General features: G+C 69.8%; 117 protein-coding genes, 1 tRNA gene and 1 riboswitch (2 of these 119 cut by a window edge). Of the genes, 42 read left to right on the top strand and 76 right to left on the bottom strand.

Annotation, left to right across the window (positions count from 1 at the left end; all coding sequences use genetic code 11):
• A protein-coding gene (locus ASG74_RS13115; protein ID WP_056144278.1) for a nitroreductase family deazaflavin-dependent oxidoreductase crosses the window boundary here: on the bottom strand, positions 1-530 show its 5' portion. 22 nt of this gene lie to the left of the window's left edge; 530 of the gene's 552 nt are visible here — the first part of the coding sequence; its start codon is at positions 528-530; its stop codon lies off the left edge, out of view.
• A 217-nt stretch (positions 531-747) separates the two neighbouring features.
• Here ASG74_RS13115 and ASG74_RS17740 point away from each other — a divergent pair, with 217 nt between their 5' ends.
• The 4 genes from ASG74_RS17740 to ASG74_RS13095 are packed head-to-tail and all read left to right on the top strand — an operon-like array spanning position 748 to position 2,670.
• Positions 748-936: a hypothetical protein gene (locus tag ASG74_RS17740; RefSeq protein ID WP_235498959.1), complete on the top strand. Its 189-nt coding sequence runs from the start codon at positions 748-750 to the stop codon at positions 934-936.
• The gene (locus tag ASG74_RS13105) at positions 933-1,259 is read left to right on the top strand and encodes a hypothetical protein (protein ID WP_082569734.1); all 327 of its coding nucleotides are present in this window, start codon (positions 933-935) and stop codon (positions 1,257-1,259) included. The genes ASG74_RS17740 and ASG74_RS13105 overlap by 4 nt, the downstream gene beginning before the upstream one ends.
• A complete protein-coding gene (locus ASG74_RS13100) occupies positions 1,256-2,080 on the top strand; it encodes a class I SAM-dependent methyltransferase (RefSeq protein WP_327035157.1) in 825 nt (274 codons plus the stop codon). The genes ASG74_RS13105 and ASG74_RS13100 overlap by 4 nt, the downstream gene beginning before the upstream one ends.
• Entirely contained in the window at positions 2,077-2,670 is a 594-nt protein-coding gene (locus ASG74_RS13095) for a GNAT family N-acetyltransferase (protein WP_056144267.1), read from the top strand. The genes ASG74_RS13100 and ASG74_RS13095 overlap by 4 nt, the downstream gene beginning before the upstream one ends.
• 174 nt (positions 2,671-2,844) lie before the next feature.
• Here the strand turns inward: ASG74_RS13095 and ASG74_RS13090 are convergent, their stop codons facing one another.
• From ASG74_RS13090 to ASG74_RS13080, 3 genes are read right to left on the bottom strand one after another with little or no spacing between them, the layout of a single operon-like run.
• Positions 2,845-3,357 carry a putative immunity protein gene (locus ASG74_RS13090; protein ID WP_056144264.1) on the bottom strand — a complete coding sequence of 171 codons (513 nt, stop codon included), beginning with the start codon at positions 3,355-3,357 and terminating at the stop codon, positions 2,845-2,847.
• Positions 3,358-3,376: 19 nt separating this feature from the next.
• Complete coding sequence (locus ASG74_RS13085; protein ID WP_056144261.1) at positions 3,377-3,787, bottom strand: VOC family protein; 411 nt, start codon at positions 3,785-3,787, stop codon at positions 3,377-3,379.
• A gap of 10 nt (positions 3,788-3,797) precedes the next feature.
• Complete coding sequence (locus tag ASG74_RS13080; protein ID WP_056144258.1) at positions 3,798-4,241, bottom strand: helix-turn-helix transcriptional regulator; 444 nt, start codon at positions 4,239-4,241, stop codon at positions 3,798-3,800.
• A gap of 97 nt (positions 4,242-4,338) precedes the next feature.
• A riboswitch (guanidine-III (ykkC-III) riboswitch) is annotated at positions 4,339-4,404 on the top strand.
• A 12-nt stretch (positions 4,405-4,416) separates the two neighbouring features.
• On the opposite strand from ASG74_RS13080, the gene ASG74_RS13075 reads away from it, so the two are divergent.
• Complete coding sequence (locus ASG74_RS13075) at positions 4,417-4,731, top strand: DMT family transporter (RefSeq protein WP_056144255.1); 315 nt, start codon at positions 4,417-4,419, stop codon at positions 4,729-4,731.
• Here the strand turns inward: ASG74_RS13075 and ASG74_RS13070 are convergent.
• Entirely contained in the window at positions 4,715-5,068 is a 354-nt protein-coding gene (locus tag ASG74_RS13070; RefSeq protein ID WP_056144252.1) for a single-stranded DNA-binding protein, read from the bottom strand. The two genes, ASG74_RS13075 and ASG74_RS13070, sit on opposite strands and share 17 nt — an antisense overlap.
• A 204-nt stretch (positions 5,069-5,272) precedes the next feature.
• On the opposite strand from ASG74_RS13070, the gene ASG74_RS13065 reads away from it, so the two are divergent.
• From ASG74_RS13065 to ASG74_RS13050, 4 genes are all read left to right on the top strand, one after another.
• Positions 5,273-6,022 carry an SGNH/GDSL hydrolase family protein gene (locus ASG74_RS13065; RefSeq protein ID WP_056144249.1) on the top strand — a complete coding sequence of 250 codons (750 nt, stop codon included), beginning with the start codon at positions 5,273-5,275 and terminating at the stop codon, positions 6,020-6,022.
• Between the two features lie 151 nt (positions 6,023-6,173).
• On the top strand, positions 6,174-7,634 hold the full coding sequence (locus tag ASG74_RS13060; protein ID WP_056144245.1) for a M15 family metallopeptidase: 1,461 nt from the start codon (positions 6,174-6,176) through the stop codon (positions 7,632-7,634).
• A gap of 49 nt (positions 7,635-7,683) precedes the next feature.
• The gene (locus tag ASG74_RS13055) at positions 7,684-9,069 is read left to right on the top strand and encodes an MFS transporter (protein ID WP_056144242.1); all 1,386 of its coding nucleotides are present in this window, start codon (positions 7,684-7,686) and stop codon (positions 9,067-9,069) included.
• 187 nt (positions 9,070-9,256) lie between these two features.
• Positions 9,257-9,619, top strand: coding sequence for an RNA polymerase-binding protein RbpA (locus ASG74_RS13050; protein WP_056144237.1), 363 nt, complete (start codon positions 9,257-9,259; stop codon positions 9,617-9,619).
• Positions 9,620-9,740: 121 nt separating this feature from the next.
• Here the strand turns inward: ASG74_RS13050 and ASG74_RS13045 are convergent, their stop codons facing one another.
• The 10 genes from ASG74_RS13045 to ASG74_RS13000 form a co-directional block, all read right to left on the bottom strand.
• On the bottom strand, positions 9,741-10,238 hold the full coding sequence (locus ASG74_RS13045; protein ID WP_235498955.1) for an FxsA family protein: 498 nt from the start codon (positions 10,236-10,238) through the stop codon (positions 9,741-9,743).
• Positions 10,235-11,011: a polyprenol monophosphomannose synthase gene (locus ASG74_RS13040; protein ID WP_056144235.1), complete on the bottom strand. Its 777-nt coding sequence runs from the start codon at positions 11,009-11,011 to the stop codon at positions 10,235-10,237. The genes ASG74_RS13045 and ASG74_RS13040 overlap by 4 nt, the downstream gene beginning before the upstream one ends.
• Positions 11,001-12,596 (bottom strand): apolipoprotein N-acyltransferase, encoded by a 1,596-nt coding sequence (lnt, locus tag ASG74_RS13035; RefSeq protein WP_235498953.1) that lies wholly within the window; start codon positions 12,594-12,596, stop codon positions 11,001-11,003. The genes ASG74_RS13040 and lnt overlap by 11 nt, the downstream gene beginning before the upstream one ends.
• 23 nt (positions 12,597-12,619) lie before the next feature.
• Entirely contained in the window at positions 12,620-13,015 is a 396-nt protein-coding gene (locus ASG74_RS13030; RefSeq protein WP_082569732.1) for a hotdog domain-containing protein, read from the bottom strand.
• The gene (locus tag ASG74_RS13025; RefSeq protein WP_056144228.1) at positions 13,012-13,812 is read right to left on the bottom strand and encodes an OAM dimerization domain-containing protein; all 801 of its coding nucleotides are present in this window, start codon (positions 13,810-13,812) and stop codon (positions 13,012-13,014) included. Before ASG74_RS13025 ends, ASG74_RS13030 begins: the two co-directional genes overlap by 4 nt.
• Positions 13,809-15,398: a lysine 5,6-aminomutase subunit alpha gene (locus ASG74_RS13020; RefSeq protein ID WP_082569731.1), complete on the bottom strand. Its 1,590-nt coding sequence runs from the start codon at positions 15,396-15,398 to the stop codon at positions 13,809-13,811. The genes ASG74_RS13025 and ASG74_RS13020 overlap by 4 nt, the downstream gene beginning before the upstream one ends.
• 155 nt (positions 15,399-15,553) lie before the next feature.
• The gene (locus tag ASG74_RS13015) at positions 15,554-16,759 is read right to left on the bottom strand and encodes an acetate/propionate family kinase (protein WP_056144226.1); all 1,206 of its coding nucleotides are present in this window, start codon (positions 16,757-16,759) and stop codon (positions 15,554-15,556) included.
• Positions 16,759-18,822: a phosphate acetyltransferase gene (pta, locus tag ASG74_RS13010; RefSeq protein WP_056144223.1), complete on the bottom strand. Its 2,064-nt coding sequence runs from the start codon at positions 18,820-18,822 to the stop codon at positions 16,759-16,761. The genes ASG74_RS13015 and pta overlap by 1 nt, the downstream gene beginning before the upstream one ends.
• A gap of 9 nt (positions 18,823-18,831) precedes the next feature.
• The gene (locus tag ASG74_RS13005; protein WP_056144219.1) at positions 18,832-21,261 is read right to left on the bottom strand and encodes a phosphoketolase family protein; all 2,430 of its coding nucleotides are present in this window, start codon (positions 21,259-21,261) and stop codon (positions 18,832-18,834) included.
• A gap of 77 nt (positions 21,262-21,338) precedes the next feature.
• On the bottom strand, positions 21,339-22,385 hold the full coding sequence (locus ASG74_RS13000; protein ID WP_235498951.1) for an L-erythro-3,5-diaminohexanoate dehydrogenase: 1,047 nt from the start codon (positions 22,383-22,385) through the stop codon (positions 21,339-21,341).
• Positions 22,386-22,531: 146 nt separating this feature from the next.
• Here ASG74_RS13000 and ASG74_RS12995 point away from each other — a divergent pair, with 146 nt between their 5' ends.
• Positions 22,532-23,986 carry a KamA family radical SAM protein gene (locus tag ASG74_RS12995; RefSeq protein WP_056144216.1) on the top strand — a complete coding sequence of 485 codons (1,455 nt, stop codon included), beginning with the start codon at positions 22,532-22,534 and terminating at the stop codon, positions 23,984-23,986.
• 35 nt (positions 23,987-24,021) lie between these two features.
• The gene (gene ybaK / locus ASG74_RS12990) at positions 24,022-24,516 is read left to right on the top strand and encodes a Cys-tRNA(Pro) deacylase (protein WP_056144215.1); all 495 of its coding nucleotides are present in this window, start codon (positions 24,022-24,024) and stop codon (positions 24,514-24,516) included.
• Here ybaK and ASG74_RS12985 read toward each other — a convergent pair.
• Both ASG74_RS12985 and ASG74_RS12980 read right to left on the bottom strand, forming a co-directional pair.
• Positions 24,513-24,932, bottom strand: coding sequence for a hypothetical protein (locus ASG74_RS12985; RefSeq protein ID WP_056144212.1), 420 nt, complete (start codon positions 24,930-24,932; stop codon positions 24,513-24,515). The two genes, ybaK and ASG74_RS12985, sit on opposite strands and share 4 nt — an antisense overlap.
• 60 nt (positions 24,933-24,992) lie before the next feature.
• Positions 24,993-25,415: an Lrp/AsnC family transcriptional regulator gene (locus ASG74_RS12980; RefSeq protein ID WP_056144774.1), complete on the bottom strand. Its 423-nt coding sequence runs from the start codon at positions 25,413-25,415 to the stop codon at positions 24,993-24,995.
• Positions 25,416-25,477: 62 nt separating this feature from the next.
• Here ASG74_RS12980 and ASG74_RS12975 point away from each other — a divergent pair, with 62 nt between their 5' ends.
• Positions 25,478-26,470 carry a 5'-3' exonuclease gene (locus ASG74_RS12975; RefSeq protein ID WP_056144211.1) on the top strand — a complete coding sequence of 331 codons (993 nt, stop codon included), beginning with the start codon at positions 25,478-25,480 and terminating at the stop codon, positions 26,468-26,470.
• Between the two features lie 101 nt (positions 26,471-26,571).
• Here ASG74_RS12975 and ASG74_RS12970 read toward each other — a convergent pair whose 3' ends face one another.
• The 6 genes from ASG74_RS12970 to ASG74_RS12945 are packed head-to-tail and all read right to left on the bottom strand — an operon-like array spanning position 26,572 to position 33,424.
• Entirely contained in the window at positions 26,572-29,373 is a 2,802-nt protein-coding gene (locus tag ASG74_RS12970; protein WP_056144209.1) for a DEAD/DEAH box helicase, read from the bottom strand.
• Between the two features lie 10 nt (positions 29,374-29,383).
• Positions 29,384-30,277 carry a diacylglycerol/lipid kinase family protein gene (locus ASG74_RS12965; protein WP_442910089.1) on the bottom strand — a complete coding sequence of 298 codons (894 nt, stop codon included), beginning with the start codon at positions 30,275-30,277 and terminating at the stop codon, positions 29,384-29,386.
• A 5-nt stretch (positions 30,278-30,282) separates the two neighbouring features.
• Positions 30,283-31,122 carry a twin-arginine translocase subunit TatC gene (tatC, locus tag ASG74_RS12960; RefSeq protein ID WP_235498949.1) on the bottom strand — a complete coding sequence of 280 codons (840 nt, stop codon included), beginning with the start codon at positions 31,120-31,122 and terminating at the stop codon, positions 30,283-30,285.
• Positions 31,123-31,135: 13 nt separating this feature from the next.
• Positions 31,136-31,429 carry a Sec-independent protein translocase subunit TatA gene (gene tatA, locus ASG74_RS12955; RefSeq protein WP_056144200.1) on the bottom strand — a complete coding sequence of 98 codons (294 nt, stop codon included), beginning with the start codon at positions 31,427-31,429 and terminating at the stop codon, positions 31,136-31,138.
• A gap of 34 nt (positions 31,430-31,463) precedes the next feature.
• Positions 31,464-32,435 (bottom strand): helix-turn-helix transcriptional regulator, encoded by a 972-nt coding sequence (locus ASG74_RS12950; RefSeq protein WP_056144198.1) that lies wholly within the window; start codon positions 32,433-32,435, stop codon positions 31,464-31,466.
• Positions 32,435-33,424, bottom strand: coding sequence for a helix-turn-helix transcriptional regulator (locus ASG74_RS12945; protein ID WP_056144194.1), 990 nt, complete (start codon positions 33,422-33,424; stop codon positions 32,435-32,437). Before ASG74_RS12945 ends, ASG74_RS12950 begins: the two co-directional genes overlap by 1 nt.
• Positions 33,425-33,455: 31 nt before the next feature.
• Here ASG74_RS12945 and ASG74_RS12940 point away from each other — a divergent pair, with 31 nt between their 5' ends.
• Entirely contained in the window at positions 33,456-34,559 is a 1,104-nt protein-coding gene (locus ASG74_RS12940) for a DUF3866 family protein (protein ID WP_442910087.1), read from the top strand.
• Here the strand turns inward: ASG74_RS12940 and ASG74_RS12935 are convergent.
• The 3 genes from ASG74_RS12935 to pafA form a co-directional block, all read right to left on the bottom strand.
• Entirely contained in the window at positions 34,546-34,932 is a 387-nt protein-coding gene (locus tag ASG74_RS12935; protein WP_056144191.1) for an FKBP-type peptidyl-prolyl cis-trans isomerase, read from the bottom strand. The genes ASG74_RS12940 and ASG74_RS12935 overlap by 14 nt on opposite strands.
• 28 nt (positions 34,933-34,960) lie before the next feature.
• Positions 34,961-35,908 carry an FKBP-type peptidyl-prolyl cis-trans isomerase gene (locus tag ASG74_RS12930; RefSeq protein WP_056144188.1) on the bottom strand — a complete coding sequence of 316 codons (948 nt, stop codon included), beginning with the start codon at positions 35,906-35,908 and terminating at the stop codon, positions 34,961-34,963.
• 73 nt (positions 35,909-35,981) lie between these two features.
• Positions 35,982-37,343, bottom strand: coding sequence for a Pup--protein ligase (gene pafA / locus ASG74_RS12925; protein WP_056144186.1), 1,362 nt, complete (start codon positions 37,341-37,343; stop codon positions 35,982-35,984).
• 144 nt (positions 37,344-37,487) lie between these two features.
• On the opposite strand from pafA, the gene ASG74_RS12920 reads away from it, so the two are divergent.
• Together ASG74_RS12920 and ASG74_RS12915 are read left to right on the top strand one after the other, a co-directional pair.
• Positions 37,488-38,123, top strand: a complete 636-nt coding sequence (locus ASG74_RS12920; protein WP_056144183.1) for a peroxiredoxin — start codon at positions 37,488-37,490, stop codon at positions 38,121-38,123.
• Between the two features lie 64 nt (positions 38,124-38,187).
• Positions 38,188-38,877: a dienelactone hydrolase family protein gene (locus tag ASG74_RS12915; RefSeq protein ID WP_056144181.1), complete on the top strand. Its 690-nt coding sequence runs from the start codon at positions 38,188-38,190 to the stop codon at positions 38,875-38,877.
• A gap of 179 nt (positions 38,878-39,056) precedes the next feature.
• Here the strand turns inward: ASG74_RS12915 and prcA are convergent, their stop codons facing one another.
• Genes prcA through dop form a run of 4 tightly spaced genes read right to left on the bottom strand, consistent with a single transcriptional unit; the run spans position 39,057 to position 42,456 of the window.
• On the bottom strand, positions 39,057-39,866 hold the full coding sequence (prcA, locus tag ASG74_RS12910; protein ID WP_056144179.1) for a proteasome subunit alpha: 810 nt from the start codon (positions 39,864-39,866) through the stop codon (positions 39,057-39,059).
• Entirely contained in the window at positions 39,863-40,705 is an 843-nt protein-coding gene (prcB, locus tag ASG74_RS12905; protein WP_056144176.1) for a proteasome subunit beta, read from the bottom strand. The genes prcA and prcB overlap by 4 nt, the downstream gene beginning before the upstream one ends.
• Positions 40,702-40,896, bottom strand: coding sequence for a ubiquitin-like protein Pup (locus tag ASG74_RS12900; protein ID WP_056144173.1), 195 nt, complete (start codon positions 40,894-40,896; stop codon positions 40,702-40,704). The genes prcB and ASG74_RS12900 overlap by 4 nt, the downstream gene beginning before the upstream one ends.
• Positions 40,897-40,947: 51 nt before the next feature.
• Positions 40,948-42,456 carry a depupylase/deamidase Dop gene (gene dop, locus ASG74_RS12895; RefSeq protein ID WP_200942618.1) on the bottom strand — a complete coding sequence of 503 codons (1,509 nt, stop codon included), beginning with the start codon at positions 42,454-42,456 and terminating at the stop codon, positions 40,948-40,950.
• Positions 42,457-42,541: 85 nt separating this feature from the next.
• Here dop and ASG74_RS12890 point away from each other — a divergent pair, with 85 nt between their 5' ends.
• The 4 genes from ASG74_RS12890 (at position 42,542) to ASG74_RS12875 (ending at position 46,186) form a co-directional block, all read left to right on the top strand.
• A complete protein-coding gene (locus tag ASG74_RS12890) occupies positions 42,542-43,522 on the top strand; it encodes an alpha/beta hydrolase (protein ID WP_056144169.1) in 981 nt (326 codons plus the stop codon).
• 9 nt (positions 43,523-43,531) lie between these two features.
• Positions 43,532-44,521 carry a ribose-phosphate diphosphokinase gene (locus tag ASG74_RS12885; RefSeq protein WP_056144158.1) on the top strand — a complete coding sequence of 330 codons (990 nt, stop codon included), beginning with the start codon at positions 43,532-43,534 and terminating at the stop codon, positions 44,519-44,521.
• Positions 44,522-44,527: 6 nt separating this feature from the next.
• Positions 44,528-44,878, top strand: a complete 351-nt coding sequence (locus ASG74_RS12880) for a DUF3054 domain-containing protein (protein ID WP_056144154.1) — start codon at positions 44,528-44,530, stop codon at positions 44,876-44,878.
• 795 nt (positions 44,879-45,673) lie between these two features.
• On the top strand, positions 45,674-46,186 hold the full coding sequence (locus ASG74_RS12875; RefSeq protein WP_056144151.1) for a hypothetical protein: 513 nt from the start codon (positions 45,674-45,676) through the stop codon (positions 46,184-46,186).
• Positions 46,187-46,494: 308 nt separating this feature from the next.
• Here the strand turns inward: ASG74_RS12875 and arc are convergent, their stop codons facing one another.
• The 3 genes from arc to ASG74_RS12860 are packed head-to-tail and all read right to left on the bottom strand — an operon-like array spanning position 46,495 to position 50,309.
• On the bottom strand, positions 46,495-48,156 hold the full coding sequence (gene arc / locus ASG74_RS12870) for a proteasome ATPase (RefSeq protein WP_056144149.1): 1,662 nt from the start codon (positions 48,154-48,156) through the stop codon (positions 46,495-46,497).
• 33 nt (positions 48,157-48,189) lie between these two features.
• Positions 48,190-49,191 carry a tRNA (adenine-N1)-methyltransferase gene (locus ASG74_RS12865; protein WP_056144146.1) on the bottom strand — a complete coding sequence of 334 codons (1,002 nt, stop codon included), beginning with the start codon at positions 49,189-49,191 and terminating at the stop codon, positions 48,190-48,192.
• Between the two features lie 11 nt (positions 49,192-49,202).
• Complete coding sequence (locus ASG74_RS12860; RefSeq protein WP_056144144.1) at positions 49,203-50,309, bottom strand: site-2 protease family protein; 1,107 nt, start codon at positions 50,307-50,309, stop codon at positions 49,203-49,205.
• Positions 50,310-50,347: 38 nt separating this feature from the next.
• Here ASG74_RS12860 and metH point away from each other — a divergent pair, with 38 nt between their 5' ends.
• Entirely contained in the window at positions 50,348-54,184 is a 3,837-nt protein-coding gene (gene metH, locus ASG74_RS12855) for a methionine synthase (RefSeq protein WP_056144141.1), read from the top strand.
• A gap of 20 nt (positions 54,185-54,204) precedes the next feature.
• Here metH and ASG74_RS12850 read toward each other — a convergent pair whose 3' ends face one another.
• Entirely contained in the window at positions 54,205-54,669 is a 465-nt protein-coding gene (locus ASG74_RS12850) for a MarR family winged helix-turn-helix transcriptional regulator (RefSeq protein WP_156465408.1), read from the bottom strand.
• Positions 54,670-54,859: 190 nt separating this feature from the next.
• On the opposite strand from ASG74_RS12850, the gene ASG74_RS12845 reads away from it, so the two are divergent.
• Positions 54,860-56,137: an MFS transporter gene (locus ASG74_RS12845; RefSeq protein ID WP_056144135.1), complete on the top strand. Its 1,278-nt coding sequence runs from the start codon at positions 54,860-54,862 to the stop codon at positions 56,135-56,137.
• A 40-nt stretch (positions 56,138-56,177) separates the two neighbouring features.
• A complete protein-coding gene (locus tag ASG74_RS12840; RefSeq protein ID WP_056144132.1) occupies positions 56,178-57,023 on the top strand; it encodes a RecB family exonuclease in 846 nt (281 codons plus the stop codon).
• Here the strand turns inward: ASG74_RS12840 and ASG74_RS12835 are convergent.
• Entirely contained in the window at positions 56,952-57,659 is a 708-nt protein-coding gene (locus ASG74_RS12835; protein ID WP_056144130.1) for an HAD family hydrolase, read from the bottom strand. The genes ASG74_RS12840 and ASG74_RS12835 overlap by 72 nt on opposite strands.
• A gap of 48 nt (positions 57,660-57,707) precedes the next feature.
• Between ASG74_RS12835 and ASG74_RS12830 the strand changes: the two genes are divergently transcribed.
• The gene (locus ASG74_RS12830; RefSeq protein ID WP_056144127.1) at positions 57,708-58,553 is read left to right on the top strand and encodes a PAC2 family protein; all 846 of its coding nucleotides are present in this window, start codon (positions 57,708-57,710) and stop codon (positions 58,551-58,553) included.
• 27 nt (positions 58,554-58,580) lie between these two features.
• Here the strand turns inward: ASG74_RS12830 and mshC are convergent, their stop codons facing one another.
• Genes mshC through ASG74_RS12790 form a run of 8 tightly spaced genes read right to left on the bottom strand, consistent with a single transcriptional unit; the run spans position 58,581 to position 64,423 of the window.
• Entirely contained in the window at positions 58,581-59,825 is a 1,245-nt protein-coding gene (mshC, locus tag ASG74_RS12825; protein ID WP_082569730.1) for a cysteine--1-D-myo-inosityl 2-amino-2-deoxy-alpha-D-glucopyranoside ligase, read from the bottom strand.
• A gap of 23 nt (positions 59,826-59,848) precedes the next feature.
• Positions 59,849-60,637: an SCO1664 family protein gene (locus ASG74_RS12820; protein WP_056144122.1), complete on the bottom strand. Its 789-nt coding sequence runs from the start codon at positions 60,635-60,637 to the stop codon at positions 59,849-59,851.
• 6 nt (positions 60,638-60,643) lie between these two features.
• Entirely contained in the window at positions 60,644-61,153 is a 510-nt protein-coding gene (locus ASG74_RS12815; protein ID WP_056144120.1) for a DUF3090 domain-containing protein, read from the bottom strand.
• 9 nt (positions 61,154-61,162) lie between these two features.
• On the bottom strand, positions 61,163-61,894 hold the full coding sequence (locus tag ASG74_RS12810; RefSeq protein ID WP_056144117.1) for an energy-coupling factor ABC transporter ATP-binding protein: 732 nt from the start codon (positions 61,892-61,894) through the stop codon (positions 61,163-61,165).
• Complete coding sequence (gene cbiQ, locus ASG74_RS12805; RefSeq protein WP_235498947.1) at positions 61,891-62,604, bottom strand: cobalt ECF transporter T component CbiQ; 714 nt, start codon at positions 62,602-62,604, stop codon at positions 61,891-61,893. The genes ASG74_RS12810 and cbiQ overlap by 4 nt, the downstream gene beginning before the upstream one ends.
• Before the next feature lie 49 nt (positions 62,605-62,653).
• Positions 62,654-62,983 (bottom strand): PDGLE domain-containing protein, encoded by a 330-nt coding sequence (locus ASG74_RS12800; protein WP_056144104.1) that lies wholly within the window; start codon positions 62,981-62,983, stop codon positions 62,654-62,656.
• Positions 62,980-63,672, bottom strand: coding sequence for an energy-coupling factor ABC transporter permease (locus ASG74_RS12795; RefSeq protein ID WP_056144102.1), 693 nt, complete (start codon positions 63,670-63,672; stop codon positions 62,980-62,982). Before ASG74_RS12795 ends, ASG74_RS12800 begins: the two co-directional genes overlap by 4 nt.
• Positions 63,673-63,724: 52 nt before the next feature.
• On the bottom strand, positions 63,725-64,423 hold the full coding sequence (locus tag ASG74_RS12790) for an MSMEG_4193 family putative phosphomutase (RefSeq protein WP_235498945.1): 699 nt from the start codon (positions 64,421-64,423) through the stop codon (positions 63,725-63,727).
• A 28-nt stretch (positions 64,424-64,451) separates the two neighbouring features.
• On the opposite strand from ASG74_RS12790, the gene ASG74_RS12785 reads away from it, so the two are divergent.
• Complete coding sequence (locus ASG74_RS12785; protein WP_056144095.1) at positions 64,452-65,435, top strand: magnesium and cobalt transport protein CorA; 984 nt, start codon at positions 64,452-64,454, stop codon at positions 65,433-65,435.
• Between the two features lie 18 nt (positions 65,436-65,453).
• Here the strand turns inward: ASG74_RS12785 and ASG74_RS12780 are convergent, their stop codons facing one another.
• From ASG74_RS12780 to ASG74_RS12770, 3 genes are read right to left on the bottom strand one after another with little or no spacing between them, the layout of a single operon-like run.
• On the bottom strand, positions 65,454-66,335 hold the full coding sequence (locus ASG74_RS12780; RefSeq protein ID WP_056144092.1) for an undecaprenyl-diphosphate phosphatase: 882 nt from the start codon (positions 66,333-66,335) through the stop codon (positions 65,454-65,456).
• Positions 66,332-67,405: an LLM class F420-dependent oxidoreductase gene (locus ASG74_RS12775; RefSeq protein ID WP_056144089.1), complete on the bottom strand. Its 1,074-nt coding sequence runs from the start codon at positions 67,403-67,405 to the stop codon at positions 66,332-66,334. The genes ASG74_RS12780 and ASG74_RS12775 overlap by 4 nt, the downstream gene beginning before the upstream one ends.
• A 48-nt stretch (positions 67,406-67,453) precedes the next feature.
• A complete protein-coding gene (locus ASG74_RS12770; RefSeq protein ID WP_056144087.1) occupies positions 67,454-67,846 on the bottom strand; it encodes a hypothetical protein in 393 nt (130 codons plus the stop codon).
• Positions 67,847-67,885: 39 nt separating this feature from the next.
• On the opposite strand from ASG74_RS12770, the gene ASG74_RS12765 reads away from it, so the two are divergent.
• Positions 67,886-68,071 carry a DUF5703 family protein gene (locus ASG74_RS12765; RefSeq protein ID WP_056144765.1) on the top strand — a complete coding sequence of 62 codons (186 nt, stop codon included), beginning with the start codon at positions 67,886-67,888 and terminating at the stop codon, positions 68,069-68,071.
• A gap of 4 nt (positions 68,072-68,075) precedes the next feature.
• Here ASG74_RS12765 and ASG74_RS12760 read toward each other — a convergent pair whose 3' ends face one another.
• Together ASG74_RS12760 and ASG74_RS12755 are read right to left on the bottom strand one after the other, a co-directional pair.
• Complete coding sequence (locus ASG74_RS12760; RefSeq protein WP_056144084.1) at positions 68,076-69,404, bottom strand: M20/M25/M40 family metallo-hydrolase; 1,329 nt, start codon at positions 69,402-69,404, stop codon at positions 68,076-68,078.
• Positions 69,405-69,414: 10 nt separating this feature from the next.
• The gene (locus ASG74_RS12755; RefSeq protein WP_056144081.1) at positions 69,415-70,086 is read right to left on the bottom strand and encodes a TetR/AcrR family transcriptional regulator; all 672 of its coding nucleotides are present in this window, start codon (positions 70,084-70,086) and stop codon (positions 69,415-69,417) included.
• A gap of 44 nt (positions 70,087-70,130) precedes the next feature.
• On the opposite strand from ASG74_RS12755, the gene ASG74_RS12750 reads away from it, so the two are divergent.
• The 4 genes from ASG74_RS12750 to ASG74_RS12735 all read left to right on the top strand — a co-directional run bounded on the left by ASG74_RS12750 (position 70,131) and on the right by ASG74_RS12735 (position 72,222).
• Positions 70,131-70,544: a nuclear transport factor 2 family protein gene (locus ASG74_RS12750; RefSeq protein WP_235498944.1), complete on the top strand. Its 414-nt coding sequence runs from the start codon at positions 70,131-70,133 to the stop codon at positions 70,542-70,544.
• Positions 70,541-71,011, top strand: coding sequence for a hypothetical protein (locus ASG74_RS12745; protein ID WP_056144076.1), 471 nt, complete (start codon positions 70,541-70,543; stop codon positions 71,009-71,011). Before ASG74_RS12750 ends, ASG74_RS12745 begins: the two co-directional genes overlap by 4 nt.
• An 89-nt stretch (positions 71,012-71,100) precedes the next feature.
• Positions 71,101-71,185 (top strand) — tRNA-Leu (locus ASG74_RS12740).
• 323 nt (positions 71,186-71,508) lie between these two features.
• On the top strand, positions 71,509-72,222 hold the full coding sequence (locus ASG74_RS12735) for a sulfite exporter TauE/SafE family protein (protein ID WP_056144763.1): 714 nt from the start codon (positions 71,509-71,511) through the stop codon (positions 72,220-72,222).
• 80 nt (positions 72,223-72,302) lie between these two features.
• On the opposite strand, the gene ASG74_RS12730 is transcribed toward ASG74_RS12735, so the two are convergent.
• Positions 72,303-73,823, bottom strand: coding sequence for a serine/threonine-protein kinase (locus ASG74_RS12730; RefSeq protein WP_056144073.1), 1,521 nt, complete (start codon positions 73,821-73,823; stop codon positions 72,303-72,305).
• Positions 73,824-73,879: 56 nt separating this feature from the next.
• On the opposite strand from ASG74_RS12730, the gene ASG74_RS12725 reads away from it, so the two are divergent.
• Both ASG74_RS12725 and ASG74_RS12720 read left to right on the top strand, forming a co-directional pair.
• Positions 73,880-74,644 (top strand): HipA family kinase, encoded by a 765-nt coding sequence (locus tag ASG74_RS12725; protein WP_056144760.1) that lies wholly within the window; start codon positions 73,880-73,882, stop codon positions 74,642-74,644.
• Entirely contained in the window at positions 74,641-75,018 is a 378-nt protein-coding gene (locus ASG74_RS12720; protein ID WP_056144070.1) for a DUF3037 domain-containing protein, read from the top strand. The genes ASG74_RS12725 and ASG74_RS12720 overlap by 4 nt, the downstream gene beginning before the upstream one ends.
• Before the next feature lie 127 nt (positions 75,019-75,145).
• Here ASG74_RS12720 and ASG74_RS12715 read toward each other — a convergent pair whose 3' ends face one another.
• From ASG74_RS12715 to ASG74_RS12695, 5 genes are all read right to left on the bottom strand, one after another.
• On the bottom strand, positions 75,146-75,955 hold the full coding sequence (locus ASG74_RS12715) for a TrmH family RNA methyltransferase (protein WP_056144067.1): 810 nt from the start codon (positions 75,953-75,955) through the stop codon (positions 75,146-75,148).
• Positions 75,956-75,975: 20 nt separating this feature from the next.
• A complete protein-coding gene (locus tag ASG74_RS12710; protein WP_056144064.1) occupies positions 75,976-76,764 on the bottom strand; it encodes a sulfite exporter TauE/SafE family protein in 789 nt (262 codons plus the stop codon).
• A 1-nt stretch (position 76,765) separates the two neighbouring features.
• Complete coding sequence (locus tag ASG74_RS12705) at positions 76,766-77,860, bottom strand: SPFH domain-containing protein (RefSeq protein WP_056144061.1); 1,095 nt, start codon at positions 77,858-77,860, stop codon at positions 76,766-76,768.
• Between the two features lie 51 nt (positions 77,861-77,911).
• On the bottom strand, positions 77,912-78,364 hold the full coding sequence (locus tag ASG74_RS12700) for an NfeD family protein (RefSeq protein WP_056144058.1): 453 nt from the start codon (positions 78,362-78,364) through the stop codon (positions 77,912-77,914).
• 85 nt (positions 78,365-78,449) lie between these two features.
• A complete protein-coding gene (locus ASG74_RS12695; protein WP_056144054.1) occupies positions 78,450-79,232 on the bottom strand; it encodes an ABC transporter ATP-binding protein in 783 nt (260 codons plus the stop codon).
• A 42-nt stretch (positions 79,233-79,274) separates the two neighbouring features.
• Here ASG74_RS12695 and ASG74_RS12690 point away from each other — a divergent pair, with 42 nt between their 5' ends.
• Positions 79,275-80,039 (top strand): hypothetical protein, encoded by a 765-nt coding sequence (locus ASG74_RS12690; protein ID WP_056144050.1) that lies wholly within the window; start codon positions 79,275-79,277, stop codon positions 80,037-80,039.
• On the opposite strand, the gene glgA is transcribed toward ASG74_RS12690, so the two are convergent.
• The gene (gene glgA / locus ASG74_RS12685; protein ID WP_056144047.1) at positions 80,018-81,208 is read right to left on the bottom strand and encodes a glycogen synthase; all 1,191 of its coding nucleotides are present in this window, start codon (positions 81,206-81,208) and stop codon (positions 80,018-80,020) included. The genes ASG74_RS12690 and glgA overlap by 22 nt on opposite strands.
• A gap of 76 nt (positions 81,209-81,284) precedes the next feature.
• Between glgA and glgC the strand changes: the two genes are divergently transcribed.
• The 5 genes from glgC (at position 81,285) to cphA (ending at position 88,436) form a co-directional block, all read left to right on the top strand.
• Positions 81,285-82,538 carry a glucose-1-phosphate adenylyltransferase gene (gene glgC, locus ASG74_RS12680; protein WP_056144044.1) on the top strand — a complete coding sequence of 418 codons (1,254 nt, stop codon included), beginning with the start codon at positions 81,285-81,287 and terminating at the stop codon, positions 82,536-82,538.
• Positions 82,535-83,350: an LLM class F420-dependent oxidoreductase gene (locus ASG74_RS12675; RefSeq protein WP_056144042.1), complete on the top strand. Its 816-nt coding sequence runs from the start codon at positions 82,535-82,537 to the stop codon at positions 83,348-83,350. Before glgC ends, ASG74_RS12675 begins: the two co-directional genes overlap by 4 nt.
• A 15-nt stretch (positions 83,351-83,365) precedes the next feature.
• Positions 83,366-84,619, top strand: coding sequence for a phosphoserine phosphatase SerB (serB, locus tag ASG74_RS12670; RefSeq protein ID WP_056144757.1), 1,254 nt, complete (start codon positions 83,366-83,368; stop codon positions 84,617-84,619).
• A gap of 9 nt (positions 84,620-84,628) precedes the next feature.
• Positions 84,629-85,486 carry a cyanophycinase gene (locus tag ASG74_RS12665; RefSeq protein WP_056144038.1) on the top strand — a complete coding sequence of 286 codons (858 nt, stop codon included), beginning with the start codon at positions 84,629-84,631 and terminating at the stop codon, positions 85,484-85,486.
• 61 nt (positions 85,487-85,547) lie between these two features.
• Positions 85,548-88,436 carry a cyanophycin synthetase gene (gene cphA / locus ASG74_RS12660; protein ID WP_056144035.1) on the top strand — a complete coding sequence of 963 codons (2,889 nt, stop codon included), beginning with the start codon at positions 85,548-85,550 and terminating at the stop codon, positions 88,434-88,436.
• Positions 88,437-88,439: 3 nt separating this feature from the next.
• On the opposite strand, the gene ASG74_RS12655 is transcribed toward cphA, so the two are convergent.
• From ASG74_RS12655 to fabG, 3 genes are read right to left on the bottom strand one after another with little or no spacing between them, the layout of a single operon-like run.
• Positions 88,440-90,659, bottom strand: coding sequence for a tetratricopeptide repeat protein (locus tag ASG74_RS12655; protein WP_056144032.1), 2,220 nt, complete (start codon positions 90,657-90,659; stop codon positions 88,440-88,442).
• A 27-nt stretch (positions 90,660-90,686) separates the two neighbouring features.
• Complete coding sequence (fabI, locus tag ASG74_RS12650; protein ID WP_056144030.1) at positions 90,687-91,445, bottom strand: enoyl-ACP reductase FabI; 759 nt, start codon at positions 91,443-91,445, stop codon at positions 90,687-90,689.
• Positions 91,446-91,492: 47 nt separating this feature from the next.
• On the bottom strand, positions 91,493-92,206 hold the full coding sequence (gene fabG / locus ASG74_RS12645; protein ID WP_056144026.1) for a 3-oxoacyl-ACP reductase FabG: 714 nt from the start codon (positions 92,204-92,206) through the stop codon (positions 91,493-91,495).
• An 87-nt stretch (positions 92,207-92,293) separates the two neighbouring features.
• Here fabG and ASG74_RS12640 point away from each other — a divergent pair, with 87 nt between their 5' ends.
• Together ASG74_RS12640 and ASG74_RS12635 are read left to right on the top strand one after the other, a co-directional pair.
• Complete coding sequence (locus tag ASG74_RS12640) at positions 92,294-92,611, top strand: DUF3099 domain-containing protein (RefSeq protein ID WP_235498942.1); 318 nt, start codon at positions 92,294-92,296, stop codon at positions 92,609-92,611.
• 5 nt (positions 92,612-92,616) lie between these two features.
• Positions 92,617-92,817 (top strand): hypothetical protein, encoded by a 201-nt coding sequence (locus tag ASG74_RS12635; RefSeq protein ID WP_056144753.1) that lies wholly within the window; start codon positions 92,617-92,619, stop codon positions 92,815-92,817.
• A 5-nt stretch (positions 92,818-92,822) separates the two neighbouring features.
• On the opposite strand, the gene moaA is transcribed toward ASG74_RS12635, so the two are convergent.
• Complete coding sequence (moaA, locus tag ASG74_RS12630) at positions 92,823-93,833, bottom strand: GTP 3',8-cyclase MoaA (RefSeq protein WP_056144020.1); 1,011 nt, start codon at positions 93,831-93,833, stop codon at positions 92,823-92,825.
• A gap of 32 nt (positions 93,834-93,865) precedes the next feature.
• Between moaA and ASG74_RS12625 the strand changes: the two genes are divergently transcribed.
• Positions 93,866-94,651 (top strand): SURF1 family cytochrome oxidase biogenesis protein, encoded by a 786-nt coding sequence (locus ASG74_RS12625; RefSeq protein ID WP_235498941.1) that lies wholly within the window; start codon positions 93,866-93,868, stop codon positions 94,649-94,651.
• Between the two features lie 26 nt (positions 94,652-94,677).
• Here ASG74_RS12625 and ASG74_RS12620 read toward each other — a convergent pair whose 3' ends face one another.
• The 6 genes from ASG74_RS12620 to ASG74_RS12595 all read right to left on the bottom strand — a co-directional run bounded on the left by ASG74_RS12620 (position 94,678) and on the right by ASG74_RS12595 (position 101,544).
• Positions 94,678-95,403 (bottom strand): class F sortase, encoded by a 726-nt coding sequence (locus ASG74_RS12620; protein ID WP_056144014.1) that lies wholly within the window; start codon positions 95,401-95,403, stop codon positions 94,678-94,680.
• Positions 95,403-96,137 carry a hypothetical protein gene (locus tag ASG74_RS12615; RefSeq protein ID WP_056144012.1) on the bottom strand — a complete coding sequence of 245 codons (735 nt, stop codon included), beginning with the start codon at positions 96,135-96,137 and terminating at the stop codon, positions 95,403-95,405. The genes ASG74_RS12620 and ASG74_RS12615 overlap by 1 nt, the downstream gene beginning before the upstream one ends.
• A gap of 222 nt (positions 96,138-96,359) precedes the next feature.
• Entirely contained in the window at positions 96,360-96,782 is a 423-nt protein-coding gene (locus ASG74_RS17335; RefSeq protein WP_056144010.1) for a class F sortase, read from the bottom strand.
• Positions 96,783-97,150: 368 nt separating this feature from the next.
• Positions 97,151-97,735 (bottom strand): hypothetical protein, encoded by a 585-nt coding sequence (locus ASG74_RS12605; protein WP_056144007.1) that lies wholly within the window; start codon positions 97,733-97,735, stop codon positions 97,151-97,153.
• A gap of 162 nt (positions 97,736-97,897) precedes the next feature.
• A complete protein-coding gene (locus ASG74_RS12600; protein ID WP_056144004.1) occupies positions 97,898-99,781 on the bottom strand; it encodes an ABC transporter ATP-binding protein in 1,884 nt (627 codons plus the stop codon).
• 164 nt (positions 99,782-99,945) lie between these two features.
• Positions 99,946-101,544, bottom strand: coding sequence for an ABC-F family ATP-binding cassette domain-containing protein (locus tag ASG74_RS12595; RefSeq protein WP_056144002.1), 1,599 nt, complete (start codon positions 101,542-101,544; stop codon positions 99,946-99,948).
• A gap of 131 nt (positions 101,545-101,675) precedes the next feature.
• On the opposite strand from ASG74_RS12595, the gene ypfJ reads away from it, so the two are divergent.
• Both ypfJ and ASG74_RS12585 read left to right on the top strand, forming a co-directional pair.
• Positions 101,676-102,596, top strand: coding sequence for a KPN_02809 family neutral zinc metallopeptidase (gene ypfJ / locus ASG74_RS12590; RefSeq protein ID WP_056143999.1), 921 nt, complete (start codon positions 101,676-101,678; stop codon positions 102,594-102,596).
• Positions 102,597-102,600: 4 nt separating this feature from the next.
• Positions 102,601-103,023: a cupin domain-containing protein gene (locus tag ASG74_RS12585; RefSeq protein ID WP_056143998.1), complete on the top strand. Its 423-nt coding sequence runs from the start codon at positions 102,601-102,603 to the stop codon at positions 103,021-103,023.
• Positions 103,024-103,027: 4 nt separating this feature from the next.
• On the opposite strand, the gene ASG74_RS12580 is transcribed toward ASG74_RS12585, so the two are convergent.
• The 11 genes in view from ASG74_RS12580 to pssA are tightly spaced (at most 47 nt apart) and all read right to left on the bottom strand, a layout consistent with a single transcriptional unit that may run on beyond the window.
• Entirely contained in the window at positions 103,028-103,387 is a 360-nt protein-coding gene (locus ASG74_RS12580) for a hypothetical protein (protein WP_056143995.1), read from the bottom strand.
• A gap of 7 nt (positions 103,388-103,394) precedes the next feature.
• The gene (locus ASG74_RS12575) at positions 103,395-103,925 is read right to left on the bottom strand and encodes an acVLRF1 family peptidyl-tRNA hydrolase (RefSeq protein ID WP_056143992.1); all 531 of its coding nucleotides are present in this window, start codon (positions 103,923-103,925) and stop codon (positions 103,395-103,397) included.
• A complete protein-coding gene (locus ASG74_RS12570) occupies positions 103,925-104,254 on the bottom strand; it encodes a metal-sulfur cluster assembly factor (protein WP_009774977.1) in 330 nt (109 codons plus the stop codon). The genes ASG74_RS12575 and ASG74_RS12570 overlap by 1 nt, the downstream gene beginning before the upstream one ends.
• Positions 104,251-104,730 carry a Fe-S cluster assembly sulfur transfer protein SufU gene (gene sufU, locus ASG74_RS12565; RefSeq protein ID WP_056143989.1) on the bottom strand — a complete coding sequence of 160 codons (480 nt, stop codon included), beginning with the start codon at positions 104,728-104,730 and terminating at the stop codon, positions 104,251-104,253. Before sufU ends, ASG74_RS12570 begins: the two co-directional genes overlap by 4 nt.
• A complete protein-coding gene (locus tag ASG74_RS12560; RefSeq protein ID WP_056143986.1) occupies positions 104,730-106,025 on the bottom strand; it encodes a cysteine desulfurase in 1,296 nt (431 codons plus the stop codon). The genes sufU and ASG74_RS12560 overlap by 1 nt, the downstream gene beginning before the upstream one ends.
• Positions 106,026-106,037: 12 nt before the next feature.
• Positions 106,038-106,826, bottom strand: a complete 789-nt coding sequence (sufC, locus tag ASG74_RS12555; protein ID WP_056143983.1) for a Fe-S cluster assembly ATPase SufC — start codon at positions 106,824-106,826, stop codon at positions 106,038-106,040.
• Positions 106,823-107,185, bottom strand: coding sequence for a non-heme iron oxygenase ferredoxin subunit (locus ASG74_RS12550; RefSeq protein WP_056143980.1), 363 nt, complete (start codon positions 107,183-107,185; stop codon positions 106,823-106,825). The genes sufC and ASG74_RS12550 overlap by 4 nt, the downstream gene beginning before the upstream one ends.
• Positions 107,182-108,366 carry a Fe-S cluster assembly protein SufD gene (gene sufD / locus ASG74_RS12545; protein ID WP_056143977.1) on the bottom strand — a complete coding sequence of 395 codons (1,185 nt, stop codon included), beginning with the start codon at positions 108,364-108,366 and terminating at the stop codon, positions 107,182-107,184. Before sufD ends, ASG74_RS12550 begins: the two co-directional genes overlap by 4 nt.
• Positions 108,367-109,785, bottom strand: coding sequence for a Fe-S cluster assembly protein SufB (gene sufB, locus ASG74_RS12540; RefSeq protein WP_056143974.1), 1,419 nt, complete (start codon positions 109,783-109,785; stop codon positions 108,367-108,369). It abuts the gene before it with no gap.
• On the bottom strand, positions 109,782-110,510 hold the full coding sequence (locus ASG74_RS12535) for a helix-turn-helix transcriptional regulator (protein WP_200942607.1): 729 nt from the start codon (positions 110,508-110,510) through the stop codon (positions 109,782-109,784). Before ASG74_RS12535 ends, sufB begins: the two co-directional genes overlap by 4 nt.
• A gap of 47 nt (positions 110,511-110,557) precedes the next feature.
• Positions 110,558-110,839, bottom strand: the 3' end of a protein-coding gene (gene pssA / locus ASG74_RS12530; RefSeq protein ID WP_235498939.1) for a CDP-diacylglycerol--serine O-phosphatidyltransferase. It continues 621 nt past the right edge of the window; 282 of the gene's 903 nt are visible here — the last part of the coding sequence; its start codon lies off the right edge, out of view; the stop codon is at positions 110,558-110,560.

Here is a 110,839-nt window from a genome sequence, read left to right as displayed (position 1 = left end):
GGTCCTGTTGCGCTCTCGAGCATGAAGACCCGGATCTGACGACTGTCGCACACCCTCCGTCGGTAGCTGCGATAGCCGGGGTAGAAGGTTGCTGCCTCGGCAAAGACTGCCTCGGCCTCGGCGGACGTCGCCGGTCGCGCCAGGACCTCTCGCGTGACACCGCGGTAGGTCACGGTGGCGTGAGGGTGCGACTCGAGGTTGCGTGCCCACGCCGGCGTTGCGTGCTGGCCGAAGTTTGTTCCGAGTAGGCCGAGGGCGTTCCCCCGTGGAGTGGCGATGAGGTGGGTCGTGCGCTGCATTCCTGACCTGCGTCCCATCGTGGTCAGGGTGAGCACCGCCAGGCCTGTGCAGATGCTCGGTGCGCTGTGGCGTCCGCGGGTGAGTCGTCCAACGACCGCGTCGGCGTGACGCAGGGTGTGCGCGAATGTCCAGGCCCCGGCTCGGGTGCCGCCCAGCCAACGGATGGCTCGGTGGGTTCGGCCTCCCGTGCTGTGGTGGTAGCCGAGCTCGTCGGCGAGCCCGCTCGTCACGTGCCCGGGTCGGGACGACGGCGAATGTCCTCACACTCCAGCGGCGTGTCAGGTCCCAGAGGAGCGACGGCGCAAGTCATAGGGTGCACGATATGGCCGACCTGACCGAACCGTGCCCCAACTGCGGCCAGCTCATGCGTTGGGAGACCTCGCACGAGCGCTGCGACGGATGTGGCTACATCCGCCCGTGCTGCGAGGGCGCGCCCTGTCCCATCCCGTGACGGAGACCCTGTCCGTCGCGGGCTACGGCTCGGACCCGAGAGCGTGCAGGCAGTGGCAGCAGCAGCTGGTCCCTGAGGCGATCGGGACGGCGGTGTGGGCTCATCAGGTGGGCGACGCCGACTTCGAGGCGCAGGGGCGTCGCATGATTGCCAGGGCGCTCGCCAAGGAAGGGACAGACGCGTGAGCACAACCCAGAGCGAGGGACCAGCAGACCCCATGGATCGCAACGCGGTGGATGTGAGTGCGCTCGCCATCAACGTCACGATCCCCGAGGAGTTGCAGTGGACGGACACCCGGCGCGATGAGGAGTTCGTCCTCCTGACCCTCAACGTGCGCTTGCTGCCCGACGGTCACGTCGCGGCCAAGGCCTACGGGCGGCTCGTCGCCGGTGGGCGTGGGGGCTACACCTCGTTCCGGGTTCCCGACCGACCGGAGCTTGCCGGCCTCATCGACGCTGCCGCCACTCGTGCCAGTGAGCTCTGGGCGGCGCACCAGGGGCTGCAGTGACAGAACCGTTGGGGCAGAGGCCTGTTCGCTACACCCATGGGCATGAGGGCGCTGTCCTTGCATCCCATGCCCGCCGTTCGGCGGAGAACTCGTGCGCCTACCTGCTTGCCGTCCTCGAGCCCGGCATGCGCCTCCTCGACGTCGGTTGCGGGCCGGGGACGATCACTGTGGACCTGGCCGAGCGACTGGCCCCGGGTCAGGTCGTGGGAGTCGAACCGGTGGAGCAACCTCTCGTGGCGGCCCGAGCAGAGGCGATGCGCCGGGGCGACACCACGACCCGGTTCGAGATCGCTGACGTGCTGGACCTGCCCTATGACGACGACTCGTTCGACGTCGTCCATGGGCACCAGGTGCTCCAGCACCTCAGCGACCCGGTTCGCGCCCTGAAGGAGATGTCCCGCGTCTGTCGTCCCGGCGGGTGGGTCGCGGCGCGCGACGCCGACTACGGCGCGATGGCCTGGTATCCCGAGGTGCCGGAGCTGGGGGAGTGGCGCACGCTCTACCGCCGTGTGGCCAGGGCCAACGGTGCTGAACCGGACGCGGCCCGGCACGTGCGGGCCTGGGCCCGTGAGGCCGGACTGGGTGAGGTCCAGCTCTCGACGAGCGTGTGGACCTACGCGGACGACGAGGCGTGCAGGTGGTGGGGGGACAGCCAGGCGGCGCGAGTCGGTGGCGCGACGTTCGCGCAGCAGGCCGGGGAGCAGGGTGTCAGCGCGCACGACGTGGCACGCATGGCCACCGGATGGCAGCGATGGGGTGCCTCACCCGATGCGTGGTTCGTCGTCGTCCACGGTGAGCTCCTGGCTCGGGTGGAGCGATGATCCGGCAAGCGAGCATCGAGGACCTGGGGGCGATGCGGCGGGTCTGCGTGCTCACGGGGGACAGCGGCCGAGATGCGACCGGTCGCTGGTCCGACGACGGGCTCATCCCCGATGTCTATCTCGAGCCCTATATGCGCTACCCGGACCGCCTCGCGTGGGTTGTGGACGAGGGCCAGGGGCCCGTCGGCTACGTCATCGCGGTCGCCGACACGGCGGCCTTCGCCGACTGGTGGCGCCGGGAATGGGTCGAGGAGTTCGTCGTCCGTCACGGTCCGGTCGCCGCAGACGAGGACGAGGCCTGGCTGTTCACCGGCGGCACGCAACCGGAGCGCATGGTCGCTCTTGCGGACCTGGATGCGTTCCCGGCCCACCTGCACGTCGACCTGCTTCCTGAGGCGCAGGGCCGCGGCCTGGGACGCCTGCTGCTGCACACCCTGGGCGGAGAGCTCGTCAGTCGGGGCGTGCCCGGCGTGCACCTCGGGGTGGGAACCGACAACCTGGGCGCAGCGGCCTTCTACCGGCGGCTCGGGTTCGACGAGCCGGCGCCCGGCCTCATGACGTCACCGTCCGAACGTCTCGCCTCGGCCTGACTCGGTGGACCGGCGGGGGAGGTCGCACGTCGTGTTGGGAAGGCCGTCGTCGCTGCCTGATCCGCCCTACTTGACATAATGTTGATTATCGGCGGTTTGCGTTGGTGTCCTCAGCAGGCCATGCCGCCCACCCAACGCGGGGTTCAGCGACGTGTGACGCATTCGTGTGCTCGTCTACTGGAAGACGTTCCAGCAGAGGTCGTTGCGTCGCTCCTGGTCCTCCAGGACGAGCGCGCGAACCGCGTCGGGCAGCCGGTCGCGTTGCCACCGGCACTCGAGCCGACCGGCCGCATCGGTCTCGTCGTCCGCAGCCGCGGCGCGTGCGGCCTTGATCGCATAGGCCGCAGCGCCCAGGTCGTGCTCGGCGACGTGAGCGACAACGGCAGCCTGCCCAGCGGCATACGCGGCATGACGGGCTGCACCGTGCAGCTCGCGCGCGGCACCCATGGCATGCCCGCCGGACGCGCGTGTCGGCATCATGGCGAGGTCACCGCGTGTCCAGGCCCGGATGGCCGCGATGGCGTCGCGTGGTCTGGAGTCGTCGGGTCGGCTCGACTCGAAGTGGTGCAGGACGTGCTCGGCGCAGGAAGCGGCCCACAGCGCGAGCAGCCGGTGGTCGGCATCGCTGAGCGTGCCACCGCGGCGGACCGTGATGAGGCGCGGGTCGCGCACCGTCGGCAGGATCATGGTCAGCGGCTCCTGGTGCTCACGACGCCTGGTTGATCCTCACGTGGTTGCCGGCAGGGTCGCGGAAGGCGCAGTCACGCACTCCCCACGGCTGGTCGGTGGGCTCCTGGGTCACCTCGGCCCCGCTGGCCTGGACCCGGTCGAAGGCCTCCTCGAGGTTCGGTGTCGACAGCACGATGGTGGCGAAGGTGCCCTTGGCCATCATCTCGGTGATGGTGTTGCGCTCCTCGTCCGTGATGCCCGGGTCGGCGGCCGGCGGGCTGAGGACGATCGAGGGCTGGCGGCTGCCCGCCGGGGCGACCGTGATCCAGCGCATCGTTCCCCGGCCGACGTCGGCGAGGACGTCGAAACCGAGCGTGTCGCGATAGAAGGCCAGCGAGGCCTCGGGATCGGTATGGGGCAGGAAGCTGTGGGAGATGGCGATGTCCATGTCGTCGACGCTAGTCGCGAGGGTGGGGTGCCGCTTCTCGATTCCTGACCGGTCTGGTGACGGCCTTGGTGACGCAGGACGGCAGCTCGCCATCGGACCGCTCGACCCTCTGGCGGTAGCCGATCGGTGACATCCCGACCAGCTCGCTGAACCTCGTGCTGAACGTGCCGAGCGACGAGAAGCCGACCGTGAAGCACACGTCGGTGACACTGAGGTCGCCTCGGCGCAGCAAGGCCATCGCCCGCTCGATCCGTCGCGTCATGAGGTAGCTGTAGGGCGACTCGCCATAGGCGGCCCTGAACGAGCGACTGAGGTGGCCCGAGGACATGTGGACGTCCTGGGCCAGCGCCTCGACGTTGAGCGGCAGGGCGAACTCCCGGTCCATGCGGTCACGCACCCGGCGCAGCAGGGCGAGGTCCCGCAGCCGGGCCTCACGCGTCGCATCGTCACCCACGGGACCGATCTTCCTCCGTGGGTCGGACACCCGACAGAGCGCCACTCCCCCGGCTGACGCGGGTTTGCCCCCGGCACCGGCGTGTGGGACCTTGGCTCGAGAGCCCGGACTGGGGCTCCCGGACGAGGGGCGCCGTACCCGGAACGCGACAAGACGGCCCAGGGAGACAGTCGTCATGTCGTGGATCGTCCTCGTCCTGTCCGGAGTCCTCGAAGCGGTGTGGGCCACCGCGCTCGGTCGCTCCGAGGGCTTCACCCGGTTGTCGCCGAGCATCACCTTCGGTGTGGCTCTCGCCCTGAGCATGGGCGGCCTCGCCTTCGCGATGCGCGACCTTCCGGTCGGGACGGCGTATGCCGTGTGGGTGGGCATCGGTGCCTCGCTCACCGTGGTCTACGCGATGCTGACGGGGCAGGAGCCGGCCTCCGCGCTGCGCCTCCTCCTCGTCGCGATGATCGTCGCGGGCGTGGTCGGTCTCAAGCTGACGCACTGACCCGACGCCGGGCCAGCTTCGTCACCTCCACCTCGTAGCGGCTCGCCGCGCCCCCAGCGGTCCGGAAGAACCGGCGGCGCAGGGAGCCCGTGACGTGGACGTGGTCGCCGTCGCTCAGGCGTGTGGCAGAGCGACGGGAAGCCTTGGACCAGCAAGCCAGGTCGATCGTGTCGACCGGCCCACCGGCCGGTCGGGCGACGACCAGGCGCAGGGTCACCAGGTCGTCGCCGCTGGGGAGCACCCGGACCTCCGGCTCACCACTCACCCGGCCGGACAGCTCCACGCTGTTGACCGGCTCCATCTCGTCGTCGGACTTCTCCGCGGTCCTCGTCGCCATGCTCCACTCCCCTGCTTCCGCCGCAACGCGGCACCGATGTCAGGTGTCAGCGTGCGACGTGCACAGGGGGCGCTGCCAGCCCCGGACGGCGATCTGTGGACAACGTTGCCTCGATCGCACGCCTGTGGACGACGCTCCGGACGTGCGAGCGGACAGCCTGTGGCCTCCCCGAGCTGCGCGAGGTCTCGTGGAACACTGCACGCTATGAACGACCGCTTCGGGAACGGGGCCCTCGCGGGGCTTCTGGTCCTCACCCTGATCCTCGTCGGCTTCTCGCTGCGCACCCGTGGGCCCGACTCTGCGGCCGCAGGGCCGTCGGCCACCGTGTCCGCGCCGTCGACGGGCACGGTGTCGCCCTCCCCTTCTCCCTCGACCTCGAGTGGACCGGTCGTGTTCCTGGGCGACTCCATGACCGAGGGCAAGAGCGCCAGTGCACCCGCGAAGCGCTGGACCGCCATCGTCGCGGCCGACCTCGGTCTCAAGGAGGTCAACCTCGGTCACGCCCGCACCGGTTACCTGCGCAAGGGCCCCGAGGGCTCGTGCGGTGACAAGGCGTGTCCCAACTTCGAGGGCATCGTCGCGCAGGCCGTCAAGGCCGACCCGTCCACCGTCATCGTCACCGGTGGTGGCAACGACTCGGGCCTTGCGCCCAAGGACTTCTCGCAGGCCGTCTCCGACACCCTCACAGCACTGAAGAAGGCCCTGCCCGACGCCAAGATCTATGTCGTCAACCCCTGGTGGGACCTGCGACCGGTGCCCGACTCGTTGAGCGCGCAGACGTCCAGTGTCAAGCAGGCAGCCGGTGAGGCGAAGGTGAGCTTCCTCGACACCGACCAGCCCCTGGTCGACAAGCCCGGGCTCATGGTGGCCGACGGGACCAACCCCAACGACGCCGGACACGCGGTCCTCGCGAAGGCTGTCACCAAGGCGATGGGAGTCAGCGAGAACGGCTGACAGGCCTCTGGCCCTCATCTAGTCTTTGGGGCAGAGACCGCCGGGTTCAGCCCGGTCCGCAGGGGCAGCTCGTCGAAGCGCCCGGAGAGTGACACCGACCATGCAACGGAGACGACTGTCGCAGTGCGCGGCCGTTCTGACCGCTTCCGCGGTGGCCGCTGTCCTGTCCGTCGGCGTCGCCTCCGCCGAGACGGTCCTGCCGACGACGCCCACGCCCGACCCCACCTCGGTGCTGGTGCCGCAGCTGACTCCGACGCCCACCCCCAGTCCGACCGCCACGGCGACGCCGTCACCCACCACGACGCCATCCCCCGCGACCCGCCCGACCACGACTCCCCCGGGAACGACGACCCCACCCGCGAGCAGCACCACGGCGCCGGCCACGCGACCCTGGATGACGACGGCACCTGCGCCCAGGCCGACTCCTCGCCTTCCCTGGCAGCCGCCGCCACCCGGACAGTCCAACGATGGACCGCGATCCTTCGACCCCGACCAGCTGCTGACCACGACGGACCTGGCCGCGCAGATCGACTCCGCGAACCAGATCTGGGCACAGATCACTGCCTCCAACACCGTCCTGTCCGTCGCCCTCAAGGAGCTGCAGGGCCTGTCCACCCAGTCCAACGCGCTGTTGGAGTCGCTGACCGAGGCACGAGCGGCCGAGACTGCGGCCACGGCGTCCGCGGCGCAGGCCAAGATCGAGCTCGAGGTGCTCCAGGCGCGGCTCGACCGGGCACGCGCCATCGTGCGCGAGTGGGCCTTCCAGGCCTACTCCGAGGGCGGCACCGGTGGCGAGATGCTCTCCATGCTCGACGCGATGCGCGCCGAGGAGGCCGAGGTCGGCGACCCGCTCGGTGACCTGTCCTACCTCACTGACCAACGAGTGCGCGCCCTCGAGGAGGTCCGCGCCCTGACCGCCCGGCAGCGTGAGCTCACGGCGAGCCGCGACGCCGCCCAGAAGGTCGCGACGGACGCCGCCGCCAAGATCGTGCGGGAGAAGGCGGCGCTCGATGTCCTCGTCGAGAAGCAGAAGACCAAGCTGGCCGCCCTGCAGAAGACACAGGCCCAGGATGTCGCCAAGGCGGGTCCGGTCGCGGCCTACCTCGTGGGCATCCAGACGCCGGAGGCCAAGGCCGCCTACGTCAAGCTGCAGAAGGTCCTCGGTGCCCCGATCGCCGCAGCCGGCGTCGGCAAGCCCTGCAGCACGGCCTCGGGCTCCTACCCCAACGGCATGTTCCCTGCGGCGGCCCTCTGTCCGCTGTGGCAGGCCTCCGGCGAGATGCTCTCTCCCCGTGCCGCGGCCGCCTTCAACGCCATGAGCCAGGCCTACGCCCGCCAGACCGGCAGCCCGATCTGCGTCACGGACTCCTACCGTTCGCTTCCCGACCAGTACTCCACCAAGGCCAAGCGCGGACGCTTCGCCGCACGGCCCGGCACGAGCCGTCACGGCCTCGGGATGGCGCTGGACCTGTGTGGCGGCATCAACAACTTCGGCTCGCCGGCCCACCTCTGGATGAAGCAGAACGCACCGCTCTACGGCTGGTTCCACCCGAGCTGGGCCTCCCCCTCGGGTGCCACCCCCGAGCCCTGGCACTGGGAGTACGTGGGCTGAGTAGACATACTCGCGCGCTTCCCCCGCCCGGTGTGTCACAGTTCGGCACATGACGACGCAGTCGGCCACCCAGGTCACCGAGGACTACAGCGCCAACGCCCGTTTCCAACGCCCTTGGTACTGGTACGACTGGGCGAACTCCGCCTTCGTCACGACCACCGCCACGGTCCTGTTCGGTCCCTACCTGACCTCGATCGCGACGGAGGCGGCGTGCCCCGGGCTGGCTGACGGGGCGGACTGCACGACCGACCTCAACGTCCTCGGCGTCCCGATCGACCCGGGTTCGCTCCATCCCTACACGGTGGGCCTGTCCACCTTCGTCGGCGCTGTCCTGCTGATCTTCGTCGGCGCCATCGCCGACCGGACCAAGCGGCCGGCGCGCCTGATGGGGCTCTTCGCAGCGATCGGTGCCACGGCGGCGTCCCTCATGTTCTTCGTCAAGGGCACCAACTGGCAGCTCGGTGTCGTGCTCCTCATGGTCGCGAGCATCGCGCTCGGCGCCTCGCTCGTGGTTTACGACGCCATCCTCGTGCGCATTGCCACGCCCGACGACCGGGACAAGGTGTCGTCGCGCGGGTGGGCCCTGGGCTACCTCGGAGGTGGGCTCCTGCTCGCGGTGAACTTCCTCATGCTCAGCAACAAGGACACCTTCGGTGGCACCGGACAGGCGGTGCGCATCAGCATGCTCATGGCCGGCCTGTGGTGGGGGCTCTTCACCCTCATCCCCGTCCTGGGGATGTGGCAGCTGCGTGGCGTCGAACGACCCGCGGTGGCGGCCAAGGCAGGGGTCGTCGGCGGCAGCGTGCGACAGCTCAAGGACACCTTCAGGCACCTGCTGTCGCTGCGACAGACGCTCCTCTTCCTCGTCGCCTACATGTTCTTCAACGACGGCATCCAGACCGTCATCGGCCAGTCGAGCCTCTACGGCACCGCCGAGCTGGGGTTCTCCGAGACCACGATGCTCACGTTGTTCCTCATGGTGCAGTTCGTCGCGTTCGGTGGAGCGCTGCTCTTCGGACAGGTCGCCGGCAGCCTCGGCGCTTGGCGCACCGTGCTCGGTGGGATCGTCCTGTGGCTGCTCGTCATCGTCGCCGCGTTCTTCGTCCCCGAGAAGGCCGTGGCGGCCCTCTTCGCCCTGGGCGTGGGCATCGGGCTCGTCATGGGTGGCACCCAGGCGCTGAGCCGCTCGATGTACTCGCAACTGGTCCCCCGCGACCGCGAGGCCGAGTTCTTCAGCCTCTACCAGGCCCTCGAGCGCGGGACCAGCTGGTTCGGTGCGGTGATCTTCGGTGTGGTCCACCAGCTCACCGACTCCTACCGCCCGGCGATCCTCGCCCTGATGATCTTCTTCGTGGTCGGCGGGATCCTCCTCGCCAAGGTCGACATGCGCCGGGGCATCCTCGAGGCCGGCAACGATGTGCCAGCAGTGGTCTGAGTCCGCTAGACTGATATGTCGCGCCTCAAGGGCGTGATTCCAGTCACAGGGGGACCCGCGCCCTGAACGGGCAGCGTCGAGGCCATCGCTGTTCTCGGAACAACGGTCGATGTTCAACCGTTCCATCTGTGACACCCGGCGCCAGCACCCACCCGTCGGGATCCACGAATTCGTTGGGAGACACCCCATGGCAGAACGCAGCCTGCGCGGCAGCCGACTCGGCGCCCTCAGCATGGAGACGGACGAGAACGTCGTCCCGAGCGAGCGTCAGATCACGACCTACCTGTGCCCCCAGGGCCACCGGATCGAGCTTCCGTTCTCGATCGAGGCCGAGATCCCGGCAGTCTGGGAGTGCCGCTGCGGCGAGGAGGCCAAGCTCCAGGGCGGTGGCCCCGAGCCCGAGGCCAAGCCCGTCAAGCCGGCTCGCACGCACTGGGACATGCTCCTCGAGCGTCGTTCCATCCCCGAGCTCGAGGAGCTCCTCGAGGAGCGCCTCACCCTCCTGCGCGCCTCGCGCGGTGAGAAGCCGGGCAAGAAGAAGTCCGCCTGAGGGTCTCCCCCACAGACGCCGTATGCCGTGTGCCCACCAAGGGCACACGGCATACGTGCATTTCGGCCCACCCCAGCCACCGCATCGACTGATTGCCCGTTGGGCTGCGCCCAACGGGCAATCAGTCGATGACTTCGCCGCGGATGGTGCCCTGGGCTCCGGGGTTCGACGGGCCGTCCGGGCCCGGGAAGGGCATGCGCACCAGCACCCGGCTCGTGACGAAGGCCTCGAGGAGGCGACGGGCGAGGCCGCGGGTGAAGGGCAGGACGAAGAAGAGTCCGATGACGTCGCTGACGAAGCCGGGCAGCAGCAGGAATGCTCCGCCGATGAGGATGAGCACCCCGTCGGCGATCTCGCGGCTGGGCATGCGGCCGGTCCGCGAGGCCTCGCGCAGGGCCTTCCAGGTGCGTGAGCCCTCACGGCGCATGAGCCACGTGCCGAGCAGCGTGAGCAGGAGCCAGGCGGCCAGGGTCCATCCGAGGCCGATCGTCCTGCCGACGGCGATGAGGACCGCGATCTCGATGATGGGGGCGAGGACGAGCCCCACGAGCACGTAGGTCAGCCAGCGCGGCCGCTTGCGTCGCCGCGCGTAGGGGGTGGAGCCGATCGGGGTGGTCACAACGTGTGCCAACGAGTGCGGCCGGTCAGCCGTTCCTTCACCTGCTCGGTGCGGCGCTTAATGCCCCAGCCGGTGATGCGGCTCAGCGACTCGCGCACGATGCTCTGGTCCATCTTGGACTCGCCGTGCTCGCGCTCCACGAAGGTGATGGGCACCTCGACGACGACGAGCCCTGCCAGCACCGCACGCCGCGTGAGGTCCACCTGGAAGCAGTAGCCCGCGGACTCGACCGTGGCGAGGTCGAGCTGCCTGAGCACCGCCGAGCGGTAGACGCGGTAGCCGGCGGTCGCGTCGTTGACGTGCATGCCGAGCACGAGCCGGGTGTAGATGTTGCCGCCGACGCTGAGGACCTTGCGGTGCGTCGGCCAGTTGACGACCTCACCTCCCTTGACCCACCGAGAACCGATGACGACGTCGGCCTCCTCGGCCGCTCGCAGCAGGCGGCGCAGGTCCTCGGGCCGGTGCGAGCCGTCGGCGTCCATCTCGACGAGCGCGTCGTAGCCCTGCTCGAGTGCCCACGCGAAACCATGCAGGTATGCCGCCCCGAGACCTTCCTTGCCCGCCCGGTGCAGGACGTGGACCTGGTCGTCTGCCTCGGCCAGCTCGTCCGCCAGCGCGCCGGTGCCGTCGGGAGAGTTGTCGTCGAGGACGCACACGTCCACCTCGGGGACGGCACGACGCAGTCGCTCGACGATGGTGGGCAGGTTCTCGCGCTCGTTGTAGGTCGGGATGAGGACGACAACGCGGTCGAGGGGCGGACGCTCAGTCACCATGGTCCTTCGTCGGTGCAGCCGAAACAGGTCGTCCGACCCTAACCTCTCGGCCCACCACCACGGCGAATCCGAGCATCGCCAGGAGGATTCCACCGGCGAGCCACTCTGGCCACGGCCCGAGCCGGTCGGCGACCGTCTTGGCCGTGCGGATGGTCACCGACCCGATCCGCTGCTCGGCCGTGAACAGCCCGGTCTTACCCGTCACCGAGCCGTCCGGGGCGATGAACCCCGAGACCCCGACCGTCGACACGTGGGCGACCGAGCGCCCGTGCTCGATGGCGCGGATCCGGGAGATGGCGAACTGCTGCTCGGACTCCGCGGTGTAGCCGAACGTCGCGTTGTTGGTCTGGACCAGGAGCAGGCTCGCGTCCTTGCCGGGCTGGTTCACCGAGTTCCGCATGAGGCCGTCGTAGGCAACCTCGAAGCAGATCGTCGGCAGGGCCCAGTAGCTGCCCGACGGTGCACGGACGTCGAACGCACCGAGCTCGGTGCCCTTGGCGAAGTCCTTGGTCACCAGGTCGACCTTGTCGCTGAAGTTGCGGAAGAAGGAGCGGTAGGGGATGTACTCGGCGAACGGCACGGGATGGTTCTTGACGTAGCGCTCGGGCTCACCTCCCCCGGGGCGGTAGAACAGCGAGACGTTGGAGACCTCGGGCTCCGGCTCCTGCAGGACGGCGCCGACGATGATCGGCACTCCGACGGCGCTCACCGCGCGCTGCACCTGTGCGGCGGCATCGGCGTTGCGGATGGGGTCGATGTCCGAGGCGTTCTCGGGCCAGACGACCAGGCTCAGCGGTTGCCCGAGCCCCTCCCCCGCGCCGCCCTTGATCTTCTGCGCCAGCAGCTCGGTTCCCCGGACGTGGTTGTCGAGGACGGCGCGACGCTCGGCGTTGAAGTCCAGCCCGGGGTGCGGGACATTGCCCTGCACCATCCCGACCGTGACCTTCCGGCCGTCGACGGGTGGGACGAGCAGCAGCCCCACGAGGGCGACGAAACCGACGGTCAGCCCGAGCTGCAGCACGGCGAAGCGCCAGCTGTCCCGCAGCGCGAGAGCCGCCAGGAGCAGCTCGGTACCCACCAGTGCGACGGCGAAGGTGACTCCGGGAGCGCCGAGCCACTGGGCGACGTTGGCGAGCGGGCTGTCGGCCTGGCTGAAGGCCAGCCGTGCCCACGGGAAGCCGCCGAACGGCGTCGTGCCCCGAGCGAGCTCCTGGCCGACCCACGCCAGGGGGATGACGGCATACGCCAGGTCGCCCCAGCGCGCGCGGAGTCGCTGACCCACGAAGCCGACGACGGCGCACATGACCCCGAAGTAGAGCGCCTCGAGGGTCGCGAGCGCGAACCACGGCAGGCGGCCGACATAGATGCCGGTCCATGACAGCACGGGCACGAAGAACGCCCATCCTGCGACGAGACCGAGCACGAACCCTCGACGGCCGCCGACGTCGATCGTCACCGCGCCGAGCAGGCCCACGGCCACCGGCGCGAGCCACCACAGGTTGTGCTCGGGGAAGGCCAGCCACAGCAGGAGCCCACTGAGGAGCGCACCGAGGAGGCGCACGGCATACGGAGTCTTCGGTGGCACGCAGACACCGTAGGTCACCGACCTCAGCGCGCAGGCACCACCACGACGCCACGCGCCGTCGTCGCCACGACGGCGGGCTCGAGGACGTCGGCCGCGGACTCGCCCCGCTCGGGGTTGCCGCGGGCCACGACGCGCACCGCGAACTCCATCTCACGGCTGCGGGTGCCGACCCGGACCAGCGTCGCCTCGATCTCGATGCAGTCGCCGGCGCGCACGGGCGCGAGGAACTGCACGTCGCTGTAGGACGCGAACAGGCCCTCGTCGCCGTCGGTGACGATGCACATCTCGGTGGCGACGTCACCGAAGGCGGCCAAGGAGTAGGCGCCGTCGACGAGGTTGCCCGCGTAGTGCGCGTGGCTGTAGGGCACGTAGCGACGGTGGGTGACCGTCGTGCCGACAGTTGCGGTCATGGTGCTCATGCTCCCTTGCTCTGACGGGACACCGAAGCCTGCGGCACGAGTGCGTGCACGAGGTAGCTCGCGACCTCGCCGGGCGTCGTGCCCCGGCCGAAGATCCGGTCCACACCGAGCGACCCGGCGGACCCTTCCTCGAAGCGCGGTCCGCCGACGACGAGCAGCGGAACCTTGCCCGCGGGGAACGCCTCGCGGAAGGCCGCCGACATCGCCGTCGTGTTGGAGATGTGGGCGTCTCGCTGGGTGACGACCTGGCTGACGAGGACGGCGTCTGCCTTCTCCTCGCGGGCGCGCTCGACGAGCTCGGGGATGAGCACCTGCGCGCCGAGGTTCACGACCTTGACCTCGCGGTGGTACTCCAGCCCCTTCTCCCCCGCGAAGCCCTTGATGTTGAGGATCGCGTCGATGCCGACGGTGTGGGCGTCGGTGCCGATGCAGGCCCCGACGACGACGAGCTTGCGACGCAGGTGGCGTTTGATCGCGGTGTTGATCTCCTTGCCCGAGAGCAGGGGAAACTCGCGCTCGACCACCTCGACGAGCCCGGGCTCGACGAGGTGCTTCACCGGCCCGTAGACGACGAAGAAGGTGAACCCCTCACCGATCGCCTTGGCATGGACGACGAGCGCCGGTTCGATGCCCATCCTGCTGGCGAGCTGGAGGGCGGCGCCCTCGGCGCGCTTGCCGTTGGGCATGGGCAGGGTGAACGACACCTGCACCATGCCGTCGCCGGTCTGGTCGCCATAGGGCCGGAGAACCGAGGGAAGCTCGGTGACGCCGCTCTCGTCGCTGGTCACAGCGCTCATCGGGTCGCCCCTGTCTCGAGGAGGGTGGTCGCGGGGTTGTCGTAGCCGTCGGCGCGCTCGACGACGCCGTCGAGGCCCTTGCCGGCCGTCGCGGGCCGCTTCATCTCGCCGAACGTGCCGTCGGCGATCGCCTCGAGCAGCGGTGCCCTGCCGGGCTCGTCGGTGATCTGCTGGAGCAGGTCGATCGCCTCGCCGAGGACCTGACGGGCGCGGGTCTGGATGAAGCCGTCGCGGGGCGGGTGGAAGTCCTCGGTGAGGCCGCCGGCCGCGTTGAGGACGTAGCGGACGTTCTGCAGGGCGATGTCGCGGTCGGAGATCCACGGGGTCACGACGGCCTCGGTCATCATGCCGACGAGGAGGATGCCCTGCCCGGTGAGGGCGCCGACGAGGTTGAAGAACCCGTCGAGCAGGTTGCCCCGGAAGACGTCACCGGTCATGTGCTTGGTGGGCGGCATCCACTTCAGCGGCGCGTCCGGGAACAGGGTGCGGGCGAGCAGCGCGTGGGAGAGCTCCATCCGGAAGCTGTCCTTGAGGTCGGGGTTGATCTCGAACGCGTGGCCCAGCCCGAGCTGCCAGTCCTCGAGCCCGGCCTCCTTGGCGAAGTACTCGTTGAGCAGCTGGCTCACGGTGACGGTGTGGGCGGCCTCGACGGCGTCGCTCGTCGTGAGGTAGTTGTCCTCGCCGGTGTTGATGATGATTCCGGCGCGCGCGTGCACCTGGCGGCTGAAGCGCTGGTCCACGAACGTGCGGATGGGGTTGATGTCGCGGAAGAGGATGCCGTACATGGAGTCGTTGAGCATCATGTCGAGGCGCTCCATGCCCGCGAGCGCCGCGATCTCGGGCATGCACAGCCCGGACGCGTAGTTGGTCAGGCGGATGTAGCGCCCGACCTCCTTGCTCGTCTCGTCGAGCGCGGCCCGCATGAGCCGGAAGTTCTCCTGGGTGGCGTAGGTCCCCGCGTAGCCCTCGCGGGTCGCACCCTCGGGCACGTAGTCGAGCAGGCTCTGCCCCGTGGAACGGATGACGGCGATGACGTCGGCGCCCTCGCGAGCGGCGGCCTGGGCCTGCGGGATGTCCTCGTAGATGTCACCGGTGGCGACGATGAGATAGATCCAGGGCCGCTGCTCCGGGTCACCGTGACGCTTGACGAGCCGTTCGCGTGCAGCACGCTGGCGGTCGATCGTCCGTATGCCGTGTGCCACCGCCTGCCGGGACTGCTTGGCTGCCGCCGTGGCGTCCTTGCCCTCGGGCAGGCGGAAGTCGACGGAACGGCTGCTCGCCATCTGGGCCAGCGTGAGCAGGTCGGGGGCCGCACCCCGTCGTAGGGCGTCCCACACCGGCTGCGTGACTCCGTGCTCCAGGCCGACGCCCTCACGGACGGCGTCCACGAGGTGGTTGACCCACGGCACCCGCTCGTGGTCGGCACCGGACAGTCCCGCGAGCCGCAGCGTGGCGCGCTCGACCGAGACGGTCGTGTGGCGGCTGGCGATGTCGACGACCGGCTTGCCGACCTTGCGGGCCAGCGTGCGGGCGCGACGGACGTCGGCTCGGTCGAGCTCGAGCAGGGGTGGGGTACGCGAAGACACGCGGCAAATCTAGCAGCGAGGGGGAGGACTTGCGGCACAGGCCACGCTGGGCCGGAAATCCTGCTCCTTGGGGCGCTTGGCCGTCACCAGCGGTTGCTGTTGACGCCTGCGTCGTCAAGGGAGGAGACGACGACGCCCAGGACGTGGCTGGGCCGCTACCGGATAGTCCGATCTCCCACAAGGTCGAGGCAGGCGCGGGCGATCTCCAGCTCCTCGTTGGTCGGGACGACCCACGCGGGAATCCGGCTCCCGTCGGTGGTGACACGCCTTTCGGGCTCCCCCTCGTCATTGGCACCTGTGTCGAGCTCAACGCCCAGGACGCCGAGCCCGCTCAGCACCTCGGCCCGCACGAGGCTGCTGTTCTCGCCGATGCCTCCCGTGAAGGCGAGCGCGTCGACGCGACCCAGCACCACGGCATACGCGCCGATGTACTTCCGCAGCCGGTGGGCCATCACGTCGACCGCGAGGGCCGCGTCGGCATCGCCGTCGGCACGCCGGGACTCGACCTCCCGCAGGTCCGAGACGCCGGCCAGCCCCAGGAGCCCGCTCTCCTTGTTGAGTGCGGTCTCGTATGCCGTCCCGTCCAGTCCCGCGACCCGCTGGAGGTAGGCGCCGAGGGCCGGGTCGACGTCGCCCGAGCGGGTGCCCATGACGAGGCCCTCGAGCGGTGAGAGACCCATCGAGGTGTCGACGCTCTCGCCGCCAAGCACTGCGCAGGCGCTTGCCCCGTTGCCGAGGTGGAGGACGATGACGTTGCAGGCGCCCGGCTCCCGCCCGACCAGCTCGGCCGTTCGACGGGAGACATAACGGTGCGACGTGCCGTGGAAGCCATAGCGGCGGACCCTGTGGTCCTCGCGCCACGGTGCGGGCACGGCATACGTGTGGGCTGCCGCAGGCAGGGTCTGGTGGAACGCGGTGTCGAACACGGCCACCTGAGGGGTGTCCGGGAACCGCGACAGCGCCCCACGGATGCCTTCGAGGTTGCCCGGGTTGTGCAGCGGGGCGAGTGGGATGAGCTCCTCGATCGCACTCACGACAGCGTCGTCGATGATCACCGGCTCCCTGAAGCTCGGGCCTCCGTGCACCACCCGGTGGCCGACCGCGAAGAGGTCGAGCTCGTCGAGGTCCGGCCCGTGCTCGCGCAGCGCGGCCCGGGCTGCGTCGAGCGCCTCGGTGTGGTCGTGACAGGTGACCTGCCGCTCGTGGCGCTGCCCGTTCGAGGTGTGCCTCAGGCGTCCCGGTCCGCCGATCCGCTCGACGATCCCGGAGGCCGCGGTCCCTCCCGAGGCGGCGTCGAGCACCTGGTACTTCAGCGATGACGACCCTGCGTTGACGACGAGGACGATGCGGGATCGCGCCATCAGGCTCGTGCCTGGATCGCAGTGATGGCGATGGTGTTGACGATGTCTCGCACGAGCGCTCCCCTGGAGAGGTCGTTGATGGGCCGCCGCAGACCTTGGAGCACGGGGCCGATGGCCACGGCCGAGGCGCTGCGCTGGACGGCCTTGTAGGTGTTGTTGCCGGTGTTGAGGTCGGGGAAGACGAGCACCGTGGCCCGTCCCGCGACGGGGCTGTCCTTGAGCTTGGTCCTCGCCACGTGGGGATCCACCGCGGCGTCGTACTGGATGGGTCCCTCGATGAGCAGCTCCGGGGCACGCTGGCGCACCAGCGCGGTCGCCTCCCGGACCTTGTCGACGTCGGCGCCGCTCCCGGAGCCCCCCGTGGAGTAGGACAGCATCGCGACCCGCGGCTCGATGCCGAACTGCAGGGCGGTCGCGGCAGAGCTGATGGCGATGTCCGCGAGCTGCGCGGCCGTGGGGTCGGGGTTGACCGCACAGTCGCCGTAGACGAGGACGCGGTCGGCCAGGCACATGAGGAAGACGCTCGAGACGATGGAGACGTCCGGCGTCGTCCGCACGATCTCCAGGGCTGGACGGATGGTGTGCGCCGTCGTCGTGATGGACCCCGAGACCATCCCGTCGGCCAGCCCGTCCTGGACCATCATCGTCGCGAAGTAGGCGCCGTCCGCGACGATGTCGAAGGCCTGGTCGTGGGTCACGCCCTTGTGCGCCCGCAGCTGTGCGTACTCGGTCGCGAACCGCTCGCGCATCGCACTCGTGAGCGGGTCCACGATGTGGGCGTCACCGAGGTCGACGTCGGCGGCGGCCGCAGCGGCGCGCACGTCGTCGGGCGCACCGAGCAGCGTCACCCGTGCGAGGTCGCGTTCGCGAACGATGGCCGCGGCCTGCAGGATCCGGGGCTCGGTGCCCTCCGGCAGGACGATGTGGGCCTGCGCGCTGCGGGCGCGCTCGGCAAGCAGGTGCTCGAACATCAGGGGCGTGACCGGCGCGCCGGCGGGCATCTCCGGGAGGTCGGGCCAGGTCTTCGCATCGAGGGCGGCGTCGACCATGGACACCGCCGCGTCGATCTTGCGGGTCGCGTCGAGCGTGATCCGTCCCCGTGCCGCGCCGAGGAGCGAGGCGGTCGCCATGGTGCCGCCTGCGGTCGCGACCACCGGAAGCCGGATGTCGAGTCCCTCGATGAGCCGCTGGATCTGCGGGGCGAGATCGAAGCCTCCGTTGAGCACGATTCCGGACAGGCTCGGGAAGGTGCTCGACCGGTGGGCCAGGATCGCCCCGAGCACCACGTCCTCGCGGTCGCCGGGCGCGATGACCACACCTCCCTCGATGAGCCGGTCCAGGACGTGCGGCATCGTCATGGCCGCGACGACGAGGCCCATGCTCTCCCGGTCCAGGAGGTCGGGGTCGCCGTGGACGAGCCGGCCGTCACACGCCGCGACGAGGTCCCTCACCGTCGGAGCGCGCAGGACCGGGGTCTCCGGAAGCGCCTGGGCGGCGAGCGAGGGGAAGCACTCGGCGAGCCGGGCCCGGGTCGCCGCCAGGCGGTCCACGGGCACCTGGTTCGCGAGCACGCCGGCCACGTGGGCATGGTGCTCACGCGCTGCACTGACCGAGATCTCGGCAGAGGTGACGATGTCCTCGGGCTGCCGGTCGAGGGCCGGCACCACGAGAATCATGCGGGACCCGAGGTTGGCCGCGATCCGAGCGTTGACGACGAACTCGGTCGGGGCCGCGACGTCGCTGAAGTCCGAGCCCACCACGAGGACCATGTCGTGTCCGTGTGCCACCTCGTGGAACCGGTCGACGATGAGGCCCATCGCGTGCTCGGGGTTGGCGTGCATGTCCTCGTAGGTGACGCCGCACGCGTCGCCGACGGACAGCGGCGTGGCGGGCAGCTGGCTCAGCAACGTCTCGAGCAGGGCGTCGGACTCACCCGAGCGCACGACCGGGCGGAAGACCCCGACCCGGCCGACGGTCCTTCCCAGGCGGTGGAGGAGCCCGACGGCCACGGCGGACTTGCCCGATCGCGCCTCGGTTCCGGCGAGGTAGAGGTTGCTCGGCATGGGTGGAAACTACGCCGTCCCGGTCGTGGGGAGCCCAGCCCACGTCCACTGTGCGACATCCGGCATGTCCTCGAGGTGCTCGCGGATGTAGGTGGCGTGCTCGGCCAGCCGACGGTCGCAGAGGTCGTCGAGCGCCTGCCAGCCGGCGACTCGGCGTCCGGCTCGGCGAAGCACCTCCTTGGCCAGGTGGAACCGGCTCATCCGGTTGAGGACGACCATGTCGAAGGGAGTGGTCGTCGTGCCCTGCTCGCTGAAGCCACGCACGTGGAACCTTCCGGGAGCGGTGCGTCCGTGGATGAGCTGGTGCACGGCTCGTGGGTAGCCGTGGAACGCGAAGACGACGTGACGGTCCGCGGTGAACAGGTCGTCGAACTGGGTGTCCGAGAAGCCGTGGGGGTGGTCGGCCTCCGGCAGGAGCGCCATGAGGTCGACCACGTTGACGAAGCGCACCTTGAGCTCCGGAGTGTGCTCGGCGAGGAGCTCGGCAGCAGCCAGGGCCTCCTGGGTGGGGACGTCACCGGCGCAGGCCAGCACGATGTCGGGCTGTTCGTCCTGACCCGCAGTGCTTGCCCAGTCCCAGACGCCCGCCCCGGCAGCGCAGTGCCGGTTCGCCTCCTCGAGCGAGAGGTACTGCAGGTGCTTCTGCTTGTCGACGACGATGAGGTTGACGTGGTCGGTGCTGCGCAGGCAGTGATCCATCATGCTCAGGGTCGTGTTGGCGTCCGGGGGGAACCACACGCGCACGACCTCCGGGGAGAGGGGAATGAGGCTGTCGATGAGCCCGGGGCCCTGGTGGGAGAAGCCGTTGTGGTCATTGCGCCAGCACGTGCTCGTGAGCAGCAGGTTGAGCGACGCGACCGGTTCCCGCCACGGCAGGGTGTTGGCGTGCTGCAGCCACTTGGTGTGCTGGATGGCCATCGAGGCCGAGACCATGGCGAACGCCTCGTAGGTCGCGAAGACCCCGTGTCGCCCGGTCAGGGTGTAGCCCTCGAGCCAGCCCTGGCACAGGTGCTCGCTGAGCACCTCCATGACCCGGCCGTCGGGTCCGAGGGAGCGGTCGGTGTCGAGCAGCGGACCCATGAAGCACCGATCGGTCACCTCGAAGACCGCCTGGAGCCGGTTGCTGGCGGTCTCGTCCGGGCTGAACAGCCGGAACGTGCCTCCCCCGTCCGGCGTCGTCGTGGCCGCGTAGAGGTCACGCATGAGCTGCCCGGTGGTGACCGTGTTCTCCACGAGCTCGCGCCCACGGCCTGTGGGGGCGACGGCAACCTCGTACGCCGTCGTGTCGGGCATCGGCAGGTCGCTGCGCAGCCGTCCTCCGTTGGCGTGGGGCGTGGCGGACATCCTCAGGTCCCCTGTGGGAGCCAGCTCCCTCAGCTCGGGCACGAGGCGCCCCTGCGCGTCGAAGAGCTCCTCGGGCCGGTAGCTGCGCAGCCAGTCCTCGAGCATCCGCACGTGCTCGGGGTTGTCGGCCAGCCCGGCGAGCGGCACCTGGTGGGCGAGGTTGGTCCCCTCGACCTGGACCCCGTCGACGACCTTGGGGCTGGTCCACCCCTTGGGCGTGCGCAGGATGATCGCCGGCCACAGGGTTCCTGCTCCCCCGTCGTCGGACGGCGCACCCTGCCCCTGCCGGGCCAAGTTCTGGATGTGGCGGATCCGCTCGTGTGCCCGGGCCAGCGCGTCGTGCAGCGCGGGGAAGACCTGTTCCGGGTCGTCACCGCTCACCGTGACCGGGTCCCAGCCCTGGCTGCGCAGGTAGGCCTCGACCTCTGCGTCGTCGGTGCGCCCGAGAACCGTGGGTCCCGCGATCTTGTAGCCGTTGAGGTGCACGATCGGGAGCACGGCGCCGTCGCGTCGGGGGTTGAGGAAGAAGGGCAGCCGCCACGACGCGCAGAGCGGGCCGGTCTCTGCCTCTCCGTCACCCACGACGCAGGCGACGACGAGGTCGGGGTTGTCGAAGGCCGCCCCAGCGGCATGGGCGAGCGCGTAGCCGAGCTCCCCGCCCTCGTGGATGCTTCCCGGGGTCTGCACGCTGACGTGGCTGGGCACCCCACCGGGGGTGGAGAACTGGCGGAACAAGGCGCGCACACCGGCCGCGTCGTCTCCCACCGCGGGATAGATCTCGCTGTAGGTGCCCTCGAGCCAGGCAGCGGCGACGAGGGCAGGTCCCCCGTGACCGGGCCCGGTGACATAGAGCCAGTGCCAGTTGGTCTGGCGGATGCGCCGGTTGACCAGCGCATAGATCATCGACAGACCCGGGCTCGTCCCCCAGTGACCGAGCAGCCGCGGCTTGATGTGCTCGATGGCGAGTGTCTCCTGCAGGAGCGCGTTCTCGCGCAGGTAGATCTGTCCGACGGTCAGGTAGTTGGCTGCAGCCCACCACCTGAGGTCGAGCTCCAGCTCGTGGGCGGAATAGGGCGCAGTCGTGCTCTCCGTCATGAGTTCATGCCATCACGGTGCACGGGTGCTCCGCCAGAGGACGTTGGTCCCCACTTCCACAGTGAGGTGCCAGTCGCCTACCCGTGGTGGGTGAGACGGCCCTCGAAGAGCTCGCGGACCGCGGCGTTGCCGCGCAGGAGCTCGAGCGCGTATGCCGCGTGGCCGGGGACGTAGCCGTTGCCGACCAGCATGGTCACGTCGGCGGCCAGCCCCTCGGCCCCGAGCGCCGCCGCCGCGAAGTTCGTGGCCATCGAGAAGAAGATGACGGTGCCGCCCTCGGCGGTCGCCAGGATCGCCGGCTGCTCGCAGCCGGTGACGTCGACGCAGACGACGGTGAGGTCGGCCGGCCCGCCGGCGGTGGCGACGGCCTCGGAGAGACCGATCGGGTTGCGCGCATCGGCGATGAGGACGCGGGTCGCGAGTCCGGTGCCCTCGAGGAGCGACGCCTCGGCCTCGTCACGCACGACCGCGACGCGACGGGTCGCCCCCGCGTCGGCGGCCGCGGCCAGCGACAACGACCCGGACTTGCCCGCTCCCCCGAGCACGACGACGGACGGACCGCCCACGGAACCGATGGCGGCGTCGAAAGGCAGGCGGGCGGCATACGCACGCACGGTCCGGGCCACGAGTGCAGGTGCGCCGCAGACGTCCATGACCATGAGTGCCAGCTCGGGTGCGAGGTCCTCGGGCAGCTTCGCGGCGATGGAGCGGCCGAAGAGGATGGCGTGTCCCCGGGCGGGGACCCGCTCCCCCGACCCGTCCCAGCCCTCGAGGCCGTCGGTGATCGCAAGCGGTGTGAGGGACAGCGAGACGAGGGTGGCCACGCGGTCACCCGCCGCCAGGCCCAGGGTGGACGTCGGGCCGACCTCCGCGACGGTGCCGATGAGCATCCCGCCACTGCCCGTGACGGGGTTCTGCATCTTGCCGCGCTCGCCCACGATCTGCAGGACCTCCGCGCGGATGGCCGCACCGTCGCCCTCGTGCTTGTCGTGGAGCTGGCGGTAGGACGCGGCGTCGAGGTTGAGCGTCTCGATGTCGATGCGCACCTCGTCGGGCCAGATCTGGGGGCTGGCGTCCAGGACCCGGGCGGCCTGCGGCAGCGAGGCTCCCGCTGGCTCGAGCACGCGGTGGACCCCCAGCGGTGAGGAGGGTCCGGCGGGGGGCGTCGTTCGCGGCATGGCCACGCAATTTCTCCTGTCTTGCGACACGCTGCAACAAATATTGCGGTAGGGATGTGACGAACACGTCATCTGTCCGTATCCTCGCATGCATGACGACGAACATCGAGCAGCCTTACGTCTACCGGCAACGGGAGCTCGTCGAGCCGGACTGGACACGCTTCCCGGGGTGGCGATCGGTCACCACGGACGAGTGGGCCAGCGCCCAGTGGCAGCGCGCCCACTGCATCAAGACCGTCGCACAGCTGCGTGAGCTCATGGGCGACCTGCTCACCGACGCGTTCTACGAGGACCTCGAGCGCGACCAGGTCGAGCGGGCCACGATGTCGATGCTCGTGCCGCCGCAGATGCTCAACACGATGGTCAGCGAGATGTCGTGGGCCGACGGTTCGCTGCCCGCGGCCGGTGCCGACTTCACGCAGGCCTTCCTCGCCGACCCGGTGCGTCGCTACATGCTCCCCGTGTTCAGCGACCGTCGCACCGACTGGCCCTCGCACCCCTTCGCCGCGCGCGACAGCCTGCACGAGCACGACATGTGGGCGGTCGAGGGCCTGACCCACCGCTATCCCACCAAGGTGCTCGCCGAGATGCTGCCGACCTGCCCGCAGTACTGCGGGCACTGCACCCGCATGGACCTCGTGGGCAACTCCACGGCCCAGGTCGTCAAGCTCAAGCTCGCCGGCAAGCCGGTCGACCGTCATGCGGCGATGCTCGACTACCTGCAGAAGACCCCCCAGGTGCGCGACGTCGTCGTCTCCGGAGGCGATGTCGCCAACATGCCGTGGAAGAACCTCGAGGGCTTCCTCGACAAGCTCCTGCGCATCGACAACATCCGCGACATCAGGCTGGCGACCAAGGCGCTCATGGGGCTGCCGCAGCACTGGCTGCAGCCCGACGTCGTCGAGGGCGTGGCGCGGGTGTCGGCACTGGCCCGCTCGCGCGGTGTGTCGCTCGCGATCCACACCCACGTCAACCACGCCCAGTCCGTCACGCCGCTCGTCGCGCAGGCCTCGAAGGCGATGCTCGAGGCGGGCGTGCGCGACGTTCGCAACCAGGGCGTCCTCATGCGGGGCATCAACGACACGAGCACCGACCTGCTCGACCTCTGCTTCGCCCTGCAGGACGAGGCGATGATCACGCCCTACTACTTCTACATGTGCGACATGATCCCGTTCTCCGAGCACTGGCGCCTGGCGCTGCACGAGGCGCAGCACCTGCAGCACTCGATCATGGGATACCTCCCCGGCTTCGCGACGCCCCGCATCGTGTGCGACGTGCCGTTCGTCGGCAAGCGCTGGGTGCACCAGGTCGACACCTACGACCGCGACAAGGGGATGTCGTTCTGGCGCAAGAACTACCGCACCTCCATCGAGGGCTCGGACGAGCAGGCGCTGTCGCGTGAGTACGTCTACTACGACCCGATCTACACCCTGCCCGAGGCGGGCCAGCAGTGGTGGAGCACCAACACCGACGTCGAGCAGGTCCACGCCGCGGCACTCGCCGGCGCGAGCGCGAGCCGTGACGCCTCGGCGCGCGACCTGACCTGACCACACGCGGTGACCGACGGCATACTCTCGCGTTCATGGCACACAAGGACCGCGGTGGCTCGGTGGCTACCCCGGCGACCGTTGCGCTGACGCGAGCCAAGGTCCCGTATGCCGTCCGCGCCTACGAGCACGACCCTGCGGCTGAGTCGTTCGGCCTGGAGGCCGCGCAGGCTCTCGGGGTCGAGCCGGCGCGCGTGTTCAAGACCCTCCTGGTCGACACCGGCACGGGACTCGCTGTCGGTGTCGTGCCCGTGGACCACACCCTCGACCTGAAGGCGATGGCGTCCGCGCTCGGCGTGAAGAAGGTCGCCATGGCGGATCCCGTTGCAGCAGAGCGCAGCTCGGGCTACGTCGTCGGTGGGATCTCGCCCATCGGCCAGAAGCGCGCGCTGCCGACGGTCGTGGACTCCTCCGCCTTTGGGCACGCGACGGTGCTTGTGTCAGGTGGCCGCCGGGGGCTCGACCTCGAGCTCACCCCGGCAGACTTGGTGGCCGTCACCGGGGCGATCACCGCAGCCATCGCCCGTTAGGAGGCCATCCGCAGGTGGTCCGGCATCTCGCGAACCGTCGCCGGGGCCGCCAGGTAGAAGCCAAGCAGGTCGAGGCCCAGGTCGCGGCAGAGATCGACCGTCAGTTGGTGGAAGGTCCGGTCCCTGTCACTGAAGAGCGGCGAACCGTCGCGACCCAGCGCGGCCACGATGCCACCAGTGTCCAGCTCGGACAGGACGCGTCGCAGTGAGGCGACGACTTCGGCGGGCTCGGCCTCTCCCAGCTCGGAGATGACAACAGGCTGCAGGACTCGGTGCCCGTCATCGAGCAGGACGATGGTGAAGGAGCCGGCCTCTCGGTCGGCCAGGCTGACGAAGAGGTCGATGGCGTCGGAGCGCAGGACGGGGTCGTCGAGGGAGAGGTCGCGGAAGTTCTGGGGCAGGTCGTCGAAGGTCATGGCGTCATGGTGCCGCCATCGGCCGCACCGGCCGCGAGCTTTTCCACAGGGCCTGGCTGGCTACTCCCAGGGCGTGGAGAGGACGACCGTCGTCTTGGTCGACACGTTGGCAGCGGCCCGGATGCGGGCGAGCAGCAGCTCCAGCTCGAGCGGCGTGGCCACGCGTACCTTGAGGATGTAGTTCATGTCGCCGGCCACCGAGTGGCACTCCTCGATGGCTGGGATGTCCCGGAGATGGTCGGGGATGTCGTCCGGGGCCGCGGGGTCGAGGGGGGTGATCGAGATGAACGCCGTCATGGCGACACCGATGGCGGCGTGGTCGACCCTGGCGGTGTAGCCCTTGATGACCCCACGCTTCTCGAGGCGGCGCACGCGCTGGTGCACGGCGGACGTGGACATGCCGAGCACGCGCCCGAGGTCGGTGTAGCTCATGCGGCCGTCCGTCGAGAGCTGGTCCACGATCTTGCGGTCAAGGTCCTCCACGTCGCCCACAGTAGTCACAGGGTGCACGGATGCCCGTGAGGCTCACAACTAGGCTGGCCGCCATGACGACGGAACGCCTGCTGCTCCTCGACTCCGCCTCGCTGTACTTCAGGGCCTTCTACGGTGTGCCGGACCAGCGCTCGTCCGCGGACGAGCACCCGACGAACGCCCTGCGCGGCTTCCTCGACATGATCGCCACCCTCGTGAACGCGCACCGTCCCACGCACCTCGTGGCCTGCTGGGACAACGACTGGAGGCCCCAGTTCCGGGTCGACCTCATCCCGAGCTACAAGGCGCACCGGGTGGGCGAACCGGCTGGGTCGGCGTCCGCTCCCGCGGCCGGAGACGCCCCCGACCAGGCGCATCCTGCGTCGGCCGACACCGCGGCCGAGGAGGTGCCCGACGACCTCGCTCCTCAGGTTCCCCTGATCGTGGACGCCCTCTCGGCCTTGGGCATCGCCCGTCTGGGAGCCGATGGCTACGAGGCCGACGACGTCATCGGCACCATGGTCGAGCGCTACCGAGGGCGCATGGCCATCGACGTCGTCACCGGCGACCGCGACCTGCTGCAGCTCATCGACGACACCCACTGCGTGCGGGTGCTCTACACCGGCAAGGGCGGTGTGCGAGAGCCCGACCAGGGCACCGAGACCTACCTTCGCGACAAGTACGCCGTGCCCAACGGTGAGGCCTACCTCGACATGTCGATCCTGCGCGGTGACACCAGCGACGGCCTCCCGGGGGTCAAGGGGATCGGCGACAAGACCGCGGCCCAGCTCATCGCGGCACATGGGTCGCTGGCCGGCCTGCGGGAGGCGGTCGAGAGCGGACACCCGAGCATCAAGGGTGCGCGACGGGCCAACCTGGAGGCCGCCGCGGCATACCTCGACGTGGCCCCGCAGGTGGTCCGCGTGGTGCGTGACGCACCGGTCGCGGACGTCGACGTGGCACTGCCCACCGCCGTTGCCGACACGAGGCTGCTGAGCGAGCTCGCCTCGACCTACGGCATCACCAACCCGATCAACCGCGTCCTGGCCGCGCTCCAGATCCCCTGACGCGCACCAACTTCCCCGCCTCAAGTGGGTTGCTCTCTGTTCGCTTGACCGCGCTTGTCAGGCGGAGTGAGAGAAAGCCACTTCAGGCGGGGAAGTCGAGGTCAGTCGAGGCGGTCGGCGGAGACGACCCCCCGACGCACTCCGTCGATGGCCTTGCGGGCCGTGCGCCGCAGCTCGGAGTCGGGAGCCGCATCCGCGATCTGCCCGAGCAGGTCGACGATCTGCTTGCACCGGCGGACGAAGTCGCCGGCGGCCATGTCGTGCCCGCGCAGGACCGCGTCCAGGCGCTCGCCGCTGGCCCAGCGGTGGACCATCCACGCCATCCCCCCGTCGGGGACCTCTGTGGTCTCGAGACCGTGCTGGGCCTCGAGGTCGTCGAGCTGGCTCCATCGCCGCTGCATCTCGGTGACCGCTGCGGCGACCTCGTCGTTGGGCATCCGCGGTGAGGGGTCGGCCTGCTCGTGCCGGGGCTCGTGGACCAGCGTGGACACACAGGCAGCGAGGCCAGGTGCGTCGAGGCGCTTCCACACGTCGCGGCGCAGGCACTCGGCGGCGAGCAGGTCCCGCTCGGTGTAGAGCCTGCGCAGGCGTTCACCGCGCTCGGTGACGATGTCGTCCTCGAGGTAGCCGAGCTGGGTCAGCACGATGCAGATACGGTCGAACGTGCGGGCGACGGAGTTGGTGCGGCCCTCGACCTTGCGCTTGAGGCCAGCCGTCTCGCGACGCAGGCGGTACCAGCGCTCGGCCCACCGGGCATGGGTCTCACGGTCGGGACACTGGTGGCACGGGTGGGCGCGCAGCTCCGCGCGCAGGAAGGCGATGCGGTCGTTCTCCTCGACCTGCTCCTCCCTCTCCGCGGACGGCTTGGCCGTGACGTCGTGGGGAACGGCGATCCTCATGGTCGTCGCGAGGTCGCGCCGGGCCTTGGGTGACTTGGGGTTGAAGTGCTTGGGCACCGTGATGGAGGCAGCGGCCTCGACTGGCTCAGGAACGTCCACGAGGGTCAACCGCCGGAACTGCCGCTCCTCGGTCACGACACCCGGCCCGCTCGGGGATCCCTTGCCGGTCTTCGCGGTCTGCACCACCACGGCCCAGCCCGAACGCCGGCCTGCCGGCACCTTGATGATGTCCCCCACCCGCAGCTTCTCCAGGCTCACCGCAGCCTGCGCCTTGCGACCGGCGGAGCGCTTGCGGACACCGTCCTTCTCGGCATCCGCGATGGCGCGACGCAGGTCGGCGTACTCGCGGAAGTCTCCGAGGTCGCAGTGCATCGACTCGGCATATCCCTCGAGCGCCTCGTCGTTGCGCCGCACCTTGGTCGCCAGCCCGACGACGGCCCGGTCGGCCTGGAACTGGGCGAACGACGTCTCGAGGATGTCGCGCGCCACCTGGCGCCCCACCTGTGCCACGAGGTTGACGGCCATGTTGTAGGTCGGGCGGAAGCTCGATCGCAACGGGTAGGTCCGGGTCGAGGCCAGCCCTCCGACGGCGATCGGGTCGAGTCCTCGGCTCCACTGCACGACCGCGTGGCCCTCGATGTCGATCCCACGCCGGCCGGCCCGGCCGGTGAGCTGGGTGTACTCGGCAGGGGTGATGTCGGCGTGCGTCTCGCCGTTGAACTTCACGAGCTTCTCGAGCACCACCGTGCGCGCCGGCATGTTGATGCCCAGGGCCAGGGTCTCGGTCGCGAACACCGCACGGATGCGACCGGCAGTGAACAGCTCCTCGACGATCTCCCGGAAGAGCGGAAGCATCCCGGCGTGGTGGCACGCGAAGCCTCGCGAGAGCGCCTCGACGAAGTCGTAGTAGCCCAGGATGCCGAGGTCCTCGTCGGCGAGCGAGCCCATGCGCTCCTCGACGTGGCGCCGGATGCGCTCACCCTCGCGCTGCGGGATGAGCCGGGTGTCGGAGGCGAGCAGCTGCCCCACGGCACCCTCGCAGCCCATGCGGCTGAAGATGAACGTGATCGCCGGCAGGAGTCCGTCGCGGTCGAGCTGCGCGATGACCTCGGCACGGGTCGCGCCGCCACCGGGCCGGCTCCCCCGGGTGAACGAACGCTGCGGTCCCGGACCGCGGCCGCGCTCTCGCCCCGGCTCCCGGCCGGAGCTCCGTCCACCGGCCCGCCCACGGGGCAGGTCCCGCGTGCTCCCCCGGACCCACCCGTCGGCCCGCTGCTGCTCGGCGCCACGGATGGCCTGGATGAGCTCGGGACTGACCTGTGCCACAGACCCGTCCTCCCGAGGCTCGGACGTCTCGTCGGCGAACAGGTCGAACATCGAGCTGCCCACGAGCATGTGTTGCCACAGCGGCACCGGTCGGTGCTCCGAGACGACGACAGCGTGGTTGCCACGAACCTCGGCGAGCCAGTCGCCGAACTCCTCGGCGTTGCTCACGGTGGCCGACAACGAGATGACCTGCACCGACTCGGGCAGGTGGATGATGACCTCCTCCCACACCGCGCCGCGGAAGCGGTCGGCGAGGTAGTGCACCTCGTCCATGACCACGAAGCCCAGTCCCTGCAGGGTGGACGACCCGGCATACACCATGTTGCGCAGCACCTCGGTCGTCATGACGACGACGGGTGCCTCACCGTTGATGGACGAGTCACCCGTGAGCAGGCCGACCTTGTCGGGGCCGTGGGCGGCCACGAGGTCGTGGTACTTCTGGTTCGACAGCGCCTTGATGGGCGTGGTGTAGAAGGCCTTGCGTCCGGTCGCGAGGGCGAGGTGCACGGCGAACTCGCCGACGATCGTCTTGCCTGCCCCCGTGGGGGCCGCCACGAGCACACCCTGACCGGCCTCGACCGCCTCGCACCCCTGCACCTGGAACGGGTCGAGCGGGAAGTTCTGCAGGGCCGTGAAGGCCGCAAGATGGGGCCCCGTCTCCGTCGCTGAGCCGCTCATGTCGCTCAGGCTACGTCAGGACGGTGACCGCGCCCGGGACGACCTCGCACTCGAGTGGCAGGGGCTCGAACCGCTCACCATCGGCATAGGAGACGATGCCCCTGGCCTCGAGGCGGACCTGGCGTCCGCGGAGAATCTCGACGGCGGGATGGTCGACGTGTGCCCCCTGGAAGACCTTGGGGAAGACCCGCAGCAGCGTCGGGATCGAGACCTCGTGGAGGATGAGGACGTCGAGCATGCCGTCGTCGAACTCGGCGCTCGGGACGACCTTCATGCCACCCCCGTATGCCGGTCCGTTGGCGACCGCGACGAGCATCGCCCTGGTCTCGTGGCGGACGCCGTCCACCTCGACGACGTAGGGAATGGGCCTGAAGACGCCGAGCTCACGGGCGATCGCGAGGTTGTAGCGCATCTGTCCCTTGGGCCACCTCCACGCGTTGGCGCGCTCGTTGACGACGGCGTCGAAGCCGGCGGCGAGGACACCGACGAACCAGCGCGCCTCGCCGTGGGTGGTGACCAGCCGGACCGCGTCGATGCGTCGGGTGGCACCACGCGTGATCCGTTCGACGGCCTTCGCGGCGTCACGCACGGCGAGGCCGAGCTCGCGCGCGTTGTCGTTGCCCGTACCCGCCGCGATGATCCCGAGCGGCAGGTCGGTGCCCGCGACGAGGTTGACGCCGAGGTGGACCATGCCGTCACCCCCCGCGACGACGATGCAGTCCACGGCGTGGTCGGCGATGGCCGCGCGGGCGCGCGCGGTGGCGTGGGCGCCGTCCATGGCGGAGAGGTCGACGATCTCGTGACCCGCCGCAGCGAGGAGCAAGGCGGCCTCGCGCCCGATGCGCGCACCGGTGTTCTTGCCTGCCGTGGGGTTGATGACCAACCCGATGCGCTCGTGACGCAGCTGGCTCACAGGGCCGATGCCTCGTCGTCCGACGCGTCGAGCCAGTCGGGACGAGCCTTCTCCCGTCGTCGGTCGATCAGTCGGGCAACGCCGTAGGCCATGAAGTAGAGCGCCATCAGGGGGAGCGCCAGCAGGAACATCGTCATCGGGTCCGCCGTGGGGGTGGCCACCGCGGCGAAGACGAAGATCAGGACGACCGCCACACGCCAGGCCTTGATCATCTTCTCCGCCGGGAGGATGCCGACGGCGTTGAAGGCCACGAGGAAGACCGGGAAGAGGAAGCCTCCGCCGAAGACGAGGATGAAGCGGGTGACGAACGCGAAGTAGTCCGACACCTGCTGGATGTTGGACGTGCCCGACGGTGAGAACCCGTAGAGGAGCTGGAGCGACTGCGGCAGCACGATGTAGCCGAGCCAGCACCCGCCGAGGAACAGCGGAACGGTCGCGGCGATGAACGCCAGCGAGATCCGCTTCTCCTTCTTGGTCAGCCCGGGAACGATGAACGCCCAGAGCTGGTAGAGCCACACGGGGCTTGCCGCCAGGACCCCGACGAAGATCGACAACGTGATGAGGTTCGAGAAGGCCGACGTCGCCTCACCGAAGTTCAGGCTGATCGTGCTCTGGGGGTTGCTGCGCTTGTAGTCGTTGAACGGCTCCGCGAGGAAGTCGAAGATGCGCTCGTAGTTGAGCCCCGCTGCGATCGCGGCAACCAGCACCGTCACGGCCGCAATGAGGACCCGTCGCCGGAACTCGCGCAGGTGGTCGCCGAGCGACATCCTGCCCTCGGGGTCCCGCTCACGCCGTCGGGGCAGGTGGGGGCGACCGGGTCTCGCAACTCGGGGCATCGAGAGGGCTGGGTCAGACCGTGGTGCCGGAGGTGGGTCCCGGCTGGTTGTCCGTGCGCGGGGCGTCCTCGGAGATGGGCGACGTCGGCTGGGGGGCCGAGGCATCGGTCTCGCGACGCACCGTCTCACCCTGGACGGTCTCGGGCTTCCTGTCCTTGCCGTCGTTCTTCATCTCGTCGACCTCGGACTTGAAGACACGGGCCGAACGACCGAGGCTGCGGGCCGCGTCGGGCAGTCGCTTCCAACCGAAGATGACGATGAGCAGGACAGCGATGACGATGATCTCGGGGGCGCCGATGTTGCGCATGGAGGTGTGCCTTCTTCCGATGTGGAGTCTGCGGTCAGTCTACGTCGTGGGCCTGTGAACCCAGCGCTGCCCGAGCGCGCGCCGCGATGCGGTCCACGAGGTCCGGCGGGTCGAGCACGACGACGTGTCCAGCAAGACGCAGCACGAGCCGCTCGAGCCACGCCGTGTCGGCCGTGCGCAGCGTGATCGTGCGCGAACCGTCGGAGTCGTCGGAGGTGGACTCGACCGGGTAGTAGTCGCTCACCCAGAGCGCTCCGGGCAGCAGCCGGATGGTGACGACGAGGTCATCCGCAGCCGGGCTGAAGATGCTCTCGCCCAGCTCGCGAGGAGAAATCCCGTCGGGCGGGGTCCCGTCCGCGTCCAGGACCCCGAGGTCCTCGACGCGGTCGAGCCGGAAGACACGCACGCCCTCGGCGCGGTGGCAGTAGCCCTCGAGGTACCAGTGACCGTCCGAGGCGATGACGCGCATGGGGTCGACGTCACGCTCGGTCGACTCGTCGCGGCCGGGGACGTGGTAGGTCAGGTGGAGCCGTCGCCGCTGCTCGACTCCCTCACGCGCCCGGGCCAGGATCGCGTCGTCGACGCGCTCGGCCGTGAGCTCGACCGACACCCGCGCCGCTGGCTCGGCGGACGTCCCGGCCGCCGCCTCCAGCTTCGCCAGCGCTCGCTCGATGGCGTCACGCTCGGTGAGGCCGGGGACGTCCAGGAGCGTCCGCAGCCCGACGATGAGGGTCACCGCCTCGTCCACCCCGAGCCTCAAGGGGCGCGAGATCGTGTCGGCGTTGCCGACGAAGACCCGGCCCTCCTCCCAGTCGGCCTCGATGAGCTCGTCGGGCATCTGGCCGTAGCCGCAGAGGAAGAGCAGGTTGAGGTCGGACTCGAGCTGCTCGACGGAGACGTCCAGCCCGCGCGCGGCCTCCTCGAGCTCGATGCCCTGGCGGTTGACCAGCCACGGCACCATCGTGAGCAGCCGCGTGAGCCGGCTCGTCGCGGTCTCGGTAGCCATCAGGATCCTGCCTCGTGGGCGGCGAGCACGGCCCGCAGCTGGGTGTGGACGCGCTCGAGGAGCTCGGCAGGCTCGAGCACGCGGACGTCGTCGGCATGGCCGGCGACCTCGGCGGCGAACCCGTCGACGTCCTGGAACTCGATGCCCAGCTGCGACCAGCCGCTGTCGGTCTCGGTGGTGCTCGTGGCACGCCGGCGCAGGCTGTGGGCGGCTCCGGGGCGCACCAGCAGCGTCGCGGGCCGTGCCTCACCCGCAGGCGCTGACCGCTCGACCATGATGCGGGCCTCGTGGTCGGCCGGGACCTCGAAGGACCCCGGACGCCCAGCAGTGCGCACGGCACCGTCGACCCTCGACAGCCGGAAGACCCGGGTGTCCTCACGGTCGAGGTCGTAGCCCGCGAGGTACCAGCGACCGTGCCACTGCACGAGTGACCACGGCTGGACCCTGCGCGTGCGGGCCTGCGTGCCCTCGGGGCGGCGATAGCTGAACGTGATGGGAGTGCGGCTCAGCACCGCGTCCTTGACCGCCTCGAACGCGGGCTCGGTGGTGCGCAGCCGCGGCTCGATGCCGATGAGGGCCCCCTCGTCGCGCTCGACCCCGGCCGCGCGCAGCTTGCGCAGCGCCTGCGCCGCCGGCCCCGCCATCGAGGCCTGCGCCCAGCTCCGGCTCGCCAGCCCGAGGACAGCCAGCTCGTCGGTCTCGAACTCGATGTCGGGCAGCGCGTAGTCCCGCTGGTGGATGCGGTAGCCCGGCTCGTCCTCGTGGAAGTGGTCGATCTCCTCGGTGGCCAGGGGCACCCCGAGACCGCGCAGCTCGTCCTTGTCGCGCTCGAACATCCGGTCGAAGGACTCGGTCGACGCCGTCTCGCCGTACTGCGGCACCAGCGCCCGGATCTGTGCCTTGGACAGGGGTCGACGGGTGTAGAGGAGCACGAGCACGAGGTTGAGCAGGCGCTCCGTCTTGGCGGCCGGCCCCGTCGCTGCGCTCATGTGTCCGACGCTACTCGATACCCTGCACCTCGTGATGCAGTGGCGCGAGGGCGTGGTCGTCGAAGAGATGCGGGAGTGGCCCGGAGCGGTGGAGTATGCCGTGAGGCTGGCTTCGCCCGACAGCACCGGTGAGGAGGTGCGTGCCCTCGCCTACACGGGCATGGTGGGGCGGCCGGAGCCCGGGGACCGGGTGGTCCTCAACGCCTCGGCCCTGCTCAAGGGGCTGGGCACGGGCGGTCTCGCGTTCGTCGTCGCCCTGCCCGACCGGCTCCCCGAGGACGCCCCCGACTCCCCCGGGCACATCGTCAAGGCGCGCTACACGCCGCAGCAGCAGATGTTCCTGGCGGTCGACGAGCAGGACAGCATCCACCACGACGTCCTCCTCGACGCCGACTCCCTCGAGGCCATGCCGGTGGTCGTCGCGGACCTGCACTCGGCCCTGCCGGCCATCATCGCGGGCGTGCGCCTGGCCAGGCCCGACGCCCGGGTGGCCTACGTCATGACCGACGGCGGTGCGCTGCCGCTGGCCTTCTCGCGGGCGGTGGCCGGGCTCAAGGAAGCCGGCTGGCTCCAGGCGACGCTGACGGTCGGCCAGGCGTTCGGGGGCGACCACGAGGCCGTGTCCGTCCACAGCGGCCTGCTCGCCGCTCGCCACGTCGTGGGCGCGGATGTCACCGTGGTCATCCAGGGACCGGGCAACGTCGGCACGGGCACCAGGTGGGGCTACTCGGGCGTCGCTGCCGCCGAGGCGCTGCACGCGACCCACGTCCTGGGCGGCACGAGCATCGCGGCCCTTCGCGTCTCGGGAGCTGACCCACGTCCGCGGCACCGCGGGATCTCCCACCACAGCACCACGGCATACGGACGGGCTCTGCTCTCCCCCGCCATCGTGCCGGTGCTGGAAGGGGGCGGTGAGCTGGCGGCGCTGGTCCGCCGTCAGGCTGCGGACCTGGCCGAGCACAGCCGTGCCGACCTCGACGTGGTCGAGGTCGGCACGAAGGGCGTGCTGGACGCGCTCCGCCAGTCGCCGGTGAAGCTGTCGACGATGGGGCGTGGCCTCGACGAGGACGTCGCCGCGTTCGTCGTCAGCGCCGTGGCGGGCGTGTGCGCTGCGGAACGGGTCAGCGGACGCTGACGAGGTCCACCACGAAGATCAGGCTCTCGCCGGGCTTGATGGCGCCTCCGGCACCACGCTCACCGTAGGCGAGGCCGGACGGGATGAGGAGGCGACGACGGCCGCCCTCCTTCATGCCGACGATGCCGTCGTCCCAGCCGCGGATGACCTGGCCGACGCCGAGGCGGAAGGACAGGGGCTCCCCGCGGTTCCAGGACGCGTCGAACTCCTCGCCGGTCGAGTGGGCGACACCGACGTAGTGCGCGGAGATCGTCGAGCCGACGGTGGCCTCGGCGCCGTCTCCGACGGTGATGTCCTCGACGACGAGCTCGGTGGGAGCGTCGTCCCCCGGGAAGTCGATCTCAGGCTTGGTGGTCTTCGGGTCAAAACCCATGGAGGGTCCTTTCGCGGTTGGCGGATGGTCAGACGGCGCCGAGGATGTCGACGACGAAGACCATGGTGTCGGTTCCCTTGATGTCACCGTTGCCCTGGGGGCCGTAGCCTTCGGCCGGCGGGACGACGAGCAGGAGTCGGCTGCCGACGGTCTGGCCGACGATGGCCTTGTCCCAACCGGGCACGACTGCGCCGACGCCGATGGGGGTGGCATAGCCGGCCGGGTTGGAGTCGAAGACCTTGCCGTCGGCCCACTTGGCGCCCGTGTAGGCGACGCGGACCGACTGCCCCTTGGTGACCTTGTCACCCTTGCCGCTGATGAGGGGCTGGTTGACCAGCTTCTTGGGCGGCGCCGTCTTGGGCATGGTGATCGTCGCGGCCTTGCCGGGGTTCATCGTGACCGTCGGCAGTCCCGGCTTGGGTGCCACGGCCGTGCCGGAGGCCTCCTTGAGCGGAGCGACCACGTCGACGACGTCGACGGCGAAGAGGATGGGGTCCTCGGCCTTGAGCCCGAGCTGGGTGTTGCCCTGCGGTCCGTAGACGTCAGAGGTGGGGGCGGCGATGAGCAGGCGGGCGCCGGGCTTCGTGCCGGGCAGCTGGTTCTTGAACAGGGGCAGCATGTTCTGGGAGGTGAGGTCGATGCCCAGGGGCTGCTCTTCCTTCCAGGTGCTGGTGGCCACCTTGCCGTCGGTGCCGTTGATGATCTGCGCCTTGACGGAGAGCATGTCGTTGGCACCCGCCGCGGTGCCCTCGCCCTGCGTGATGACCCGCTTGGTCTCACCGGTCAGCTTGAGGGGCGTCGTGCCCAGCGTCACCGTGGGCTCCTTGGCCGGGTCGCTCCCCTCGACCTTGACCGACGCCAGCGGGCCGTTGTCGGCCTTTGTGGTGTCGGCGGAGGTGCCGCTGCCACAGCCGACGAGGGCGATGGAGCCTGCGACGAGGGCCGCGGCAAGGGGTGTGAAACGGGGGCGGGACACAGGTGTTACCTCAGATCGAGCGTTGGGGGGATTGCGCCCACCATAACCACAGAACCTGACAGGTTCCTCAACGTCACATGCCGGCGATGAGGCGCTCGACCCGGGGGTCCTCGTTGCGGAAAGGGTCCTTGCAGAGCACCGTGCGCTGGGCCTGGTCGTTGAGCTTGAGGTGGACCCAGTCGACGGTGAAGTCGCGGCGGTGGTCCTGGGCTGCACGGATGAAGTCACCGCGCAGCTTGGCCCGTGTCGTCGGTGGTGGCTTGACCTTGGCCTCGAAGATCTCGGGGTCGGTCACGGCCCGTGCTGCCCGGCCGCGGGCCTGCAGGAGGTAGAAGAGGCCTCGTCGACGGTTGATGTCGTGGTAGGCGAGGTCGATCTGCGCCAGTCGTGGGGAGTCGAGGTCCAGGCCGTGCCGGGTCGCGTAGTCGTCGAGCAGCCTGTGCTTGATCATCCAGTCGATCTCGGTGTCCACGAGCGAGTGGTTGCCCGTTTCGACCGCGTCGAGCGTGCGCTCCCACAGGTCGAGCACGGTCTTGTGGTCGGGGTCGCTGGTGCCCGCCCGCTCGACGTATGCCGCTGCGGCGGTGAGGTACTCGCGCTGCAGGTCGAGCGCACTGAGCTCACGACCGTTGGCCAGCCGCACGAGCTTGCGGCCGGTCATGTCGTGGCTGATCTCGCGGATGGCACGGATGGGGTTCTCGAGGGTGAGGTCGCGCATGACCACCTCGTCCTCGATCATCCGCAGCACGAGGTCGCACGAGCCGACCTTGAGCAGCGTCGTGGTCTCGCTCATGTTGGAGTCCCCGACGATCACGTGCAGCCGCCGGTAGTGCTCGGCGTCGGCGTGCGGCTCGTCCCGGGTGTTGATGATCGGGCGGCTGCGCGTCGTCGCCGACGACACGCCCTCCCAGATGTGGTCCGCACGCTGGCTCACGGCAAACTCCACGCCCTTGGACGTGCGCACGAGCTTGCCTGCGCCGCAGATGAGCTGGCGGCTGATGAGGAACGGGAGCAGCTTGTCCGAGAACGCTTGGAAGTCGCCGCCGCGGCCGACGAGGTAGTTCTCGTGGCAGCCGTAGGAGTTGCCGGCCGAGTCCGTGTTGTTCTTGAACACGTAGATCTCGCCGCGCACCCCGTCCTCACGCAGTCGCGCCTCGGCGTCGGCCACGAGTCCCTCGACGACCCGCTCCCCCGCCCGGTCGTGCGCGACGAGCTGGCGCAGCGAGTCGCACTCGGCCGTCGCGTACTCGGGGTGGCTGCCGACGTCGAGGTAGAGGCGGGACCCGTTGGCGAGGAAGACGTTGCTGGAGCGCCCCCAGGCCACGACCTTGCGGAACAGGTATCGGGCGACCTCGTCGGGGGTGAGCGTGCGCTGGCCCTCGGACGAGGCGGTGATGCCGTACTCGTTCTCGATCCCGAAGATCCGTCGGTCCATGACGTCACCCTAGTCGCGGCATGCCCGATCTCGACCGCGCCGCGGGGCCGCGCGTCCAGCATCCGAAACGACGGTGTCACCCTTTGGAACTTAACGGCATGTTTGGTTCCTACCAACGTCGTGTTACCGATGAGAGGACTCCCGATGGCCACGCTGCGGCTCGGCGACCACGCCCCGGACTTCACCGCTGAGAGCACCGAGGGTGAGATCAGCTTCCACGAGTGGAAGGGCGACGGCTGGGCCGTCCTCTTCAGCCACCCGGCCGACTTCACCCCCGTCTGCACGACCGAGCTCGGTCGCGTCGCGGCGCTCAAGGACGAGTGGGCCAAGCGTGACACCAAGGTGCTCGCCGTCTCGGTCGACGCGGTCGAGGACCACCACGCGTGGAAGAAGGACATCGAGGAGGTCGGCGGAGCGGCCGTGACCTACCCGATCGTCGCCGACAAGGACCGCAGGGTCGCCGAGCTCTACGACATGATCCACCCCGGGGAGGGCGACACCTCGAGCGTGCGCTCGGTCTTCCTCATCGACCCGAAGGGCAAGGTGCGCCTGTCCCTCGTCTATCCCAAGAGCGCCGGACGCAACTTCGACGAGGTCCTGCGCGCGCTCGACGCCCTGCAGGTCAACGACTCCGGCCCGTTCTCCACTCCGGCCGACTGGAAGGTCGGCGAGCGCATCATCGTCGCTCCGACCATCTCCACCGAGGATGCCCGCGCCACGTTCGGCGACGTCGAAGAGGTCACGCCCTACCTCCGCTACGCCGCAGCACCCGGCGCCTGACGGAGACACCTGCCCGTATGCCGTGTGCCCCCCTTTCGTGGGAGCACACGGCTACGTTGTCCGCATGGCTGACTCCATCGAGCTCGACATCCCTGCCGACCTGCTGCTGCCCGACTCCGGCTCCGGGCCGGGTCTCGTGCTGTTCCAGGAGATCTTCGGCGTCACCGACTACATCCGCTCACGCGCCCAGGACCTGGCCGACCTCGGCTACGTCGTCCTGGTCCCCCACTTCTACGGTCACCTCGGCGACCCGGTTCTCGAGGAGGGCGGTGCCGGACTGCCCCAGGCGATGGGGACGCTCGAGAAGCTCGACTGGGAGCGGGCCGTCAAGGACGGTGTCGCAGCCCTCGACGCCCTGCGCGCCCATCCCGCCATCTCCGGCGGTGTGGGGGCGCTCGGCTTCTGCCTCGGCGGTGGCTTGGCGTTCAACGTTGCGGCAGTGGCCGATCCGAAGCCGGACGTCCTGGTCAGCTACTACGGGTCAGCGATCCCCTCGCTGCTCGGGCTCGCTCCCGACGTGACCTCACCGAGCCTGCACCACTTCGGCGAGGACGACACCTACATCCCGATCGACACGGTGCGCGACATCGAGCGAGCGGTCACCGACGGCCATGACGACGTCACCTTCGTGACCCATCCCGGCGCGGGCCACGCGTTCGACAACCCCTCGCCGATGTTCCACCACCACGGCGCCTCCCAGGAGGCCTGGGCCAAGACCGTGGCCTGGCTGACGGCCAAGCTCCCGACAGGCTGACCGCCTCAACCCAGGACTCCGTGGCGCATGGTCGTGCGTGCGTTCGCCCGGAGAGCGGAGCGCGCTCGCACGGAGGGGGTCACCTCGACCGGGAACGGGGCGCGCGGAGCTCGCAGGCGACTGAGCGCGCACGGCTGTGCCCAAGGAGGCCGTGCGCCGAGGGCGCGGGTAGCGGTGGCCTAGTCGGAGTCGGGCGTGGGTTCGTCGCCGTGCCGCTGGGTCTGCGGGTTGGTCGCCGCTTGCCGCGGGGTCTCGTGGTCGAGGGCCGGTGCATCGTCGACCGGGTCCTCCTCGGACAGCAGCTGCCCGAGCAGGTCACCGTTGATCCGCCGGAAGGTCCGTCGTGAGCGGGTGCGGTCGAGGACGGCCACCTCGAGCGCGTCCGGCCCCAGCACTCGGTCGGGGCCGCCTGCGGGGTCGTGGGCGAGACCGGCGACAGCGAGCCGTAGGGCTTGGGCGAGGGTCAGCCCGGTCTGCCACTGCTCGGTGAGGCGCTCCTCGATCTGGTCCGAGGCGCCGCCCATGGCCACGAGGCCGTGCTCGTCGGCGACGGACCCGTCGTAGGTGAGGCGGTAGACCTGGTCGTCCTGGTCGTCCTGGCCGACCTCGGCGACGACGATCTCGACCTCGTAGGGCTTGGACTCCTGGGTGAAGACCGTGCCGAGGGTCTGCGCGTAGGCGTTGGCCAGACCGCGAGCGGTCACGTCGCTGCGGTCGTAGGAGTAGCCGCGCAGGTCCGCATACCGGACTCCGGCAACCCTCAGGTTCTCGAACTCGTTGTACTTGCCGACGGCGGCGAACGCGATCCTGTCGTAGATCTCACCGATCTTGTGCAGGCTGCGCGAGCGGTTCTCGGCGACGAAGGCGATCCCGTGGTCGTAGCCGAGGACGACGACCGAGCGGCCGCGCGCGATGCCCTTGCGGGCGAAGTCGGCCCGGTCCTTCATCAGCTGCTCGGGCGAGACGTAGAACGGCATCCCGGCGGTCATGAGGCACCTCCCGCACGTCGGCCGCCGGGATTGCCCCGGCGCTCGCTGACGATCGCCTCGACAACGGGCGCGACGCTGTCGTCGGGCACGAACCGCGCGCCCTCGACACTGACGAGCGCCACGGTCGGCCAGATGCGGCGGCCCAGGTCGGGCCCACCGGTCGCCGAGTCGTCGTCGGCCGCGTCCCACAGGGCCTCGACGGCAGTACGGACCGCCTCGTCCGCGGACATGCCGGGGCGGTAGAGCTTCTTGAGGGCACCGCGGGCGAACAGCGACCCGGAGCCGACGCTGTGGTGGTCGTGCTCCTCGTAGCAGCCGCCGGTCACGTCGTAGGAGAAGATCCGGCCGGTGTACTCGTGGTGGTCGTAGCCGGCGAAGATCGGCACCACGCTCAGGCCCTGCATGGCCATGCCGAGGTTGCCGCGGATCATCGAGGCCAGCCGGTTGGCCTTGCCCTCGAGGGACATCAGCGTGCCCTCGATCTTCTCGTAGTGCTCGAGCTCGACCTGGAAGAGCCGCACGAGCTCGATCGCCAGACCGGCCGTGCCGGCGATGCCGACCACGGAGAACTCGTCGGTCGCGAAGACCTTCTCCATGTCGCGGTTGGCGATGAGGTTGCCCATCGTCGCGCGCCGGTCGCCGGCCATGAGGACACCGCCGTCATAGGCCAAGGTGACGATGGTCGTGCCGTGAGGCGCGTCGATCGTGGCGCCGGGGGGCAGGCCACGGCGCGAGGGGATGAGGCTGGGCTCGTGCTCGGCGAGGAAGTCGGTGAAGGACGCCGACCCCGTGCGCAGGTAGGCCGCGGGGAGGCCGCCGCCGTCGGACACGGGAGTCACTGGCCGCCCTTCTGGACGAAGCCGCGCACGAACTCCTCGGCGTTGGTCTCGAGGACGCCGTCGATCTCGTCGAGGATGTCGTCGATCTCGGTGTCGGCGCCCTGGACGACGGGAGCGGCGGCTGCGGGCTCGCCACCCTCGTCCGGACCGTTGTCCCGGCGCCCCGGCTTGATCTGCTCCTGGCCTGCCATGGGTCCTCCTCGTGTCGCCTCGGGCACCGTCAGGGTGCCTCCAACCCGAGCCTAGTCCGCGGCCCTGTCCGCCACGGCCAGCGACTCGAGGAGGGACCGGATGTCGGACGCTGCGTCCACGAGGTCGCCCACGGCGTCCTTGGTGCCACGCAGCGGCTCGAGCAGCGGGATGCGCTGGAGCGAACGCTCCCCCGGCACCTCGACGATGAGCGAGTCCCACGACGCCGCGACGACCGACTGCGGGAACTTGCGCAGGCAGGCCCCACGGAACCAGGCTCGGGTGTCCTCGGGGGCGGCGTCCATCGCGGCAACCGCCTCGGCCTCGGGGACGAGGACCTCGACACGCCCGGTGGCAGCCAGCCGGTGGGCCAGGCCACGGTCGGCACGCACGTCGGACCACTGGATGTCGATGGCCTTGAGCCGTGGGTCGCCCCACCCGAGGGAGTCCCGTCCCCGGTAGCCCTCCAGGACCGAGAGCTTGGCGACCCAGTCGACCCACCGGCGAGCGTCCATCGGGTCACCTTCGAGGGCGGTGAGGACGGTGTCCCACCAGTGCAGGACCTCGACGGTCTGCGCATCGACGTCGCTCCCCCACTTGTCCTCGACGTAGGCACTCGCCAGCTCGTGGAACGTCCGCAGCAGCTCGACCGGGCGGATCGAGCGCCCGTCGGTGAGCTCGATGGTGGACGTCAGCGTGGGGTCGTGGCTCACGGCCTGCAGGGTCCGCACGGGCGAGCGGACGCTGAGGTCGGCGGTGAAGGCGTCGTCCTCGATCATCGCCAGGACGAGCGAGGTCGAGCCCATCTTGACGAGGTTGGCGACGTCGCAGTGGTTGGCGTCCCCGAGGATCACGTGCAGCCGTCGATAGAGGTCCGCCACCGCGTGCGGCTCGTCGCGGGTGTTGATGATCGGGCGCTTGAGCGTGGTCTCGAGCCCGACCTCGGTCTCGAAGAAGTCGCTGCGTTGGGCGAGCTGGTAGCCCGGGGTCCGGGAGTCCACCCCGATCCCCACCCGCCCGGACCCGCACATCACCTGGCGGACGACGAAGAACGGGGTGAGCTGGGAGATGATCCGCGCGAACGGCGTGCGACGGGACATGAGGTAGTTCTCGTGCGTGCCGTAGGACGCGCCCTTGCCGTCGGTGTTGTTCTTGTAGAGGTTGACCCCCGGCGGAACCGTGGCCAGGCGCTGCACGGCCTCCCGCATCACGAGCTCGCCGGCCTTGTCCCAGACGACGGCGTCACGCGGGTTCGTCACCTCCGGCGAGGAGTACTCCGGGTGGGCGTGGTCGACGTAGAGCCGGGCCCCGTTGGTGAGCACGACGTTGGCCATCGTCGGGTCCTCGACGTCGGTGAGCTGGCTCGGGTGCGCGGTGCCCCGGCCCATGTCGAAGCCTCGGGCGTCGTGCAGGGGGGTCTCGTCGGCGTAGTCCCACGAAGCCTGCGCGGGGCGGATCCCCCGGCTCGCGGCATACGTCGTGACGACGTCACCGGACAGCACCATGGGGTTGGCGGTGGGCGACCCTGGGACGGAGATGCCGTACTCGGTCTCGATCCCCATGACCCGCTTGACCGTCACGACTGCCTCTGGAGGATGACGTCGACCAACATGGAGCAAGCCAACCATGCTCGGTCATACTCCCGGCATGCGCTCCTACCGTGGGATGTCCCCGCTCACCACCGCGACCGTGGCCGTCATCGACCGCCTGCGTGTGCCGGTCGAGCGGATGGGCGAGGCTGAGCGCCACGAGGCGCGCGCGGCGACCTACCCGGCGCGGCCCCCGTACTCCTGGGTCACCGGGGTGGCCGACCCCGCGGTGGGCATCACGTTCGGCACTGCCCCGGCCCGCGACGGCTACGAGATCCCGCTGCGCATCTACCGCCCGCGCGCCATCCGTGACGCGCAGGACGACGTGCCGGTCATCGTCTACCTCCACGGCGGCGGCTGGGCCCTCGGCAACGTCGTCAACTACGACCCGCTGTGCACGCACCTCGCGGCGCAGGTGGGTGCCGTCGTAGTGAGCGTCGACTACCGGCTCGCCCCGGAGCACCCCGCGCCGACCGCAGCGCTCGACGCCGTCGACGCCACGACCTGGGTGGCGGCCCAGTCCGACGTCCTGCGCGCCGATGCGCACAACCTCGCCGTGTGCGGTGACTCCGCCGGCGCCAACCTCGCCGCGGTCGTGGCCCAGGTCGTGGCCTCCGGCGGCTCGGACTGGATCCGCCACCAGGCCCTCATCTATCCGGCGACCGACCTCACGATGCAGTCGCCGTCCATCGACGAGCACGCCAACGCGCCCATTCTCACCAAGTCCTCGATCCTGGCCTTTCGAGACCTGTATGCCGCGGGTCAGGACCTGCGGGACCCGCTGCTCTCGCCGTTGTTCGGGACCTTGGCCGGCCTTCCACCGGCGCTCATCCAGACCGCGGACCTCGACCCCATCCGCGACGACGGTGCCCGCTACGCCGAGGCGCTGCGGGCCGCGGGGGTGAGCACCCGGCATACGAACTATCTGCGGGTGCCGCACGGATTCGCCAGCTTCCCGGGGGCTGCCGCGGCTGGGGCGCAGCAGCGGTGGGAGCTCGTCAGCGAACTGCGTCGTCACCTCACCAGCGCTCTGGCCTAGGGTCGACCCATGCGCGAGATCGTGGTCTTCTCCGGCAGTGCCCACCCGACTCTCGCAGCGCGGATCTGTGACCAGCTCGGGGTTCCCCTGTCGCGCAGCGAGATCAAGCGCTTCAGCAACGACTGCCTCCAGGCCCAGCTGCTCGCCAACTGCCGACAGCGCGACGTCTACATCATCCAGCCGCTCGTGCCGCCGACACAGGAGCACCTCATGGAGCTGCTGCTGATGATCGACGCGGCCCGGGGGGCGTCGGCCGCCCAGATCACCGCGGTCATCCCGCACTACGCCTACGCGCGCTCGGACAAGAAGGACGCGTCGCGCATCTCGCTCGGTGGCCGCCTCGTCGCCGACCTCATCTCGACCGCCGGCGCCCACCGGGTGCTGACCATGAACCTGCACGCGCCCCAGGTGCACGGCTTCTTCTCGGTCCCGGTCGACCACCTCACCGCTCTCGGGGTTCTCGCCGACCACTTCCGCGGCACCGACCTGTCGAACTCGGTGGTCATCTCCCCCGACCTGGGCAACGCCAAGGAGGCGACCCAGTTCTCGCGCCTGCTCGGCCTGCCCGTCGCTGCCGGCAGCAAGCAGCGCCAGAGCGACGACAAGGTCGTCATCGACTCGATCGTCGGTGACGTCAAGGGCAAGCGCGCCATCGTGCTCGACGACGAGATCGCCACAGGCGGTTCGATCCTCGAGCTCCTCGACCGGCTGCGGGACTTCGGGGTGACCGAGGCCGCGGTGGCCTGCACCCACGGGCTGTTCTCGGGCAAGGCCGTCGAGCGGCTGCGCGGGCACCCGATGGTGAGCCAGATCGTCACCACCGACACCGTCCCCGCGCCCGCCGGCTGGCCCGAGCTCCAGGTGCGCACCGTCTCGGGCCTGTTTGCCGAGGCGATCACCCGTATCCACCAAGGCGAGTCGGTGAGCATCCTCTTCGACGGGGTCGACCCGACGCACGCCCCGCCGCAGGGGTCGCTGTTCGACAAGGTCGGTGGCTGACTCCGGATGAGCCGACTCATCGCTCCCCTGCTCGACCTGCTCGCCGTCCTCGTCTTCGCCCTCGTCGGACGACGCTCGCACGCCCACGGGATCACGCTGGGTGGCGTCCTGGAGACCGCTGCGCCCTTCCTCTGCGGTACGGCGGCGGGCTACCTCGTCGCCTCGCTGACGCTCGACGCCGCGCCGCGTACGTGGCAGTTCGGCGCCATCGTCGTCGCGGCCACGGTGATCATCGGGATGCTCTTCCGCCGTCTCGCCGCGACCGGCACGGCTCCGTCGTTCATCGTCGTCGCCACGCTCTTCACCGCGGCAACGATGCTCGGCTGGCGCCTCCTCGCCTCCGCCATCTCCCACTGATTGCCCGTTCGGCCAGTGCGGGAGGCCGACTGATTGCCCGTTTGGCCAGTGCCCCGGTTGCACTGATTGCCCGTTCGGCCAGTGCGGGAGGCCGACTGATTGCCCGTTTGGCCAGTGCCCCGGTTGCACTGATTGCCCAGTTGGACAGTTTCCACAGGCGCCATCGCGGTGGAGCGCTGTCCACAGATTGCTCGTCGTACCTACCGCGCCGGATGTGCTGGCTCCAGGGTCCCATTCATGGATCCGACCACCGCCCAGGCACTCAGCCGACTGCCACAACCTTTCGCTCTTCCCGATTACGCTGCAGCGGCAATACCTCGCTCCACGGTCAAGCACGCCCGGACCATGACCTTCCTCGTGTCGCCCGCTCGAGGCCTGTATGCCGTACGCGAACCTTGGGAGGCTGCCTCACCCTCGGATCGACACCGGCTCATGATCTGCGCCGCAGGACGTCTGTATCCGGACGCAGTGGTCAGCCACACGAGCCAGGCCGAGCTCCTCGATCTACCCCGGCCCACGCATCCACCTGCGCACGTGAGTATGACGGTTCTGGACGACGTGCGGACGAGCAGGAGCAGTTCGTGGTGTCGATTCCATCGCGGCGCCACTCCTCCCGAGCACATCGTGATCCGCTACGGCGTCCCCGGTTTCGTCGCACCACGGGTAGTGATCGACTGTTGTCGTGAGGTGCATGCCCGCGATGCCTTGGCCATCGCGGACGGGGCGCTTCGAGCTGGCCAGACCTGCCTCGAGGAACTCTTTGACATGCGTCGGCATCAGCGAAGGTGGCCGCACGTGGCCAGGTCCAACGATGTGCTCCTGCTTGCTGACGGCCGCCGCGAGAACTGGTTGGAGTCTGCCTCCGCGTGGTCCATGGCGGGCTGGGGACTGCCCACCGGCATACCTCAGGTCAACGTGCTCACACCCGACGGTGAGTTCGTGGGCCGGCCGGACCTGCTGTGGCCCGAGCTCGGACTGGTCGGCGAGGCCGATGGAATCCAGAAGTACCTTCTGCGCGGGACCGATGAAGAGTCAGTGCGGCAGGCACTCCATCGGGAGCGAGCGCGCGAGGAGGGACTTACCCGCCTTGGTCTGGAGTTCGTGCGGTGGGGTCCCCATGAGGCGATCGAGGGGTCCCTCATCCACTCGCGCTTCCAGAGCCGGGTGTTCGGTCTTCCACGCCGCACGGTGACAGCGGTCTTCCGCTGCTCGTGCTGCAACCACCCACTTGACGAGTGCCTCGTCGAGGCTGAGTTGGCTGCTTGGCGCCGACAACTCGCCAAGGAGTTCGAGCGCAAGGTCTGGTGAGCCTGCACGTTCCGAACGGGCAATCAGTGGTGCGGGCACGGCATACGGAACTCGCCGAACGGGCAATCAGTGGCGCGCTGGCACTGGCCGAACGGGCAATCAGTGGCGCGCTGGCACTGGCCGAACGGGCAATCAGTGCGACTGCCCCACTGGCCGAACGGGCAATCAGTGCGACTGCCCCACTGGCCGAACGGGCAATCAGTGGCGCGCTGGCACTGGCCGAACGGGCAATAAGTCGTGCGTGGGGACTGGCCAAACGGGCAATCAGTGCAACTGGCCCACTGGCCAAACGGGCAATCAGTGGGGGGTCAGAGGTATTGGCCGGTGTTGGCGATGGTGGAGATGGAGCGGCCGGGCTCGCTGCCCTCCTTGGTCTTGATGAGCGTGCGGATGTAGACGATCCGCTCACCCTTCTTGCCCGAGATCCGCGCCCAGTCGTCGGGGTTGGTCGTGTTGGGCAGGTCCTCGTTCTCCTTGAACTCGTCGACGCAGCTGTGCAGCAGGTGCTCGACGCGCAGGCCGCGCTGCCCCGTCGTGAGCAGGTCCTTGATCGCCATCTTCTTGGCCCGGTCCACGATGTTCTGGATCATGGCGCCGCTGTTGAAGTCCTTGAAGTACAGGACCTCCTTGTCACCACCGGCGTAGGTCACCTCGAGGAACTCGTTCTCGTCGTCCTCGGCATACATGCGCGTGACGACCGCCTCGATCATCGCCTCGACCGTGGCCTCCGGTGAGCCGCCGTTGACCGCGAGGTCGTCGGCGTGCAGCGGCAGGTCGGCGGTGAGGTACTTGCTGAAGATCTCGGTCGAGGCCTGCGCGTCCGGGCGCTCGATCTTGATCTTGACGTCGAGGCGGCCCGGTCGCAGGATCGCGGGGTCGATCATGTCCTCGCGGTTGCTGGCACCGATGACGATGACGTTCTCGAGCCCCTCGACACCGTCGATCTCGCTGAGGAGCTGGGGGACGATCGTCGTCTCGACGTCGCTGGACACCCCGGAGCCGCGGGTGCGGAACAGGCTCTCCATCTCGTCGAAGAACACCACGACCGGGAACCCCTCGGAGGACTTCTCGCGAGCCCGCTGGAAGATGAGCCGGATGTGGCGCTCGGTCTCGCCGACGTACTTGTTGAGCAGCTCAGGTCCCTTGATGTTGAGGAAGTAGCTCTTGCCCGGCTCGCGCCCCTGCTTCTCGGCGATCTTGCGCGACAGGGAGGCAGCGACGGCCTTGGCGATCATCGTCTTGCCACAGCCGGGCGGACCGTAGAGGAGCACGCCCTTGGGGGCCTTGAGGTGGTGCTCGGTGAAGAGGTCGGGGTGGAGGTAGGGCAGCTCGACGGCGTCGCGGATGAGCTCGATCTGGCTGCCGAGCCCGCCGATGTCGTCGTAGGCGATGTCCGGCACCTCCTCGAGGACGAGGTCGGCCACCTCCGCCCGGGGGATCTGCTCGTAGACGAACGCACTGCGCGACTCGAGCAGGAGGGCGTCACCGACGCGGAGGGTGCCGGACTTCAGGGAGGCGGCGACACGGCATACGCGCTCCTCGTCCCCGCGCGAGAGGACGAGCACGCGGTCGTCGTCGAGGATCTCCTTGAGGAGCACGATCTCGCCGGCCCGTTCGAAGCCGTGGACGGCCACGACGTTCATGGCCTCGTTGAGCATGACCTCGCGGCCGATCTCGATCTCGCCGGCCTCGATCGTCGGACTCACCGCGACGTGCATCTTGCGTCCGCCGGTGAGGACGTCGACCGTCTTGTCCTCGAACGTCTCGACGACGACGCCGTAGCCGGACGGCGGCTGGCCCAGGCGGTCGACCTCGCTCTTGAGGGTGATGATCTGGTCGCGGGCGTCGCGCAGCGTCCGGACGAGGCGCTCGTTCTGGGCGGAGACGGTGTTGACCTGCGAGCGCAGGTCGGTGACTGTGCCCTCGAGGCGTCGCACGGCTTCGCGCTCGGACGGAGTGAACTCGGTCATCGGGGCCTCCTTCGCTGGGCTGACCCCTCAACGCTAACCCGTGACGCTGCGCCGGACCTTCCTGACTCGCTTGTCGGACGGAATGCGTTCACCGATCGCCTCGGGGGTCCACTCCTCGGCGTTGGAGCCGGGCATCACCTCGGCCGGTCGGCCCTCGGAGTCCTCCAGGCCCTCATAGCCCTTGCCCGGCCGGCGCTTGCGCACCGGCGGGGTGACCCCCGGTGCCAGGCGGCGCGAGGTGATGAGGAAGCCGGTGTGCCCGTGCATGCGGTGCTGGGGGCGGACGGCCAGGCCCTCGAGGTGCCAGCCGCGTACGAGCGACTCCCACGCGGACGGCTCGGTCCACGACCCGGCGTCGCGCATCGCCTCGGCAACCTTGGACAGCTGGGTGGCCGTGGCGACGTAGCAGATGAGCACGCCGCCGGGGGCCAGCGCCTCCCCCACGACGTCCAGGCACTCCCACGGCGCGAGCATGTCGAGGACCACGCGGTCGACGGTCCCCGTTTCCACCTGCTGAGGCAGGGCCTCGACGAGGTCGCCGACCGTGACGGTCCACGCGGGGTGGTCGGCGCCGAACCAGGTCCGTGCATTGGCCTTGGCGATCTCGGCGAAGTCCTCGCGGCGCTCGAAGGAGTGCAGCCGCCCGCTCTCCCCCACCGCGCGCAGCAGCGACATCGAGAGCGCCCCCGAGCCGACACCGGCCTCGACGACGACGGCGCCGGGGAAGATGTCCGCGAACGTCACGATCTGTCCGGCGTCCTTGGGATAGACCACGGCGGCGCCACGCGGCATCGACATGACGTAGTCGGAGAGCAGGGGTCGTAGTGCGAGGTACTGGAAGCCCGCGGTGTTGGTGACGGTCGAACCGTCGGGCGAGCCGATGAGGTCGTCGTGCTGCAGGTAGCCGCGGTGCGTGTGGAACTGCTTGCCCGGCGCGAGGGTGATGGTGTGCAGCCGACCCTTGGAGTCCGTGAGCTGCACCCGCTCACCTTCGGCAAAGGGTCCACGTCGAAGGTCGGCACCGGTCGCAGTCATGAGGCGGAAGTCTAGTTCGCACCGATCGCCGCATTGACCGCGGCGACGGTGACCAGCCCGAGCACCCTGCCGTCCTGCACGGCGACGACCACGGGGCTGCCGGACTCCTGGATCGCGGCGACGACGGCCGTGAGGTCGTCCTCCCGCCGTGTGTGCGCGAGCCAGTGCTCGTCCTGCACGCGCGCGAGGGCCGACACGGGTGTCGTGACCCATCGTTCGCGCGGGACGGTGGCAGCGTCCTCGGGAAGCACCATCGCCGTCGGACGGCCGCTGTCGTCCACGACGACGGCCAGGCCCCCGGTCGAGACGGCGGCCTCGAGGACGTCGCTCCCACGCAGGACGGGCACCGGACGCGCCACCTGGGCGACGGTCCCGCGGCCGAGCATCTGGCGCGCCTGCCCCATGCGGATCGCCGCGGTCGCCCCCTGCCACATGAACATCGCGATGAGGCCCATCCACAGCACCGAGGTGATCGAGGGCGACCCGCCCGAGAGCAGCGGCCGCACGACGAACCACAGCACGACCCCGAGCGTGACGAGGCGACCGGTCCAGCCGGCGGCGATGAGTCCCTTCTCACGGCGCCCCGTGAGCTTCCAGACGAGGGCGTCGACGAGCTGGCCGCCGTCGAGCGGCAGTCCGGGAAGGAGGTTGAAGCCCCCCAGCAGGAGGTTGACGAACGCCATGGCGAACAGCACCCGGCCCGGAAGCCCGTCCGCGGAGACGAGGAGCGTGCCGACTCCCGCCAGCGCGGCGAGCACGAGGTTGGCGACGGGTCCGACCACCGCGATGAGCGCGGCCTTGCCCGGGGTGGACAGACGAGGGTCGTATGCCGTGTGCCCACCCCACAGGTCCGCCACCACTCTGTGGACGGGCAGGCCGACCGCCCGTGCGGTGACGGCGTGGGCGCCCTCGTGGACGAGCACCGACACCAGGAGCGAGAGGGCGAAGGCGAGTCCGAGGACGTAGGCACGCGCGCCCTGGTCGGACTCCCCCGACACGACGAGAAAGATGATGACGGCGGCGAGCAGGAGCCAGCTCGCCCCGATCTGCACCGGGACACCGCCGACACGGGCCACGACGAGGCCCTTGGAGGACGGTGTCTCATTCGCTGCGGCCACGCGGGAACCCTACAAGCCCCGGCGGCATACTGGGCCGGGTGAACTCCTCCACCCCGACGTCATCCGCTGTCGACACCGTCGACGCCGTCGACCACCGGCCCGACGCGACCGCCGAGCTGACGGCCGCGCTCACCGAGCGCGTCCTGGTCCTCGATGGCGCGATGGGCACGATGATCCAGCGGGAAGGGCTCTCCGAGGAGGACTTCCGTGGGCACCGGTTCGCGGACTGGCCCAGCGACCTGCAGGGCAACAACGACCTCCTCAGCCTGACCAACCCGTCGGTGATCGAGGGGATCCACCGCGCCTACCTGGAGGCCGGTGCCGACCTCGTCGAGACCAACACGTTCAACGCGCAGCGCATCTCCCTGGGCGACTACGACATGGCCGACCTCGCCTACGAGATGAACCGTGAGGCGGCCCGCCTGGCTCGCACTGCCTGCGACGACGTCGCGGCCGCGACCGGCCGGCCGCGCTGGGTCATGGGGGCCCTGGGGCCCACGACGCGCACCGCGTCGATCTCTCCGGACGTCAACGACCCCGGTGCCCGGAACATCAGCTTCGACACGCTCGTCGAGGCCTACCTCGAGCAGGCCCGCGGGCTGGTCGACGGCGGCGCCGACGGGCTCATCGTCGAGACGATCTTCGACACCCTCAACGCCAAGGCCGCGATCTTCGCCATCGAGACGCTCTTCGAGGAGCTGGGGCGTCGCTGGCCGGTCATCATCTCGGGGACCATCACCGACGCCTCGGGCCGCACCCTGTCCGGCCAGGTGACCGAGGCGTTCTGGAACTCGGTGCGCCATGCCCGGCCGCTCGTCGTGGGACTGAACTGCGCCCTGGGCGCGGACGAGCTGCGCCCCTACATCGCCGAGCTGTCCCGCATCGCCGACTGCTTCGTCTCGGCCTACCCCAACGCCGGTCTGCCCAACGCGTTCGGCGAGTACGACGAGACCCCCGACCAGATGGCGTCGGTCGTGGGCGAGTTCGCCACGAGCGGGCTGGTCAACGTCCTCGGTGGCTGCTGCGGGACCACCCCCGAGCACATCGAGGCCATCGCCGCCGTCGCGGCGCAGGGCGTCCCCCGGGTGCCGGCCGAGGTCCCGGGAGCGTTGCGTCTCAGCGGTCTGGAGCCGCTGACCATCGACGAGAGCTCCCTGTTCGTCAATGTGGGCGAGCGCACCAACATCACCGGTTCGGCCCGCTTCCGCCGCCTCATCAAGGAGGAGGACTACCCGGCCGCGCTGTCCGTGGCCCGTCAGCAGGTCGAGGCCGGGGCCCAGATCATCGACATCAACATGGACGAGGGGATGATCGACGGCGTCGCCGCGATGGACCGCTTCGTCAAGCTCGTCGCCAGCGAGCCCGACATCTGCCGGGTCCCCCTGATGATCGACTCGAGCAAGTGGGAGGTCATCGAGACCGGCCTGAAGTGCTCGCAGGGCAAGCCGATCGTCAACTCGATCTCCATGAAGGAGGGCGTCGAGCCCTTCCTCGCCCAGGCGCGGCTCTGCCGCAAGTACGGCGCGGCCGTCGTCGTCATGGCCTTCGACGAGGACGGCCAGGCCGACAACCTCGAGCGGCGCAAGCAGATCTGCCAGCGCGCCTACGACCTGCTCACGCAGGAGGTCGGCATGGACCCGCACGACATCATCTTCGACCCCAACATCTTCGCGGTCGCGACCGGTATCGAGGAGCATGCGGCCTACGGCACCGACTTCATCGAGGCGACCCGGTGGATCAAGGAGAACCTCCCGGGCACGCTCGTCTCCGGCGGCGTCTCCAACGTCTCCTTCTCGTTCCGGGGCAACAACCCCGTGCGCGAGGCGATCCACGCCGTCTTCCTGTTCAACGCCATCCAGGCGGGCATGGACATGGGCATCGTCAACGCCGGAGCCCTCGTCGTGCTCGACGAGGTCGACCCGGACCTGCGCGATCGCATCGAGGACGTCATCCTCAACCGGCGCGCGGACTCCACGGAGCGCCTGCTCGAGATCGCCGACCGCTTCAACAACACCGGCGAGGCCGCCCCCGAGGTCACGCAGTCCGAGTGGCGCGCACTGCCGGTGCGCGAACGCATCACGCACTCGCTCGTCAAGGGCATCGACGACCACGTCGTCGACGACACCGAGGAGCTGCGCCAGGAGATCGAGATCGACGGCGGTCAGCCGATCGAGGTCATCGAGGGACCGCTCATGGACGGCATGAACGTCGTCGGTGACCTGTTCGGTGCCGGCAAGATGTTCCTGCCCCAGGTCGTGAAGTCGGCCCGCGTGATGAAGAAGGCCGTCGCGCACCTCGTCCCCTACATCGAGGCCGAGAAAGAACGTACCGGCGTCTCCACCCAGCAGAGCAAGGGCCTCATCGTCATGGCGACGGTCAAGGGCGACGTGCACGACATCGGCAAGAACATCGTCGGGGTCGTGCTCCAGTGCAACAACTACGACGTCATCGACCTCGGCGTCATGGTGCCCGCCCAGAAGATCTTGGACACGGCCAAGGAGAGGGGCGCCGACATGATCGGCCTCTCCGGGCTCATCACCCCCTCCCTGGACGAGATGGTGCGCGTGGCCGGCGAGATGGAGCGCCAGGGCTTCACCATCCCGCTCCTCATCGGTGGCGCCACCACCTCCCGGGCCCACACGGCGGTCAAGGTCGACGGTCAGTACGGCGGTCCCGTCGTCTGGGTCAAGGACGCCTCCCGCTCGGTGCCGGTGGCCAGCCAGCTGCTCTCCGACGCCCAGCGCGGACCCTTCCTCGAGACGGTCAAGGCCGACTACGACTCGATGCGGGCCAGGCACGCGGCCAAGGCGACCGAACGCCCCCTGGTCTCGATCGACGCGGCACGCAAGGCGCGCACGCCCATCGACTGGACGGCATACCGGCCGGTGAGACCGCACCTGCTCGCCCAGCAGAGCAAGGACGTGTGGTCGGGCTCGCCCGACACGAAGTGGCACCGGGCGGCGGCGCAGTTCACCAAGGAGCTGCTCGGCTACCCCATCGAGGAGCTGCGTCGCTACATCGACTGGACGCCCTTCTTCCAGGCGTGGGAGATGAAGGGCCGCTACCCCGACATCCTGTCCAACCCGGCGACGGGCGAGACGGCACGCAAGCTGTTCGAGGACGCCAATACGATGCTGGACAAGGTCATCGAGGAGAAATGGCTCACCGCCAACGGTGTCATCGGCCTCTTCCCCGCCAACGCCGTCGGTGACGACATCGAGGTCTACGCCGACGAGTCCCGCACCACGGTGCTCACGACCCTGCACGGGCTGCGCCAGCAGGGGCAGCACCGCGAGGGCGTGCCCAACCGCTGCCTCTCCGACTTCGTCGCCCCCAAGGAGAGCGAGCTGCGCGACTTCGTGGGTGCGTTCGCAGTGACCGCGGGGCTGGGGGCCCACGACCGCATCATGGCGTTCAAGGAGGATCTCGACGACTACTCCGCGATCCTGCTCGAGGCCCTGGCCGACAGGCTGGCAGAGGCCTTCGCCGAGCGCCTGCACGAGCGTGTCCGGCGCGAGTTCTGGGGGCACGCGAGAGAGGAGCACCTGAGCAACGAGGACCTCATCGCCGAGAAGTACGCCGGCATCCGCCCCGCTCCGGGATACCCCGCCTGCCCGGACCACACCGAGAAGGAGACGTTGTTCCGGCTGCTGGGTGCCACCGAGCGCGCGGGCATCGAGCTCACCGAGTCGATGGCGATGCAGCCGGGCGCCGCCGTCAGCGGCTGGTACTTCGGGCACCCGCAGAGCCAGTACTTCGTCGTCGGACGGCTCGGTCGCGACCAGGTCGAGGACTACGCGCAGCGCAAGGGCTGGACCCTCGCGGAGGCGGAGCGCTGGCTCGGGCCCAACCTGGGCTACCAGCCGGAGGACTGACGCCCCAGAGCCGGTCGCGCTCAGTCCTCGCCGTCGTCCAGCCGGGCGATGACGGCCTCGAGCAGGCGGGCGAGCTCGGTGCGCTCGTCCACGTCCAGCCCCCGCAGCACGTCGCTCTCGACCACGTCGGACTCCCGGATCGACTCGGTGAAGAGCTCGCGCCCGTCCGCCGTCAGCGACACCAGTGTGCGGGTGCGGTTGTCCGGGTCCGGGTGGCGCTGGACCAGCCCGCGCTCGGTCATCTTGTCGAGCCGGTGCGTCATCGATGAGGGAGCCACGCTGGTGTGCTCGGCGAGCTGGCTCGGGGTCAGGCAGGCGTCACCAGCCAACGCGAGCGCAGCGACCACCGCCCACTCCCCCTGCGTGAGGTCGAGGTCCGCCAGCTGGCGCGCGTACCACTGGTCCAGCTTCTTGGTCACGCCGTAGAGCGCCGTGATGACCCGCTGGACCGACTCCTCGCCGCCGGCGGCGACGTAGGCCGCCACGGCATCACGGTGCCTCTGGGCGACGGACCTGCGGCGTGGGGGCATAACCCGATTCTCTCATGCGTTGTTCGAATGCTAACCTTTCGATCTCGAACATTCGAGATCGAACTATTCGGCATCGAAGCCGGCCTCTTGCGGGGCTCGGCAGGCCGGGCCCCTCCTCGTCTGCACCCGAAGGGTGGAATCCGCCATGCGCGCCAAGCTGCTCGTCCTCGCCTCGTCCCTCGGCATGCTTGGCTGGGGAGCGGTCCTGCCCTTCCAGTACGCGTATGCCGCGGACTCGCGCGGCTGGGGTGCGTTCGTCGCCGCTGCGGCCTCGTCCCTGTTCTCCGTCGGCGCCCTCGTTGCCGCCCCGGTGGCCGGCCGCCTCAGCGACCGCTTCAACCCGGTGACCGTGGCCGTGCTCTCCCAGCTGCTCGGCGCGCTCGGCGTCGGTGCCCTGGTGCTGGCCGACTCCTCGACGAGCTTCCTCGTCGGGATGTTCGTCTTCGGGCTGGGCCTGACCGCAGCCGTGCCGGCCAAGCAGGTCCTCGTGCTGCGCTGGGTCGACGGCAGCGACCGTCGCCGCATCTTCGCCTACAAGTTCACGGGCGAGGCCCTTGGCATGGCGGCCGGTGCCTACGTCGCCGGGCAGCTGGTGAACCTCAAGGACGTCGACGGCCTGGACATCGGGTTCCTCACTGCCGCAGCCGGATTCACGATCTCCTCATTGATCATTGCTCTGGCCGGGTGGGGCGCGGACCTCCACGCGGGCAGCGATGCCGACGTGGACGCGCGACCGAGCGTGCGCGGTTCGCTGGCAGCAGTCTTCGCCACGCCGGCCCTGCGGTGGACCGCCGTGGTCACCGTGACGCTTGCCCTGGGGTTCTATGCCCAGTTCGAGTCGGGGCTGCCGGCATACGGGATCACCGTCCTGGACGTCGACACTGCCGCCATCGGCTCCGCCGCCGCCGTCAACGCGATCGTCATCGTGGTGCTGCAGGTCATCGTCGTGAGACTGACGGCGCGCCGCAGTGCGCCGACACTCCTGATGGCCGTCGGCGGGATCTGGGTGCTCTCGTGGCTGGTGCTGTCGACGGCGCAGCTGGCGCCGGGCGTCGCCTCCGCGCTGTTCGTCACGACGTACGGCATCTTCGCGGTCGGGGAGACGATGTACAGCCCCGTCCTCAGCCCCCTCACCGCCTCCCTCGCGCCGCGTGGGATGGTCGGCCAGACCCTCGGCACGTTCGCGGCCCTGCAGACGACGTTCTCGGCGCTGGGGCCGCTCGTGGCCGGAGCGCTGCTGGGCGCCGGGCTCACGAACGGCTTCCTCGGCCTTCACCTGGGCATCAGCATGCTGGCCGTGTATGCCGCGTGGCGACTTCGCGGTGCCATGCGCTCGGCGTCCGCCCCCGTCAAGACCGCTGCGTCCGCGGATGTGGTCCCTCTGGCCACCACATCCGCAGACGCAAGGGGCGCGCAGGGGTGAGGTGCGGGCGGTGTCGGCGGCACGGCATACGGTGTCGTCCATGACTCCCGCACTGTCTCCGAGCCGCGCAGCGGACTTCAAGCAGTGCCCCCTGCTGTTCCGCTTCCGGACCATCGACAAGCTCGACGGGCCGCCCTCGCCGGCGGCCGCTCGCGGGACCCTGGTGCACGAGGTCCTCGAGCACCTCTTCGAGCTGCCGGCCGCCGAGCGCACGCCCGAGGCCGCCCTCGCCCTGCTCCAGCCGCGTTGGGCCAGCCTCGTGCAGGAGCGTCCCGAGCTCGCGACGATGATCGAGGACGATGAGAGCCTGACGCAGGACGGCTGGTTCAAGGACGCGGCAACGCTGGTCGAGCGGTGGTTCACCCTCGAGAACCCCCAGTGGCTCGAGCCCGCAGAGCGAGAGCTCTACGTCGAGACCGAGGTGGACGGCCTCACCCTGCGCGGCTACGTCGACCGGCTCGACATCGCGCCCGACGGCGCCATGCGCGTGGTCGACTACAAGACCGGTCGCTCACCGCGCGAGGCGTTCGAGGGCAAGGCGCTGTTCCAGATGAAGTTCTATGCGCTCGTGCTCTGGCGCCAGCGCGGAGTCATCCCCAAGCTGCTCCAGCTGGTCTACCTCGGCAACGGCGAGATCGTGAGATACGAGCCCGACGAGCACGACCTGCTGGGCCTCGAGCGCAACGTGCAGGCCGTGTGGCAGGCCATCGTGCGGGCCAGCGAGACGGGGGACTGGCGGCCGCGCGTGTCCAGGCTGTGCGACTGGTGCGACTTCAAGGAGCTCTGCCCCGAGTGGGGCGGCACTCCCCCGCCCCTACCCGTTGACGCGGGGCGCCTCGTCCTCGACCCGAGCGTCACCGGTGAGGCGCTCGTCGGCGACGACTGACACGAGGTCCTGCGGGGTCAGGCCGCGCAGGCTCGGCAGCTGGACGGCCCCTCGGGTGATGGGCACGGGGACGACGTGCGGGACCGCGATGGTCGGCACGCCTGCGGCCACGGCCGAGCGCACACCGGTCGGTGAGTCCTCGATGGCGATGCAGTCGCTGGCCTTCACCCCGACCAGGCGGGCGGCGGCGTGGTAGGGCTCGGGGTGAGGCTTGCCGTGCTCCACCTCGTCGCCGGTGACGAGCGCGGCGAACGTCCCCTCGGGCAGGGCCTCGACGACCGCCATGGCGAGCGACCGCCACGACATCGTGACGAGGACGTTGGGCACCCCTGCCTCGACGAGGGCGGCGAGCAGCTCGCGCGCACCCGGGCGCCACGGCACGTGCTCGCGCACCTGGGCCGTGACGCGCACGAGGAGCTCGTCGATGATGCGCTCCGGCTCCCAGCTGATCGGTGAGTTGTCCCGGATGAACTCGGCGCTCACCATGAGGTCGTTGCCGACGAGCTGGTGCGCGTACTCCTCCGACCACACGCCTCCGTGCTCCTCGACGATGGCATGCTCGGCCGAGATCCAGTAGGGCTCGGTGTCGACCAGGGTTCCATCCATGTCCCAGAGAACCGCGGCAGGCAACGTCATGCGAGGAGTCTACGAATAGGGTGGAGTGCTACCCACGAGGAGGACACGTTGATCGAGCTCGACGACCTGCCCGAGCTGGAGAATGCCGTGATGATCGCGGCCTTCGAGGGCTGGAACGACGCCGGCGAAGCAGCCAGCGGCGTCATCGAGCACCTGGCCCAGCTCTGGGATGCGGAGCCGGTCGCGGCGCTCGATCCCGAGGACTACTACGACTTCCAGGTCAACCGCCCCCGCGTGCTCAGCGAGGGGGGTCAGCGCCGGATCAGCTGGCGCACGACGCGCATCCTCGTGGCCACCAACACCTCCATCGGGCGCGACGTCGTGCTGGTGCAGGGCGTGGAGCCCTCGTTCCGCTGGCGCACGTTCGCCATCGAGCTCATGGAGCTGGCCCAGGCCGCCGACGTGACCACCGTCATCACCCTCGGCGCCCTGCTCGCCGACGTGGCGCACACCCGACCGATCCAGGTCACCGTGAGCTCGGACAACGAGGACACGAGGCACCGCCACGACATCGAGGCGAGCACCTACGAGGGCCCCACGGGCATTGTCGGAGTGATCGCCGACGCCGCGGTCCAGGTCGGGGTGAGCTCGCTCTCGGTGTGGGCCGCCGTCCCGCACTACGCCCACCACACCCCCTCGCCCAAGGCCACCCGTGCCATGGTCTCCAGGCTCGAGGAGCTCCTCGACGGGCCCATCGACCACGGCTCGCTCGACGACGACGCGCGTGCCTGGGAGAACGGGCTCGACGTGCTGGCCGCCGAGGACTCCGAGGTCGCCGAGTACGTCGAGTCGCTCGAGCAGGCGCAGGACACCGCCGAGCTGCCCGAGGCCAGCGGCGACGCCATCGCCAAGGAGTTCGAGCGCTACCTCAGGAAGCGCCGCTCCGACGAGTGAGGCTGGGGCCGCGCTCCTGCACGGTGCTCAGACCCGCACTCCCAGCAGCGCATCGAGGGTGCGGGACAGGACGCCGGGGGCCGAGACATCGTCGCCACCCGAGCGCAGCGTCTGGTCGGCCCAGGCATCGACGGCCCCGAGGGCACGCGGAGCATCCAGGTCGTCGGCCAGTGCCGAGCGGATGGCCGCGACGGTGTCGTCCGCGGACGGGGCCGTGTTGACCGACAGGGCCTCGCGCCAACGGTCCAGCCGCGCCTGGGCGGTGGTCAGCAGGTCGGGGGTGTAGTCCCAGTCCGACCGGTAGTGCTGTCCCAGCAGGACGAGGCGGATCGCCATGGGGTCCACACCCGACTCCCGCAACCTGGAGACGAGCACGAGGTTGCCGCGCGACTTGCTCATCTTGTGCCCGTCCAGGCCGACCATGCCGGCGTGGGCATGGAGGTCGGCGTAGGTCTCCACCCCGACGGCACGGGCCTGCGCGACGGTCATCTCGTGGTGCGGGAAGATGAGGTCGGACCCTCCCCCGTTGATGTCCATGGGGACGCCGAGGCGGTCGAGGGCGATGGCCGTGCACTCGACGTGCCACCCCGGACGACCCGCCGGCAGGCCCTCGAACTCCCATGACGGCTCACCCTCACGGGCGGCGCGCCACAGCAGTGGGTCGAAGGCCCCTCGCTTGCCCGGGCGGTCGGGGTCGCCACCACGGTCGGCGAAGACCGCGAGCATCTGCTCGCGCGTCCACCCCGACACCTCGCCGAAGCCGGGGACCTGGGCGAGGTCGACATAGAGGTCCGGTCCCTGCGCATCGTCGTTGTCCAGCTCGTATGCCGTCCCGCTCGCGATCGTGCGTCGCACGAGGTCCGCGATGGTCGGCAGTGCCTCCACCACCCCGACATAGTCGTCGGGCGGGATGACCTGCAGAGCGGTCATGTCCTCGCGGTAGAGGTCTGCCTCGGCGACGGCGAGGTCGCGCCAGTCGATGCCGTCGCGTGCCGCGCGCTCGAGGAGGGGGTCATCCACATCGGTGACGTTCTGGGTGTAGTGCACCTCGTGCCCGTTGTCGCGCAGCACGCGGCCCACGAGGTCGAACGCGACGTAGGTCGCAGCGTGCCCGAGGTGCGTCGCGTCGTACGGCGTGATGCCGCAGACATAGAGCCGCGCGACGGGGCCGGGGTCGACCTCGCGCAGGGTCCCGGAGCTGGTGTCGTGCAGCGTGAGGGCCACTCCGTCCCCGGGGATGGCGGGCAGGAACGGAGGCGGCCACGAGATCACGCTCGAAGCCTACGTCGGACCCGTCAGAGGGCGGGCCACGGGATGGCCGGCCAACCCGGGCGGGGCAGGGGGTGACGACGCTCGGCGAGCAGGTGCTCGGCCCGGTCGGCCAGCGCCGCGACCTCGTCCTCCGTGAGGAGGGCGGACAGCTGTTGCGCGAACATCTCCCCCGCCAGGGCGTCACGCACGCGCTCAACCCGGGTGAGGTCCTCCGCTGGGATCTCCTGACCGGCCCAGCCCCAGAGCACGGTGCGCAGCTTGGGCTCCACGCCCAGGCTCACGCCGTGGTCGACGCACCAGACGGCATCGTTCATCCGCAGCAGGTGTCCGCCCTTGCGGTCGGAGTTGTTGATGAGGGCGTCGAAGACGGCGGCGGTGCGCACGGCAGGGTCCATCGCATGGGCCACGACGACCTCCTCCCCCTCCGGGGTCTCACCGCGCAGGACCTCGCGCCACCCGTGCGGCACCTCGTCCGGTGACACGACGTCCACCACGAGGTCCGGCGCGACGTCCGGCTCGCCGACCCACTCCTGGGTTGCGGCCAGACCCCAGGGGCCCTCGTGCAGGACGGTGGCAGGGACGACGCCGAAGCCTCCCGCCTCGCTGATGAGGTAGGCCGCCCGCTCCCGTCCTGCGAGCGTCCCGTCGGGGTAGTCCCACAGCGGTCGCTCGAGCGCCACGGGCTTGTGGATCGCGAGCCGTGACTCCTCGTCCAGGGTCACGCGCACGAGCACCGCCCCGTTGGACGACTCCAGAACCCGCCCGAGGAGCGTGACCTCACCGCCCTCGAGGAGGGCCTCGACATGTGCCACGTCGCTTCAGCGCTTGTAACCGTTGGAACGCGGGCAGATGTGGCCCTCGGGGTCCAGGGCCTGACCACAGAAGGGACACGGGGGTCGGCCGGCGGCGACGAGGGCCTGGCAGCGCCGGGCGAAGGCCCGGGCCAGCGTGGGGTCGAGCACCACGCGCACGGTGTCGGCCGGCTCGTCCTCCTCGGGGTCGCGGTCGTGGCACTCGATGACGATGCTGCTGCGGTCCTCGTCCCACGCCAGGCTGACGGTGTCGACGCGGAACTCGTCCTCGATCGGTGTCTCGAGGGCCTCGGTGTCGGCATGGTGCTCCGCCACGGCGTCGGAGCCCTCCGGCCCGCCGACGGTGTCGAGCAGGTCCGAGATGCGGTCGGCGAGGATGCTCACCTGGACCTTCTCGATCGACACGGACACGAGCCGGCCCCCGCCCCGGGCCTGCAGGAAGAAGGTGCGACCCCCGGGCGGGCCGACGGTGCCGGCGACAAAGCGCTCTGGCGGGTCGAAGTCACTGATCGCCATGGCCGCAGACTAACCCGTGAAGCCCCACGGGAGCTCGAGGCGGTGGGCCCGGAGGAGGCCGACGTCGTCGAGGATCGCGCGGGTGGGACCGTCCGCAGCGACGACGCCGTCGGACAGGATGACCGACCGCTCGCACAGCTGGAGGGCGAAGGGCAGGTCGTGCGTCACCATGAGCACGGTGACGTCGAGCGACTGGATCAGCTCGCCCAGCTCACGCCGCGAGGTGGGGTCGAGGTTGGACGACGGCTCGTCGAGCACGAGGATCTCGGGCTCCATGGCGAGGACCGAGGCGATCGCGACACGGCGCCGCTGGCCGAAGGAGAGGTGGTGCGGAGCCCGGTCGGCGAACTCGCCCATGGCCACGGCCTCGAGCGCCTTGGCGATCCGGGCCTCGAGAGCCTCCCCACGCAGACCGAGGTTGGCCGGCCCGAACGCCACGTCGTCGCGCACGGTCGGCATGAACAGCTGGTCGTCGGGGTCCTGGAAGACGATGCCGACCCGGCGGCGGACCTCGAGGTGGTTCTCGCGCACGACCGGCATCCCGGAGACCGAGACCGAGCCGGCACCCGCCTCGAGGATGCCGTTGAGGTGGAGCACGAGGGTGGTCTTGCCTGCCCCGTTGGGCCCGAGCAGGGCGACCCGCTCCCCCCGGTGCACATGGAGGTCGACACCGAACAGCGCCTGGTGACCGTCGGGATACGCAAAGGCCAGGCCGCGCACGTCGAGGACCGGGGTGGTCATGCGGCGTGGACCCAGACGAGGGCGAGGAGGGCGAGCACGGTCGGTGCCAGGCCACGCGCCCAGTCACGGCGGTCGGCCTCGAGCGGGTCGGTGACGGGCATGCGGCCGTCGTAGCCGCGAGACATCATCGCGAGGTGGACCCGCTCACCGCGCTCGTAGCTGCGGATGAAGAGCGCACCCGCGCTCGACGCGATGACGGGCCAGCCGCCGAGCGACCGGGGTGCGAAACCCCGGGACTCGCGAGCGACCTTCATGCGCTGCGACTGCGATCCGACGACACCGAGGTATCGCACCATGAACGCCAGGATCTGCACGAGGCGGTCCGGGACGTGGAGGTGCTGCAGCGCCCGCACGAGGTCGCGGCTCGACGTGGTCGTCGCGAACGCGATCGCCATGAGGCAGCTCGTGGTCGCCGTGAGCAGCAGCACGATGCTCGCCGCCACACCATCGTGCGACACCGTGAACGGACCCACCTCGCGGGTCGGGCCGGTCGCCACGAACGGCAGGACGAGCGCAAAGACCACGAACGGCGTCTCGACGACGAGTCGGGCGAGGACGTGGCGCCACCGGACCCGGGTGAGGCCCACGACGGCGAGGGCGGTCAGGAGCATGGCGACCCGCGCCAGGTGTGCCTCACGAGGCAGCGCCACCACCAGCAGGATGAAGCTCACCAGCGCGACGAGCTTGACGTGCGCCGGCAGACGGTGCACGAGCGAGTCACCCTCGATGTGGAGGTGCGACCCGAGGCCGGCTCCCACCTCAGGCGTCGTCGCGGGGGCCGCGACGGCGAAGCAGGTGCATCAGGCCGAAGGCGAGAACCGCCACGACGAGGACCCCGACGAGCCCTGCCAGCCCTCCGGAGAGCCGGGCGTCGTGGACCCCGGCGGTGCCGTAGCCGGCGAACGGCGAGTCGGAGCTGGCGTGCTGCCCGGCGGAGTCGGTGAAGCCGAGGCGGTGGGCGACGAACTCGAGCCCGTCCGGGTGGCTCGAGGCCCAGAACGACACGACCGTGGCCAGCAGCAGGCAGACGCCGAGTCCGATGAGGACGAGTCGCTTCGTGGAGACGTGGACGCGGGGCGATGGGTTCATGCGCGAGCGTCCGTCCGGATCTCCAGTGCTCTGGCATGGACCAGGCTCCGGGCTCCGTGCACCAGGTCTGGGCGCGTGGCGATGATGCTGCCCACGGCAAGGAAGGTGATGAACCCCTCACCCAGGCCGATGAGCGTGTGCCAGCCCACCATGGCAGCCACGAGCTCCCCGAGCGGGATCGGTGCACGTCCACCCACGGCATACAGCAGGGTGAAGGCCAGGGCGGCCACCGGGACGGAGGCGAAGGCCGCCACGCCCGCGAGCGCGGGCACCGCGGCGAGCCCTCGCGACCGGACCAGACGGCGCAGGGAGGTGAAGACAGCCCAGCCGGCCCACACCCCCACGAGACCCATGAGCGTGATGTTGGTTCCCAGCGCCGTGATCCCGCCGTCGGCGAAGAGCAGCGCCTGCACGGTCAGCACGACGGTGAGGCACAGGGTCGCGGTCCACGGTCCGACGAGCACGGCGGCGAGCGTGCCACCCAGGAGGTGACCCGAGGTGCCCGCTCCCACCGGGAAGTTGAGCAGCTGCGCCGCGAAGACGAAGACGGCCACCAGTCCGGCCAAGGGGGCGGTGCGGTCGTCGAGCTCACGGCGGGCCCGGCTCAGCGCCAGGCCGACGCCTGCCGCGGCCACGACGGCGGTCGCCATCGACGTGGGTGCGTCGAGGAACCCGTCGGGAACGTGCACCGGTGACCCTCCTGGCTGTGCGGCTTGTTGCTCATTGTTTGCAACAAGAACTCTAGCCGGTGCCTCCGCCGATGGTGTTGTCGCCGGCGGGCACATCCTTGGCTGCGCCCTGGTGCGTCCTGATGGCTCCCCCGGACGAGTTCACCGCCATCACCATCGACCGGCCTCCCGACCACCGGACGACCGACACGGACGCGGGATCCACGTGGACCCGCTGCAGGCCGGCAAGGCCTGCTCCCATCGCGTCGGCCAGGACCGCCTTGATCGGGTCACCGTGGCTCACCGCCACCCACACGGCGTCCGGTCCGCGCTCGGCCTCGACCTCGGCGTCGATGCGGCGGACCGTCGAGGTGATGCGTTCGGCCATCTCGGCCAGCGACTCGGCGGCGTAGTGCTCGCTGTCCGGGAAGCGCGCCGTCGAGGGGTCGTCCTGCACGGTGCGCCACAACGGCTCCGAGACGAGCTCGGCGATCGGCCGCCCCGTCCACGCGCCGTAGTGGCACTCCCCCAGGTCGTCGACCACCTCGGCGCTCGCGCCGGGCAGGAGCAGGCTGGCCGTCTCGCGGCAGCGCTGCAGCGGGCTCGTGACCAGGCGTGCCACGTCGGTGCCGGCGTCGGTCAGCCGGGAGGCCAGCCGGCCCACGTCGGTGCGGCCGCGGTCGGTCAGGCCCACCCCCTCGGACCATCCCGCGAGGACGGCGTCGGCGTTGGCGGTCGAGTGTCCGTGTCGCACGAGCAGGAGCAGAGCCACGGCGTCCACTGTAGGCAAGGATGGGCCGGTGATCATCGACAAGGCTCTGTATCGGGACGGCAAGCGGGGGTCGTGCGGCGACCTCAGCGACGAGCTCGACGCGTTGAGGGCCGAGGGCACCCACACCGACTTCCTCTGGATCGGCCTCAAGGACCCGTCGATGGAGGAGCTCGAGCTCGTCGACAGCGAGCTCGGTCTCGAGCTGCACCCCCTCGCCATCGAGGACGCCGTCAACGGGCGCCAACGCGCCAAGATCGAGCTCTACGGCAACAGCATCTTCGTCGTCCTCAAGACGCTGAGCTACATCGAGGCCACCTCGGACATCGAGACCGGCGAGCTCATGGTCCACGTCGGCGAGCACTTCGTGCTCACCATCCGGCGCGGCGAGCTCAGCCCGTTGGCAGGCGTTCGCAAAGCGCTCGAGGACCAGCCGGAGAAGCTGGCACTCGGCCCGATGGCCGCGCTGCACGCCATCATCGACCGCGTCGTCGACGAGTACCGCCGCATCGACGTCGAGGTCGCCCGCGACGTGGACGAGATCGAGGAGGCCGTCTTCTCCGACGGGCTCGTCTCCTCGGAGGCGATCTATCGCCTCAAGCGCGAGGTGCTCGAGTTCCGACGGGCGATCACTCCCCTCATCACGCCGGTGCAGATGCTCCACACGAGCCCCCGGTCCCCGGTGACGTCCGACGAGCTGCGGCTGCAGTTCCGTGACGTCGACGACCACCTGCACTTCGTCGCCGACCGCATCGAGTCCTACGACCGGTTGCTGACCGATGTCCTCAGCGCCAACCTCGCCAAGATCTCGGTGCAGCAGAACTCCGACATGCGCAAGATCTCGGCGTGGGTTGCCATCGCGGCGGTGCCCACGATGATCGCCGGCATCTATGGGATGAACTTCGACAACATGCCCGAGCTGCACTGGCACTACGGCTACTTCGTCGCGGTCGCGCTCATGGCATCCGCCTGCCTGGAGCTGTACCTGACCTTCAAGAGGGTGAAGTGGCTCTGACCGTGCTCGGGCTCCGCGTCAGGTCGCGGTGATCCAGCCGGCGCCGAGCGCCAGGAACATGAAGGCACCGAGGACGACGCGGTAGACGATGAACCACAGGAGCGAGTTGCTCTGGACGAACCTCAGCAGCCACGCGATCGATGCGTAGGCCACGATGAAGGCCACGACGATGCCGGTGAGGATCGGACCGACTCCGAGGGTCTTCAGGCCCTCGAGGTTGCCCAGCGTCTCGTAGATGCCGGCACCGGTGAGCGCTGGGATCGCCAGGAAGAAGGACAGCTCGGTCGAGGTCACCCGGTCGATGCCGCGCATGAGGCCGGCCGAGATCGTGGCCCCGGAGCGCGAGACGCCGGGGATGAGCGAGAAGCACTGCACGAGCCCGATGACGAGACCGTCCCTGATGGTCAGGGCGTCCTCTCCACGTTGCGCGCCCGCCTTGGCCAGGACGTCGTGGCGCCGCTCGGCGACCCACATCACCGCGCTCCAGAGGATGAGCGCACCGGCCACGACCCACAGGCTGCGCAACGGACCCGAGATGAGGTCCTTGAGCAGGAGCGCGACGACCACGACCGGGACCGACCCGACGATGACGGCCCAGGCGAGCTGGTAGTCGTGGTGCTCGCGTGCCGGCGCGCTGCGCAGGCCCCCCACCCAGGCGAGGAGGAGGCGGAGGATCTTCCTGCCGAAGTAGGTGAACGTCGCGAGGATCGCGCCGATCTGGATCAAGGCCGTGTATGCCGTGATCGCGTCCGCGTCCACGGGCAGTCCGAGGAGCTTCTCGGTGATCGTGAGGTGGCCCGTGGACGAGACCGGGAGGTACTCGGTGAGGCCCTCGACGATGCCGAGGACGACGGACTGGACGTAGCTGAGCGCGACTGGGAGGTCGACGGCGGGGATCACGTGGTGGGGGCTTCCTCGGTGGTGGACGGGACGAGCTCGGACATGACACGCAGGGTCTCGAGCCGCCCCTCGATGGTCGGCGCGAAGGGTGACACACCCAGGGTGGTGACCCCGGCCTCGGCATAGCGGCCGATGCGCTCACCGATCCGCTCGGGCGAGCCGAGAAGTGCGGTCGCGTCGATGAACTCGAAGGGCACGGCCGCAGCGGCGTCCCTGTGCTGCCCGGCGAGGAACAGCTCCTGGACGCGCGCAGCCTCCGCCTCGAAGCCCATGCGGCAGGCGAGCTGGTTGTAGAAGTTCTTCTCCCTCGACCCCATGCCCCCGATGTAGAGCGCGGAGTAGGCGGCCACCGCCGCAGCGCCCGCCTCGACGTCCTCGGTGACGACGACCGGCACGGTGGGCACGATGTCGAAGCCGGCCAAGGGGTTGTCTTCCGTGCCCTTGCCCGCCGCCCGGCGTCCCGTCGCGATGGAGGCGATGATGTCGCCGGAGTGCTCGGGTGAGAAGAAGATCGCGAGCCAACCGTCCGCGATCTCCCCGGTGAGCTCGAGGTTCTTGGGTCCCACCGCAGCCAGGTAGATGGGCAGGTGCTCCTGGGTCGGGGCGATGGTCAGCTTGAGAGCCTTGCCGGGACCGTCGGGCAGGGGCAACGTGAAGTGCTCCCCGGCATACTCGACTCGCTGGCGCGCCAGCGCCTGACGGACGATCGCGACGTACTCGCGCGTGCGGCCCAGAGGCTTGCCGAACCGCACCCCGTGCCAGCCCTCGCTGACCTGGGGTCCGGAGACACCGAGGCCGAGGCGGAAACGCCCCGCGGAGAGGTGGTCCAGCGTCGCGGCGGTCATCGCCGTCATGGCGGGGGTGCGGGCCGGGATCTGCATGACGGCTGCGCCCAACCCGATCCGCTCGGTGGTGGCACCGATCCAGGCAAGGAAGCTCACCGTGTCGCTGCCGTAGGCCTCCGCCACCCAGGCCGAGTCGTAGCCGAGGCGGTCGGCCTCGGCCGCGAGCGTGAGCATGTCCTGGCTCGAAGACAGGCCCATGTAGCCCAGGTTCACCGCAAGTCGCATGGCGCCAACCGTAGTCGCGGCGCCCGGCTCGAACGGCACCGAGGTGGCTCAGCGCCCCCGCGTGTCCGGGCTGCCGGAGGTGGCGTCGGGCCCGGAGCCGGAGGCGGTGTGGTCGGACTCGTCGTCGAAGTCCTCGTCGTCGAGGCCGGCGTAGACGCCATCGTCGTCGTCGTCGTCATCGTCGAGGTCCTCGTCACCCCCGTCGCCGTCCTCATCCTCGTCGTCGTCGTCGCCGTCGTCACCCGTGTAGACGTCCAGCGGCGTCATCTCGCCGAAGGCCTCGTAGAGGGCGTTGTCATAGGTCTCGAAGGCGTCGAGCAGGTCGTCGTAGGCGGCGGCCACCTGGGGGTCGTCGTCACCGCGCCGGCCGGCGCAGGACTCGAGGTGACGTTCGAAGGCGGAGACGAGGAGGGACAGGGCGGCTCGCGGGTCGGCGCTCATAGTCCAGAACGGTAGCGCCTCATGCTCCACAATGGGTCGATGGTCGAATATGAGTATCGGGTCCTGTCGTTCGGACGCGAGACCCGCCGGGGCGACATCCGCCGCGAGCTCACCGAGCACGCGGAGTACGGCCACTGGGAGCTGCACCGGACCCGCATCTACATCGGTGGCGTGACGCGAACCTGGTTGCGCCGCAGGATCATCCGCGCCCGCCGCGCGTCCTGACCCCTCAGCTGGTCTCGATCAGCCGTTGCAGCACGCGGGCACCGAAGCGCAGCGACTCGACCGGCACCCGTTCGTTGATGCCGTGGAACATCGGGGCGAAGTCCAGGTCGGCCGGAAGGCGCAGCGGCGCGAAGCCGTAGCCGGTGATCCCGAGCAGGGAGAGCGCCTTGTTGTCGGTACCCCCCGACAGGCAGTAGGGCAGGACCTCCGCCTCCGGGTCCTCCGCCTTGAGGGCCGCCACCATCGCCTCCACGAGCGGCCCCTCGAAGGGCGAGTCCAGAGCAATGTCCCGGTGCAGGACCTCGATCTCGACGTGCTCGCCGACGAGGTCCTTCAGGGTCTGCATGAGGTCGTCCTCATGACCGGGCAGGAAGCGGCAGTCGACGTTGGCGCTGGCGTGCTGCGGGATGACGTTGTGCTTGTAGCCCGCGTCGAGCATCGTCACGTTGCTCGTGTCCTGGAGCGTTCCTCGGACGAAGCCCTGGGCGCCGCCGAGGTGCTCGAGGAGGTCCTCGGCGTCCTCGTCGGAGTAGCTCACGCCGGTGAGCTCGCTCAGGCCGTCGAGGAGCGTGCGCACGGACGGGATGTACTCGCGGGGCCACTTGTGGGCGGCAAGCCGGCTGATGGCCTCGGCGAGTCGCGCGATGGGGTTCTCGTCGTTGGGCACCGAGCCGTGCCCGGCGCGACCGGTGGCGGTGAGGCGGATCCAGGCGATGCCCTTCTCGGCCGTCTGCAAGAGGTAGGCCCGCTTCTCCCCACCGTCGGCCGTGGGCACGGTGACGCTGTAGCCACCGACCTCGCTGATCGCCTCGGTGACACCCTCGAACAGGTCTGGGCGGGCCTCGACGAGGTAATGCGACCCCTTGACTCCCCCGGCCTCCTCGTCGGCGAACATCGCGATGACGAGGTCGCGGGGCGGGACGATGCCCTCACGGGCGATGTGTCGGACGCACGCGATGACCATGGCGTCCATGTCCTTCATGTCGACGGCGCCCCGGCCCCAGATGCACCCGTCCTTCTCGAGACCCGAGAAGGGGTCGACCTCCCAGTCCTTGGCGTCGGCCGGCACGACGTCCAGGTGGCCGTGGATGCACAGGGCTCCCCGCTCACGGTCGCGGCCCGGGATGCGCACGACGACGGAGGCGCGACCGGGGTCGGACTCGACGATCTCGGGATCCAGGCCCACCTCACGGAAGAGCTCAGCGACGTGGTCCGCCGCCACCCGCTCCCCGGGGCCGGAGCCGTCACCGTAGTTGGACGTGTCGATCCGGATGAGGTCCTGGCAGATGCCGACGACCTCGTCCTCGGGGCGGCTCTTCGTGGTCTGCGTCATGCCTTCCAGACTAGGTGACCCGTCGTCCCCGCTCCTCGAACAAGAGCAAGGACCGCACCATGCGGGTCACCTGGGAGCTGTACCTCTCGATCGACCAGCCGCGTTGTCGGACCAGCAGGTCGTAGGTCTCCGGCGACGTGGCGAGCCAGAGAACGTCCCGTGCCTCCTCCACGGACACGTGCGCGGCAAGGTGCTGGGCGTCAGCAAGCGCGCGGGCGTTGTCCGCCATCCTTGCGAGCCGCTGTCCCGCCACCTCGTCGCGCAGCTCGCGGGCATCTGGGTGGGCGGCTGCGGCGTCGTTGAGCACGATGAGCAAGGGCAGGATGCGCGGTGCCACCTCGACGACGAGCTGCTGCCAGCCTTCGAGAACCTCGACCACGCTGCCACCGGCGTGCAGGGCGTCCGAGCGTTCCTCGGCCGGGGTCACGCCGGAACCCCGCAGCGCTCGCTGACACAGGGCACGCAGGAGACCGACCTTGCCCTCGTAGCACTTGTAGACCGTGGCCGGCGAGACCTGCGCCTCGCGCGCGATCGATGCCACCGTCGTGGGTCCGTAGCCGTCACGCAGGAACAGACGCTCAGCGACGTCGAGCGTGGCTTCCCTGCGGGCATCGGAACGCTCGCGACGGCGGGTCGCGTCGTATCGTCGCGAGGCATTGACCCCGGTGTCATGGACGTTCATACTGAATTCATTCTAGCCGTTTTGAACGAATCCAGGTGATGGACATGGGCGAGCAGCTCATCTCCCGGCTCTGCGCCTCCGTCGTGGCGCACGACCTCGACACCCTCGTCGACTGCTTCTCCGAGGACTACCGCAACGAGACACCGGTCCACCCGGCTCGAGGGTTTGCGGGAAGGGCCCAGGTCCGGGCCAACTGGCGCACGATGTTCGAGGAGATGCCCGACCTCTGCGCTGAGGTGCTCCGCACGTCGGTCACTGGCAGTGACGTGTGGTCGGAGTGGGAGATGCGCGGCACACGGTCCGACGGAAGCCTGCACCTGATGCGTGGGGTCGTCATCTTCGGTGTCGGTCACGAGCGCATCGGCTGGGCACGGTTCTACCTCGAGCCGGTCGACCCAGGTGCTGGTGATGTCAACGCTGCCGTGGCAGAGGTCGTGGCGCTGCCGAGCCAGCCATGAGTGCTCCTGTCGTCGATGTGCTGCCGCCGCCGACACTGCTGCGGTTGCTGAACCCGACGCTGCGCTGGGCGCTCCGCACTCCACTGGGCCGCGGAGCCGCAGGTTTGGCACTGCTGCAGTTCACTGGCCGACGCACCGGTCGCGACTACCGGGTCCCCGTGATCTGGCGCGAGCTGGACGGGACGCCCTTCGTCCTCACCCCCGCTCCGTGGCGCGCGAACTTCGCCGGTGGCGCCCAGGTCCTCGTACACCACCGGGGGCGAAGCCACCCGATGCTCGCAACCCTGGACGGCGACGCGGAAGCCGCAGCCCGCGCCGTGCGCGGTCTGCTGGCGCGCGGAGTTCCTGACAAGCAGCTGGGGATGCGGATCAGCGCGGACCACACGGTCGACACCGAGGACATGAGGCGCCTGGACCGACGGGTCATTCGGTTCACGGAGCGGGTGCCGGAGCCCCGTTCCCCGTGAGCCGGGGACCGATTTCTCGATGGACCGGTATGCCGTGTAAAGTTCCGGCACGTTGCAGGCACCGCTTCGCGAGGCCTTGCAGCCACCTCGTCCGGGTGGCGGAAATGGCAGACGCGCTAGCTTGAGGTGCTAGTCCTCGTATAGAGGGTGGGGGTTCAAGTCCCCCCTCGGACACAGAGTGCGCCCCGAGTTCCTGCAGGTCAGGAGCTCGGGGCGCTTCTTGTTGCCGCTCGTCTGACCCTTCTGTGATACCCGCCGTGATCCTTGGGCTGCTCGGCATGACGACCGCTCCTCCCGGTCGATGGTCGCATCCTCGACCAGTTGCTCAGGAAGCACGTCGTAGTTCTTCACCAGGGTGCTTGGGGCCCGTGGTACGCGTCCATGGCCGCACCGGCGCGCCACCGTGGCGCGGGAAAGGTTGGCGGCCACATGATGGGACCTCGAATCCACATATCGTGACAGGACAAGGGGTGTGCGGGGTGCTGGTCGTGGGGCTGATGGTGCTGGCCGCGTTCATCATCGGGTTCAGCAAGACCGCCCTCGGTGGTCTTGCGGTCGTCGCAGTCGCAATCTTTGCGAGCATCATGCCGACCAAGGAGTCCACGGCGGCGATCCTCGCCGTCCTCCTGGTCGGCGACGTCGTCGCGTGCTGGCACTACCGGCGGGATGCCGACTGGGCCCTCATCCGCCGCCTCCTGCCTGCCGTGATTCCGGGGCTGGTCCTGGGCGCCCTGTTCCTGCGGAGCGTCGACGACACCGTGCTGCGGCGCTCGATCGGTGTCGTCCTTCTGATCCTGGTCATTCTGCAGGTGTGGGTCAGGACACGTGTGGGGGCCACCGTGTCGTCCGCCCACCACCGACCCGCTGCGGCATGGTCCGCAGGAACGGCCTCGGGCTTTGCCACGATGACGGCCAACGCGGCCGGCGCTGTCATGGCCCTTTACCTCTCGGCGTCCGGGATCGACAAACGCCGGTTCGTCGGGACCAACGCATGGTTCTTCCTCATCATCAACATCACGAAGCTTCCCTTCTCCATCGCTCTCGGCCTGATGAGCTGGGCTGACGCTCAGAGGGCCGTCCTCCTCGCACCCGCCGTGCTCGGGGGTGGACTTCTGGGCTACTGGACCATCGCACGGATCAGCCAGGCCCGGTTCGACGTGGCGGTCCTCGTCGCAAGCGGGGTGGCTGCGGTCGCCCTCATCGTCCCCTGACCTGTCTCAGGAACTGGTGGCCGCCAGGCCCCCGCCGAGGTCGGGCTGCCTCCTGTGTGGGGTGCCCCGCGGTGGCTGGGTCAGGCGGTGAAGGCGGCGGCCGCGTCCTGGAGATCGGCGAGCGGACCATCGAGCTGAGCCCGGCCGGGCCCGGACAGCTTCTCCTCCTCCGCGGCCTTCGTGAGCTCGGACTCGATGTCGTCCACCTTCGACCTGACCCCCTGTGCGTCGCCCTTGCGTACGTCCTTGTCGACGTCCCGCAGCAGCGCCTGGACGGTCTTGGCGACGTCGGGGCTGAGGTCGTCCGGCGAGAGGCTCTTGACGGCATCCCCCAGGGCCGCGCTGGCGTCGGTGACCGGCTGGGCCGTGTCGGGCGGAGTCGACGCCGCAGTCGGGCTCGTCGTGGGTGTTGTCTGCTCGGTCACCGTGGTGGTGGATTTCGGTGTCGAGGGCCTCGGTGCCGGTGTGGAGGGCTGGGGCGCAGGGGTGTCGGAGGGTGACTGCGAGACCTGCGAGGTCGGCGTGTCCACCGGGGTGTTCGCCGGCGTGTCCGGCGTGCCGTCACGGTCCTGCAGGGCGAGGTATATCCCCGCAGCAGCCAGGGCTGCCCCGAGAAGGAGCAGCCAGAGCCAGGCACGCGAGCGGCGCGGCTCCCGCACCGGTTCAGACGTCTCGTATGCCGGCCCCTGCCACTCGTCCGGTCGGGGTGCCACTGCAGTGGGCGGGGTCGCCACAGCCGCGGCGGGCAGCACCTCGGTCAGGGCCGGTGCACGGTGCGAGCGCAGCAGGTCGGCAACCTCCCGCCCCGACTGTGGTCGGTCAACGGGGTCCTTGGCGAGCAGCGCAGCGACGAGGGCGGCGAGGTCCGCAGGCGTCTCCGGCCTTGCGCCGCGCACGTCCGCCGGGACGTCGTGGGCGTGCTTCATCAGGATCGCGACCGGGGTGTTTGCGGTGAAGGGCGGCTTGCCGGTGAGCAGGGTGGTGAGCACGCAGCCGAGGGCGTAGAGGTCGGCCCTGGCGTCGACCCGCTGCCCGGTCGCCTGCTCGGGCGCGAGGTACTCGGCCGTGCCGACGATCGTGTCCGTCATCGTCAGCTGGTGGTGCCCCAGCGCCTCGTCGACGATCTGGGTGATGCCGAAGTCGAGGACCTTCACGGTGCCGTCGGCGGCATACGAGATGTTGGCCGGCTTGATGTCGCGGTGCACGATGCCGGCGTCGTGCGCTGCCTGCAGCGCGCCGGCCACCTCATAGCCGATGGTGCGCACCTCGTCGACGGGCAGCGGGCCGGAGTCGCGCACCTCCTCACCGAGCGTGGGTCCGGGCAGCAGCTCCATGACGAGGAAGGCGGTCTGGTCCTCGACGCCCGTGTCATAGACGGTGACGATGTGCGGATGGTTGAGCATCGCGGTGGCGCGTGCCTCGCGGCGGAAGCGTTCGCCGGCGTTGTCACTGTCCGGCCCGGTGAGGTCGAGCGTCTTGACGGCCACCTCACGACCGAGCATCTCGTCCTCGGCCCGCCAGACGACGGCCATGCCGCCCCGCCCCAACGGTGCACCCAGTCGGTAGCGGCCGCCGAGCAGCCGCCCTTGCGTGGTGCTCATGCATCTCCTCGGGTCGACGTCCGCCCCGACCCTAGCCCCTCACGTAGCCTGTGACCGTGCTCCCCCACATCACCGCGACGAGGTTCGTCACGCCCCTGCGCGAGGGCGGGTCGCTGCCCGGGATCGTCGAGGCGTCCGACGACGGCACCTACGTCGTGAAGTTCCGTGGAGCCGGACAGGGGCTCAAGGTCCTCGTCGCCGAGGTCATCGTCGGGGAGCTCGCCCGGCGGCTCGGCATCCGTATCCCCGAGATGGCCGTCATCGACATGCCTACTGCCATCGCGCGCTACGAGGCCGACGAAGAGGTCCAGGACCTGCTCAACGCCAGCCCGGGAGACAACCTCGCTGTGGACTTCCTCCCCGGGTCCTTCGGCTACGACGGCTCGCGGCCGCCCAGTCCGCACGAGGCCGCCGACATCGTCTGGCTCGACGCGTTCACGGCCAACGTCGACCGCACGTGGTCCAACCCCAACCTCCTCGTCTGGCACCGCAAGGTGTGGGCGATCGACCACGGGGCGGCCATCTGGTTCCACCACTCGTGGCCGTCGCGGGGGCCTGATGCGTCGCGTTTCGCGTCCCAGCCGTTCGACTCCTCCGAGCACGTGCTCGGTGACGTCGCCGGGGACCTCGCCGCTGCCCACGACCGTGCCACCGCCGTCCTCACGCCGGAGGTGCTGACCGAGGTGGTGGCCCTCGTGCCCGACGAGTGGCTCGAGCCGGCACCCGGCCTCGAGGACACAGAGGCCGTGCGCCACGCCTACGTCGAGCACCTCACTCGGCGCCTCGAGAACGCCAGCGCCTGGTGGGAGGCCGCGTCATGAGCCACCCCTACCAGTACGTCGTCCTCAGGTGCGTCCCGCGCGTCGACCGCGGTGAGTGCCTCAACGTCGGCGTCGTGCTCTTCTCCCAGTCGGCCGGCTTCCTGCGAGCGGCCTGCCACGTCGACACCGACCGGCTGCGGGCCTTCGCACCCGACCTGGACATCGAGGCCGTGACCGCCTCGCTCGCCGTCGTCGACGACGTGTGCGCGGGCACCGACGGTGGTGGGCGTCCGCGCCTGGCGACCCCCGGCAAGCGCTTCGGCTGGCTCAGCGCTCCGCGCAGCACGGTCATCCAGCCCTCCGGTGTCCATGGCGGGACGGCGGAGGATCCGGAGTCGGAGCTGCAGGCGCTGCTGGAGCGACTGGTCCGTTGATGATGAACAGTCGCGTAGGTCTCTGACGTCACCCTTCCGTCGGCACCGTGCATGTCGTTGTCGCTGAGGCATGCCGTTGCAGCGCCATGCACGAGCGAGAACGACATGCGCCAGCGGGAACTGCAGGTCAGCGGGGGCGCAGGGCCCAGGCGGCCACCGCGCCCGCCGCGGCGACGTTGAGCGAGTCCACTCCCCCGGCCATCGGGATCGTGACGACGACGTCGGCACCCTGGACCGTGCGCCGGCTGAGGCCGTCCCCCTCGGTGCCGAGCACGAGCGCCAGGCGCTCCGGCGGGTCGGCGGCCAAGGCGTCCAGGCTCACTGCGCCCTCCGACAGCGCGAGGGCTGCCACACGGAACCCGTTCTCCCGCAACAGGTCCATGCCCGCCGGCCAGGGGTCGATGCGCGTCCACGGCACCTGGAACACGGTGCCCATGGACACCCTGATCGCACGCCGGTAGAGCGGGTCGGCGCAGCGAGGAGTCACGAGGACCGCGCCCACCCCGAGGCCGGCCGCACTCCGGAAGATCGCACCCACGTTGGTGTGGTCGACGACGTCCTCGATGACGAGGACGCGCCGAGCGTCCGCGACGACCTCGTCCACCGGTCGCAGGTCGGGTCGCTGCATCGACGCCAGGGCGCCACGGTGCAGGTGGAACCCCGTGAAGCCCTCGATGACGTCGTGGTCGGCCACGAAGACGGGTATGCCGTCTCGTTCCGCGTCCGCGACGAGGTCACCGAGGTCGGTGAGCCAGCGCTCGGCCATGAGGTAGGACCTCGGGCGGTGGCCGGCGGCGAGTGCTCGCCTGATGACCTTCTCGGACTCGGCGATGTAGAGGCCGCGCTCGGGCTCGGTGCGCCGTCGCAGCGCCACGTCGGTCAGGGAGACGTAGTCGCGGACGCGGTCGTCGCTCGGGTCGGTGATCCGGGTGGGCACGAGGAGAGGCTAGACGCCGGTCACGAGAACCAGAGCATCCGCACGATCGCGACCGTCCCGATGACGATGATGACGGCGCGCAGGACGTTCGGAGGCAGTCGTCGACCCACGCGGGCACCGATGAGCCCTCCGAGCAGCGAGCCCGCCGCGATCAGCCCGGCGATCTGCCAGTTGATCTCCTCGGGGGCCACGAGGAAGAACGTCACGGCGGCCACCAGGTTGACGATGGTGGCCAGGACGTTCTTGATGCCGTTGAGGCTCTGCAGCGACTCGCTCGTGAGCGTGGTGAGCACCCCCATGAGGATGACGCCCTGGGCCGCACCGAAGTAGCCGCCATAGACGGCCGTGGCGAAGACGCAGAACATCAGGACGGCGGCACGCCGGGCCGAGTGCTCGCCGAGGGCGGTGGCTGCAGCGTCACCCCGGCGAGCGGCCGACCATGCGGTCAGCCTGGGCCCGACCGCCACCAGCAGGACCCCGAGCGCGATGAGGGCCGGCACGATCGCCTGGAAGGCAGCAGGGTCGAGCTTGAGCAGCAGCACCGCCCCGACGATGCCGCCGAGCAGCGACATCGGCGCCCAGCGCAGCAAGGTGCCCCTGAGGCCGCCGAGCTCGTGCCGGTAGCCCCACGAACCGGTGAGGCCGCCGGCCACGAGCCCGACGCTGTTGGAGACGTTGGCCATCACGGGCGCGTACCCGAAGAAGAGCAGGGTCGGGAACGTCACGAGGGTTCCCGACCCGACGACCGTGTTGATCGTGCCGGCGACGACACCGGCGGCGAAGATCAGCGCTGCCTCGGCGGCGCCCACCTCAGCTCTCGCGAGGCGGGACGGCGTCTGCGGGCGGTGCCAGCGGCGGCTGCTGGCTGGCCGCAGGCGCGGCGTGGTCCTTGGCCTCGCGGGAGGCCTCGCCGGCCTCGCCGCGGGCCTCGGCCAGTGCCTGAGCCGGGTCGGCGAGCACCGTGTCGTCGAACGGCGTCGACAGGTCCTCGCTGGGCTCCCAGGCCTCGGTGTCACTGTCGTCGAAGCCGCCGCCGCCCTCGCCGCGCCCCAGGGCGCCGCCGATCCCCTTGAGGGCGTCGGTGAGCTCGCTGGGGATGATCCACATCTTGTTGGAGTCGCCGCGGGCGATCTGCGGCAGCACCTGGAGGTACTGGTAGGCGAGGAGCTTCTGGGTGGGCTTCCCGCGGTGGATGGCGTCGAAGACCTGCTGGATGGCGCGGGCCTGCCCCTGGGCCTCCAGGACGCGGGCCTGGGCCGAGCCCTCCGCGCGCAGGATCTGGCTCTGCTTCTCACCCTCGGCCGTGAGGATGTTGGACTGCTTCGCGCCCTCGGCGGTGAGGATGATGGCGCGACGCTCACGCTCGGCCTTCATCTGCTTCTCCATCGACTCCTGGATCGACATGGGCGGGTCGATCGCCTTGAGCTCGACGCGGTTGACGCGGATCCCCCACTTGCCGGTGGCCTCGTCGAGGACTCCGCGCAGCTGCGCGTTGATCTGGTCACGGCTGGTCAGGGTCTGCTCGAGGTCGAGCGAGCCGATGACGTTGCGCAAGGTGGTGACGGTGAGCTGCTCGATGCCCTGGATGAAGTTCGCGATCTCGTAGACCGCGGACTTGGGCTCGATGACCGCGTAGTAGATGACCGTGTCGATGCTGACGACGAGGTTGTCGCTGGTGATGACCGGCTGCGGCGGGAACGAGACGACCTGTTCGCGCAGGTCGATGTTGGCGCGCACCTTGTCCACGAAGGGCACGAGGAAGTGGATACCGCCCTCGAGGGTCGCGTGGTAGCGGCCGAGGCGCTCGATGATGAGCGCGGTCTGCTGCGGCACGATCCGCACGGTGCGGACGATGACGATGACGGCAAAGAGCAGCAGCAGCCCCAGGACGATGAGTTCAACCATGATTTCCCCTTGGTTTCGGTGAGCGTTGACGAACGTTGTGGGTGGAGCTGGTCAGTGGCGGTCGGCCGCGACGATGGCCGTCGCACCATGGATGGCGATGACCCGCGCGTCATCGCCGGGGCGCAGCGTCTCGGCGCCCTCGGCGACCCGGGCCGACCAGGTCTCGCCCGCGAGCTTGATGCGTCCGTCGGTGTCGGTGACCGTCTGGAGGACACGGGCCTCCCTGCCCACCAGGCTGGCCACCCCGATGGTGTTGTCGAGCTCCCCCTCGGTGAACTTGCGCTTGACGAGAGGTCGCACGACGAAGAGCAGCAACGCTGCCACGGCGATCGCGACGACGACCTGAACCGCTGCGTTGCCACCCAGGCCGGCTGCGAGGCCGCCGGCGAGGGCTCCTCCGGCGAGCATGACGAAGACGAAGTCGACCGTGGCCGCCTCGATCGCGGCCAGGATGAGCGCGACCCCCAGCCAGGCAACCCACGGGTTGTCGGTGAGCCAGTCCATGACACTCCCCTTTCGTGCCGTCGTCCTCGACGGCCTCTGTCAGGTCAACGATCCCATGCCCGACAACGTGTCCGTCACCGGATGGTCATCGCGACCATGCGGCATACCGCGACCCGCGCTGCTCGAGCTCGAGTGGGAGCCCGAACGTCTCACTGAGGTTCTCGCCCGTGAGGGTGATCTCGATCGGTCCCTGCGCGACGACGCGGCCCTCGCGCAGCAGCAGGACGTCGGTGAAGTTGGGGGGGATCTCCTCGACGTGGTGCGTGACGAGGATGAGCGCCGGGGCGGTCACGTCCCCCGCGATGGCGCCCAGTCGTGCGACGAGGTCCTCGCGGCCACCGAGGTCGAGCCCGGCGGCCGGCTCGTCGAGCAGCATGAGCTCGGGGTCGGTCATCAGCGCCCGCGCGATCTGGACCCGCTTCCGCTCACCCTCGGACAGGGTGCCGTAGGTGCGGTCGCCCAGGTGACCCGCGCCGAGGGCATCGAGCAGCTCGGCGGCGCGCGCGTGGTCCAGGACGTCATAGCTCTCGCGCCACCGGCCCACGACGCCGTAGGACGCCGTGACCACGACGTCGGCGACCCGCTCGCTGCCCGGGATGCGCTCGGCCAGGGACGCGGAGGCCAGCCCGATGCGTGGGCGGAGCTCGAAGACGTCGACCGCCCCGAGGACCTCACCGAGGACCCCGGCGACACCGCGGGTCGGGTGCATGCGGCCCGAGGCCAGCTGGAGCAGCGTCGTCTTGCCGGCACCGTTGGGGCCGAGGATGACCCAGCGTTGCCCCTCCTCGACCTCCCAGTCGACCTCGTCGAGCAGTGTCGCGCCGCCACGGACGACGCTCACGCCCGCCAGCGCCAGCACATCACTCATGACGGGAACCCTAGTTGACGCGAGCGTGCCTACGATGACGGCATGCCCGAGCTTCCCGCTTCTGTTCGGATCGCCCTGTGGGCGACGTCCGCGTGGGCTCGGGGCGCCAGCCTCGAGAGCGCCATCGAGTCCGCCCTGCCCGACGTCGATGCGGTCGGACCCGGCATACGAGGCCTCGAGCTGTGGCGTGACCTGGGTGAGCGCACCGTCCTCGTCGCGCTCCCGGTGAGCGGCGACCTCACGAGCCTGCCGGCCTGCGACCCGCAGACCCGCGCGTCAGCGGTCGAGGCCGAGGAGTGCCTGGTGGCACCGGGACTCGGCGCCCTTCTCATCCCCTCGTGGTCGACCTTCGGACCGCCGGGGGCCAGCGGCGCGGACTCCGGCAGCCGGCTGGACTGGACGGCGCACGACTGCGAGGCCGTGCCCACGCACCGGGTGGCCGCGCTCGACCCGCGGGAGTCCACCCGCCTGCTCACCACGACGGTGCTGGAGACGACCGAGCAGCTCGACGCCCTCGGGGGACGCCCATTCGACGCCACGGCCGCACGTGAGGCCCTTCCCCGCCCGGAGACGTGGGCCCTGCCCGACGAGCTGCCCGGACCGGTGCTGCGCGCGATCACCTTCGCGGCCGCCATCAGTGCTGCCGCGGCGGCGGGCCTGGACGGACCGCAGGACGGACCGGACGCCTGGACGCAACAACGCCGTCTCGAGCTGCTGCGCGGCCTGCACCGGGCCGCTGAGCGCACGCTGGCCGACGCGACGAACGCCGGCGTCTCAGCAGTGGCTCAGCGCAGGACTTCGCGATAGACGGTCAGCGTCTCGTCACCGATGCGTGACCACGAGAACGACTCGACGGCACGAACCCGGCCCGCCCTGCCGAAGCGCGCCGCCCGCTCGGGATCCGACACCGCCGCGTTGAGCGCACCCGCGAGGTCGGCGACGAAGCGGTCGGGGTCGACCGGGACGCCCGACCCGTCCTGCACCTGCTCGATCGGCACGAGCCAGCCGGTCTCCCCGTCCACGACGACCTCGGGGATGCCACCCGTGGCCGTCGCGACGACCGGCAGGTCGCACGCCATGGCCTCCAGGTTGACGATGCCCAACGGCTCGTAGACCGAGGGACAGACGAACACCGTCGCGGCCGAGAGCAGCGCGATGACCTCGTTGCGCGGCAGCATCTCGGGAACCCACACCACCCCGTCCCGCGTCTCGCGCAGACCGGCGATGAGCTCCTCGACCTCGGACTTGATCTCGGGGGTGTCGGGTGCGCCCGCGAGCAGGACCACCTGCACCTCCGGCGGCAGCTCGGCCACCGCCCGCAACAGGTAGGGCAGGCCCTTCTGGCGGGTGATCCGGCCGACGAAGATGACGCCGGGCCGGTCGGGGTCCACGCCGTGACGGCGCACGGTGTCGGGGTCCTCGACCCGCTTCCACAGCTCGCTGTCGATGCCGTTGTGGACCACCTTGACCTTGTCCGGGTCGATGGTCGGATAGCTGCGCAGGACGTCCTTGCGCATGCCGTCGCTCACCGCGATGACGGCAGCTGCACCCTCGTAGGCCGTCCGCTCGATCCAGGACGAGAGTCGGTAGCCGCCCCCGAGCTGCTCGGCCTTCCACGGCCGCATCGGCTCGAGGCTGTGGGCACTGACGACGTGCGGGACGCCCTCGAGGAGCGAGGCCGTGTGGCCGGCGAAGTTGGCGTACCAGGTGTGCGAGTGCACCAGGTCCGTGCCGCCGCAGTCGGCCGCGATCGCCAGGTCGACTCCCATGGTCACGAGCGCAGGGTTCGCGCCCTCGAGAGCCGGCAGGTCGGCATACCCGGTCGTCCCCTCCTCGTCACGGGGAGGTCCGAAGGCCCGCACCCGGACGTCGATGTCGCCTCGCTCGCGCAGGGCCCGCGTCAGCTCGGCGACGTGCACCCCCGCCCCGCCGTAGATCGTGGGTGGGTACTCCTTGCTGAGGATGTCGACTCGCACAGGGCGACCCTATCGCCGTCGAGCCGGGCGGAGACGCAAGTCACATCCGCGGGCGCCGTCCACTAGGTTGGCGTGCATGGCATACCGCAGCGGTGGACCCAAGGTGCTCGTCATTGTTCTCGCAGGTGGGGAGGGCAAGCGACTCATGCCCCTCACCGCCGACCGGGCCAAGCCGGCCGTGCCGTTCGGAGGCATCTACCGGCTCATCGACTTCGCCCTGAGCAACGTCGTGAACTCCGGCTACCTCAAGATCGTCGTGCTGACGCAGTACAAGTCGCACAGCCTCGACCGGCACGTCACGAAGACGTGGCGCATGTCGACGATGCTCGGCAACTACGTCGCACCGATCCCCGCGCAGCAGCGTGTCGACAAGTCCTGGTACCAGGGCAGCGCGGACGCCATCTTCCAGAGCCTCAACACGATCACCGACGAGCGTCCGGACATCGTCGTCGTGGTGGGGGCCGACCACGTCTACCGCATGGACTTCTCGCAGATGGTGGACCAGCACGTCGAGTCCGGCGCGGGCGTCACCGTCGCGGCGATCCGCCAGCCGATCGGCATGGCCGACCAGTTCGGCGTCATCGAGGTTCAGGCCGACGACCACACCAAGATCAAGGCGTTCCTCGAGAAGCCCTCCGACCCCGACGGGCTGCCCGACTCCCCCGACGAGATCCTCGCCTCCATGGGCAACTACGTCTTCGACGCCGACGTCCTCCAGGAGGCCGTCACCCGCGACTCCGAGGACCCGGACAGCACCCACGACATGGGCGGCGACATCGTCCCGGCGTTGGTCAAGCAGGGTGCCGCCTACACCTACGACTTCAAGAAGAACGTCATCCCCGGTGGCACCGAGCGCGACAAGGGCTACTGGCGTGACGTCGGGACGCTGGACTCCTACTTCGACGCCCACATGGACCTCATCTCGATCCACCCGATCTTCAGCCTCTACAACTACGACTGGCCGCTGTTCACGAGCTACGGCCCCTACCCGCCGGCGAAGTTCGTCCACGGCGCGTCCGGTCGTTTCGGCGAGGCCCTGAACTCGATGGTCTCCCCCGGCGTGATCGTCAGTGGCGCCCGCGTGAACTCCTCGATCATCTCCCCCGACGTGCGGGTGCACAGCTACTCCGAGGTCGACGACTCGGTGATCCTCGACGCCGTCGACATCGGCCGCAACTGCCGCGTGCGCCGCGCCATCATCGACAAGAACGTCCATCTGCCCGAGAACACCTCCGTCGGCTTCGACGCCGAGCACGACCGCGCCCGCGGCTTCACCGTCACCGAGTCCGGCATCACCATCGTCGGCAAGGGCACGGTGCTCGAGCCGTGAGCCGAGCGCGTGTCGGCGTTCAGGTCAAGCCGGAGCACGCGGCATACGCGGACATTCGGCGCACGTGCGCAGCCCTCGAGGAGATGGGCGTCGACGTCCTGTTCAACTGGGACCACTTCTTCCCCCTGAGCGGCGACCCCGACGGAGCCCACTTCGAGTGCTGGACGATGCTCGCCGCGTGGGCCGAGGCCACCGAACGGGTCGAGATCGGCGCACTCGTGACCTGCAACTCCTACCGCAACCCGCAGCTGCTGGCCGACATGGCGAGGACCGTCGACCACATCTCCGCGCGCGGCGGCGAGGGCCGGCTCATCCTCGGGATCGGCTCGGGATGGTTCGAGCGCGACTACGACGAGTACGGCTACGAGTTCGGCACGCCCGGGGCACGGCTCGACGCCCTGGACCGTGACCTCCCACTGGTCAAGGAGCGGTGCAGCCGGCTCAACCCCGCCCCGACGCGCCCCATCCCCGTGCTCGTGGGTGGAGGTGGTGAGCGCAAGACCTTGCGGATCGTGGCGGAGCAGGCCGACATCTGGCACGGCTTCGGTGACGCCGAGAAGATCGCCCACAAGCACGCCGTCCTGGACGACTGGTGTGCCCGCCTGGGCCGCGACCCCGCGACCATCGAACGCTCGGCGGGGGTGAGCCCCCAACCGGGCCGCTTCCCCGAGGACGTGCCGGACCACGCCGCTGCGGCCGATGCCCTGTATGCCGTGGGCACCCGTCTGTTCACCACTGGACTGAGCGGCCCGGACTTCGACCTCGGTCCGGTCCGTGACCTCCTCGCCTGGCGCGACGCGGTGAACTCCTAACCTGTGCCGGTGACCATGCAACCGGGCTCAGCGACGCCAGTGCCCAAGCTTCCGTCCACCCTGCTCGTGACCCTCATCGGGGATGACCGTCCCGGCGTGACGAGCGCACTCTTCGATGCCGTCGCGCCCACGGGCGCCGTCGTCCTCGACCTGGAGCAGGTCGTCGTCCGCGGCCAGCTGACCCTCGCTGCGCTGCTCGCGCCCGGCGGCACCGCCAAGGCCCTGCGTGAGGTCGTCACCGCTGTGGGTGCCGAGCTCGGGCTCACGGTGAGCGTGTCCAAGGGCCGCGGCGACAACCGGGAACGGCCCACGGGACGTGCTGCCGTGGTCGTGCTCGGCTCCCCGCTGCGGGCCGGCGCGGTCGCCGCGGTGGCGAGCTCGATCGCCGAGCACGGTGCCAACATCGACCGCATCCGCAGGCTCTCGCGCTACCCCGTCACCACCCTCGAGCTCGACGTCAGTGGCGCCGACCTGGACTCGCTGCGCCGTGAGCTGTCGCTCGTCGCCGCACAGGAGCACGTCGACATCGCGGTGTCCCCGGCCGGGCTGGCGCGGCGCGGGCGGCGGCTCGTCGTCATGGACGTGGACTCGACCCTCATCCAGGACGAGGTCATCGAGCTCCTCGCGCGGCGCGCCGGTCGTGAGGCCGAGGTCGCCGCGGTGACCGAACGCGCCATGGCGGGTGAGCTCGACTTCGCCGAGAGCCTGCATGCCCGGGTGGCGACGCTCGCAGGACTGGACGTGGCCGTCCTCGAGGAGGTCCGTGCAGCCGTCCGGCTCACGCCGGGTGCGCGCACCCTGGTGCGCACGCTCAAGCGCCTGGGGTTCACCGTGGCGCTGGTGTCCGGCGGGTTCATCGAGGTCGTGCAGCCCATCGCGGACGAGCTCGGCATCGACCACGCGAGGGCCAACAGGCTCGAGGTCGCGGACGGTCGTCTCACCGGGCGCGTCCTCGGAGACATCGTGGACCGGCGGGGCAAGGCCAGCGCGCTGCGCGAGTTCGCCGAGGAGGCGGGCCTGCCGTTGGCGCGCACCGTGGCCATCGGTGACGGGGCAAACGACCTCGACATGCTCGGCACGGCCGGACTGGGGATCGCCTTCAACGCCAAGCCGGTGGTGCGCGAGCAGGCCGACACCGCCGTCAACGTGCCCTACCTCGACGCCGTGCTCCACCTCCTCGGGATCACCCGCGAGGAGATCGAAGAGGCCGACGACGCCGATGGCACACCGACGCCCGCGCCTGCCGTCGCGCGCGCCCAAGACCTCTAGGCTGGCCCAATGCCTCGCTACCCCTCCACGACACCGACGCTGTTCATCATCGGCGGCGCCGAGGACCGTGTCGGACGTGCAGCGCTGCTGCGGCGCTTCGTGCGCATCAGCGGCGGACGGCGTTCGCGGCTCGTCGTCATCCCGACGGCCTCCTCGTTCCAGGACGAGGTCGTGGCCTCCTACAGCGAGGTGTTCGGCCGCTTCGGCGTGGAGGCGCTCGACACGGTCAACCCTCAGTCCCGGCGTGAGGCACACGACCCGCGGGCGGTCGCGCTCATCGACGAGGCCACCGGCATCTTCATGAGTGGTGGCTCGCAGCTGCGCCTGTCGCAGTACTTCCCGGGCACCCCGCTCGGTGACGCCCTTCACCGGGCGCACGCCCGCGGGGCCGTGGTCGCGGGCACGTCGGCGGGTGCCTCGATCATGAGCGAGTTCATGATCTCCATGGGCGACGAAGGCATCACGCCTGTCCAGCGCGCCAGCCAGCTCAGCGCCGGGCTCGGCCTGCTCAAGGGCGTCGTCGTCGACCAGCACTTCGCGCAGCGCTCCCGCTACGGCCGGCTCATGTCGGTGGTCGCCTCCTCGCCCAGCCTGCTCGGCATCGGCATCGACGAGGACACCGCCATCGAGGTGAGCGGCGGGAACCGCTTCACGGTCCACGGTCGCGGAGGCGTCACCGTCATGGACTGCCGCGATGTCACCACCGACGCCCCCGACGCACGCCGTGGAGCCCCGCTCCTCGTCTCCGGCGCCGTCGTCCACACGCTCCCCGCGGGCGCGACCTTCGACCTCGGCGCCGCCACGCTGGTGGAGTTCGTCGAGCAGCACGCGGATGTCGACGTCAGTCTGGCCACGGCCAAGTCGTGACCCGCTCGAGCTCGACACCGAGGCACACCCCGCACCACCACTGCCAGCACCGAGGAGTCCGATGACCGAGGAACGTCCCACCCCCTCTGGCCCCGCCGCCCCCGACCTCACCATCGTCGAGTCGCGCATCTATCGCGGCGGCAACATCTGGTCCTACGACCCGGCCATCCACCTCACCGTGGACCTCGGCATCCTCGAGGAGTACCCCACGGACCTCCTCGAGGGCTTCACCGACCGGCTCGTCGAGCTCCTGCCCGGCCTCGAGAACCACACCTGCTCGCGGGGAGTGAAGGGCGGCTTCATCGAGCGGATGCGCGAGGGCACCTGGCTCGGACACGTCAGTGAGCACGTCGCCCTGCAGCTGCAGCAGGAGGCCGGCCACGACCAGCGCCGCGGCAAGACCCGCCAGGTCAAGACGCACCCGGGCCGCTACAACGTCATCTACGGCTACACCGACGAGGGCGTGGGCCTGGCCGCTGGTCAGCTCGCCGTCCGGCTCGTCAACCATCTCGTGCAGGCCGAGGACGGCTTCGACTTCGACGCTGCCCTCGAAGCCTTCCTGCGCCGGGCCGAACGCACCGCGTTCGGGCCCTCCACCGCTGCCATCCTCGAGGAGGCGGTGAGCCGCGACATCCCCTACATCCGGCTCAACAGCGCGAGCCTGGTCCAGCTGGGTCAGGGGGTCCACGCGCAGCGCATCCGGGCCACGATGACCTCCAAGACCGGCGCCCTGGCGGTGGACATCGCGGGCGACAAGGACCTCACGACCAAGCTGCTCGGCTCGGCCGGTCTGCCGGTGCCCAAGCAGGAGACCGTCCGCGGGCCCGAGGACGCTGTCGCGGCCGCGCGCCGCATCGGGTTCCCCGTGGTCCTCAAGCCGCTCGACGGCAACCACGGGCGGGGTGTCTGCCTCGACATCACCAACGACGACGAGGTGCGCGAGGCCTTTGCGACCGCGCGCGAGGAGTCCCGCCGCGGCAACGTCATCGTCGAGTCGTTCATCACCGGCAAGGACTACCGCTGCCTCATCGTCGGCGGCCGCATGCAGGCCATCGCCGAGCGTGTCCCCGCCCACGTCGTCGGCGACGGTGAGCGCACCGTGAGGGAGCTCGTCGAGATCACGAACGCGGACCCACGTCGCGGTGTCGGCCACGAGAAGGTCCTCACGAGGATCAAGGTCGACCGGACCGCCGAGGCGCTCGTGCGGGACCAGGGCTTCTCGATGGACGACGTCCCACCGCAGGGGACGATGGTCAAGCTCGCGCTCACCGGCAACATGTCGACCGGAGGGATCTCGGTCGACCGCACCTTCGACGCCCACCCCGACAACGTCGAGATCGCCGAGGAGGCCGCCCGCATGGTCGGGCTCGACGTCGCGGGCATCGACTTCATCTGCCCCGACATCGCCTCACCCGTGCGGGAGACCGGGGGTGCGATCTGCGAGGTCAACGCCGCACCCGGCTTCCGAATGCACACGCACCCCACCATCGGGGAACCGCAGTACATCGCCAAGCCCGTCGTGGACCTGCTCTTCCCGCCGGGCTCGCCCTCGCGCGTGCCGATCGTCGCCGTCACCGGCACCAACGGCAAGACGACGACGTCGCGCATGATCGCCCACATCATGAAGGGAGTGGGGCGCAAGGTCGGCATGACCTCGACCGACGGCATCGTCGTGGACGAGCGCCTCGTCTTCAAGGCGGACGCGTCCGGTCCCAAGTCCGCGCGCATGGTGCTGCAGAACCCGCGCGTCGACTTCGCGGTCATGGAGGTGGCCCGGGGCGGCATCCTGCGCGAGGGCCTGGGCTACGACCGCAACGACGTCGCCGTCGTCACCAACGTCGCGCCCGACCACCTGGGCATCCGCGGCATCAACACCGTCGAACAGCTGGCCGACGTCAAGGCCGTCATCGTGGAAGCGGTGCCGCGCAACGGTTTTGCCGTGCTCAACGCCGACGACCCGTTGGTGCGCAAGATGCGGCGCCGCTGCTCGGGGTCCATCGTGTGGTTCACGATGTCGCCTCCCGGTTCCTCGGTTCGTGACTTCGTCGACGACCACTGCCGCCGAGGCGGGCGCGCCGTGGTGCTCGAGCCGTCCGAGAAGGGCGACATGATCGTCATCCGGCACGGTCGACGGGCCATGCAGCTCGCGTGGACGCACCTCCTCCCGTCCACCTTCGGCGGCACGGCGATGTTCAACGTCGCCAACGCCATGGCCGCGGCTGGTGCAGCGTTCGCCATCGGTACGGGCCTGCACGAGATCCGGCAGGGCCTGCGGACCTTCTCGACGAGCTACTACCTCTCCCCCGGCCGCATGAACCAGGTCAACGTCAACAACATCGACGTCATCGTCGACTACTGCCACAACGCTCCCGGCATGAAGGTCCTCGGAGAGTTCGTCGAGCGCTATGCCGACGCCAAGTCCGGCGCCACGGAGTTCGGCAAGCTCTCACGCCTCGGCGTCATCGCGACGGCCGGCGACCGTCGCGACGAGGACATGCGCGAGCTCGGCGCGATCGCGGCCCAGCACTTCGACGTCATCGTCGTGCGTGAGGACGAGCGTCTGCGCGGTCGCAAGCCGGCCGAGACGGCGGGTCTCGTCGCCGAGGGTGCCAAGGCCGCCATGGCCCAGGGCGCCCGTTGCCGCCAGGTCGAGATCGTCACCGATGAGCTCTCTGCGGTGCGGCACGTCATGGCTCGCGCGAACCCAGGCGACATCGTCGTGGTCTGCGTCGACCAGCACGGCGTGGTCATGAACGAGCTCGAGACCATGACCAAGCAAGCCCAGCCGGGCACCCACACGGCCGACTCCCTCGCCGACCCCGACCTCGACCCGACCACGTTGTCGGCCGAGGCCCACGTGAGCGGCGAGGAGGCCACCGACCAGGACCTTGCCGAGCACGACGCCGAGGTGGAGGCGGAGGCGGCGGGGCAGCCCCAGCCCACGGGCTGAGGCTCAGGAGCCCTTCGGGGCCAGGTGCGTCGGGGCCAGGTCGGCGGCGTAGGCCGTGAGCGAACGGCGGTAGCGCATCACGTCCTCGTCCAGGCTGCCCTGTGCCACGGCTGCCAGCAGTGTCGCGACGGCTTCGTCGGCGCGTCCGGCCGACTGCAGGGCAAGCGCACGGAACCCCGCGACCCCGATCGACTCCGGGCGCTCCACAGCCAGCTCGTCGAGCAGCTCGACGGCTTCTTCGTGCTGGCCCAGGTTGCGCAGCGATGAGGCGAGCTGGATCACCGCACGGTGACGGAACGGCTCGCGCAGGCCCCCGCCCAGCGCCTGGCGATACAGCTCGACCGCCCGCTCGGGCTGGCCCGCCGAGTCGAACGTGCCGCCGTACTCGTAGGCGATGCGCGCATCGCCGGGGTAGGCGGCGGACAGTGTGGCCGCCGTCTGGATGCGCCGCTGCGCATCCTCGTCGACCCAGAGCTCGGCGATGGCGTCCTCGGCCTCGTGCTCCCCGCGGGCAGCGATGACCTTGCGACGGATGTCCGGCGGCGAGTCGGCCACGCCCCCGACCTCCGCGAGCCAGGCATAGATGGCTTCGCGCTCGGAGTGGCACATGATCGCGACGACGTCGCCGCCATGAGCCTCCGCCACGAGCGCCCTGAGACCGTCCATCTCCGTCGGGAACGACGCAACGTCCGCGACCCCCGCGCGCTGCAGGCCGACGCGCAGGTGCGCCTCGAGGTCCTCCATCGTCCGGCCGCGCAGGTAATGCTCCTTGTGAGCCGCGACGACGTGGTCGGCGCGGTGCCCGGCGATCTCGCCGAGGTTCTCCAGGATCTCGTCGGTGCGGTCGCCTCCCGCGCCCAGGCCCAGGTGGATACGTGAACCGGGCTCGCGCAGCCCCTCGGCGACGTCCATGAGCGCCTCCAGCCCCGCCTCGTTGTGCGCGAGGTCGACGATGACGGTGCAGGTACCCCCCAGCCCCGCGGGGACCGTGTAGGTGTTCATCCGGCCGGGGTTGAGCGCGGCGTCCGGGCGGAAGGTGCGCAGGCCCTCGATGACGGACTCGCGGTGGATCCCCAGTGCGAGGGCGGCTGCGGTGGCGGCCAGGACGTTGGCAACGTTGTGACGGGAGAGTCCGCTGATCGTCATCGGGACGTCGACCACGGAGACCAGGCGGTCGGGGACGCCCGAGCCGGTGAGGACGGTGACGTGGTCGTCCAGGACGGTGATCGCGCGACCGCCCAGTCCCAGGGCCTCGCGGATGGCGGGTGAGTTGGCGTCGAGTGAGAACACCCAGGGCTTGGCCGGCGAGCCGGTGCGCATGGCCCACACACGCGGGTCGTCACCGTTGAGGACGGTCCAGCCACCGGGCCGGGTGGCCCGGGTGATGATCGCCTTGACCTCGGCGAGCTGGTCGACGGTGTCGACCCCCTGCAGGCCGAGGTGGTCGGCCGTCACGTTGGTCACCACCGACACGTCGTTGTGCGAGACCCCCAGGCCCTTGAGGAGCATGCCCCCGCGGGCGGTCTCGAGGATGCCGATCTCGACGCCCGGTGCGCCGAGCACTCCTCGTGCGCCGGCAGGACCCGAGTAGTCACCGGGCTCGATCATCGTCCCGTGGTCCACCACGCCGTCGGTCGAGCTCCAGGCCGTGTGCTTGCCGGAGGTCATGGCGATGTGCGCGAGCAGTCGCGTGGTCGATGTCTTGCCGTTGGTCCCCGTGACCGAGGCCACGGGGATGCGCGGGGAGACGATCCTGGGTGGTGGGCCCTCCGGAGCCGCGCGCACCACGGCGGCCTGCTCCTCGATCACGTCGCGATCCTCGAGCCACGCCGCGAGGACCGGAGCCACCGACTCCCCCAGTGCCTGCGCGGGTCCGCGCCGGCGCCAGACGAAGGACACGACGACGACGGACAGGTCACCGCCGGGGCGTGAACGGATCCCCAGCCGACTCGTGCCCGAGGCTCGGGACACCTGCCGCACGGCGCGCTCGGCCAGCCGGGCAAGAACCCGCTGGCGCTGCTCGGTGCACGGTGCCCCGGCCTGGACCGAGCCCAGGCCCGCACTGCGTGCGATGCGTGCCACCGTCTCCCGGTCGGCCTCGAGGTAGGCCCGCAGGTCCAGCGTGACCTTGACGGCGGGCTTGGGGAAGTAGAGGTTCGGTCCCTCGAGGACCCGGACCTCGGTGGCGGTCACGGCAGGGGCGAGGCGGGGGTCGCTGGTCACCCGCCGAGCCTAATGTGCTGCGCCGAGTCAGATGCCCATCGCGTGGACGCCGCCGTCGACGTGGACGATCTCACCGGTCGTCGCCGGGAACCAGTCGGACAGCAGTGCGGCGCACGCCTTCGCAGCGGGCACCGCGTCGTTGACGTCCCACCCCAACGGTGCCCGGTCGTCCCAGGACTCCTCGAAGGTCTGGAAGCCAGGGATCGACTTCGCCGCCGTCGTGCGGATCGGTCCCGCCGCGACGAGGTTGCAGCGGATCCCCTGCGGACCGAGGTCGCGGGCCAGGTAGCGGCTCGTGGACTCGAACGCAGCCTTGGCCACGCCCATCCAGTCGTAGACCGGCCAGGCGAACTTGGCGTCGAAGGTCAGCCCGACGACGGAGGACCCGGATGACATCAGTGGCAACGCCGCCACGGCCAGCGACTTCAGGGAGTAGGCCGACGCGTGCATCGCCGTCGAGACGTCCTCGAACGTCCCCTCCATGAAGTTGAAGGCGCCCTGCGGCGCGAACCCGATCGAGTGGAGCACCCCGTCCACGTGGTCGACGTGCTCGCCGAGACGCTCCGCGAGACTGTCGAGGTGCTCGGCGTCGGTCACGTCGAGCTCCACGACCGGCGGAGTGGTCGGCAGTCGCTTGGCGATCGTCGACGTGATCTTCATCGTCCTCCCGAAGGACGTGAGCACGACCTCCGCGCCCTCCTCCTGCGCCAGCTTGGCGACGTGGAAGGCGATCGAGGAGTCCATGAGGACTCCCGTGATGAGCAGCTTCTTGCCCTCGAGCAGCATCGGTGTCGTTCTCCTTCTCGGTGCGGGGTGTGCCGGGTTGGCGTGTCTCAGTGGCCCATGCCGAGTCCACCGTCGACGGGGATGACGGCCCCCGTGACGTAGCCGGCGTCCTCGGAGGCGAGGAAGCGCACGACGGCGGCCACCTCACCGGGCTGAGCGAACCGCCCAGCAGGTATGCCGGCCTTGTAGGTCTTCTGGGTGTCCTCCGGGAGCGCTGCGGTCATGTCGGTCTCGATGAAGCCCGGTGCCACGACGTTGGCGGTGATGCCACGCCCACCGAGCTCTCGCGTCACCGAACGGGCCAGGCCCACGAGCCCGGCCTTGCTGGCCGCGTAGTTGGCCTGGCCCGGTCCGCCGTAGAGGCCGACGACGCTGGAGATGAGGACGATCCGTCCGCCGCGGGCCTTGATCATGCCGGTGCTGGCACGCCGGACGCAGCGGAAGACACCAGCCAGGTTGGTGTCGATGACGGCGTCGAAGTCCTCGTCGCTCATGCGCATGAGGAGCCCGTCCTTGGTGATGCCTGCGTTCGCTACGAGAACCTGCACCGGACCACCGAAGATCTCCTCGGCGGCGGCGAAGGCCGCGTTGACCGACTCGGTGTCGGTGACGTCGCACGTGACGGCCGTCAGGCCCTGCGGGGCCTCTCCGCTGCGGCTGGTCACGACCACCGTGTCGCCGCCCTCGACGAAGGCCTGGGCGATGGCCAGGCCGATCCCCCGGTTGCCCCCGGTGACAAGGACGTTGCGTGCTGCGCTCATGGCGCACGACGCTAGTGGACTACCGCCGGGTAGCCCGCATCGCCGCGAGCGTTCCGGGCACCCGGAGGGCGGACGTAGAGTGGTGTGGTGAGCACGAAGCGGCGGGCCGAGCCAACGGTGCAGTCCGTCACCAGCGCACGGTCGACCGCCGACGACGACATCAACGCGAGGATGAAGCACTACCTCGTGACGATGGGGATCCGCACCGGGTGCTTCGTGCTTGCCTTCTTCACCCAGGGTTGGGTCAGGTGGACCTGCGTCGCGCTGGCGGTGGTCCTCCCCTACATCGCCGTCGTCTTCGCCAATGCCCATGCCCCTCGCGTGGCCGGCCGGGTCTCCCCCGTCACCCCACGCGACCCCCATCGCCGACGCCTCGGCCCGGGACGCAGGAACTCCGAGCAGTGACCTCGATGGTCTGCAGCGCCAAGGCCTGTCGTCAGCCGGCGCAGTGGGGGCTGCTGTGGAACAACCCTAAGCTCCACACGCCAGAGCGCCGCAAGGTGTGGCTGGGTTGTGACGAGCACCGGGTCACGCTGGGCGACTTCCTGTCGTTGCGGGGGTTCCTGCGCGACACCGTCCCCGTGGACGAGATTCCGGCCGACGCGGGCTGAGTCGCCTAGCCTCCGATGGCGCTCATCGGGCGCAGGGGCTGCACGAAGTCGGCGCTTCCGATGCCGTGGCCCTTGGCCTTGCGCCACATCTCGCCGGTGATGAGGTCGGCGAGCTCCTCGTCGCTGGCGCCCTCGCGCATCGGTGCGCGAAGGTCGGTCTCCCGCTGCGAGAACAGACAGTTGCGCACCTGACCGTCAGCGGTGAGACGGGTGCGGTCGCACGCCCCACAGAACGGCGCGGTGACGCTGGCAATGATGCCGACGGTCGCCGGTCCGCCGTCGACGAGGAAGCGCTCGGCCGGCGCACTGCCCCGGTCCGACTCGGGCAGCGGGGTGATGGTGAACCGCTCGGACAGCGAGGCCCGGATCTCATCCGCACCGATCATCGTGTTGGCGTCCCAGCCATGCTGTGCATCGAGGGGCATCTGCTCGATGAAGCGCAGCTCGTAACCTCGATCCAGGCACCAGGCGAGCAGGTCCGCCACGGAGTGGTCGTTGATCCCCCGCATGGCGACGGCGTTGACCTTGACCGGCACCAGCCCGGCGTCGTGGGCGGCCTTCAGCCCGGCCTCGACGTCCTTGAGCCGGTCGCGGCGAGTGAGGTCGGCGAACTCCTGCGGGTCGATGGTGTCCAGGCTGACGTTGACCCGGTCGAGACCTGCGGCTGCCAACGGGGCAGCGAGCCGGTCGAGACCGATGCCGTTGGTCGTCATGGCGATCCGGGGACGCGGCGAGAGGGCCGCGATCCTGCCCACGACGTCCGTGAGTGAGCGCCGCAGCAACGGCTCCCCTCCGGTGAGCCTCACCTGCTGCACCCCCAGTGACACGAAGATGCCGACCAGACGTACGAGCTCGTCGTCGGTGAGCATCTCGGGCTTCGCCAGCCACGGCAGGCCCTCGGCGGGCATGCAGTAGCGACACCTCAGGTTGCACCGGTCGGTCACGGACACCCGCAGGTCGCGGGCGACGCGACCGTAGCGGTCCACAAGGCGAGCAGTCGTCGGGGCGGTGGCCATGCACCCAGCCTATGCCGGGTAGCGTGAAGCGCGTGCTTCGGCGTCTGTTCACCCCGCGCTGGCTGGGTGCCCTCGCCCTTGCCGTGGTGTATGCCTTCGTGGGGTACCACCTCGGTCAGTGGCAGTGGGGACGCTACGAGTTCAAGGCCGAGCGCAATGCCCTGCTGGACGCCCATTACCGTGCCGAGCCGGTGCCACTGGCGAGTGTCCTCGACCACCAGCCGGTCGACCGTGCCCGGGACGACTGGACCAAGGTCTCGGCGACCGGCTCCTACGACGGGCAGCAGCTCCTGGTGCGCAACCGCCCCAACAACAGCGTCTATGGGTACGAGGTCCTCGCGCCGCTGCGACTGCAGGACGGGTCGACGGCGATCATCGACCGCGGGTGGGTCGAGAACTCTGCCCGCGGTGCCAACGTCCTGCCCGAGGTCCCTCCCGCTCCCGCAGGAGAGGTCACCGTGGTGGGTTGGGTCCGCCCAGCCGAGAGCACGGATCACAAGAAGCTTCCGGATGGCCAGGTCGCGAGCATCAGCCTGCCCGACGTCGAGGCCGCCTGGGGAACGGAGGTCCTCGACGGCTACGTCGTCCTCGCCTCCGAGAAGCTGCCCGACGGGACGGAGCCTGCGCGCCCGGCTGCCCTCGCCGACCCTGACCGCAGCCTGGGACCTCACCAGGCGTACGCCTTCCAGTGGTGGTTCTCGATGCCGGTGGGACTGCTGCTCATCTGGCTCGGGCTGCGCCGCGAGCAGCGAGAGGCGCAGCCCGATCGCGTGGTCAAGCCCAAGAAGGTCCGGATCTGGGACGAGGAGGACTACTGACTCGGAGTTGTCACCGGTGCGACGCGTCAGACCGCGTCAGCCACGACGACGTAGTTCGCGACCCGGTGACCGTCGCTGCGATAGCCCAGGTCGGCATCGCAGGTGATCAGCACGATCCGGCGCTTGGACGTGTTCTGGCCCCAGACGTCCGCATCGTGCGTGAGGGCCACCTTGGTCACCACGGCCGCCCGCCTCACGACGTAGGTCCTGGTCGTCGCACCCGCCCGGATCAGCACTGTGTTGCCGACATGCACCGAGGGCAGGTCCGCAAAGACGTCGTCACGGCCCGATGCGACGACGTGACCAGCCACCACGGCCGTCCCGACGTTGCCCGGCTTGACGCGGCCGTAGCCGCGCACCCACATGGCCCGGCCGGCCGGTGGGTTCACCTTGCCCGACGAGTCCACCCCTCCCGACGACAGCGACACATCCAGGCCGATCGATGACACGGCGAGGTTCGGTTCGGAGGGCGGAGGTGGGGTGGTTCCGGTGGACGCCGACTCGGCGTGCTGGTGGGTCCTCGACCTCTGCGAGGCAGTCGCCCTGACGGACGGGCGAGCCGCACCCGACGCCGACCGGGTGGGTGCGGGCACCAAGGCCTCGGCCGGCGTGGACCTCGCAGAGGACGTGGCCGACACGGACGAGGCAGACGCAGGCGCTCCTCCCCGCTCCCAGTCGAGACCGAGGGCGAGGAGGAGTGAACCGACCACGAGTGCGACGACGCCCCCGGCGAGCAGAGGGCGGCGTGGCATCAGGAGAGGCGGTGGCGACCGCGAGCAGCGGCCAGCGTCGCCCCGGCACCGATGACCAGGAGTGCGACCCCTCCACCGGCGAGCGGGAGATTGGGCTTCGCCGGGTCGACCAGGTCGGTCTCCACGACAGGACCGGTGACCGCAGGCGTCGTCACGGCCGGAGGCGTCGTCACGGCCGGAGGCGTGGTGTCGACAGGAGTGGTCGTGTCACCCGGGGGCGTGGTGTCGACAGAAGTGGTCGTGTCACCCGGGGGCGTGGTGTCCACAGGAGTGGTCGTGTCACCGGGAGGCGTGGTGTCCACAGGAGTGGTCGTGTCGCCCGGGGGCGTGGTGTCGACAGGGGTAGTGGTGTCACCGGGAGGCGTGGTGTCCTCGCCCGGAGCACACATCGACGGGTCGACCTCCTCCAGGGCCGCGCCCTGCCCGTCGGTCTTCCAGTTGCCGGCCCAGTTCCGTCCATCGAGGCTGACCGCGTCGCCTGTCCCCTGCGCGAGGGACTCGTGCGGCGGGATGACGTCGCGGCCCTGCTGGTGCACGGCGTGCCCCTGCTTGCTGATCGCGGCCTCGTCCAGCGTGAGCACCACCCACGCGTCAGCGTCCCCAGTCGCATGGCAGATGGTGATGTTCGTGGTGGGCTTGGCCTGCGCCGCCCCTGCCATCGCCACCCCCAGCCCTGAGATGAGCGTGAGTCCGAGAGCAGTGCTGGTCAGCTGACGTGTCGTGACGCGTGGCATGAAGTGTTGTTTCCCTCCGAAGAATCCCCGTTGAAAGCGCAGGTCGCGCGTCCCCCAGAGGGAATGCTTGGTGCCGGAAGGAGAAGATTCTGCGGAATACCCGACAGTTGGCTCAAAGGTTTCATGTGCCTGGTCGTCAGGGTCAGGTGGACATGACTCAGAGTAACTAGACCTGATGAGGGAAGCCTCAGTCCGCGCCAGCTGACCCCTCTCGGGGACGCCTCACACGGCGTCGGCGACGACGACGTAGTTGGCGACCCGATGACCGTCACTGCGATAGCCCAGGTCGGCGTCGCAGGTGATCAGCACGACCCTTCGCTTGGACGTGTTCTGGCCCCAGACGTCGGCGTCGTGGGTGAGGGTGGCCTTCTTGACCACGGCGGCTCGCTTCACGACGTAGGTCCTGGTGGTCGCACCCGACCGGATCCGCAGTGTGTTGCCGACATGAACCGACGACAGGGCGGCGAAGACGTCGCCGTGGCCCGATGACGCGACATGACCAGCCACGACGGCCGTACCGACGTTTCCCGGCTTGACGCGTCCGTAGCCGCGCAGCCACATCGCTCGACCGGCCGGTGGGTTCACCTTGCCCGAAGAGTCCACCCCGCCGGACGACAGCGACACATCGAGACCGATCGACGACACCTGCAGACTCAGTCCGGAGGGAGCCGGCGGGCTCGCCCTGGTGGTCCTGGGACGAACGTGGGCGGTGGGCTGCTTCGCCTTCGCCTTCGGCGCGGTCGCGGTCGGGCGCCCAGGAGCCAGAGTGCGCTTCGGCGTCGCGCTGGTGGGTGGCGAAGGCGTGACCGTGGCAGATCTGGTCGGCGAGGGCGCCGACGGCGCCGGTGAGGGCACCGTCGGCGCCGGCGAGGCGGACGTCACGGAAGGTGAGGCCGCCACAGACGATGCCGACGCGGGCGCTCCTCCCCGCCCCCAGTCGAGACCGAGGGCGAGAAGGAGCGAACCGACGACCATTGCGACGACGCCCCCGACGAGCAGAGGGCGGCGAAGCATCAGAAGTGGCTGCCCCGGCGACGAGCAACGACCAGGGTTGCGCCGGCACCAGCGAGGAGGAGTGCGGCTCCGCCACCGACGAGCGGGAGGTTGGGCCCGGCAGGGGCGACGAGGTCGGTCTCGACGACAGGACCGGTCACCGGGGGCGTCATCACGACGGGAGGCGTCGTCACGACGGGAGGCGTGGTCACGGCCGGAGGGGTGGTCTCACCGGGAGGGGTGGTCTCGGCAGCGCCACACATGGACGGGTCGACGTCCTCAAGGGCAACGCCCATGTCGTCGACCTTCCAGTTGTCGTCCCAGTTCTGTCCGTCGAAGCTTCTGGCCTCGTCAGAGCCCTCAGCGGTGTACGTGAACGGTGGGATGACGTCACCCTTGTCCTGGTGGTCGATGTGCCCATTCCAGACGCCGGAGGAGGAAGGCGAGATGACGACGTAGGGCTTGTCCGAGCCGGTCATGTGGCAGATCGTGACGTGCTCTGCCTCGTCTGCCTGCGCCGCTCCTGCCATTGCCACCCCCAGACCGCCGATCAGGGTGAGTCCGACGGCCGTGCTGGTCAGTCGACGTGTCGTGATGCGTGCCATGAATCGTGTCCCTCCGAAATGTCCCCGTGAAAGCGCAGGTCGCGCGTCTCCCACCAGGAATGCTTCGTGCCGGCACGCAGAGAAGTGGCGAGATGCCCGAGAGTTGCCTCAAAGGTTTCGCCGAACCGTTCGGCTGGATGAGACGAAGATCACCCGGAGTAACTACACGCCGGGCGTGGAGGCCGTCGTGTCGTCAGCGAACTGGGTTGTGTAGAGCTGGCCGTAGAGGCCGCCGCGGGCGAGCAGCTCGACGTGGGTGCCCCGCTCGACGATCCGACCGTCCTCGAGCACGAGGATGAGGTCGGCGTGCCGGACGGTGGACAGCCGGTGCGCGATCACGAGCGCCGTGCGCCCCTCGAGCGCGGCGTCGAGCGCGCGTTGAACCGCGACCTCGCTCTCGCTGTCGAGGTGCGCCGTCGCCTCGTCGAGCACGACGAGCCGCGGACCCTTGAGCAGCAGTCGCGCGATGGCCAGGCGCTGCTTCTCGCCACCGCTGAGCCGGTGCCCTCGGTCCCCCACCACGGTGTCGAGGCCGGCGGGCAGGCGGGTGACGAGGTCCCACACCCGGGCCGCTCGCAGAGCGGCCTCGATCTGCGCCTCGGTGGCCGCCGGCGCGGCATACAGGAGGTTGGCCCGGATCGTGTCGTGGAAGAGGTGCGCCTCCTGGGTGACCACGCTGACGGTGTCGCGCAGCGACTCCAGGGTCACGCTGCGCAGGTCGGCACCGTTGATGCGGACGGCGCCGCTCGTCGGGTCGTACAGCCGGGCGACGAGAGCGCTGAGGGTCGACTTGCCGGCACCGCTCGGGCCCACGAGCGCCACGAGCTGCCCCGGCTCGATGGTGGCGTCGAGGTCGTCGAGCACCTCCGAGCCGGGCTCGCGGTCACCGCTGGCCTCCGACTCGAGGGAGCGCAGGGAGACCTCGCCGGCGGCCGGGTAGGCGAACCGGACGTGGTCGAGGTCGAGGCGGACCGGCCCCGCCGGGACCGGTGTGGCGTCAGGGGCCTCCGCCACGAGCGGCCTGAGATCGAGGATCTCGAAGACCCGCTCGAAGGAGACCAGAGCCGTCATGACGTCCACACGGGCGTTGGACATGGTCGTCAGCGGCCCGTAGAGCCTCGCCAGCAACGCCGTGAGGGCCAGCAACGTGCCGACGCTCAGGGAGCCGTCCACGGCCATGACACCACCGAAGCCGTAGACCAGGGCCGTGGCCAGCGAGGCCACCAGGGTGAGGCCGACGAAGAAGACCGACCGGTTGACCGCGATCCGCACGCCGATGTCACGCACGCTCTCTGCCCGCTGTGCGTACTGCCGGTCCTCCACCTCGGGGTTGCCGTAGATCTTGACGAGGAGGGCACCTGCGACGTTGAAGCGCTCGGTCATGCGCGTGCCCAGCTCGGCGTTGAGTCCCATCTGGTCGTGCGCCAGTGCCGCCAGGCGACCACCCATGGCGCGGGCCGGGATGAGGAACAACGGTACGAGCACGAGGGATGCCAGGGTGAGCTGCCACGACAGCAGCAGCATGACCCCGATGATGAGGGCGAGCGAGACCGCGTTGCTCACGACGCTCGAGAGCACTGACGTGAAGGCCTGCTGGGCGCCGATGACGTCGTTGTTGAGGCGTGACACGAGAGCACCGGTCTGGGCCCGGGTGAAGAAGGCGACGGGCTGGCGCATCACGTGCCCGAACACCTGCGTGCGCAGGTCGACGATGAGGCCCTCGCCGATGCGCGAGGAGAGCCAGCGCGAGACCAGGGTGACGAGCGCGCTGAGGATGGCGATCGCCGCAACAAGCAAGGACAGCCGCACGACCACGCCGGAGTCCTTGGGATAGATGCCGTCATCGATGAGGCTCTTGAAGAGCAGCGGCGTGGCCACGATGAGCAACGCGTCGACGACGACGAGCACGAGGAACCACACGATGATCGACCGGTACGGACGGGCGTAGGACAGGACCCGTCGGGCCGTGCCGGGGGCGAGCTCCCGGGAGCGCACGCTGGAGTCCTTGCTCAGGCTGTGGATCGCCTGCCATCCGGCCACGCTCATGGTGCGGTGCTCGCGGTGTCGATGTGCTTGGCCATGGAGCAGATCCTCTTTCCTCAGGTGCGCTTGAGGTCAACCGCGGCCGGCTCTCCCTGATTCCGCGACGGACCTCACGACCCGCTCCCCACGGTACGACCGCCGACCGACAGCCGCGGCAGGGAGCGCGATCAGGCGAGGTTGACCAGGTCCTTGTAGTCAGGTCCCCACAGGTCCTCGACACCGTCGGGCAGCAGCAGGATGCGCTCGGGCTCGAGCGCATCCACCGCACCCTCGTCGTGCGTGACGAGGACGACGGCACCCTTGTAGGTCTTGAGCGCGCCGAGGATCTCCTCGCGCGAGGCCGGGTCGAGGTTGTTGGTGGGCTCGTCGAGCAGCAGGACGTTGGCCGACGACACCACGAGCAGGGCCAGCGACAGCCGCGTCTTCTCGCCACCGGACAGCACCCCCGCCGGCTTGTCGACGTCGTCCCCGGTGAAGAGGAACGAGCCGAGGACCTTGCGCACATCGGTCTCGCCCAGCGCCGGTGCCGCCGACTTCATGTTGTCGAGGACGGACCGGTCGACCTCGAGGTTCTCGTGCTCCTGCGCGTAGTAGCCGATCTTGAGGCCGTGGCCGGGCTCGACCTGGCCCGTGTCCGGGGCGTCCACGCCGGCGAGCATCCGGAGCAAGGTGGTCTTGCCGGCGCCGTTGAGCCCCAGCACGACCACGCGCGAGCCACGGTCGATCGCGAGGTCGACGTCGGTGAAGATCTCGAGCGAGCCGTAGGACCGGGACAGCCCACTGGCGCGCAAGGGTGTCTTGCCGCAGGGCGAGGGGTCGGGGAAGCGCAGCTTGGCCACCCGGTCGCTCACCCGCTCGGTCTCGAGCCCGGACAGCAGCCGCTCCGCGCGACGCGCCATGTTCTGGGCGGCCACGGTCTTGGTGGCCTTGGCGCGCATCTTGTCGGCCTGGGCCATGAGCACCCCGGCCTTCTTCTCCGCGTTGGCCCGCTCGCGCTTGCGCCGACGCTCGTCGGTCTCGCGCTGCTGGAGGTAGGCCTTCCAGCCGAGGTTGTAGATGTCGAGCTCGGCGCGGTTGGCGTCGAGGTGGAAGACCTTGTTGACGACGGCGCCGAGGAGGTCGACGTCGTGCGAGATGACGATGAGCCCACCCTTGTAGCCCTTGAGGTGCTCGCGCAGCCAGACGATCGAGTCGGCGTCGAGGTGGTTGGTCGGCTCGTCGAGGAGCAACGTCTCGGCACCGGAGAACAGGATGCGCGACAGCTCGATACGACGCCGCTGACCACCGGAGAGCGTCGCGAGCGTCTGGTCGAGGTGGCGCTCCTCGAGAGCGAGGGCCGAGGCGATGGACGCGGCCTCCGACTCCGCCGCGTAGCCACCGGCAGCATGGAACTCGCCCTCGAGACGTCCGTAGCGGCGCATGGCCTGCTCGAGCTTCTCGCCCGTCTGCTCCGCCATGGCCAGCTCGGCGGCGCGCAGGTCGCGCACGATGCGGTCGAGGCCGCGAGCGGACAGGATCCGGTCGCGACCGGTGACGTGGAGGTCCCCGGTGCGTGGGTCCTGCGGCAGGTAGCCGACCTCGCCCGTGCTCTGGACCGATCCGGCGGCGGGTGTCCCGGCGCCGGCGAGAACCTTGGTCAGAGTCGTCTTGCCCGCTCCGTTGCGGCCGACGAGGCCGATCCGGTCGCCGGCGGCCACCCGGAAGGACACGTTGTCGAGGAGGAGCCGGGATCCCGCACGCAGCTCGATGGCAGCGGCAGTGAGCACAGGGGAAGTCTTTCGTCGGTGGGGCTGAGGGAGATGGAGAGGCGCACCGCTGACGCACCGCGGGCCGTGTGGCCTTTAGTCTAGGTTGCGCCGTGCTCCGCACGGAAAACGCGCTACATGGGAGGCCCTGAATGAGCTTCAACGACGACGTCGGCCTGGACACCTCGCAGGTGGAGTCCGGGGGCGGTGGGGGTGGCGCCCCGGGCGGGATCGCCGTCGGTGGAGGCCTCGGCGGAATCATCCTGCTCATCCTCGGGCTCATCTTCGGCATCCCGATGGGCAACGGCAGCGACCCGACCGGCGGAACGACGACGGGTTCCAGCCAGGAGCAGGTCGACGGCACCAACGGGAGCGGCTCGGACTTCAGCAACTGCAAGTCGGGCGCCGACGCCAACGCCGACGTCCAGTGCCGCGTCATCGGCACGGTGAACTCGGTCAACGCCTTCTGGGCCGCCGAGCTCCCCCGCTACCAGAAGCAGTGGCAGCAGACCAGGACCGTCCTCTACACCGGGTCGACGCCCTCGAAGTGCGGCACCGCGAGCAACCAGGTGGGCCCCTTCTACTGCCCGCTCGACCAGAAGGTCTACATCGACGCCTCGTTCTTCGACATCCTCACGCAGCAGTTCGGAGCCGACAACGGAGCCCTCGCTCAGGAGTATGTCGTCGCCCACGAGTACGGCCACGCGCTGCAGGACCAGCTCGGCCTCCTCGGGCGCGCCCAGCAGGACCCGCAGGGTGCCAACAGCGGCGCGGTGCGCATCGAGCTCATGGCCGACTGCCTCGGCGGCGTCTGGGCCAAGCACGCGTCCTCGACCGACGGCCCCGACGGCAAGCCGTTCCTCAAGCCGCTCACCGAAGCCGACATCAAGAGCGCCCTGTCGGCCGCGTCCGCCGTCGGTGACGACCGCATCCAACAGAAGACCCAGGGACAGGTCAACCCCGAGTCCTGGACGCACGGCTCCGCCGAGGCACGCCAGCGCTGGTTCCTCCAGGGCTACAAGACCGGCGACCTCAACAAGTGCAACACCTTCAACGTCGACAGGGTCAGCTGACGCCATGGGTACGCCCGCCGGACCCGAGACGATCCGCCTCGGTCCGCAACAGACGCTCACCGTGCTGTCCTCGGACGCGACGGCCCTGAAGGTCGAGTGCCGGTGGATGCCGGGAGACCCTCCACCGACCCACTGGCACCCAACCCAGCACGAGCACTTCGAGGTGCTCGAGGGAGAGCTCACCACCGTCGTCGACGGAGAGCGCCGGGTCCTTCAGGTGGGTGAGTCGCTCGACGTCTCGCCGCGCACGGCTCACTCCATGTGGAACGCGGGTCCCGGACCGTGCCGCGCGACCTGGCGGGTCACCCCGGCGCAGCGGACGGAGGAGATGTTCCGCGCCCTCGCGAGCGGTCGGGGACCGCTGCGCAAGGCGGCACTCGTCTGGCGCTTCCGCCGCGAGCTCAGGCTCGGCCGGCCCCGCTCCTAAAGCCTCACTCCCCCTCGGGATACTTCTTGTCGAGCTCCTGGAGCAGCCGGTGGGCGGCGAGCTCCACGTCCTTGTGGCGCCACTCGGACGCGCGGTAGACGGAGGCGATGAGCGCGCTGCGGTGCACCTTGCTGAAGTCGCCGAACGCGAACGCATGGCGCGCCTTGGTCTCGTCGTTGGCGCCGTCGGTGAGACCGAGGTGCCACGAGGCGTAGTCGTCCCAGTCGTGCTCGTCGAGGAAGGCGTTCTGGGTGTCGGCGTCCGGCTGGACGTCACCCCAGTTGCTGTCGAGCACGACCTCGCCGGACGTGATGAGGTCACGACAGTGACGGACAGCCTTGCGGTTCACCGAGTAGGACGCCATGGCCCCATCATGTCCCCGGGCCGTCGTCGATGCGGACCTCGACGGCCCGCGCTCGGCGCACGACCTCGTCGAGGACTGCGCGTCGTGGGTCGCCGATGTCGTGGAACTCCCGTCTGGGCAGCTCGCGCAGCCAGGCCATCCGGGCAGGGTCGAGCACGTCGCGCACCAAGGTCCTGTCCCCACCGACGACAAGGCCCGTGGGTATGCCGGCCGGCACGATCCGCAGGAAGTGTTCCGTCACAGCCCGCACCAGCTCGTCCGCCTGGTTGCCCCGGCGCCGCGCAAAACGCTGCTGCGACCACCCGCCCGCCGCGGTGCGCGACTGGACGTGACGGGTCCCCACCTTGTGCGCGACGAGAGTGGACCCGTCAACGTGCGCCACGGCATACCCGCCGCGTCTGACGAGCACGACGGCAAGGTGCGGGTGCTCGAAACGCGAGATCCCGACGACCCGCTGGGGTCCGTCGGGATTGGCGGCGTCGAAGCGCTCGCGCCAGGCGGGATAACGCTCCGGCGCAACCTCGACGAGTCGGCTCACTAGATGTTGAAGCCCAGGGCGCGCAGCTGGTCGCGACCGTCGTCGGTGATCTTGTCGGGACCCCACGGCGGCATCCAGACCCAGTTGACGCGGTAGGACGAGACGAGGCCCTCGAGCGACTGCTGTGTCTGGTCCTCGATGACGTCGGTGAGCGGGCAGGCCGCGGACGTCAGGGTCATGTCGATGACGGCGTGGTTCTGCCCGTCGACGGTGATGCCGTAGACGAGGCCGAGGTCGACGACGTTGATCCCGAGCTCGGGGTCGACGACGTCGCGCATGGCCTCCTCGACGTCGGCCACGTTGACCGGTGCGTTGGTGGTCTCACTCATGACGTTCCTTCCTCGGACTGCTTCTGGGACAGGGTCGTCTCGCGACCACTCTGGTGCAACGCGTCGGTGAAGGCCATCCATCCCAGGAGGGCGCACTTCACGCGTGCGGGGTACTTGCCGACGCCGGCGAGAGCGACACCGTCGCCGATGACCTCCTCGTCGCCGGGGTCCTCGCCCTTGGAGGTGAGCATCGACTTCATCGCCTCGAAGGTCGTGAGGACCTCGCTCAGCGGGCGGCCGATGCTCTCCTCGGCGAGGATCGAGGTCGAGGCCATGCTGATCGAGCAGCCGAGCGCGTCGTAGGAGATGTCCTCAACCACAGGACCTTCCGCTGTGTCCTCGATGTGGATGCGCAGGGTCACCTCGTCACCGCAGGTCGGGTTGACGTGGTGCACCTCGGCCTCGAACGGCTCGCGCAAGCCCGCGTGCTGCGGGCGCTTCGAGTGCTCGAGGATGAGCTCCTGGTACAGGTCCATCAGCTGGCCACCCCGAAGATCTGAGGGACACGGTCGAGCGCCTCGAGGAGCGCGTCGACCTCGGCGGTCGTGTTGTATGCCGCGAAGCTGGCTCGCGTCGTGGCCGCCACCTTGAAGCGGCGGTGGAGCGGCCAGGCGCAGTGGTGCCCGACGCGCACGGCCACGCCGGCGTTGTCGAGGATCTGGCCGACGTCGTGGGCGTGGACCCCGTCGACGACGAAGGCGACCGTGCCGCCCCTGCTCTCGAGGTCGGTGGGACCGACCACGGTCACCCAGGGGCGCGTCGCCAGACCGGCGAGGAGCCGCTCGACGAGGGCGAGCTCATGCGCATGGATGCGCTCGATGCCCAGCTCCTCGATGTAGTCCACGGCGGCGGCCAGACCGATCGCCTGCGCCGTCATGGGCACGCCGGCCTCGAACCGCTGGGGTGGCGGGGCGTAGGTGCTGCCCTCCATGCGGACCGTCTCGATCATCGAGCCGCCGGTGAGGAACGGGGGCATGGCCTCGAGGAGCTCGCTGCGACCCCAGAGCACGCCGATGCCGCTCGGGCCGAACATCTTGTGGCCTGAAAATGCCACGAAGTCCGCGCCGAGCTCGGCGACGTCGATGGCCGTGTGCGGCACGGACTGGCAGGCGTCGAGGACGACGAGCGCGCCGACGTCGTGGGCGCGGGTGACGATCTCGTCGAGCGGGTTGACCGTGCCGAGGACGTTGGACGCGTGGACGACCGCGACGACCTTGGTGCTCTCGGTGAGGAGCTCGTCGAGGGTGCTCAGGTCGAGCCGGCCACCGTCGGTCACCGGGATCCAGCGCAGGGTCGCACCCGTGCGGCGGCAGAGCTCCTGCCACGGCACGAGGTTGGCGTGGTGCTCCATCTCGGTGACGAGGACCTCGTCACCCTCACGAAGCGCGAACCGCTCGCTGCCCGGGATGCCCGGGTGCGGCGAGTTCGAGAACGCGTAGGCGACGAGGTTGAGCGCCTCCGTCGCGTTCTTGGTGAAGACGACGTCCTGGGCCTGCGCACCGATGAAGCCGGCAATGCGCTCGCGCGCACCCTCGTATGCCGCGGTCGCCTCTTCGGAGAGCGCGTGGGCTCCGCGGTGTGGTGCGGAGTTCAGGCGCTCGTAGAAGTTCCGCTCGGCGTCGAGGACCTGGACCGGCTTGTGCGACGTGGCACCCGAGTCGAGGTAGACCAGCGGCGCACCGTCACGCACGGTGCGCGTGAGGATCGGGAAGTCGGCCCGGATCCGGGCCACCTCCTCGTCGGTGAACGGCGTGCTCGACGGCTCAGTCATGGGACTCCTTGCTCAGGCGGAGGTGACGGACGCAGGAGCGGCGGTCTGGAAGCGGTCGTAGCCCTCGGCCTCGAGGCGGTCGGCGAGCTCGGAGCCACCCTGCTCGGCGATCCTGCCGTCGACGAAGACGTGGACGAAGTCGGGCTGGATGTAGCGCAGGATCCGCGTGTAGTGCGTGATCAGCAGCACACCGGCGCCCGTGGTCTCCTTGGCGCGGTTGACGCCCTCGGACACGATGCGCAGGGCGTCGACGTCGAGGCCGGAGTCGGTCTCGTCGAGGATGGCCATCTTGGGCTTGAGCAGCTCCATCTGGAGGATCTCGTGGCGCTTCTTCTCGCCACCGGAGAAACCCTCGTTGACCCCGCGCTCGGACACGGCCGGGTCCATCTTGAGGTCGCTCATCGACTGCTTGAGCTCCTTGACCCACATGCGCAGCTTGGGCGCCTCGCCGTCGATGGCGGTCTTGGCGGTGCGCAGGAAGTTGCTCACCGTGACGCCGGGGACCTCGACGGGGTACTGCATCGCAAGGAAGAGCCCGGCGCGGGCGCGCTCGTCGACACTCATCGCGAGGACGTCCTCGCCGTCGAGGGTGACGGTGCCACCGGTGACGGTGTACTTGGGGTGGCCGGCGATGGAGTACGCCAGCGTCGACTTGCCCGAGCCGTTGGGGCCCATGATCGCGTGCGTCTCACCGGAGTTGATGGTCAGCGTGACGCCACGCAGGATCTCCTTGGTGCCCTGGTCGGTGTCCACGGTGACGTGGAGGTCCTTGATGACCAGTGTGTGGTTCGCGGTGCTCATGAGGTGGAATCTCCCTGGGTCTTCAGGGCGACGAAGACCTCGTCGCCCTCGATCTTGACGTGGTGGACGGCGACCGGCACGGTCGCCGGGGGCCCGGACGGCTCGCCGGTGCGGATGTCGAAGCGTGAGCCGTGGAGCCAGCACTCGAGGGTGCAGCCGTCGATCTCGCCCTCGGAGAGCGAGACGTTGGCGTGGGTGCAGGTGTCGTCGATGGCGTGGACCTCGCCGTCCGCGGTGCGGATGATCGAGATGATCCGGCCGTCGACCTCGGCCGCAGCGGCGCCCACGGTCGGGAGCTCGTCGAGCGAGCAGACCCGGACGAAGGACCCTGTGGTCGCGGACGGGACGGTCTCACTCACGCCGTCGCCTCCAGCTCTCGGTCGATGGCCTCCATCAGGTGCTCCTCGATCTCCGGCACGCCGATGCGTCCGACGATGGCGGCAAAGAACCCACGGACGACCAGGCGTCGCGCGGTGTCCTCGTCGATGCCACGAGCCTGCAGGTAGAAGAGCTGCTGGTCGTCGAAACGGCCTGTCGCAGAGGCGTGCCCGGCACCGGCGATCTCGCCGGTCTCGATCTCGAGGTTGGGCACCGAGTCGGCGCGGGCGCCATCGGTCAGGATGAGGTTGCGGTTGAGCTCGTAGGTGTCGGTGCCCTCCGCGGACGCACGGATGAGGACGTCTCCGACCCAGACCGTGTGGGCGCTGTCGCCCTGGAGGGCGCCCTTGTACTCGACGTTGGAGCGGCAGTGCGGCGCCTCGTGGTCGACGAAGAGACGGTGCTCCTGGTGCTGGCCGGCGTCGGCGAAGTAGACGCCGAGCGCTTCGAACGAACCGCCGGGTCCGGCATACGAGGCGTTGGTGTTGAGCCGCACGATGCCGCCGCCGAGCGTGACCGCGATGTGGCGCACCGTGGCGTCGCGGCCGACGACGACGTCGTGCTGGCCCAGGTGCAGGGCGGTGTCGGCCCACTCCTGGACCGTGACGACGGTGACGTCCGCGCCGTCACCGACGACGACCGAGAGCAGCTCGGAGTACTGGGCGTCGCCCTCGTGGCGCAGCACGATCGTCGCCTTGGCGAAGTTGCCGACCCGGATGACGGTGTGGCCGTGGGACAGCACGCCGTCGCCCGTGAGGACGAGGCGCACGGGCTCGGTGAGCTCGGTCTCGGCCGGGATGTCCAGGACGGAGATCGACGCAGCTCGGGCGGCAGCGATGACCGCAGCACGGTCGGCCGGCTTCGGCGCACCGCTGCCCTGCCACTCCTCGCGAGAGATCGATGAGACGGTCACTCCGTCGGGCAGCGACTCGTCGCGGCGCAGCGGGGTCCCGTCCGCCTCGGCGAAGAGCGCCCGAAGGCGGTCGACGGGGGTGAAGCGCCAGTCCTCCTCGCGACCGGACGGGACGGGGAAGTCCGCGACGGCATACGAGGTCGTGCGCTCGGCACGCGACTGGTCGGGCACGAACGCCTCGGCGGAGTCCGTGTGGGCACCGACGAGAACGGGTCCGTCGGTCGTGTTCTTCTGGGCCAGAAGGCTCATTTAACCGACGGCTCCTTCCATCTGAAGCTCGATGAGGCGGTTCAGCTCGAGGGCGTACTCCATGGGCAGCTCCTTGGCGATCGGCTCGACGAAGCCGCGCACGATCATGGCCATGGCCTCGGTCTCGGACATGCCTCGGGACATGAGGTAGAACATCTGGTCCTCGGACACCTTGGAGACCGTGGCCTCGTGGCCCATCGTCACGTCGTCCTCGCGGATGTCGACGTAGGGGTAGGTGTCGGAGCGGCTGATGGTGTCGACGAGCAGGGCGTCACAGACGACGCTCGACTTCGAGCCGTGCGCGCCCTCCAGAATCTGCACGAGACCGCGGTAGGACGTGCGGCCACCGCCACGGGCGACCGACTTCGACACGATGGTCGACGAGGTGTTGGGAGCCGCGTGGACCATCTTGGAGCCGGCGTCCTGGTGCTGGCCCTCGCCCGCGAAGGCGACGGAGAGCGTCTCGCCCCTGGCGTGCTCGCCCATGAGGAAGACGGCGGGGTACTTCATCGTGACCTTGGAGCCGATGTTGCCGTCGATCCACTCCATCGTTGCGCCCTCGGCGCAGGTCGCGCGCTTGGTGACGAGGTTGTAGACGTTGTTGGACCAGTTCTGGATCGTCGTGTAGCGCACGCGGGCGTTCTTCTTGACGATGATCTCGACGACCGCCGAGTGCAGCGAGTCGGACTGGTAGATCGGCGCTGTGCAACCCTCCACGTAGTGCACCGAGGATCCCTCGTCGGCGATGATCAGCGTCCGCTCGAACTGGCCCATGTTCTCGGTGTTGATCCGGAAGTAGGCCTGGAGCGGGATGTCGACGTGGACGCCGGGGGGGACGTAGATGAACGAGCCACCGGACCACACGGCGGTGTTGAGGGAGGCGAACTTGTTGTCACCGGCGGGGATGACGGATGCGAAGTACTCGCGGAAGAGGTCCTCGTGCTCGCGCAGGCCCGTGTCGGTGTCGACGAAGATGACGCCCTTCTCCTCCAGGTCCTCGCGGATCTGGTGGTAGACGACCTCGGACTCGTATTGGGCAGCGACGCCGGCGACGAGGCGCTGCTTCTCGGCCTCGGGGATGCCGAGGCGGTCGTAGGTGTTCTTGATGTCCTCGGGCAGGTCCTCCCAGGAGGTGGCCTGCTTCTCGGTGGACTTCACGAAGTACTTGATGTTCTGGAAGTCGATGCCGGTGAGGTCGCTCCCCCAGGTCGGCATCGGCTTCTTGCCGAACAGGCGCAGCGACTTCAGGCGCAGGTCCTCCATCCACTGCGGCTCACTCTTGCGCCGCGAGATGTCGAGGACGACGTCCTCGTTGAGCCCGCGCCGGGCGTTGGTGCCGGCAGCGTCGCTGTCCGCCCATCCGAAGTCGTAGCGGCCGAGGTCCTTCAGACCTGGGTTGAGTTCCTCGATGGTGCTCATCGCGTGGACCCTTCTGTTGTGGGGACGAACGTGGTGCACACGTGATCTCCGTGCGCGAGTGTTGCGAGTCGTTGGACGTGCACGCCGAGGAGGCGCGAGAACGCGTCCGTTTCAGCGTCACAGAACTGAGGAAATTCCCGTGCGGCGTGCTGGACGGGGCAGTGACCCTGACACAGCTGTATGCCGGAGAGCCCGGTCGGTGCACTGCCTCCCGTTGCGCTGGGCTCACCCATGGGGCGTGCCGACGCCGCGAAACCGTCGCGGGTCAGCGCGGCCACGAGGGTCTCGACCCGAGCGGCAGGCTCGGGGCCAGCCCCAGCGAGCTCCGCGGCATACCGCTGTTCGAGCACCCCGATGCGGGACTCGGCGAAGCGGCGGACGGCTTCGGGACCGGCCTCGCTGGCCAGGAACCGCAGGGCCTCGGTCGCGAGGTGGTCGTAGTCGGACTCGAGCGCCTGGTGGCCGTCGTCACTGAGGACGAACGACCGGGCCGGGCGTCCACGGCCACGGCTGGCCAGGGCCACGACGCGCTCGTCGATGAGCCCGGACTCGGTGAGGTTCTCGAGGTGGCGGCGCACGGCGGGCACGGTCAGGCCCAGCTCGTCAGCCAGCGCGGTCGCGGTCACCGGGCCGAGCTCACCGATGGCCTGCAGGATCCGGTCGCGCGTGCGCGACTCGAGAACCAGAGGCACCACGGTGCTGGCCGGGATATTCACAACACCCATGTTACGTAATTAGGCAACCCTTGGGAAACAAAGGTGACCCTTAACGCTCAGCTCTGGGCGCCGTCGTCGCCCTCGTCCGTGTCGGGAAGGAAGACCGACGGCATCCGCTCGCGCCGGGGCGCCACCGCGTCGGTGCCGAAGAGACGCTCTCGCACCGGCGCGGTGAGGACACCGAGGGGGGCCTGGAGGATGTAGCCGTAGGCGATGACCAACCCGGTGAGGCCGGGCTCGATCACCAGGCCGGCGATGATCGCCAGCGCTGCCAGTGTGGTGGTGATCCAGCCCGTGCGACCTTGCGGCGAGAGCAGGTTGCGGAAGGACCGGAACCG

The sequence above is a fragment of the Knoellia sp. Soil729 genome, from assembly GCF_001427985.1.
GTDB lineage: Bacteria > Actinomycetota > Actinomycetes > Actinomycetales > Dermatophilaceae > Knoellia.
This window is presented reverse-complemented; position numbering and strand designations above follow the sequence as displayed.

Bases quoted from the DNA above. Each gene is read 5' to 3' on its own strand.
- ASG74_RS12945 (WP_056144194.1), bottom strand. From the start codon at position 33,424: ATGAGCGCAGCGACGGGGCCGGCCGCCAAGACGGAGCGCCTGCTCAAC.
- ASG74_RS12690 (WP_056144050.1), top strand. From the start codon at position 79,275: ATGCCCGAGCTTCCCGCTTCTGTTCGGATCGCCCTGTGGGCGACGTCC.
- ASG74_RS13075 (WP_056144255.1), top strand. From the start codon at position 4,417: ATGTCGTGGATCGTCCTCGTCCTGTCCGGAGTCCTCGAAGCGGTGTGG.
- ASG74_RS13030 (WP_082569732.1), bottom strand. From the start codon at position 13,015: ATGAGCACCATGACCGCAACTGTCGGCACGACGGTCACCCACCGTCGC.
- ASG74_RS12570 (WP_009774977.1), bottom strand. From the start codon at position 104,254: ATGAGTGAGACCACCAACGCACCGGTCAACGTGGCCGACGTCGAGGAG.
- ASG74_RS12535 (WP_200942607.1), bottom strand. From the start codon at position 110,510: ATGGGTGTTGTGAATATCCCGGCCAGCACCGTGGTGCCTCTGGTTCTC.
- ASG74_RS12880 (WP_056144154.1), top strand. From the start codon at position 44,528: ATGAGCCGACTCATCGCTCCCCTGCTCGACCTGCTCGCCGTCCTCGTC.
- ASG74_RS12620 (WP_056144014.1), bottom strand. From the start codon at position 95,403: ATGCCACGCCGCCCTCTGCTCGCCGGGGGCGTCGTCGCACTCGTGGTC.
- ASG74_RS12815 (WP_056144120.1), bottom strand. From the start codon at position 61,153: ATGGCGATCAGTGACTTCGACCCGCCAGAGCGCTTTGTCGCCGGCACC.
- ASG74_RS12810 (WP_056144117.1), bottom strand. From the start codon at position 61,894: ATGACCACCCCGGTCCTCGACGTGCGCGGCCTGGCCTTTGCGTATCCC.
- cphA (WP_056144035.1), top strand. From the start codon at position 85,548: ATGACCGAGGAACGTCCCACCCCCTCTGGCCCCGCCGCCCCCGACCTC.
- ASG74_RS12730 (WP_056144073.1), bottom strand. From the start codon at position 73,823: ATGAGCACCACGCAAGGGCGGCTGCTCGGCGGCCGCTACCGACTGGGT.
- sufC (WP_056143983.1), bottom strand. From the start codon at position 106,826: ATGAGCACCGCGAACCACACACTGGTCATCAAGGACCTCCACGTCACC.
- ASG74_RS12760 (WP_056144084.1), bottom strand. From the start codon at position 69,404: ATGACGCAGACCACGAAGAGCCGCCCCGAGGACGAGGTCGTCGGCATC.
- fabG (WP_056144026.1), bottom strand. From the start codon at position 92,206: ATGAGCGCAGCACGCAACGTCCTTGTCACCGGGGGCAACCGGGGGATC.
- ASG74_RS13005 (WP_056144219.1), bottom strand. From the start codon at position 21,261: ATGACGGAGAGCACGACTGCGCCCTATTCCGCCCACGAGCTGGAGCTC.
- ASG74_RS12615 (WP_056144012.1), bottom strand. From the start codon at position 96,137: ATGCCACGCGTCACGACACGTCAGCTGACCAGCACTGCTCTCGGACTC.
- sufB (WP_056143974.1), bottom strand. From the start codon at position 109,785: ATGAGCACCATCGAGGAACTCAACCCAGGTCTGAAGGACCTCGGCCGC.
- ASG74_RS12900 (WP_056144173.1), bottom strand. From the start codon at position 40,896: ATGGCAGGCCAGGAGCAGATCAAGCCGGGGCGCCGGGACAACGGTCCG.
- ASG74_RS13095 (WP_056144267.1), top strand. From the start codon at position 2,077: ATGATCCGGCAAGCGAGCATCGAGGACCTGGGGGCGATGCGGCGGGTC.
- ASG74_RS12840 (WP_056144132.1), top strand. From the start codon at position 56,178: ATGACTCCCGCACTGTCTCCGAGCCGCGCAGCGGACTTCAAGCAGTGC.
- ASG74_RS12800 (WP_056144104.1), bottom strand. From the start codon at position 62,983: ATGAACCCATCGCCCCGCGTCCACGTCTCCACGAAGCGACTCGTCCTC.
- ASG74_RS12890 (WP_056144169.1), top strand. From the start codon at position 42,542: ATGCGCTCCTACCGTGGGATGTCCCCGCTCACCACCGCGACCGTGGCC.
- ASG74_RS12885 (WP_056144158.1), top strand. From the start codon at position 43,532: ATGCGCGAGATCGTGGTCTTCTCCGGCAGTGCCCACCCGACTCTCGCA.
- ypfJ (WP_056143999.1), top strand. From the start codon at position 101,676: ATGAGCTTCAACGACGACGTCGGCCTGGACACCTCGCAGGTGGAGTCC.
- ybaK (WP_056144215.1), top strand. From the start codon at position 24,022: ATGGCACACAAGGACCGCGGTGGCTCGGTGGCTACCCCGGCGACCGTT.
- ASG74_RS12700 (WP_056144058.1), bottom strand. From the start codon at position 78,364: ATGGACTGGCTCACCGACAACCCGTGGGTTGCCTGGCTGGGGGTCGCG.
- ASG74_RS13070 (WP_056144252.1), bottom strand. From the start codon at position 5,068: ATGGCGACGAGGACCGCGGAGAAGTCCGACGACGAGATGGAGCCGGTC.
- ASG74_RS12985 (WP_056144212.1), bottom strand. From the start codon at position 24,932: ATGACCTTCGACGACCTGCCCCAGAACTTCCGCGACCTCTCCCTCGAC.
- pta (WP_056144223.1), bottom strand. From the start codon at position 18,822: ATGCCGAGCAACCTCTACCTCGCCGGAACCGAGGCGCGATCGGGCAAG.
- ASG74_RS12970 (WP_056144209.1), bottom strand. From the start codon at position 29,373: ATGAGCGGCTCAGCGACGGAGACGGGGCCCCATCTTGCGGCCTTCACG.
- ASG74_RS12580 (WP_056143995.1), bottom strand. From the start codon at position 103,387: ATGGCGTCCTACTCGGTGAACCGCAAGGCTGTCCGTCACTGTCGTGAC.
- ASG74_RS12975 (WP_056144211.1), top strand. From the start codon at position 25,478: ATGACGACGGAACGCCTGCTGCTCCTCGACTCCGCCTCGCTGTACTTC.
- dop (WP_200942618.1), bottom strand. From the start codon at position 42,456: ATGGGGATCGAGACCGAGTACGGCATCTCCGTCCCAGGGTCGCCCACC.
- serB (WP_056144757.1), top strand. From the start codon at position 83,366: ATGCAACCGGGCTCAGCGACGCCAGTGCCCAAGCTTCCGTCCACCCTG.
- ASG74_RS13050 (WP_056144237.1), top strand. From the start codon at position 9,257: ATGGCAGAACGCAGCCTGCGCGGCAGCCGACTCGGCGCCCTCAGCATG.
- ASG74_RS12745 (WP_056144076.1), top strand. From the start codon at position 70,541: ATGAGTGCTCCTGTCGTCGATGTGCTGCCGCCGCCGACACTGCTGCGG.
- pafA (WP_056144186.1), bottom strand. From the start codon at position 37,343: ATGGACCGACGGATCTTCGGGATCGAGAACGAGTACGGCATCACCGCC.
- glgC (WP_056144044.1), top strand. From the start codon at position 81,285: ATGGCATACCGCAGCGGTGGACCCAAGGTGCTCGTCATTGTTCTCGCA.
- ASG74_RS13015 (WP_056144226.1), bottom strand. From the start codon at position 16,759: ATGGCGCGATCCCGCATCGTCCTCGTCGTCAACGCAGGGTCGTCATCG.
- fabI (WP_056144030.1), bottom strand. From the start codon at position 91,445: ATGCTGCTCGAGGGCAAGAAGCTGCTCATCACGGGAGTCCTCATGGAC.
- ASG74_RS12935 (WP_056144191.1), bottom strand. From the start codon at position 34,932: ATGGGTTTTGACCCGAAGACCACCAAGCCTGAGATCGACTTCCCGGGG.
- ASG74_RS12995 (WP_056144216.1), top strand. From the start codon at position 22,532: ATGACGACGAACATCGAGCAGCCTTACGTCTACCGGCAACGGGAGCTC.
- ASG74_RS12720 (WP_056144070.1), top strand. From the start codon at position 74,641: ATGAGCCACCCCTACCAGTACGTCGTCCTCAGGTGCGTCCCGCGCGTC.
- ASG74_RS12585 (WP_056143998.1), top strand. From the start codon at position 102,601: ATGGGTACGCCCGCCGGACCCGAGACGATCCGCCTCGGTCCGCAACAG.
- sufU (WP_056143989.1), bottom strand. From the start codon at position 104,730: ATGGACCTGTACCAGGAGCTCATCCTCGAGCACTCGAAGCGCCCGCAG.
- ASG74_RS12845 (WP_056144135.1), top strand. From the start codon at position 54,860: ATGCGCGCCAAGCTGCTCGTCCTCGCCTCGTCCCTCGGCATGCTTGGC.
- arc (WP_056144149.1), bottom strand. From the start codon at position 48,156: ATGACCGAGTTCACTCCGTCCGAGCGCGAAGCCGTGCGACGCCTCGAG.
- ASG74_RS12835 (WP_056144130.1), bottom strand. From the start codon at position 57,659: ATGACGTTGCCTGCCGCGGTTCTCTGGGACATGGATGGAACCCTGGTC.
- ASG74_RS13065 (WP_056144249.1), top strand. From the start codon at position 5,273: ATGAACGACCGCTTCGGGAACGGGGCCCTCGCGGGGCTTCTGGTCCTC.
- tatA (WP_056144200.1), bottom strand. From the start codon at position 31,429: ATGCGCAACATCGGCGCCCCCGAGATCATCGTCATCGCTGTCCTGCTC.
- tatC (WP_235498949.1), bottom strand. From the start codon at position 31,122: ATGCCCCGAGTTGCGAGACCCGGTCGCCCCCACCTGCCCCGACGGCGT.
- ASG74_RS12765 (WP_056144765.1), top strand. From the start codon at position 67,886: ATGGTCGAATATGAGTATCGGGTCCTGTCGTTCGGACGCGAGACCCGC.
- ASG74_RS12755 (WP_056144081.1), bottom strand. From the start codon at position 70,086: ATGAACGTCCATGACACCGGGGTCAATGCCTCGCGACGATACGACGCG.
- ASG74_RS12665 (WP_056144038.1), top strand. From the start codon at position 84,629: ATGCCTCGCTACCCCTCCACGACACCGACGCTGTTCATCATCGGCGGC.
- ASG74_RS12560 (WP_056143986.1), bottom strand. From the start codon at position 106,025: ATGACTGAGCCGTCGAGCACGCCGTTCACCGACGAGGAGGTGGCCCGG.
- ASG74_RS12600 (WP_056144004.1), bottom strand. From the start codon at position 99,781: ATGAGCGTGGCCGGATGGCAGGCGATCCACAGCCTGAGCAAGGACTCC.
- ASG74_RS12735 (WP_056144763.1), top strand. From the start codon at position 71,509: ATGGTGCTGGCCGCGTTCATCATCGGGTTCAGCAAGACCGCCCTCGGT.
- ASG74_RS12750 (WP_235498944.1), top strand. From the start codon at position 70,131: ATGGGCGAGCAGCTCATCTCCCGGCTCTGCGCCTCCGTCGTGGCGCAC.
- ASG74_RS12775 (WP_056144089.1), bottom strand. From the start codon at position 67,405: ATGCGACTTGCGGTGAACCTGGGCTACATGGGCCTGTCTTCGAGCCAG.
- ASG74_RS12705 (WP_056144061.1), bottom strand. From the start codon at position 77,860: ATGGTTGAACTCATCGTCCTGGGGCTGCTGCTGCTCTTTGCCGTCATC.
- ASG74_RS13055 (WP_056144242.1), top strand. From the start codon at position 7,684: ATGACGACGCAGTCGGCCACCCAGGTCACCGAGGACTACAGCGCCAAC.
- ASG74_RS13025 (WP_056144228.1), bottom strand. From the start codon at position 13,812: ATGAGCGCTGTGACCAGCGACGAGAGCGGCGTCACCGAGCTTCCCTCG.
- ASG74_RS12920 (WP_056144183.1), top strand. From the start codon at position 37,488: ATGGCCACGCTGCGGCTCGGCGACCACGCCCCGGACTTCACCGCTGAG.
- prcA (WP_056144179.1), bottom strand. From the start codon at position 39,866: ATGACCGCCGGGATGCCGTTCTACGTCTCGCCCGAGCAGCTGATGAAG.
- ASG74_RS12635 (WP_056144753.1), top strand. From the start codon at position 92,617: ATGGTCTGCAGCGCCAAGGCCTGTCGTCAGCCGGCGCAGTGGGGGCTG.
- ASG74_RS12695 (WP_056144054.1), bottom strand. From the start codon at position 79,232: ATGAGTGATGTGCTGGCGCTGGCGGGCGTGAGCGTCGTCCGTGGCGGC.
- ASG74_RS13040 (WP_056144235.1), bottom strand. From the start codon at position 11,011: ATGGTGACTGAGCGTCCGCCCCTCGACCGCGTTGTCGTCCTCATCCCG.
- ASG74_RS13085 (WP_056144261.1), bottom strand. From the start codon at position 3,787: ATGGACATCGCCATCTCCCACAGCTTCCTGCCCCATACCGATCCCGAG.
- ASG74_RS12605 (WP_056144007.1), bottom strand. From the start codon at position 97,735: ATGGCACGCATCACGACACGTCGACTGACCAGCACGGCCGTCGGACTC.
- ASG74_RS12950 (WP_056144198.1), bottom strand. From the start codon at position 32,435: ATGGCTACCGAGACCGCGACGAGCCGGCTCACGCGGCTGCTCACGATG.
- ASG74_RS13090 (WP_056144264.1), bottom strand. From the start codon at position 3,357: ATGATCCTGCCGACGGTGCGCGACCCGCGCCTCATCACGGTCCGCCGC.
- ASG74_RS12915 (WP_056144181.1), top strand. From the start codon at position 38,188: ATGGCTGACTCCATCGAGCTCGACATCCCTGCCGACCTGCTGCTGCCC.
- moaA (WP_056144020.1), bottom strand. From the start codon at position 93,833: ATGGCCACCGCCCCGACGACTGCTCGCCTTGTGGACCGCTACGGTCGC.
- ASG74_RS12865 (WP_056144146.1), bottom strand. From the start codon at position 49,191: ATGACTGCGACCGGTGCCGACCTTCGACGTGGACCCTTTGCCGAAGGT.
- ASG74_RS12770 (WP_056144087.1), bottom strand. From the start codon at position 67,846: ATGAGCGCCGACCCGCGAGCCGCCCTGTCCCTCCTCGTCTCCGCCTTC.
- sufD (WP_056143977.1), bottom strand. From the start codon at position 108,366: ATGAGCCTTCTGGCCCAGAAGAACACGACCGACGGACCCGTTCTCGTC.